Source organism: Streptomyces sp. NPDC038280, assembly GCF_055600045.1.
In genome coordinates, this window is record NZ_JBVJYZ010000023.1 from 1 (window position 1) to 100,635 (window position 100,635).

The 100,635-nt window shown below is 72.7% G+C and carries 90 protein-coding genes and 1 pseudogene; 51 read left to right on the plus strand and 40 right to left on the minus strand.

Features of this window, described 5'->3' with window-relative positions; all coding sequences use genetic code 11:
- Nucleotides 1-170: 170 nt before the first annotated feature.
- Both ACZ7J0_RS30690 and ACZ7J0_RS30695 read right to left on the minus strand, forming a co-directional pair.
- On the minus strand, nucleotides 171-419 hold the full coding sequence (locus ACZ7J0_RS30690) for a hypothetical protein (RefSeq protein WP_470892840.1): 249 nt from the start codon (nucleotides 417-419) through the stop codon (nucleotides 171-173).
- Nucleotides 420-440: 21 nt separating this feature from the next.
- A complete protein-coding gene (locus ACZ7J0_RS30695; protein ID WP_470892842.1) occupies nucleotides 441-722 on the minus strand; it encodes a hypothetical protein in 282 nt (93 codons plus the stop codon).
- A gap of 312 nt (nucleotides 723-1,034) precedes the next feature.
- Here ACZ7J0_RS30695 and ACZ7J0_RS30700 point away from each other — a divergent pair, with 312 nt between their 5' ends.
- Nucleotides 1,035-1,574 (plus strand): DUF6328 family protein, encoded by a 540-nt coding sequence (locus ACZ7J0_RS30700; protein ID WP_468710193.1) that lies wholly within the window; start codon nucleotides 1,035-1,037, stop codon nucleotides 1,572-1,574.
- A 110-nt stretch (nucleotides 1,575-1,684) separates the two neighbouring features.
- Here the strand turns inward: ACZ7J0_RS30700 and ACZ7J0_RS30705 are convergent, their stop codons facing one another.
- On the minus strand, nucleotides 1,685-4,471 hold the full coding sequence (locus tag ACZ7J0_RS30705) for a hypothetical protein (RefSeq protein ID WP_470892844.1): 2,787 nt from the start codon (nucleotides 4,469-4,471) through the stop codon (nucleotides 1,685-1,687).
- Nucleotides 4,472-4,695: 224 nt separating this feature from the next.
- On the opposite strand from ACZ7J0_RS30705, the gene ACZ7J0_RS30710 reads away from it, so the two are divergent.
- Nucleotides 4,696-5,262 (plus strand): class I SAM-dependent methyltransferase, encoded by a 567-nt coding sequence (locus ACZ7J0_RS30710; RefSeq protein ID WP_470892846.1) that lies wholly within the window; start codon nucleotides 4,696-4,698, stop codon nucleotides 5,260-5,262.
- A gap of 135 nt (nucleotides 5,263-5,397) precedes the next feature.
- Here ACZ7J0_RS30710 and ACZ7J0_RS30715 read toward each other — a convergent pair whose 3' ends face one another.
- Complete coding sequence (locus ACZ7J0_RS30715; protein ID WP_470892848.1) at nucleotides 5,398-6,519, minus strand: PP2C family protein-serine/threonine phosphatase; 1,122 nt, start codon at nucleotides 6,517-6,519, stop codon at nucleotides 5,398-5,400.
- Nucleotides 6,520-6,602: 83 nt separating this feature from the next.
- Nucleotides 6,603-7,238 (minus strand): acetoacetate decarboxylase family protein, encoded by a 636-nt coding sequence (locus ACZ7J0_RS30720; RefSeq protein ID WP_470892850.1) that lies wholly within the window; start codon nucleotides 7,236-7,238, stop codon nucleotides 6,603-6,605.
- Between the two features lie 197 nt (nucleotides 7,239-7,435).
- Between ACZ7J0_RS30720 and ACZ7J0_RS30725 the strand changes: the two genes are divergently transcribed.
- Nucleotides 7,436-8,734, plus strand: a complete 1,299-nt coding sequence (locus ACZ7J0_RS30725) for a PP2C family protein-serine/threonine phosphatase (protein ID WP_470892852.1) — start codon at nucleotides 7,436-7,438, stop codon at nucleotides 8,732-8,734.
- A gap of 91 nt (nucleotides 8,735-8,825) precedes the next feature.
- Entirely contained in the window at nucleotides 8,826-9,089 is a 264-nt protein-coding gene (locus tag ACZ7J0_RS30730; RefSeq protein ID WP_470892854.1) for a hypothetical protein, read from the plus strand.
- A gap of 107 nt (nucleotides 9,090-9,196) precedes the next feature.
- Here the strand turns inward: ACZ7J0_RS30730 and ACZ7J0_RS30735 are convergent, their stop codons facing one another.
- Nucleotides 9,197-9,580: a hypothetical protein gene (locus tag ACZ7J0_RS30735; RefSeq protein WP_470892856.1), complete on the minus strand. Its 384-nt coding sequence runs from the start codon at nucleotides 9,578-9,580 to the stop codon at nucleotides 9,197-9,199.
- A 187-nt stretch (nucleotides 9,581-9,767) separates the two neighbouring features.
- On the opposite strand from ACZ7J0_RS30735, the gene lanKC reads away from it, so the two are divergent.
- The 4 genes from lanKC to ACZ7J0_RS30755 all read left to right on the plus strand — a co-directional run bounded on the left by lanKC (nucleotide 9,768) and on the right by ACZ7J0_RS30755 (nucleotide 16,749).
- Nucleotides 9,768-12,491: a class III lanthionine synthetase LanKC gene (lanKC, locus tag ACZ7J0_RS30740; RefSeq protein ID WP_470892858.1), complete on the plus strand. Its 2,724-nt coding sequence runs from the start codon at nucleotides 9,768-9,770 to the stop codon at nucleotides 12,489-12,491.
- A 36-nt stretch (nucleotides 12,492-12,527) separates the two neighbouring features.
- Entirely contained in the window at nucleotides 12,528-12,656 is a 129-nt protein-coding gene (ramS, locus tag ACZ7J0_RS30745; RefSeq protein WP_468709768.1) for a mycelium formation morphogenetic lantipeptide SapB, read from the plus strand.
- A 149-nt stretch (nucleotides 12,657-12,805) separates the two neighbouring features.
- On the plus strand, nucleotides 12,806-14,953 hold the full coding sequence (locus ACZ7J0_RS30750) for an ATP-binding cassette domain-containing protein (protein WP_470892860.1): 2,148 nt from the start codon (nucleotides 12,806-12,808) through the stop codon (nucleotides 14,951-14,953).
- Nucleotides 14,950-16,749, plus strand: a complete 1,800-nt coding sequence (locus ACZ7J0_RS30755) for an ATP-binding cassette domain-containing protein (protein WP_470892862.1) — start codon at nucleotides 14,950-14,952, stop codon at nucleotides 16,747-16,749. The genes ACZ7J0_RS30750 and ACZ7J0_RS30755 overlap by 4 nt, the downstream gene beginning before the upstream one ends.
- Nucleotides 16,750-16,799: 50 nt before the next feature.
- On the opposite strand, the gene ACZ7J0_RS30760 is transcribed toward ACZ7J0_RS30755, so the two are convergent.
- Nucleotides 16,800-17,399 (minus strand): LuxR C-terminal-related transcriptional regulator, encoded by a 600-nt coding sequence (locus ACZ7J0_RS30760; protein ID WP_470892864.1) that lies wholly within the window; start codon nucleotides 17,397-17,399, stop codon nucleotides 16,800-16,802.
- Between the two features lie 290 nt (nucleotides 17,400-17,689).
- The gene (locus ACZ7J0_RS30765) at nucleotides 17,690-18,904 is read right to left on the minus strand and encodes an RNA-guided endonuclease InsQ/TnpB family protein (protein ID WP_470892994.1); all 1,215 of its coding nucleotides are present in this window, start codon (nucleotides 18,902-18,904) and stop codon (nucleotides 17,690-17,692) included.
- A gap of 262 nt (nucleotides 18,905-19,166) precedes the next feature.
- Between ACZ7J0_RS30765 and ACZ7J0_RS30770 the strand changes: the two genes are divergently transcribed.
- From ACZ7J0_RS30770 to ACZ7J0_RS30790, 5 genes are all read left to right on the plus strand, one after another.
- Nucleotides 19,167-19,670, plus strand: a complete 504-nt coding sequence (locus ACZ7J0_RS30770; RefSeq protein ID WP_470892866.1) for a metallophosphoesterase family protein — start codon at nucleotides 19,167-19,169, stop codon at nucleotides 19,668-19,670.
- 214 nt (nucleotides 19,671-19,884) lie between these two features.
- A complete protein-coding gene (locus tag ACZ7J0_RS30775; RefSeq protein ID WP_470892868.1) occupies nucleotides 19,885-21,909 on the plus strand; it encodes a phosphocholine-specific phospholipase C in 2,025 nt (674 codons plus the stop codon).
- A 211-nt stretch (nucleotides 21,910-22,120) separates the two neighbouring features.
- On the plus strand, nucleotides 22,121-22,486 hold the full coding sequence (locus tag ACZ7J0_RS30780; protein ID WP_470892870.1) for a hypothetical protein: 366 nt from the start codon (nucleotides 22,121-22,123) through the stop codon (nucleotides 22,484-22,486).
- 160 nt (nucleotides 22,487-22,646) lie between these two features.
- Nucleotides 22,647-26,528 carry an nSTAND1 domain-containing NTPase gene (locus ACZ7J0_RS30785; RefSeq protein WP_470892872.1) on the plus strand — a complete coding sequence of 1,294 codons (3,882 nt, stop codon included), beginning with the start codon at nucleotides 22,647-22,649 and terminating at the stop codon, nucleotides 26,526-26,528.
- Between the two features lie 139 nt (nucleotides 26,529-26,667).
- Nucleotides 26,668-27,567, plus strand: a complete 900-nt coding sequence (locus ACZ7J0_RS30790) for a C40 family peptidase (protein ID WP_470892873.1) — start codon at nucleotides 26,668-26,670, stop codon at nucleotides 27,565-27,567.
- 9 nt (nucleotides 27,568-27,576) lie between these two features.
- Here the strand turns inward: ACZ7J0_RS30790 and ACZ7J0_RS30795 are convergent, their stop codons facing one another.
- The 3 genes and pseudogenes from ACZ7J0_RS30795 to ACZ7J0_RS30805 form a co-directional block, all read right to left on the minus strand.
- The gene (locus ACZ7J0_RS30795; protein ID WP_470892875.1) at nucleotides 27,577-29,160 is read right to left on the minus strand and encodes a molybdopterin-dependent oxidoreductase; all 1,584 of its coding nucleotides are present in this window, start codon (nucleotides 29,158-29,160) and stop codon (nucleotides 27,577-27,579) included.
- A gap of 79 nt (nucleotides 29,161-29,239) precedes the next feature.
- Nucleotides 29,240-30,612: pseudogene (locus ACZ7J0_RS30800) on the minus strand (cryptochrome/photolyase family protein).
- An 85-nt stretch (nucleotides 30,613-30,697) separates the two neighbouring features.
- Nucleotides 30,698-32,251 (minus strand): SDR family oxidoreductase, encoded by a 1,554-nt coding sequence (locus ACZ7J0_RS30805; RefSeq protein ID WP_470892877.1) that lies wholly within the window; start codon nucleotides 32,249-32,251, stop codon nucleotides 30,698-30,700.
- 230 nt (nucleotides 32,252-32,481) lie between these two features.
- On the opposite strand from ACZ7J0_RS30805, the gene ACZ7J0_RS30810 reads away from it, so the two are divergent.
- Nucleotides 32,482-32,709: a DUF5133 domain-containing protein gene (locus ACZ7J0_RS30810; protein WP_468709783.1), complete on the plus strand. Its 228-nt coding sequence runs from the start codon at nucleotides 32,482-32,484 to the stop codon at nucleotides 32,707-32,709.
- An 84-nt stretch (nucleotides 32,710-32,793) separates the two neighbouring features.
- Here the strand turns inward: ACZ7J0_RS30810 and ACZ7J0_RS30815 are convergent, their stop codons facing one another.
- Entirely contained in the window at nucleotides 32,794-33,432 is a 639-nt protein-coding gene (locus ACZ7J0_RS30815) for a fasciclin domain-containing protein (protein WP_470892879.1), read from the minus strand.
- A gap of 312 nt (nucleotides 33,433-33,744) precedes the next feature.
- On the opposite strand from ACZ7J0_RS30815, the gene ACZ7J0_RS30820 reads away from it, so the two are divergent.
- From ACZ7J0_RS30820 to ACZ7J0_RS30850, 7 genes are all read left to right on the plus strand, one after another.
- Complete coding sequence (locus ACZ7J0_RS30820; protein WP_470892881.1) at nucleotides 33,745-34,329, plus strand: sigma-70 family RNA polymerase sigma factor; 585 nt, start codon at nucleotides 33,745-33,747, stop codon at nucleotides 34,327-34,329.
- Nucleotides 34,326-35,081: an anti-sigma factor gene (locus tag ACZ7J0_RS30825; RefSeq protein WP_470892883.1), complete on the plus strand. Its 756-nt coding sequence runs from the start codon at nucleotides 34,326-34,328 to the stop codon at nucleotides 35,079-35,081. Before ACZ7J0_RS30820 ends, ACZ7J0_RS30825 begins: the two co-directional genes overlap by 4 nt.
- Nucleotides 35,082-35,255: 174 nt before the next feature.
- Nucleotides 35,256-36,878 carry a serine/threonine-protein kinase gene (locus tag ACZ7J0_RS30830; RefSeq protein ID WP_470892885.1) on the plus strand — a complete coding sequence of 541 codons (1,623 nt, stop codon included), beginning with the start codon at nucleotides 35,256-35,258 and terminating at the stop codon, nucleotides 36,876-36,878.
- Nucleotides 36,875-37,582 (plus strand): hypothetical protein, encoded by a 708-nt coding sequence (locus tag ACZ7J0_RS30835; RefSeq protein ID WP_470892887.1) that lies wholly within the window; start codon nucleotides 36,875-36,877, stop codon nucleotides 37,580-37,582. The genes ACZ7J0_RS30830 and ACZ7J0_RS30835 overlap by 4 nt, the downstream gene beginning before the upstream one ends.
- A 141-nt stretch (nucleotides 37,583-37,723) precedes the next feature.
- The gene (locus ACZ7J0_RS30840; RefSeq protein WP_470892889.1) at nucleotides 37,724-38,170 is read left to right on the plus strand and encodes an SRPBCC family protein; all 447 of its coding nucleotides are present in this window, start codon (nucleotides 37,724-37,726) and stop codon (nucleotides 38,168-38,170) included.
- 488 nt (nucleotides 38,171-38,658) lie between these two features.
- Nucleotides 38,659-39,897 carry a phosphodiester glycosidase family protein gene (locus tag ACZ7J0_RS30845; RefSeq protein WP_470892891.1) on the plus strand — a complete coding sequence of 413 codons (1,239 nt, stop codon included), beginning with the start codon at nucleotides 38,659-38,661 and terminating at the stop codon, nucleotides 39,895-39,897.
- A gap of 121 nt (nucleotides 39,898-40,018) precedes the next feature.
- Nucleotides 40,019-40,810: a VOC family protein gene (locus ACZ7J0_RS30850; RefSeq protein WP_470892893.1), complete on the plus strand. Its 792-nt coding sequence runs from the start codon at nucleotides 40,019-40,021 to the stop codon at nucleotides 40,808-40,810.
- A 67-nt stretch (nucleotides 40,811-40,877) separates the two neighbouring features.
- On the opposite strand, the gene ACZ7J0_RS30855 is transcribed toward ACZ7J0_RS30850, so the two are convergent.
- From ACZ7J0_RS30855 to ACZ7J0_RS30880, 6 genes are all read right to left on the minus strand, one after another.
- Nucleotides 40,878-42,494 (minus strand): hypothetical protein, encoded by a 1,617-nt coding sequence (locus ACZ7J0_RS30855; RefSeq protein ID WP_470892895.1) that lies wholly within the window; start codon nucleotides 42,492-42,494, stop codon nucleotides 40,878-40,880.
- Between the two features lie 147 nt (nucleotides 42,495-42,641).
- A complete protein-coding gene (locus ACZ7J0_RS30860) occupies nucleotides 42,642-42,836 on the minus strand; it encodes a hypothetical protein (RefSeq protein ID WP_468709793.1) in 195 nt (64 codons plus the stop codon).
- Nucleotides 42,837-43,073: 237 nt separating this feature from the next.
- Nucleotides 43,074-44,150, minus strand: coding sequence for an acyl-CoA dehydrogenase family protein (locus ACZ7J0_RS30865; RefSeq protein WP_470892897.1), 1,077 nt, complete (start codon nucleotides 44,148-44,150; stop codon nucleotides 43,074-43,076).
- Nucleotides 44,147-45,328 (minus strand): acyl-CoA dehydrogenase family protein, encoded by a 1,182-nt coding sequence (locus ACZ7J0_RS30870; protein WP_470892899.1) that lies wholly within the window; start codon nucleotides 45,326-45,328, stop codon nucleotides 44,147-44,149. Before ACZ7J0_RS30870 ends, ACZ7J0_RS30865 begins: the two co-directional genes overlap by 4 nt.
- Nucleotides 45,325-46,293 carry an NADPH:quinone oxidoreductase family protein gene (locus ACZ7J0_RS30875; protein WP_470892901.1) on the minus strand — a complete coding sequence of 323 codons (969 nt, stop codon included), beginning with the start codon at nucleotides 46,291-46,293 and terminating at the stop codon, nucleotides 45,325-45,327. The genes ACZ7J0_RS30870 and ACZ7J0_RS30875 overlap by 4 nt, the downstream gene beginning before the upstream one ends.
- Before the next feature lie 94 nt (nucleotides 46,294-46,387).
- Nucleotides 46,388-46,996: a helix-turn-helix domain-containing protein gene (locus ACZ7J0_RS30880; protein WP_470892903.1), complete on the minus strand. Its 609-nt coding sequence runs from the start codon at nucleotides 46,994-46,996 to the stop codon at nucleotides 46,388-46,390.
- Between the two features lie 133 nt (nucleotides 46,997-47,129).
- Between ACZ7J0_RS30880 and ACZ7J0_RS30885 the strand changes: the two genes are divergently transcribed.
- Nucleotides 47,130-48,020 carry an SDR family oxidoreductase gene (locus ACZ7J0_RS30885; protein ID WP_470892905.1) on the plus strand — a complete coding sequence of 297 codons (891 nt, stop codon included), beginning with the start codon at nucleotides 47,130-47,132 and terminating at the stop codon, nucleotides 48,018-48,020.
- A 61-nt stretch (nucleotides 48,021-48,081) separates the two neighbouring features.
- On the opposite strand, the gene ACZ7J0_RS30890 is transcribed toward ACZ7J0_RS30885, so the two are convergent.
- From ACZ7J0_RS30890 to ACZ7J0_RS30905, 4 genes are all read right to left on the minus strand, one after another.
- Complete coding sequence (locus tag ACZ7J0_RS30890) at nucleotides 48,082-48,915, minus strand: enoyl-CoA hydratase/isomerase family protein (protein WP_470892907.1); 834 nt, start codon at nucleotides 48,913-48,915, stop codon at nucleotides 48,082-48,084.
- Between the two features lie 90 nt (nucleotides 48,916-49,005).
- Nucleotides 49,006-49,614, minus strand: coding sequence for a hypothetical protein (locus ACZ7J0_RS30895; protein WP_470892909.1), 609 nt, complete (start codon nucleotides 49,612-49,614; stop codon nucleotides 49,006-49,008).
- Nucleotides 49,615-49,658: 44 nt separating this feature from the next.
- Nucleotides 49,659-50,411, minus strand: coding sequence for a PIG-L deacetylase family protein (locus tag ACZ7J0_RS30900; protein ID WP_470892911.1), 753 nt, complete (start codon nucleotides 50,409-50,411; stop codon nucleotides 49,659-49,661).
- 135 nt (nucleotides 50,412-50,546) lie between these two features.
- Nucleotides 50,547-51,989 carry a cellulase family glycosylhydrolase gene (locus ACZ7J0_RS30905; protein ID WP_470892912.1) on the minus strand — a complete coding sequence of 481 codons (1,443 nt, stop codon included), beginning with the start codon at nucleotides 51,987-51,989 and terminating at the stop codon, nucleotides 50,547-50,549.
- Between the two features lie 178 nt (nucleotides 51,990-52,167).
- On the opposite strand from ACZ7J0_RS30905, the gene ACZ7J0_RS30910 reads away from it, so the two are divergent.
- Together ACZ7J0_RS30910 and ACZ7J0_RS30915 are read left to right on the plus strand one after the other, a co-directional pair.
- Nucleotides 52,168-52,518 (plus strand): PRC-barrel domain containing protein, encoded by a 351-nt coding sequence (locus ACZ7J0_RS30910; RefSeq protein ID WP_470892914.1) that lies wholly within the window; start codon nucleotides 52,168-52,170, stop codon nucleotides 52,516-52,518.
- Nucleotides 52,519-52,560: 42 nt separating this feature from the next.
- Nucleotides 52,561-52,731 (plus strand): hydrophobic protein, encoded by a 171-nt coding sequence (locus tag ACZ7J0_RS30915; protein ID WP_469122086.1) that lies wholly within the window; start codon nucleotides 52,561-52,563, stop codon nucleotides 52,729-52,731.
- 365 nt (nucleotides 52,732-53,096) lie between these two features.
- On the opposite strand, the gene ACZ7J0_RS30920 is transcribed toward ACZ7J0_RS30915, so the two are convergent.
- Nucleotides 53,097-53,594 (minus strand): SRPBCC family protein, encoded by a 498-nt coding sequence (locus ACZ7J0_RS30920; protein ID WP_470892916.1) that lies wholly within the window; start codon nucleotides 53,592-53,594, stop codon nucleotides 53,097-53,099.
- Nucleotides 53,595-53,659: 65 nt separating this feature from the next.
- Between ACZ7J0_RS30920 and ACZ7J0_RS30925 the strand changes: the two genes are divergently transcribed.
- From ACZ7J0_RS30925 to ACZ7J0_RS30935, 3 genes are all read left to right on the plus strand, one after another.
- A complete protein-coding gene (locus ACZ7J0_RS30925) occupies nucleotides 53,660-54,244 on the plus strand; it encodes a TetR/AcrR family transcriptional regulator (RefSeq protein WP_470892918.1) in 585 nt (194 codons plus the stop codon).
- Nucleotides 54,245-54,416: 172 nt separating this feature from the next.
- Nucleotides 54,417-55,163, plus strand: a complete 747-nt coding sequence (locus ACZ7J0_RS30930) for a VOC family protein (RefSeq protein WP_470892920.1) — start codon at nucleotides 54,417-54,419, stop codon at nucleotides 55,161-55,163.
- 165 nt (nucleotides 55,164-55,328) lie between these two features.
- Nucleotides 55,329-55,787, plus strand: coding sequence for an SRPBCC family protein (locus ACZ7J0_RS30935; protein ID WP_470892922.1), 459 nt, complete (start codon nucleotides 55,329-55,331; stop codon nucleotides 55,785-55,787).
- 197 nt (nucleotides 55,788-55,984) lie between these two features.
- Here the strand turns inward: ACZ7J0_RS30935 and ACZ7J0_RS30940 are convergent, their stop codons facing one another.
- The 5 genes from ACZ7J0_RS30940 to ACZ7J0_RS30960 form a co-directional block, all read right to left on the minus strand.
- Entirely contained in the window at nucleotides 55,985-56,131 is a 147-nt protein-coding gene (locus ACZ7J0_RS30940; RefSeq protein ID WP_470892996.1) for a CDGSH iron-sulfur domain-containing protein, read from the minus strand.
- Nucleotides 56,132-56,168: 37 nt separating this feature from the next.
- On the minus strand, nucleotides 56,169-56,822 hold the full coding sequence (locus ACZ7J0_RS30945; RefSeq protein WP_470892924.1) for a HemK2/MTQ2 family protein methyltransferase: 654 nt from the start codon (nucleotides 56,820-56,822) through the stop codon (nucleotides 56,169-56,171).
- A gap of 31 nt (nucleotides 56,823-56,853) precedes the next feature.
- Nucleotides 56,854-57,951 (minus strand): iron-containing redox enzyme family protein, encoded by a 1,098-nt coding sequence (locus ACZ7J0_RS30950; protein ID WP_470892926.1) that lies wholly within the window; start codon nucleotides 57,949-57,951, stop codon nucleotides 56,854-56,856.
- Between the two features lie 37 nt (nucleotides 57,952-57,988).
- Nucleotides 57,989-59,284 carry a preATP grasp domain-containing protein gene (locus ACZ7J0_RS30955; RefSeq protein WP_470892928.1) on the minus strand — a complete coding sequence of 432 codons (1,296 nt, stop codon included), beginning with the start codon at nucleotides 59,282-59,284 and terminating at the stop codon, nucleotides 57,989-57,991.
- Between the two features lie 105 nt (nucleotides 59,285-59,389).
- Nucleotides 59,390-59,995, minus strand: a complete 606-nt coding sequence (locus tag ACZ7J0_RS30960) for a flavodoxin family protein (RefSeq protein ID WP_470892930.1) — start codon at nucleotides 59,993-59,995, stop codon at nucleotides 59,390-59,392.
- Nucleotides 59,996-60,538: 543 nt separating this feature from the next.
- On the opposite strand from ACZ7J0_RS30960, the gene ACZ7J0_RS30965 reads away from it, so the two are divergent.
- The 3 genes from ACZ7J0_RS30965 to ACZ7J0_RS30975 all read left to right on the plus strand — a co-directional run bounded on the left by ACZ7J0_RS30965 (nucleotide 60,539) and on the right by ACZ7J0_RS30975 (nucleotide 61,953).
- Nucleotides 60,539-61,084: a type 1 glutamine amidotransferase domain-containing protein gene (locus tag ACZ7J0_RS30965; RefSeq protein WP_470892931.1), complete on the plus strand. Its 546-nt coding sequence runs from the start codon at nucleotides 60,539-60,541 to the stop codon at nucleotides 61,082-61,084.
- Nucleotides 61,085-61,118: 34 nt separating this feature from the next.
- A complete protein-coding gene (locus ACZ7J0_RS30970) occupies nucleotides 61,119-61,613 on the plus strand; it encodes a flavin reductase family protein (protein WP_470892933.1) in 495 nt (164 codons plus the stop codon).
- Between the two features lie 100 nt (nucleotides 61,614-61,713).
- Nucleotides 61,714-61,953 carry a DUF6296 family protein gene (locus ACZ7J0_RS30975; protein WP_470892998.1) on the plus strand — a complete coding sequence of 80 codons (240 nt, stop codon included), beginning with the start codon at nucleotides 61,714-61,716 and terminating at the stop codon, nucleotides 61,951-61,953.
- Between the two features lie 134 nt (nucleotides 61,954-62,087).
- On the opposite strand, the gene ACZ7J0_RS30980 is transcribed toward ACZ7J0_RS30975, so the two are convergent.
- Entirely contained in the window at nucleotides 62,088-64,892 is a 2,805-nt protein-coding gene (locus ACZ7J0_RS30980) for a SpoIIE family protein phosphatase (RefSeq protein ID WP_470892935.1), read from the minus strand.
- Nucleotides 64,893-65,269: 377 nt separating this feature from the next.
- Between ACZ7J0_RS30980 and ACZ7J0_RS30985 the strand changes: the two genes are divergently transcribed.
- The 3 genes from ACZ7J0_RS30985 to ACZ7J0_RS30995 are packed head-to-tail and all read left to right on the plus strand — an operon-like array spanning nucleotide 65,270 to nucleotide 68,744.
- Nucleotides 65,270-66,586, plus strand: coding sequence for a uracil-xanthine permease family protein (locus ACZ7J0_RS30985; RefSeq protein WP_470893000.1), 1,317 nt, complete (start codon nucleotides 65,270-65,272; stop codon nucleotides 66,584-66,586).
- Nucleotides 66,587-66,615: 29 nt separating this feature from the next.
- Nucleotides 66,616-68,037: an amidohydrolase family protein gene (locus ACZ7J0_RS30990; protein WP_470892937.1), complete on the plus strand. Its 1,422-nt coding sequence runs from the start codon at nucleotides 66,616-66,618 to the stop codon at nucleotides 68,035-68,037.
- 17 nt (nucleotides 68,038-68,054) lie between these two features.
- Nucleotides 68,055-68,744 carry a sulfite exporter TauE/SafE family protein gene (locus ACZ7J0_RS30995; protein WP_470893002.1) on the plus strand — a complete coding sequence of 230 codons (690 nt, stop codon included), beginning with the start codon at nucleotides 68,055-68,057 and terminating at the stop codon, nucleotides 68,742-68,744.
- A gap of 99 nt (nucleotides 68,745-68,843) precedes the next feature.
- Here the strand turns inward: ACZ7J0_RS30995 and ACZ7J0_RS31000 are convergent, their stop codons facing one another.
- From ACZ7J0_RS31000 to ACZ7J0_RS31020, 5 genes are all read right to left on the minus strand, one after another.
- Nucleotides 68,844-69,911, minus strand: coding sequence for a LacI family DNA-binding transcriptional regulator (locus tag ACZ7J0_RS31000; protein WP_470892939.1), 1,068 nt, complete (start codon nucleotides 69,909-69,911; stop codon nucleotides 68,844-68,846).
- A 67-nt stretch (nucleotides 69,912-69,978) separates the two neighbouring features.
- Nucleotides 69,979-70,965, minus strand: coding sequence for a methylmalonyl Co-A mutase-associated GTPase MeaB (gene meaB, locus ACZ7J0_RS31005; RefSeq protein WP_470892941.1), 987 nt, complete (start codon nucleotides 70,963-70,965; stop codon nucleotides 69,979-69,981).
- Between the two features lie 6 nt (nucleotides 70,966-70,971).
- Nucleotides 70,972-73,176 (minus strand): methylmalonyl-CoA mutase, encoded by a 2,205-nt coding sequence (gene scpA, locus ACZ7J0_RS31010; RefSeq protein WP_470892943.1) that lies wholly within the window; start codon nucleotides 73,174-73,176, stop codon nucleotides 70,972-70,974.
- Complete coding sequence (gene mutA / locus ACZ7J0_RS31015; protein WP_470892945.1) at nucleotides 73,176-75,032, minus strand: methylmalonyl-CoA mutase small subunit; 1,857 nt, start codon at nucleotides 75,030-75,032, stop codon at nucleotides 73,176-73,178. The genes scpA and mutA overlap by 1 nt, the downstream gene beginning before the upstream one ends.
- Before the next feature lie 332 nt (nucleotides 75,033-75,364).
- Entirely contained in the window at nucleotides 75,365-76,174 is an 810-nt protein-coding gene (locus tag ACZ7J0_RS31020; RefSeq protein WP_470892947.1) for an SDR family oxidoreductase, read from the minus strand.
- Nucleotides 76,175-76,485: 311 nt separating this feature from the next.
- Between ACZ7J0_RS31020 and ACZ7J0_RS31025 the strand changes: the two genes are divergently transcribed.
- The 10 genes from ACZ7J0_RS31025 (at nucleotide 76,486) to ACZ7J0_RS31070 (ending at nucleotide 87,538) form a co-directional block, all read left to right on the plus strand.
- Nucleotides 76,486-77,448, plus strand: coding sequence for an NAD-dependent epimerase/dehydratase family protein (locus ACZ7J0_RS31025; RefSeq protein WP_470892949.1), 963 nt, complete (start codon nucleotides 76,486-76,488; stop codon nucleotides 77,446-77,448).
- Nucleotides 77,449-77,532: 84 nt separating this feature from the next.
- Nucleotides 77,533-79,197, plus strand: a complete 1,665-nt coding sequence (locus ACZ7J0_RS31030; protein WP_470892951.1) for a carbamoyltransferase family protein — start codon at nucleotides 77,533-77,535, stop codon at nucleotides 79,195-79,197.
- Nucleotides 79,194-80,264: a glycosyltransferase family 2 protein gene (locus ACZ7J0_RS31035; RefSeq protein WP_470892953.1), complete on the plus strand. Its 1,071-nt coding sequence runs from the start codon at nucleotides 79,194-79,196 to the stop codon at nucleotides 80,262-80,264. The genes ACZ7J0_RS31030 and ACZ7J0_RS31035 overlap by 4 nt, the downstream gene beginning before the upstream one ends.
- Nucleotides 80,261-80,899 (plus strand): D-glycero-alpha-D-manno-heptose-1,7-bisphosphate 7-phosphatase, encoded by a 639-nt coding sequence (locus ACZ7J0_RS31040; RefSeq protein ID WP_470892955.1) that lies wholly within the window; start codon nucleotides 80,261-80,263, stop codon nucleotides 80,897-80,899. The genes ACZ7J0_RS31035 and ACZ7J0_RS31040 overlap by 4 nt, the downstream gene beginning before the upstream one ends.
- Nucleotides 80,896-81,975, plus strand: coding sequence for a glycosyltransferase family 9 protein (locus tag ACZ7J0_RS31045; RefSeq protein ID WP_470892957.1), 1,080 nt, complete (start codon nucleotides 80,896-80,898; stop codon nucleotides 81,973-81,975). The genes ACZ7J0_RS31040 and ACZ7J0_RS31045 overlap by 4 nt, the downstream gene beginning before the upstream one ends.
- Nucleotides 81,972-82,937: a glycosyltransferase gene (locus ACZ7J0_RS31050; RefSeq protein WP_470892959.1), complete on the plus strand. Its 966-nt coding sequence runs from the start codon at nucleotides 81,972-81,974 to the stop codon at nucleotides 82,935-82,937. Before ACZ7J0_RS31045 ends, ACZ7J0_RS31050 begins: the two co-directional genes overlap by 4 nt.
- Nucleotides 82,934-84,178, plus strand: a complete 1,245-nt coding sequence (locus ACZ7J0_RS31055; protein WP_470892961.1) for a glycosyltransferase — start codon at nucleotides 82,934-82,936, stop codon at nucleotides 84,176-84,178. The genes ACZ7J0_RS31050 and ACZ7J0_RS31055 overlap by 4 nt, the downstream gene beginning before the upstream one ends.
- A 90-nt stretch (nucleotides 84,179-84,268) precedes the next feature.
- Nucleotides 84,269-84,958: a D-sedoheptulose-7-phosphate isomerase gene (locus tag ACZ7J0_RS31060; protein ID WP_470892963.1), complete on the plus strand. Its 690-nt coding sequence runs from the start codon at nucleotides 84,269-84,271 to the stop codon at nucleotides 84,956-84,958.
- Nucleotides 84,955-86,355, plus strand: a complete 1,401-nt coding sequence (rfaE2, locus tag ACZ7J0_RS31065) for a D-glycero-beta-D-manno-heptose 1-phosphate adenylyltransferase (RefSeq protein WP_470892965.1) — start codon at nucleotides 84,955-84,957, stop codon at nucleotides 86,353-86,355. Before ACZ7J0_RS31060 ends, rfaE2 begins: the two co-directional genes overlap by 4 nt.
- A gap of 172 nt (nucleotides 86,356-86,527) precedes the next feature.
- A complete protein-coding gene (locus ACZ7J0_RS31070) occupies nucleotides 86,528-87,538 on the plus strand; it encodes a glycosyltransferase family 9 protein (RefSeq protein ID WP_470892967.1) in 1,011 nt (336 codons plus the stop codon).
- A gap of 316 nt (nucleotides 87,539-87,854) precedes the next feature.
- Here ACZ7J0_RS31070 and ACZ7J0_RS31075 read toward each other — a convergent pair whose 3' ends face one another.
- On the minus strand, nucleotides 87,855-89,129 hold the full coding sequence (locus ACZ7J0_RS31075) for an MFS transporter (protein WP_470893004.1): 1,275 nt from the start codon (nucleotides 89,127-89,129) through the stop codon (nucleotides 87,855-87,857).
- Nucleotides 89,130-89,642: 513 nt separating this feature from the next.
- Here ACZ7J0_RS31075 and ACZ7J0_RS31080 point away from each other — a divergent pair.
- A complete protein-coding gene (locus ACZ7J0_RS31080) occupies nucleotides 89,643-90,389 on the plus strand; it encodes an SDR family oxidoreductase (RefSeq protein WP_470892969.1) in 747 nt (248 codons plus the stop codon).
- A 39-nt stretch (nucleotides 90,390-90,428) separates the two neighbouring features.
- Here the strand turns inward: ACZ7J0_RS31080 and ACZ7J0_RS31085 are convergent, their stop codons facing one another.
- Both ACZ7J0_RS31085 and ACZ7J0_RS31090 read right to left on the minus strand, forming a co-directional pair.
- Nucleotides 90,429-92,813, minus strand: coding sequence for a phosphoketolase family protein (locus ACZ7J0_RS31085; RefSeq protein WP_470892971.1), 2,385 nt, complete (start codon nucleotides 92,811-92,813; stop codon nucleotides 90,429-90,431).
- A gap of 76 nt (nucleotides 92,814-92,889) precedes the next feature.
- Nucleotides 92,890-93,066: a four-helix bundle copper-binding protein gene (locus tag ACZ7J0_RS31090; RefSeq protein ID WP_470892973.1), complete on the minus strand. Its 177-nt coding sequence runs from the start codon at nucleotides 93,064-93,066 to the stop codon at nucleotides 92,890-92,892.
- A 312-nt stretch (nucleotides 93,067-93,378) separates the two neighbouring features.
- Here ACZ7J0_RS31090 and ACZ7J0_RS31095 point away from each other — a divergent pair, with 312 nt between their 5' ends.
- Together ACZ7J0_RS31095 and ACZ7J0_RS31100 are read left to right on the plus strand one after the other, a co-directional pair.
- The gene (locus tag ACZ7J0_RS31095; protein WP_470892975.1) at nucleotides 93,379-94,077 is read left to right on the plus strand and encodes a response regulator; all 699 of its coding nucleotides are present in this window, start codon (nucleotides 93,379-93,381) and stop codon (nucleotides 94,075-94,077) included.
- Nucleotides 94,078-94,082: 5 nt separating this feature from the next.
- Nucleotides 94,083-95,228 (plus strand): sensor histidine kinase, encoded by a 1,146-nt coding sequence (locus ACZ7J0_RS31100; RefSeq protein WP_470892977.1) that lies wholly within the window; start codon nucleotides 94,083-94,085, stop codon nucleotides 95,226-95,228.
- On the opposite strand, the gene ACZ7J0_RS31105 is transcribed toward ACZ7J0_RS31100, so the two are convergent.
- Nucleotides 95,207-95,488 (minus strand): hypothetical protein, encoded by a 282-nt coding sequence (locus ACZ7J0_RS31105; protein WP_470892979.1) that lies wholly within the window; start codon nucleotides 95,486-95,488, stop codon nucleotides 95,207-95,209. The two genes, ACZ7J0_RS31100 and ACZ7J0_RS31105, sit on opposite strands and share 22 nt — an antisense overlap.
- A 270-nt stretch (nucleotides 95,489-95,758) precedes the next feature.
- Here ACZ7J0_RS31105 and ACZ7J0_RS31110 point away from each other — a divergent pair, with 270 nt between their 5' ends.
- Nucleotides 95,759-96,295 carry a sigma-70 family RNA polymerase sigma factor gene (locus tag ACZ7J0_RS31110; RefSeq protein ID WP_470893006.1) on the plus strand — a complete coding sequence of 179 codons (537 nt, stop codon included), beginning with the start codon at nucleotides 95,759-95,761 and terminating at the stop codon, nucleotides 96,293-96,295.
- A 57-nt stretch (nucleotides 96,296-96,352) separates the two neighbouring features.
- Here ACZ7J0_RS31110 and ACZ7J0_RS31115 read toward each other — a convergent pair whose 3' ends face one another.
- Nucleotides 96,353-96,541, minus strand: coding sequence for a hypothetical protein (locus ACZ7J0_RS31115; protein ID WP_470892981.1), 189 nt, complete (start codon nucleotides 96,539-96,541; stop codon nucleotides 96,353-96,355).
- 265 nt (nucleotides 96,542-96,806) lie between these two features.
- On the opposite strand from ACZ7J0_RS31115, the gene ACZ7J0_RS31120 reads away from it, so the two are divergent.
- From ACZ7J0_RS31120 to ACZ7J0_RS31130, 3 genes are all read left to right on the plus strand, one after another.
- The gene (locus ACZ7J0_RS31120; RefSeq protein ID WP_470892983.1) at nucleotides 96,807-98,150 is read left to right on the plus strand and encodes a UDP-glucose dehydrogenase family protein; all 1,344 of its coding nucleotides are present in this window, start codon (nucleotides 96,807-96,809) and stop codon (nucleotides 98,148-98,150) included.
- A gap of 109 nt (nucleotides 98,151-98,259) precedes the next feature.
- Nucleotides 98,260-98,844 carry a hemerythrin domain-containing protein gene (locus ACZ7J0_RS31125; RefSeq protein ID WP_470892985.1) on the plus strand — a complete coding sequence of 195 codons (585 nt, stop codon included), beginning with the start codon at nucleotides 98,260-98,262 and terminating at the stop codon, nucleotides 98,842-98,844.
- On the plus strand, nucleotides 98,841-99,413 hold the full coding sequence (locus ACZ7J0_RS31130; protein ID WP_470892987.1) for a hypothetical protein: 573 nt from the start codon (nucleotides 98,841-98,843) through the stop codon (nucleotides 99,411-99,413). The genes ACZ7J0_RS31125 and ACZ7J0_RS31130 overlap by 4 nt, the downstream gene beginning before the upstream one ends.
- A gap of 109 nt (nucleotides 99,414-99,522) precedes the next feature.
- Here ACZ7J0_RS31130 and ACZ7J0_RS31135 read toward each other — a convergent pair whose 3' ends face one another.
- The gene (locus ACZ7J0_RS31135) at nucleotides 99,523-99,807 is read right to left on the minus strand and encodes a hypothetical protein (protein WP_470892989.1); all 285 of its coding nucleotides are present in this window, start codon (nucleotides 99,805-99,807) and stop codon (nucleotides 99,523-99,525) included.
- A 131-nt stretch (nucleotides 99,808-99,938) separates the two neighbouring features.
- Between ACZ7J0_RS31135 and ACZ7J0_RS31140 the strand changes: the two genes are divergently transcribed.
- Entirely contained in the window at nucleotides 99,939-100,544 is a 606-nt protein-coding gene (locus ACZ7J0_RS31140) for an ArsR/SmtB family transcription factor (protein WP_470892991.1), read from the plus strand.
- Nucleotides 100,545-100,635: the final 91 nt, after the last annotated feature.

The window sequence follows — 100,635 nt, forward strand, 5'->3', positions numbered from 1 at the left end:
ATCATGCCCGACCTCGTCACCGTCAACCCCTGCATCACCACCATGGCCATCGGCGAAAAATGCGCCGACATCCTCAAGGAAGACACCCGACGGTAAGGGGCGAACGCGCTGTGCGCCGGGCCGGGCCCGGCGCACAGCGCCCTGCCCGCTCCGGGCACGCACTCGCGCCCTCAGCCGCCCATTTCCGCGAGGGCGGAGTCCAGCGTGCCCGCCAGCGCGGTGATGTCCTGCTCGGACGGTGACCCGGAGCCGAACCTCCCGCTGAGATCGCCGGCCGAGACCAGCTCCATGGCGCCGCGATAGCGATCGGTGGCCAATTCCGCCGCCGGGACCACCAGCGCCCGGCCCCGGAGCACGATCAACGTCGGCTCGTCCGCGCGCGGGCGCAGGAGGTCCCGGACGTGGTCCTCAGTGATCATGAGTAGCCCCTTCCGGGAGGGTCACCTGTGGCGCTTGCGAGCGGCCGGTGTGTCCGTGAGGCCGCCCTTGTCGGAGCGCTGTGCGCCACGCTCCTCGCCGGTCGACTCCACACCGGCGAGGCTTTCCCCGTGGGCGGTCCCGCCCTCGGTCCGGTAACCCTCGCGGGCGCTCGCGGTGCCGGGTACGACGCGGTCCTTCGCCTGGCTCTCCGCGCCGGAGTGGGCGCCGGGACCGCGGTCCACCCGCGAACCGGCCTTCCGCTCGGGCTCGCGTTCGGGGTTCTGGGATTTCTTCGCGTTCATGAGGTGCTCCTCGTCCGGGTGACGGCCCCCGTGCGGTCGCCGGCATCCCCAGCGGGCCGGCCAAGGCTCCTCCTGATGGCCGAAGCGCTCAATGAGCCATGCGATCGGCGCGTACCCAGCCGCGCGCCATACATCCATGCGGACGCCATGCGTCCGTGCGGCCGCGTCCGACGTGCCCGGATGTCCGCGCGCTCCTTCACGGGGATGTCCGTGCCCCCATCACCGCGGCAATTCCCTCCATCGGCCTACACCGGCGCATGGCGGAGCGCTGTGCGGGGTACACGCAATCACCCGAAGGAGGACCCCATGGCCATGACGGACAGCCAGTCACACATAGCCGACGTTGCGGAGGAAGCGGCTCCGTGCGACGACGAACCGGGCCACGGCCCGCCGGAGAGCTCGCGGGAGCGTGTGAACCGGCGGTGGCAGGAAGTCCTTCAGGAGACCCGGGTCGCCCAGACGGGCGTACAGATCCTCTTCGGTTTTCTCCTCAGTGTCGCCTTCACCCCGGCCTTCCGGGACCTGGACACCTTCGACCGCGGGCTCTACGTGGTCACCGTCGTGCTGGGTGCCTCCTCCACCGCCGCGCTGATCGCCCCCGTGTCGATCCACCGCTGCCTTTCGGGCCTGCGGATGAAGCGCGAGGTCGTGGAGAGCGCCGGCCGTCTCATGGTCTGCGGGATGGTGCTGCTCGCCCTGACCATCGCCTGCACCCTGCTCCTCATCCTCGACGTCGTACTCCCCGGCCCCCTCGCCCAGGTGATCGTCGGCACGGTCATGCTGTGGTTCACGCTGTGCTGGTACGTCGTGCCCTTCCGGCTCCGCCGCAAAGCCACCCGGCGGGCGTCGTGACCCCCTGACCGAGCACGCGGACACGGCCTGGCGCGGGCGTGGCACCGGCCCCCCGCAGGGGCCGGTGCCACGCTCCTATCGAGAGGGTCCGGGCGGTCCGCCCGTCCGCGTCACGGCACGTCCCGCACCGTGCCGGTGATCACCGGACCGGGCACCGGCTCCCAGTCGGCGTCGTAGACCGTCAGCCGCGCTCGCAGCGACTCCTTCGGCTCGCTCGCGCGGTCCGTGACGGTGGGGACGCTCACCTCGGAGCTCAGCTCGCCCGGGGGAACGGAGACCGACAGTGTCGCGCCGTTCAGCGCCTCGGACAGCGGCCGGTCCGGGTTCGGCGACCGGCCGAAGTTCTCGTCGAGCCAGCGCGGGTCGACGTCCTTGGTGGACAGTTCCCCGCCGCCCTGGACCGGCAGGAACGCGAGCTCGCCCGTGATCTCGGCGTCGGCGACCTCGGACAGCGACACCTTCCAGGTCAGCCTCCGGCCTTCGACGACATCCGCGGCGACCGGTGTCACCGTGACCTTGGGCATCGCGTCGTCGTTCCGCGCGGTCACCCCGCCCTGATGGGAGCCGACCACCGCGCCGCGCACCGCCTTGACGAACATGTCGCGGGTGACGTCATAGCCGTAGCGGGTGTTGCCGCGCACCTTCACCGGCACGTCGATGTCATGGCTTCCGTGGCCCACCGTCACGACACGGGAGGTCACGGTGTCCGTGCCCGGCTCGGGAACGAAGACGCGGACCTGGCCGCTTCCCTGGCCGGAGACGCGCACCGGGACGCGGTACGTCCTGACCCCGGAATCCCCCTCCTTGACGGACAGCCGTCCGATGTCGACGCGCGCGAGCGGGGCGGGGCGCGCCGCCGGTGTGCCGGGGCGCCAGCCCCACGCGTCCATCAGCCACGCCTGCCCGGAGCCGGTGCGCGATGTCAGTTCCAGGGCCTTGACGTGCTTGAGGTCCAGCCCGGCCCGAGCGGCGGCGGACAGCGGTACGCGGATCTCGCGACCCCAGTGGGAGGCGGTACGGTCGCTGCCCGGCAGCCCGTCGACGCGTGCCCGGCCAAGGGTCACGCGCCGGCCCGAGGAGTCGGCGAGCGCGACGTCCAGCTGGGTGCCCGTGGTGCCGGGCGGCACGATCACACGTAGCGCCAGGGACTCGGCGCCCGCCAGGGAGACCGGACGTGCCACGCGCACCGCGGTCGGGGAGCCGGCACTCGACCAGCGCATCGCGACCGCGTCACGGCCCGGCTCCGGCGACGTCAGCCAGGAGGCGAAGTGCGGCGACGCCCCACGGGTCTCCGCCGGAAGGCAGGCACGGGCGGGGTCGGGGTCGATCTGCTTGCAGAGCCGGCCGCCGGACACGGTGACCCCGGGGCCGGGCAGGAAGGCGGGAGTCCGGTTCGCTCCGACGGCGTGGGTGAGCACCTGCGCGGGATCCGCCGAGGGCGCGCGCCGCCCGGATCCGTCCAGCAGCGGCCGCACCCGGTCGTCGCCGCCGACGAACAGCCGGGCCGCGGCCGCGATGTACGTGGCGCCCGCGGCCTGTTGCCGCGTGGCGGTCAGACGGGGCTTCTTGCCGGGCGTGCACACGGGGTCGGGCGTGTCACCGGACCAGAAGTCGTCGAAGGCCGGTGCCTGCGCCTGCCCCGGCGTCCACTCGGTGTTGAAGAAGTTGTGGTTGGCGCCGACCATGTACACGGCGCTGTGCAGGGCCGCTCCGCGGCTGACGCCCCGCGTGCCGTCGACGTAGATCTCCCCCTGCAGGTCGGACACGTCGCCGTCGCAGCCCGGCAGGATGGTCAGGGACGGCACGTCCGGGACCGGGTTCTGCCCGAAGACGGTGGGGCCGATCAGGACGTTGCCGCGGATCTTCCAGCGCACCGGGCCCCCGTAGCCGTCCTGGTCGGCGGGCGGCCGGTAGAGGCTGTCGAGCGCGGCGCGGTTGACGCCCTCCCCGCCCCGGGAGTGTCCGACGAGCAGGACGTGGGACAGGTCCGCCGATGAGACGGCGCGTACGGCGGCGGGGGCGGCCGCCCGGTGCGCGGACCATTCCGCCCAGCGGGCGAGGTGGAGCCGTATCAGCGACGAGCGGGCCTGTGCTCCCCCGTCCTCGGCGCTGTCGTCCTGTCCGTTGACGCCGTTGGCGGAGATGGACAGGGTCACATAGCCCTGGGAGGCCAGGAGTTTCTGGGCGCCGAGGTAGCCCTGGTGGCTCGGCACCGGCCGGGTGCCCGGTCGGCAGGGCCACTCGCCGCTCTGCTCGCCTGCCGCGCTGTAGCACGTGGAGTGACGTCCGTGCAGGAAGAGGGCGACCGGTCGGCGTCCCGGAGCCCCGGCCGGTCCCACCACCGTGGCACGCATCTCGACAGGGGCGGGGAAGCCCGGCAACCGTACGGACCGCAGGGCGTATTCGCCGCTGACGGTGCGATAGGGGCCCGGCGCCCCGGGGTCCACGGGGTTCGCCGGGAGCGGGGCTTCCGGCCGGGCTTCCCGCGGCGGCGCGGGGCGGAGCCGGGAACCGGGCGCCGGGGCGGCCGCGTCCAGGCGGCGGCCGGCGGCCATCACCCGCAGGTCCGCCCGGGATCCGAGGGCGGCGCCGTCGAGAGTCAGCCGGAACGTACGCCCGTCCCGCGCCGCCACCGGACGGCCGAGCAGCCGGTCCCCCGCGTAGAACTCGACCCGGGCGTCGCCCATGGGCACCCGCTCGGGCGATGTCCACACCAGCTGCTTCCCGGCGCCCATCCCCGTGACCCGCCAGTTCGCGGGGAGACTTTCGCCGGCCGTGGTCCGCGGCGCGTCCGACGGGGAAGCGGGCGACGGTTGCGCGTGCGCCGGCCCCGGCGACGCCGCTGCCAGGGCGAGTACCGCCGCGGCCGCGGTCACCACACGTGTGACACGTATCAAGGTGGTCATCCTCATCATCGGTGTCGTCGGGGCGCTTCGGACATCCTCAGGACCCCTCGCCCCGGAGGACGACAACCGCCCGGCCCGGGTTGCCTCGTGTGGGGCGCGGGTCGGCAAATGTGCTCCATGCTCCGGGAGTTGACGGCGGCGGTCTGGCAGGGCGGCTGCCCCTGCTGCGAGGGTGGTCCGGACGCACGCCACCGCCGTGAAGGGAAGGGCCGGCCGTGACACCGACCGACACCGAGTACTGGGAACCGCTGTGGGCCTCAGGACGCCGCTACCGTCCGCTCGGCGACGCGGAAAACGCGCTCCTCGCCGAGCACGTGGGCCCCGGCGCCGGCAGACCGGCCCTCGACATCGGCTGCGGTGAGGGAGCCCTGGCCCGTCATCTCCACGAGAGCCTCGGTTTTCGCACGCTCGGCATCGACTGCTCGCCCACCGCGCTGGCCCTTGCCGCCCGCGCCCACGGCGACGTGCGGGGACTCGCCTTCCAGCAGCAGGACTTCGTCGCCGACGACCCCGGCCGCCTCCCGCATCCCGCGTACGCCGTCATCACCTGCCGGCTGGTCTACCGATGGGTCGAGGACAAGTCCGCCTTCCTGAACCGCGTACGCGCGCTGCTCGTGCCCGGCGGGACGTTCTGGCTCGTCGCCGAGTCGGCCGACCGTCTCGAAGGCGATGCGAAGCACCGGGGTCTGACCGCCGCCGCATGTGAAGGCCTCACCGCGGGCTGGTCCACGCGACGCGTTGTCCGCCTCGACAGGTTGCTGTGCTTCGCCCTTCGGCCCTGAGCACGCATCCGCGGGCCCTGCCGTGGTCGGGCTCCCCCGGTCGGGTGCGGCGCGGGCCGTTCCGCAGCCCGAGCCGTTTCTCGACGCGGCCCGTTCGGCGGGGCAGCCGTTCCGCGGCGTCAGTCGTTCCGCGGGTCAGCCGGGCAGGCGCTCGATCGCCACCATGGCGGCGTCGTCGTCCAGCCGGCCTCCCGGGATGTGTGCCAGCAGATCGAGCCGCAGATGCCTCAGCAGGGCCTGCGGCCCCTCGCCCGAGCATTGGGCGAGCCGCTCGGCCAAGGGGTAGAAGGCGCCGGACGCGTCGCGGGCCTCGATCACGCCGTCCGTGTAGAGCAGGACGATGTCGCCCGGTTCGAAGGGGAAGGTGTCGGGGGCGAAGCCCGAGTCCGAGAACTCGGTGAGGCCGAGCGGCGGGGCCGGGTGGCGCACTTCGAGGGGGATGACCCGGCCACCGCGCAGGAGCAGCGGCGGCGGGTGCCCGCAGTTGATCAGGTGCAGGAGGGGCGCGTGGTCGGGCATGTCCAGGACCGCGGCGGTGATGAACGCCTCGCTGGGGCTTCCGGTGTCGGGTTCGTACGCCGCGGGGTCGTCCAGGTCCGAGGAGACGGTTCCCTCCAGATAGGCCATCAGTACGGGCAGCTCGGCCTGCTGGTGGGCGGCCGCGCGGAACGCGCCGAGGAGGAGCGCGGCGTCCCCGATCGCCTCCAGGCCCTTGCCCCGGACGTCACCGACGATGAGCCGCGTGCCCTGCGCCGTACGCGCGGCCGCGAAGAGGTCGCCGCCGATCTGGGCCTCGGCTTCGGCGGCCAGATAGACGGAGGCGACGTGGAGGGTGCCGATGCGGCGCGGCAGGGGCCGCAGGACCACCTGCTGGGAGGCTCGGGCGATGGAGCGGAGCTGCCCGATCTGCTTCTCGTGCCGTTCTCGCAGGTGGGCGAAGAAGGTGACGAACAGCGAGATCAGGACCAGGGCGGTGAGCTGAAGGGTGTGGTTCAGGTCGGTGAGGCTGGTCCGCGACACCGCGACGCCCGCCTGGGCCAGAACGGCGAGCGCGCCGATGGCACCCGTGGTCCTCGGGCCGGCGAACGAGGCGGTGACGGCGGGCGCGGCGGCCAGGAACGGGCCGAGGTGGACGTGGGGCGGAGCCAGGATGTCGACCACCGTGATGACCACGATCAGCCCGAGCGGTACCGCCAGCAGTGCGTGTCCCGGCTCCCATGACCGACGGTGACTCCCGGAGAGTCGTCGAGGCCCCATGGATCCTGCATACACCCACGGACGCCCCCGCACCTCCGGGGCGGCGATCGGCCCACCCGGGGCGGCGGCGGTGTTCCGGGCGGCTAGGAAGGGTGCGAACCGGTCGTCGCCGTGCCGAATTCCAGCTCGAAGTCGGGCAGGACCAGGCTGAGCACCGGTGCGCGAGCCGGCAGGCGCAGCGGCCCGCCGGCGGGGAAGGACCAGCGGGCCCTGGCCAGGGCGACAGAGGTCCGCGTGCGCACGGCGGTGGTCCTGAGGCGCCCCTCGAGTGTCTGTGCGACGCGGTACCTCAGGGGCAGGCGGCCCGGCAAGCGGCGGGCCCGGCCGAACACCGCCGTGGCCACCGTCCCTTCGGTTCCCTCGGCAGCGGCCCGCAGGCCGTCGGTGCGGTCCAGGTCGAAGGTGGCCGGCTGTTTGGGGATGCCCCACAGTTCCCGGCCGCCGGCCATGGAGGGGGCGCTGTCCACCCAGATGGCCGTGATGGTGGCTCTCGAGCGGGCCCCGTCCCGTACGAGGACCGCGCTCAGCAGCTCGTTGTAGCGCAGGACGCTGCCCCGTTCGTAGACGACCCAGGCGGCCGCGACCACGGCCCGCCCGGCGAGGGCCACGGGCCGGATGCCGGGCGGGAAGGCGTCGGGGAGGGTGCGCCGCGGGACGAGCCAGAAGGACACGTACATCTGCCCGGCGAGATGCCAGGGCTCGGGCGGGTAGGGGGTCACAGGGCTCCTTTCGGGCGGGCCGCGGGCCGAGGTGGGCCGGCCACGGGGAACGGCGCCCGTTCGGTGAAGCGGGTCTAGGCTGGTGATGACCAGCCGTTCAGGGCTCCTCGTTTTCGTCTGCCGAGCAGTAGGACCGGCCTCCTCGTGTCGTGCCGACGGGCGGACGCGGGCCGTCCCTCGTCCGATCGGGTCCCGCCATGGTGACGCGTCATGATTCTGCCCATATGGTCCGGGCGCTGTTGCGCGCCAGCCATCTCACCAGCTTCGAGCAGCTCCCGGCGCTGGTGACCCGCCACGCCGCCGAGGTCGGTCTGCGGCACGTGCGCATCTATGTGGCCGACCTGCAGGAAGAGGTACTGCGGGAGGTCACGGGCCAGGGGCCGGACGCCGGGCGGGGAGGGCAGGAGCTTCGCATCGACGCCACGCTGCCGGGCCGGGCCTTCCAGACCATGCGGGTCCAGACGGCGTCGGTCGACGGCTCTCGCGAGTACTGGCTGCCCATCCTGGACGGCACGGAGCGCCTGGGTGTGCTCCGCGTGGACTTCGACGGCGGCCGGGACCTCGACGGCGGCCCGGCCATGGAAGGCGGCCCGGACAGCGGCGGCGGTCTGATCGGCGCGTTCCCGGGCGTCGACCACGCCGGTGCCGAGTTCGAGGAGGCGATGCGGGACCTGGCCTCGCTGATGGGGATGCTGCTCGTCTCCAAGCGCACCAACAGCGACTCCTTCGCCCGCCTCACCCGGGTCAACCCCATGTCGGTCTCCGCCGAGATGCAGTGGACGCTGATGCCCCCGCGGACCTTCGCCAATGACCGGGTGACGATCGCGGCGGCCATGGAGCCCGCCTACGAGACCGCCGGGGACGCGTTCGACTACGCGCTGGCCGGCGACATCGCCCACCTGGCCGTCTTCGACGCCATGGGCCACGACACCGCGGCCGGGCTGACCGCCAATCTCGCCATGGCCACGAGCCGCAACCGGCGGCGCCACGGCGCGGCCATCACCGAGGCCTGCGAAAGCATCGAGAGCATGCTGCTCGAGCAGTTCGCGCACGACCGGTACACCACCGGAATCCTCGCCGACCTCGAACTGCACACCGGGCTGCTGACCTGGGTCAACTGCGGTCATCCGCCGCCGGTTCTGATCCGCGGCGGCCGCTGGAACACCAACCTGAAGTGCCCGCCCACCCACCCCATGGGGACCGACCTCGGGCTCCCCGTCGTCGTGGGCCGGGAACAGCTGGAACCGGGCGACCGGCTGCTCCTCTACACCGACGGCATCACCGAGGCCAGGGACACGGACGGGAACGAGTTCGGACGCGACCGCTTCGTGGACTTCATCATCCGCCACCAGAGCGACGGCCTGCCGGTGCCCGAGACACTGCGCCGGCTCGTCCGCGCCGTACTGGACCATCACGACGGGAAGCTGAACGACGACGCCACGGTCCTGCTCTGCGAATGGCACGGCGGCACCCACCAGGCGGCCGAACTCGAGTAAGCGTCACCTTCCGCCCTCCGCCCTCCTCCCCTGCGGGGAATTCCGGCGTGAGCGGGTACACGGGCATGCAATCGACGCAGGGAGGCGGCAGGTGACCATGTTTCGTCGCAGCGGCACGAGGACGCCGGACGACCGGGCGAGTTCGGCCGGTCTGATCGCGCTGGCGCTGATCTGTCTGGCCGTCTGTCTGCTGCTCCTGGTGGGGCCCGGGGACCGCGGGCCGCGGTCGTACGTACCCGGGGTCGTCATGGGCGCGCTCTTCCTCGTGTGTCTGGTCAACGGGGTGCGCCCCAAGCGGTGGTCGCGTCGGGGGAGTCACCGCAGGCACCGAGGGCCGGGCAGCGCGGAGCACTGAGGCCACGGGCCCCTTTGCGCCCGCGGGCCCCTTACGCAGCACAACTGGCAGCAGCCGCCCCGTGGGGCGGCTGCTGCCAGTTGTGGCGGAGCGGGGAGGAGCGGCGCTCAGAAGCGACCGCCGGTGTAACGGGTGATCGGGCCCTGCCCGGCACGAGCCGTGCGCTGACCGGCGAGGAACGCGCCGCTGGCGAGGGAGGCGATACCCACCCCCGCCCCGGCGGCGATCAGCTTCCGGTTCTTGATCACCGTGTACGCCGTCGATGCCTTGCCGACAGCCGTCTTCCCCAGGGAAACAGCGGCTTCCCGTCCGCGCTCGCCCATCTTCTGGACGCTCGCGGGCAGCGCCGACACGGCCGTGCCCTCGGCGCGCTCGGCCGTCTTCTTGGTGGTGTCGGCAGCACGCGTCGCCGTACGGCGGGCGGTCGAGGTACCACCCCGACCGGTGCGGGCTGCCTTCTTCGCGGTGGTGGATTCACTGTCGTTGGCCATACGACTCGTATAGGCAGAATGCCTCCGGCTAAACAGCCCTCCTCGACTCCCCCTCCCCTTGAGAAGCTCCGTGGGCCGCTCGCCGGTTACTCGTGCGTTTCGCACACGCAGAACGTGACAGCGGTGACTATTGGTGCTCGGCCGCCCCATGACACCGTCGTTCTCGTCATCGACCGAAGGAGTGCGCGTGAACAAGGGGTACGCCGTCTTCTGCGATGCGGACCGGTACTTCTACGACGCGCCGCACCGTCTGGCCTTCGCGGACGACGCGGGCAGCTCCCTCTACGAGGCCGCTCGCCGCCCGGCCCCTTCCGGCTGGCAGCGGAACCAGGCGGGCGACTGGCTCGCCTTCCGCCCGGTCGACGCCGAACTGCCCGCCCAGGGCTGGAAGATCCATGTGTCGGCCACGCTGGACAACGCCGAGACGATCCTCGACCGGGTGTGGGCGTACTGCCTCGCCCACGGCATCGCCTTCAAGTTCGTGCCGAGCCGCTACCTCCTTCACCAACGCAACGCCAAGTACGCGGACCGTGCGGGCAGCGGCAAGTTCATCACGGTGTATCCGGCCGGCGAGGAACAGACCGAACGGGTCGCCGGGGAGCTCGCCGAGCTGCTGGCCGGTGAGCCCGGCCCGTACGTTCTCAGCGATCTGCGCTGGGGTGAGGGCCCGGTGCATCTGCGGTACGGGAGCTTCACGCGCCGGCACTGCTACGACGACCAGGGGGATCTGCGTCCGGCCATCGAGAACGCCGCCGGCGAACTCGTACCCGACGTGCGCGAGCCGGTGTTCCGGATACCGCCGTGGGTCACGCCGCCGGAGTTCCTGCGGCCGCACCTCGAGGCCCGGGCGGCGGTGACGGTCGCGGACATGCCCTACACCATCGAGAAGGCACTGCACTTCTCCAACGGCGGTGGCGTCTACGCCGCGCGGGACACCCGCACGGGCGAGAAGGTGGTACTGAAGGAGGCGCGGCCCCACGCGGGGCTGGCCGCCGACGGCGCCGACGCGGTCGCGCGCCTTCATCGTGAACAGGCCGCGCTGGAGCGGCTCTCCGGCCTGCCGTGGACACCCGAGGTCCGTGACGCCTTCGTCGTCGCAGACCACCACTTCCTCGTCCTGGAACACATCGAGGGCAGGCCGCTCAACTCCTTCTTCGCCCTGCGCCATCCGCTCATCGAGGCCGATCCGGACACCCGGCGCCTGACCGAGTACACCGCGTGGGCGCTGCGCGTCCATGAGCTGGTCGAGCGGGCCGTCGAGGCGATCCACGCGCGCGGTGTGGTGTTCAACGACCTCCATCTGTTCAACATCATGGTGTCCGATGACGAATCGTCCGTCGTACTCCTGGACTTCGAGGCCGCCCACCACATCGACGACGGCGGGCGCCAGACCGTGGCCAACCCCGCTTTCGTCGCCCCGGCCGACCGGCGCGGTTTCGCGGTCGACCGCTACGCCCTCGCGTGCCTGCGGCTCGCGCTCTTCATACCGCTCACGAGCCTCTTCGCCGTGGACCGCCGCAAGGCGGAGCACCTGGCCGAGGTGGTGGCGCGTCAGTTCCCGGTACCGCGCGCTTTTCTGGACGAGGCGGTACGGGAAATCCTCGACGGATACCAAGACACCGGACACGAGGACGTGAGGAACGACGACGCCGGAAGCCGAGGAGGCAGGAGGCAGGGAGCCGGGGCGCCGGCCCGGAAACGGGCGCCCGGGGGCTACCTTCCCGTCGAGCCGGGTGACTGGCCGGCGAGCCGTGACTCCCTGGTACGCGCGATCCTCGCCTCCGCGTCGCCGGACCGGGAGGACCGCTGCTTCCCCGGAGACATCGCGCAGTTCGCCACCGCCGGGGGTGGGCAGTCGTTCGGGTACGGAGCCGCCGGGGTGCTGTACGCGCTCGAACAGAGCGGCGCCGAACGCTGTCCCGCCGCAGAAGAATGGTTACTGCAACGCACCAAGGAGCCCGCCTCCGGGACTCCCCTCGGCTTCCACGACGGCCTCGCCGGAATCGCCTGGACCCTGCAGCACCTGGGCCACACCGGGCGAGCCCTCGAACTGGCCGAACTCGCCCTGGCGCAGCCCTGGGAAGACCTCTCGCCCGATCTGCACAGCGGCACCGCCGGGCTCGGCCTCGCCCTCGACGCGCTGGCCGCGACGACCGGGGAGGAGGCCCTGCACACGGCGGCGCTACGCTGCGCGGAGCTGACGGCACGGGCCCTTCCGGGCCTCTCGGCGCACGGCCCGCGACCGGTCGGCGGGGCGGGGCGGGACTCCGTGCGGGACGCGCGGAAACGATCGTCCCGGGCCGGATTGCTCCACGGCGCTTCCGGCGCTGCCCTGCTCTTCCTCCGTCTGTACGAGCGCACCGGCGACACCTCCCTCCTCGACCTGGCGGGCGACGCGCTCCGACAGGACCTGGAGCGGTGCGTACGCAGCGCGAGCGGCACGCTCCAGGTCGACGAGGGCTGGCGCACGATGCCCTACCTCGGCGCGGGCAGCGTGGGGATCGGGATGGTTCTCGACGACTTCCTCGCCCATCGGGCCGACGACGGCTTCGAGAGCGCGCGGAGCGAGATCGTACGAGCCGCCCAGGCGACCTTCTACGCCCAGCCGGGCCTGTACCGGGGCGCCGCCGGCATGGTGCTGTACCTCAGCCGCACCACGGCGGGCGGGCCCGGTACGACCCCGGCGGACGTACGGCGCCAGGTCGACGCCCTCGCCTGGCACGCCATGTCCTACCGCGGAGACCTCTGCTTCCCCGGGGAGCAGATGATGCGGCTCTCCATGGACCTCTCGACCGGCACCGCCGGCTGCCTGCTCGCGCTCGCGGCGGCCCTCGGTGACCGTCCCGCTCGACTTCCCTTCCTGCCGCCTCTCCGGCGGCCCCAGAACCGGCCCCAAAAGGGGTCGCAATGAAGCACCACCGTCCCCATGAAACGAAAGGAAACGATCATGAACCTGCTCGACCTTCAGTCGATGGAGACCCCCAAGGAAGAGGCCATCGGCGACGTCGAGACCGGGAGCCGTGCCAGCCTCCTGCTCTGCGGCGACAGCAGCCTGAGCGTCACCACGTGTAACTGAGGCTCCCCGCTCGGCGTCGGCTGACCACCGTCCGCCGACGCGGAGCACGACGCCCCGGGCGGACGCGCCCGGGGCGTCGCCCTCGCGTGCTGGGTCCCACAGGGCGCCCGGCGCGCGACCGGACAACGCCCGCAGAGGAGGCCGCGCACATGACCGCGAGGCGACGGAACCGCTCCGCCGGTGGACGGGGGCCCCGAGCCGCCCGCGCCGCGGAGCCGTCCCGCCCGGCTCCGGACACCCAGCCCGCACGCCCGATGCCCGCCGGCCCAACGGGCAAGGATGCTGACCCGTCCGCGGACGCCACAACCACGGGCCGGAGCCCCGACGGCCACACCACGGACCCGTCCGCCGACGCCACAACCCAGGGACCGGGACCCGACAGCCACACCACGGACCCGTCGCCTGACGCCACAACCCAGGGCCGGGACCAGGGTGACAAGGTCGCCGGCCCGGCCGCTGACGCCGACGCCCCCGCCCGCGCCCTGCTCGCCACGACCCGGCACTGGGGGGTCCTCTCCCTCGCCGTGCTTCTCTGTTCCCTCGCCGCGGCGGCCGTCGCGCTCGCTCTGCCCGCCGTCCTCGGCCGCACCCTCGACCTGCTGCTGCGCGCGGAGCCCGGCGCGGGCCGCTGGCTCGCGCTGAGCACGGCCCTGCTCGCCGCCGAGGTGCTCCTCGACGCCGGGGTCGCCCTGCTCACCGGCCTCACCAACGCGCGGGCCACCGCCCGGATCCGGGTGCGCGCCCTCGGCGGGCTGTTGTCGACTGCGCCCGACCGGGCAGCTCGCCACTCCCCCGGCGACGTCGCCACCCGTCTCTCCGCCAACGCGACCGACGCCGGAACCGTCCCCGCCGCCGCGGCCTCGCTCGCCGCGTCCCTGCTGATGCCCGCCGGGGCGCTCGTCGCCCTGTTCGTCATCGACGTCTGGGTCGCCCTCGTCTTCGTGGCGGGCCTTCCCGCCCTGGCCCTCGTACTCCGCGCCTTCGCCCGTGACGCCTCGGACAGCGTGGGCAGCTATCAGCGGGTGCAGGCGGACATCGCCTCGCGTCTGCTGGAGGCTCTCGAGGGGGCCCGTACCATCGCCGCCGCCGGAACGGCCCCCCGCGAGCGGGCCCGCGTTCTCGCCCCGCTCGCCGAACTGAGCCGTCAGGGGCGCCGGATGTGGGCGCTCCACGGGCGGGCCGTCGCGAACAGCGGCGCCCTCATGCCCCTCCTGACCGTGGGCGTCCTCGGTGCGGGCGGTGTGCGGCTGGCCTCCGGGGACATCGGGGTCGGCGAGTTGCTCGCGGCTTCGCGGTACGCGGCGCTGGCCGCGGGGGTCGGGGGCGTCGCCACCTCGCTCGGCGCGCTCGTACGCGGGCGCGCCGCGGCCCGCCGTACCGCCGAGCTGGAGGGTCTGCCCGCGCTGCGGCACGGTGGCGCCGGCTTGCCACCGAGCGGGCCCGGCGCCCTCGAATTGCGCGGTGTCCACGTCGTCCGCGACGGCGCCGCGCTCCTGAGCGGCGTCGACCTGTCGCTGCCCGGCGGTGTCACCGCCGCGGTGGTCGGCCGGTCGGGAGCGGGCAAGTCGACGCTGGCCGCTGTCGCGGGCCGCCTCATCGACCCGGACCGCGGCCATGTCCTCCTCGACGGGGTACACCTCGACGAGGTGTCGCACGCCGCGCTCCGCGAGGACGTCACCTACGCCTTCGAACGCCCGGTCTTCGTCGGCGGGACGGTCGCCGAGGCGATCGGGGCCGGTGCGGGGGCCGTGTCGGAGGAGCAGGTGCGGTGGGCGGCGCGGGCCGCGGGCGCCGACGGTTTCGTACGCCGCCTTCCCCAGGGGTACGACACCCCGCTCGCTGCCGCTCCGCTCTCCGGCGGCGAGTACCAACGCCTCGGTCTGGCACGGGCGTTCGCCCATGCCGGGCGGCTCCTGATCCTCGACGACGCGACCTCCAGTCTCGACACCGCGACCGAACGCGAGGTGGACCGCGTGCTGACCCGCGAGGTCCGGCCGGGCACCCGGCTCCTCGTCGCCCACCGGCTCTCGGTGGCCGCCCGGGCGGACCTGGTGGTCTGGCTGGAGGAGGGCCGCCTTCGCGCGGTCGACACCCATCGGCGGCTGTGGCAGGACCCGGCGTACCGGGCCGTCTTCGACGCCACGGAGGCAGCGGTCACGGACGCCGCGACGCTCGCCAAGGCCGCCGCGGTCACCGAGGCAGCGGTCACGGACGCGTCGGTCACCCCCGTGCCGGACACCGCCGCGTCCTCCTGCGACCCGCGCGTCGGCACGGCCTCGGGTGGGGTCGCCCTGTGAAGCCGCCCGCCCCCTCGCACGGTCCCTCCCCCTCGGCCGGTCCCGGCGCGCTGCGTCGCGTCCTGCCTCCCGCGCGTCGCTTCCTCGCCCCGAGGAAAGGCACCCTGCTCAGGCTCGCGGCCCTGTCACTCGCGGAATCCGTCCAGACCTTCCTGGGCGGTTTCTGCGTCGCCCGCTCCATGGACGACGGCTTCCTCTCCGGGGACACGTCGACGGGACTGCTGTGGCTGGCGGCGGCCGCCGTGGCGATCGTCGCCGGGGCGCCCGTCATCCGGGGCGTGTTCGCCCAACTGGCCGATCTGACCGAGCCGTTGAGGGACGGCCTGGTACGCCGCGCGGTCGACCACGCTCTGCACGGGGCCGTCACCGCGCCCGAACGGGCCGATCCCGCAACCGTCTCACGCCTGACGAACCAGACCGAGATCGCCCGGGACAGTTTCGCCGGGCTGGTGCTCACCGCGCGTTCCTTCGTCTTCGTCGCGGCGGGCGCCCTGGTGGGCCTGTTCTCGCTGGCGCCGCAGTTCCTCCTGGTCGTCGTGGGGCCACTGGTTCTGGGCCTGACGCTGTTCGTGGCCACGTTGCGGCCGATGGCAGCCGCGCAGCGGCGGTATCTGGACACCGACGAAGCTCTCGGACACCGCGCCGGTGCCGTCCGGGCCGCCCTGCGGGACATCGTCGCCTGTGGGACCCAGGGGACGGCGGCCGCACAGGCGGGCGAGCTGACCGAGGACACGGCGGCCGCCGCACGCGCCCTGGCGCGCTGGGCCGCCGTGCGCACGCTGGCGCTCGGCGTGGCGGGCCAGCTGCCGGTGGTGCTGCTGCTCGCGACGGTCCCGTGGCTGCTCGGCCAAGGGGTCACCGCGGGCGCACTGTTGGGCGCGCTCACCTACCTCGTACAGTCCCTGCTCCCCGCGCTGCACACGCTCATGACCGCGATCGGTGCCGCGGGGACCCGCCTGCTGATCGTGCTCGACCGCTTCGCCGTGCCTGCGCCGAGTCCGGCGGGTACGGCGGCCCCTTCTCCGCGCGTCCCCTCGCCCGCGCCGGCGCCACTGGCGCCGGTCCGGCGGTCCGGGGCCCCCGCGCTGGACGTCCGCTCCGTCCGCGTGGCCTACGGACCCCGCGCCCGCCCCGTCCTCGACGGGCTGAGCCTGCGGGTCCACGACGGTGAACACATCGCGGTCGTGGGCCCCAGCGGGATCGGCAAGTCGACCCTGACCGCCGTCATCGCCGGCACCCTGGCCCCGGACAAGGGGAGCGTGCGGCTCGCCGGCCACCGCGTCGAGGGCCGCCACGCCTCCCAACTGGCCCCGCTGCGCGCGCTGATCCCCCAGCAGGCCTACGTCTTCACCGGCACGGTCCTCGACAATCTGCGGCATTTCGCCCCCGACGCGGCGACCGGCGCCGTCGAGGCGGCCGTCGACACCCTTGCCCTGGGGCCACTCGTCGACCGTCTCGGCGGCCTGGACGCGGTCGTGGAACCCGCCGTCCTGTCCCAGGGCGAGCGCCAACTGCTCTCCCTCGGCCGGGCCTATCTGTCCCCGGCCCCCCTGCTCCTGCTGGACGAGGCCACCTGCCATCTCGATCCGGCGGCCGAGGCGCACGCCGAACAGGCCCTGGCCGAGCGGCCGGGCACGCTCCTGGTGGTGGCCCACCGGCTCTCGTCGGCTCTGCGCGCGGACCGGATCCTCGTCCTGGACGGGACCGACGCGATGTGTGGGACGCACGCCGAACTCCTCGGCGGGTGCGCTCTCTACCGCGATCTGATGGGGCACTGGAGTGCGGAAGGCCGCTGACCCGCCGACGGCCCGCTGGACGGAGCGGGGCCCGGCGTCCCACGGTCCGCTCAGGTCCAGCCGGCCCCTTGGGCGATGCGGATCGCGTCCACCCGGTTACGGGCGCCGACCTTCCGGATCGCGCTGGCCATGTAGTTGCGTACCGTTCCGGACGACAGATGCAGCGTGCCGGCTATCTCGGCGATCGACGAGCCCTGCGCCGCCAGGGACAGCACGCTCAGCTCACGTTTGGTCAGAGGCATATGCGTCGCCTCGAGAAAGCCGAAAGCGAGCGATTCGTCGATGAATCGCTCGCCCTTGGCCACGGTGTGCACCGCTTCGAGTAATCGGCACGTGGAGCCGTTCTTGTCGACGAACCCCAGCGCGCCGGCGTCGTACGCCTTGCGCAGCCCGCCCGGCTTCTGCGCGGTGGCCAGCACCAGGAGCGCCGCCTCGTCCCGCGTACGGGACTCCACATCGCTGTCCTCCCAGGTCGGCGCCTCCAGACAGTCGGCGTCGGCCACGCACACATCGTGCGGCAGGCTCCCCACGGCCTGCCGGTCCGAGCGAGAGGACGCGGAGGAGACATCGAGTCTGTCGTCCGACCGCAGGAGCTCCACCAGAGCCGACCGCAGCAGCTTTTCGTCATACATGACCAGGACCCGAATCATGCCCACCCCTTCGTGTCTCCGGCAGCCGTCTCTCGGCCTGCCGGACTCTCCGCCGCGCCTTTCCCGCGAGTGCCCAGGAAACACGAGACGGAACACGGCGCTCGGGAGCACAAGGGGGCGCGTTATCGCGTGAGACCCCGGGGGCTGTGCCACCGTTCGGCGCGATCTGCACGGCGGGGGGCGACGTGCGTGTCGGCTTGCGCGTGCAGCCCCGGTGTCCACGCGTCGAGCGTCCTCGACGCGATGATGGAGGTGTGACTCCTCCACCCCGTAAACGGGGTGGCTTCTCGCTATGCCGGTTGGGCTTCGCGACGGACCAGCCCGGCCCGTAGAACGTTCAGGGCGCCCACCGTGTCAGCGTGAGCGTTGTGGCCGCACGCCTGACAGTGGAACTTCTCCTGTGTGGGCCGGTTCTCCTTGGCGGTGTGCCCGCATTCGGGGCACTGCCGTGAGGTGTTGCGGGGGTCCACGGCCATCACTTCCCGCCCGGCGCTCTCAGCCTTTGCGTTCAGGATCGCGAGGAACACCCCCCATCCGGCATCGTTGATCGAGCGGTTGAGGCCGGCCTTGGCGGCGGCCCCGTTGGGCAGGAAGGTGCTCGGCGTGGCGGGGTCCGGCTTCGGCGCGGGGGCCCGGCTCATGTTTCGGATCTTGAGATCTTCGTGCGCGATGAAGTCGTGTTCGCGGACGAGGCCGAGCGCGGTCTTGTGCGCGTGGTCGAGCCGCTGGCGGCGGACCGTGCCGTGCAGCTTCGCGACCTTCTCCACGGCGCGTTGGTGGTTCTTGGTGCGCTCCTTGGCCCCGCGGCGCGGGAACCGGGAAAGCGCCTGCTGTGCGGCTTCGAGCTTTGCGGCGGCCTTGCGGCCGTGGCGCGGGTTGGCGACAAACACGCCGTTGGAGTCTGCGAGGTAGTTCGCTATGCCCAGATCGATGCCGACGACGCTGCCGGTCGCGGGGAGCGGTTCGGGCTGGTCCTGCTCGGCGGTGAGCACGACGAACCACTTGCGTCCCTCGCGCTTGACGGAGACGGTCTTGACCTTGCCGACCGCTGGCCGGTGCTGGTTGACCTTGACGTGCCCGATGCCCTGGAAGCGGACGCGGGTGACTGGGTCGTGCGGGGTGGAGTCCCAGCGGCAGCCGTCCCCGTCCTTGGGGAAGTCAACAGTGTCGAACCAGTTCACCCCGCGAAAACGCGGGTATCCGGGGGTGTCGCCGGACTTGATCCGGCGGAAGAACGCGGCGAGCGCCTTGTCCAGTCGGCGAAGCGTGGCCTGTTGGGAGGAGAACGACCAGCGTCCCTGACGCTCCGGGTCGAAGGCGCGAATGTCCTTGAGCTGCGCGGACTGCTGCCCGTACTTGACGCTCGTCTTGGAGATGTGTCGGTAGGCGTCACGGCGTTCCTGCAATGCCCCGTTGTAGAGCGAGCAGTGATCACGCAGCATCTCGCCGAGCGCGACCTGCTGGCCCATGGTGGGCCGCATGAGGAACTTGTACGCACGGATCACCCGGCCCACCCCCTTCCATCGGTTCGCGGTGATCACACTACGCTTGGTTGCCGCGTCAACCGGGCCACGATGCACGGCCGCTTCTGGTCCGGTTCCTGCGGCGGCGCACCGCTCCAGGTGGTGAAGGACTACATCGAGAACCAGAAGCGTCCTACCTGACCCTCACCCCGGAGGCGCAGCGAACTCCGGCGCTTCGCGCCTCCGGGCTCGGGATCGCATTCCCTCCCGGCCTGAAGCCCGGGATTCCCTGGAAGATTTAGGGATGGAACTGCTGCTCACGTCCGACACCCATCTGCCGACACGGGCCAAGGCGCTCCCTCCCGAGCTGCTGGAACGGATCGAGCGGGCCGACGTCGTGATCCACGCCGGGGACTGGGTGGACCTGGAGACCCTCGAGCTGCTGGAGGCACGGGCCCGGCGGCTCGTGGGCGTCTTCGGCAACAACGACGGTCCCCAGCTGCGTGCGCGCCTTCCGGAGGTCGCCCGGGTGGAGTTGGGCGGGGTCCGCTTCGGGGTGGTTCACGAGACGGGTGGGGCGCGGGGCCGCGAGCGCCGGTGTGCCGAGCGCTTTCCCGATCTGGACGTCCTGGTCTTCGGTCACAGCCACATCCCCTGGGACACCACGGCACCCGGAGGCCTGCGTCTGCTCAACCCCGGTTCGCCCACGGACCGGCGCCGTCAGCCCCACCGCACGTACATGACCGCGGTCGCGGCGGGCGGCCGGCTGCGCGAGGTCACCCTCCACCGCCTCCCGGGCCGGCTCTGATCGATGTGAGGGGCATTGGTTCGGAACATGACCAAACGTCAGGGCCACCCATAGGACGGCATGTTCCCCTGACCGCAGGCAATCAGGATCGACCAGCCCGTCGGCCTCGAAGTTGACCCAAGGCTTACCGCACGGACGTAGACCTTTAAGCTCCGCTCCCTCACTCTGTCTCTCGGTGTGCCGCTGGGGCACGCAGTGACGCGAGAGGCGGGGCATGACTCCCATCAGTCGCAGGGGATTCGTCGGCATCGGGGCGGGGCTCGTCGCGGGGGCGGCGCTGCCGCCGGTGTCCGCGTCGGCCGCCGCCGCGGCCGCCACCGGCACCATCGCCGACGTCAAGCACGTCGTGATCCTCATGCAGGAGAACCGCAGCTTCGACCACTACTTCGGCCGGCTCCGGGGCGTCCGCGGCTTCGGCGACCGGGCCGCGGGCAACCTCCCGGGCGGCTGGGGCACGTTCAACCAGCCCAACTGGGGCGGACGCCAGTATCCGTGGAAGCTGAGCGCCACCCCGCCCGCGGGTGGCGCCGACAGCGAGACCCTCGCGCAGTGCAACGGCGACCTGCCGCACAGCTGGACCTCACAGCACGCCGCCTGGAACAAGGGCCGCATGGACAACTGGGTCCTCGGGGTCGGCAACACCCGCACCCTCGGGTACCTCGACCGCGGCGACATCCCCTTCCACTACGCCCTCGCCGACAACTACACGGTGTGTGACGCGTACTTCTGCTCCACGCTCAGCGCCACCGGCCCCAACCGCACCTTCCTGTGGAGCGGCAAGGTCGACGCCTCCAGCAAGGACGGCGGCGACGAGTCCGGGCTCACCTGGGAGACGTACGCCGAGGCCCTCCAGCGCGCCGGCGTGAGCTGGAAGGTCTACCAGAACGCCCAGGACAACTACGGCGACAACGGCCTGGCCTACTTCAAGAAGTTCACCGACGCGCGCCCCGGCGACCCGCTGTACGACCGGGGCATGGGCTCCGTCCCGAGGGTCACCGGCTCGACCCCCGACGACATCGCGGCCGCGATCCGCGCCGACGTCGTCGCCGGCACCCTCCCCCAGGTCTCCTGGGTCGTGGCCAGCGAGGCCTTCTCCGAGCACCCGTACGCCCCGCCCGGCGACGGCGCGCACTTCGTGGATCTGGTCTACCGCGCTCTGGCCGCCGACCCCGAGGTGTTCGACGCGACCGTCCTCTTCCTCAACTACGACGAGAACGACGGCTTCTTCGACCACGTGCCCCCGCCGGTCGCCCCGCCCGGCACCCCGGGCGAGTACATCGACGGCGTCCCGGTCGGTCTCGGCTTCCGGGTCCCGATGGTCGTCATGTCCCCGTGGACGCGCGGCGGCTGGGTCAGCTCGGAGGTCTTCGACCACACCTCTGTCCTGCGCTTCATGGAGACCTGGACGGCGGCTCTGGGCAAACCCGCCACCTGCCCGAACATCAGCGCCTGGCGCCGCAGGGTCACGGGTGACCTCACCGGCGTCTTCGACTTCGCCCACCCCGTCCACGGCGTTCCGGCGAATCTGCCCTCCACCGCCAAGGTCATAGGCCAGTCCACCTGCGGCCCGCTGCCCAATCCCGTCCCGCAGAACAACGCCCTGCCGGCGCAGGAGCCCGGCACCCGGCCTGCCCGGGCCGTGCCGTACCAGGTCAACGGCAACCTCGACCGGTTCGAGTTCGGCGCGGCCGGCAAGATCCTGGCCTGGTTCTCGATGACGAACCAGGGCGCGCAGGCCAGGAGCGCGGCCCACTTCACGATCCACCCGCACCAGTACCGCGACACCGCCGCCTGGCAGTACACCGTGGACCCGGGCACCACGTCCTCGGACTACTTCAACATCGGGACGGGCTCGGGCTCCGGCAAGTACGACATCTCGATGATGGGCCCCAATCGCTTCCTGCGCCGCTTCCTCGGCGACGCGTCCAAGGCGGGCCGGGCGATCGAGGTGGCGGCCCGCTTCGCGACCGAACCGGGCACCGGGAAGACGGCGATCTACTTCAGGATGACCAACACCTCGGCGTCGCCGGTCACCTTCACCATCCGGTCGAACGCGTACCGTACGGACGGCCCGTGGACGTACACGGTCGCGGCGAACTCCTCGCGCGAGGACTTCTTCAACGCGGTGGCCTACCACAACGGCTGGTACGACTTCACCGTCCTCGCCGACATCGACGGCACCTGGTCCCGCCGCTACACCGGGCACATCGAGACGGGCGGCCCGAGTGTCACCGGCTAGCGCGTGCCTTCCCGGAGGGGGCCTCCCGGGGCTTCGCGGCGGGTCCCCCGAACAGCCCCACGGCGGTTGCCCTCCGCAGCGCGAAATGCCTGGTCCCGGCCTGTTTCCCGGTCGACGGCCGGACGGGCAACAGGAAACCCGTCGACCCCGGTCGGCGCCGGCGGAAGGCTGAGGTCGTCAGCACGAGGCAAGACCCGCAAGGGGGAAAAAAATGCGCAAGGTGTTCCGCGGCTTCGCCGCCCTCGCGACCACGGCCGCGGCCGTGATGGCGTTCCACACCACGGCCGAGGCCAAGCCGGCGGACGTCTGGGCCGGATGCCCGGACGGGGCGGTCTGTATCTACCCGCAGAACCAGAACCCCGCCGTCTCTCCGACCCATGTCTTCTACAGCTACGGACCCCACAACCTGAGCAATCAGTTCGGCAACCACTGGGTGCTCAACAACCAGACCGGCGGCGCGACCGCCAGTCTGTGCACCGGTAACAACGGCGCGGGCTGTGGTTCCCGAATCGCCGCCAAGACGGGCGTCTACGCCAACCTGACGCCGATCAACTCGATCGCCCTCTTCCGGCCGTAACGCCCTCGGTCGCACCGCTTCCGGAGTCGCCCTCGGGCGGCTCCGGAAGCTTTCGTGCTCTCGTCATACCGGCCGGATGATCCCGTCCGCCGTCCCTCCCCCGCTGTAGCCTGACCCTTGCCGTCTCACAGCCTCGGCGCACTTCGCCATGGGGGATGTCTTGGGGGACCCGGACCTCGCAGGAAAGACCGACCACCACCACGAACTGCCCGACGACACCGCGGTGTCCTTCCCCGCCCAGCTCAGACGTCTTCGGGTGCAACGCGGTCTGTCGCTCGCCGACCTCGCGCGTCAGACGCACTACAGCAAGGGCTATCTCAGCAAGATCGAGACCGGCTCCAAACGCGTGACCCCCGACGTCGCCCGCCGCTGCGACGAGGTGCTGCGCGCGGACGGTGAGCTGCTCGCCCTGCTCCGGGAAGCGGCCCCGCCGGGCACTGGGCCGACGAGCTGCCCGTCCGCCTCGGGACCCCGGTCGGACGACGACTGCCCCTACCAGGGCCTGTCCGCCTTCACCACGGGGGACGCCGGGCGGTTCTTCGGTCGGGAGCGCGCCACGGCCGCGCTGGTCGAGCGGGTCTTCGAACGGGTCGGGAGCGGTCCGCTGATGCTGGTCGCCCCGTCCGGCGCCGGCAAGTCGTCCCTGCTCAACGCCGGTCTCGTACCGGCTCTGCGACGGCCGGGCGGCTTCCCGATGCCCGGGGCGGAGTCATGGCCGGTGGTGCCGTTCACACCGACGGCCCGTCCGCTGGCGGAGCTGCTGGAGTGCACGGCGAAGGTCCTGGGAAACGATCTCGGCCTGACGGGCGACGCGTTGCGGGAACAGCCCGAAGCCCTGCTCGAAGCCGTCCGCCGGCTGTCGGACGACGGTCCCGCGGCGCGAGGGGACCGGCAGCCTCCGGCCATGCGTCCGGTGTTCCTGGTCGACCAGTTCGAGGAGCTGTTCACCCTCTGCCCGGACGAGGAGGAGCGGCGGGCGTTCGTCCGTGTGCTCTGCGCCGTCTCCACGTCCCGCGGGCCGGTGGCCGGGCCCGCCCCGGCCGTCGTGGTGGTCGGTGTGCGGGCCGACTTCTCCGGCAACTGTCTGGACTTCCCCGAGCTGGCCACCGTCTTCACCGGCGGCCTGTTCGTGCTGCCCCCGATGTCGGTGGCGGAGCTGCGGGAGTCGATCACGCGCCCGGCGGAGCTCGCCGGCGTCACCCTGGAGCCGGGGCTGCTCTCCCTGCTTCTGCGTGACGCCGGACTGCGTGGTGAACGCGGGGCGCCGGACCGGGAGGGCGCGCCCGACTACACGCCGGCGGGGGTCCTGCCGCTGGTGTCCCACGCGCTGATGGCGACCTGGCGGCAGCACGACGGCGCCGCGCTGACCGTCGCCGGGTACGAACGCACCGGCGGCATCCAGGGCGCGATCGCGCGCACGGCCGAGAACGTGTTCGCACGCCTTTACCCGGACGAGCAGCGGACGATCCGCCGGATCCTGGTACGGCTGGTCCATGTCGCCGAAGGCACCGGGGAGACACGGCGCCGCATGAGCCGCACGGCCCTGATGGAGCAGCTCGCTCACGCGGACGGCGCCGCGGCCGCGCTCGACGCCTTCGTCCGGGCCCGGCTGATCACCATGGACAGTGACACAGTCGAAATCACGCACGAGGCGCTGCTGCACGCCTGGCCGCGGCTGCACGGCTGGATCCACGCCGACCGCGCCGGGCTGCTGATCCATCAGCAACTGGCCCACGCCGCCGCGGAATGGGAGCGCGAGGGACGTGATCCCTCGGCCCTCTACCGGGGGACCCGGCTGGAGACCGTCCGCTCCTGGGCGGAGGACCTCGACGGCAGGAGCCGGCTCAGCCCGCAGGAGGAGGCCTTCCTGCGGGCGAGCCGGGCCGAGGAGGACGGCCGGCAGAAGCAGGCCCGGCGTCAGATCCGGCTGCGGCAGGGGATGCTGGCCACGCTCGTCGTCCTGCTGGCCGTCGCCCTGGCCGCCGGAGGTCTGGCGTACCAGCAGCGCGCGGGCGCGTTGGACCAGGAACGGATCGCCCGTTCGCAGGCCCTGGCCGTGCGGTCCACGTCCCTGGCCGCCGGGCAGCCCGAGGCGTCGATGCTGCTGGCCGAGGAGGCCTACCGCACGGGGGCGACGACCGAGGCGCGCGGGGCCCTGCTCAGTACGCAGTCACAGCCCTTCTCCGCCCGGCTCGGCGTGCACGGCGGGGCGGTCAACGCGGTGGCCTTCGCCCCCGGGGACCGCTCGCTGGCGACCGCCAGTTCCGACGGGACGGTGACGCTCTGGCGCGTTGCGGACCGGCGCCCGACCTCGGCGTTCCGGGTGCCGGGGCGGGTGCGCGCGATCGCCTTCAGCCCCGACGGCCGGACGCTCGCGGCCACGTCGACGGACGGACCCGTACGGCTCTGGGACACCGTCGGCCGCCGCACGACGGCGGTTCTGCCCACCCGCACGGCGGGCGCCCGGGCGGTGGCCTTCGCGCCCGGCGGACGGACGCTCGCCACGGGGTCCGCGGGCGGGACGATCCATCTGTGGGAGACCTCCCCGGGCCACCGGGCCGTGGCCTCCCTCCCCGGCCACGCCGGCCGGGTCAACGCCCTGGCGTACTCCTCCGACGGCCGGACGCTGCTCTCGGCCGGCTCGGACCGGACCGTACGGCTGTGGGACGCGGCGGAGGCCCGGCCGCTCGCCGTACTCGAAGGACACACCGACGAGGTGCTGGGGGCGGCGTTCGCCCCGGACGGGCGGACGTTCGCCACCGGCGGCGTCGACCGGACCGTGCGGCTGTGGGACACGGCCGCGCGCCGGACCACCGCCACGCTGACCGGGCACAGCGACGACATCAACGGCGTGGTCTACACGCCCGACGGCACGACGGTCGTCAGCGCGGGCGGCGACGGTACGACCCGGCTGTGGGACGTGCGCAGCGGTCGGCTGACCTCGACGCTCTCCGGGCACACCGACTATGTGCTCGGAGTGGCCGTGGACTCCGGCGGCACGATGCTGGCCACCGCCGCGTTCGACCAGTCCGTGGTGCTCTGGGACCTGCGGGGCGCGGTTCTGACGTCACGTCCGTTCACGGAGATCTGGAAGGCCGCGTACAGCCCGGACGGAAAGTTGCTGGCCACGGCCAACGCGGATCACACGGTGCGGTTGTGGGGGGTCGCGGCGCGGCGGCTCCTGGCGACGTTCACCGGTCATCTGGAGACCGTGTTCTCGGTCGTCTTCGCACCCGACGGGCGGACGCTCGCGTCGGCGGGCTCCGACGGCACCATCCGCCTGTGGGACGTCGCGCGGCGCACACCGCTCGCGACCCTCACCGGCCGGAGCGGGAACGTCTTCTCGGTGGCCTTCGCCCCGGACGGGAGAACGCTGGCCTCGGCCGGCTCCGACGGGACGATCCGCCTGTGGGACGTGGCGGGGCGCCGGCCTCTCGCCACGCTGACCGGGCACACGGACTTCGCCAACGACGTCGTCTTCAGCCCCGATGGGCGCACGCTGGCGAGCGCGGGTGACGATCTGACCGTGCGTCTGTGGGACGTCGCCGCGCGGCGGCCGCTGGCCACCCTGACGGGTCATACGGGCGCGGTACGGGCCGTGTCCTTCAGCCCGGACGGGCGGATTCTCGCGAGCAGCGGCAACGACGGGGCCGTGCGCCTGTGGGACGCGCGCCGGCGCCGTTTCGTGGGGGCGCTGACCGGCCACACGGGCTCCGCGCGCGGGATCGCCTTCTCCCCCGACGGGCGCACGCTGGCGAGCAGCGGCAACGACCGTACGGTGCGGCTGTGGGACCTGGCCGGGCGCCGGCTGTGGGCCGCGCTGACAGGTCATACGAACGCGGTGTGGGGCGTCGTCTTCTCCCCCGACGGGCGGACCGTGGCCAGCGGCAGCAACGACGGGACCGTACGCCTGTGGGACCTGGACGTCGGGGCGCGGCTGACGGAGATCTGCCGGCTGCGCGACGGCATCGCCCCCGAGGAGCGGGCGACGCTCATGCCGGGCCTTTCCGTCCCCCTCGACCCGGCGTGCGCGCGTCCCTGACGACGCGCCTGATCGGAGCCGGTTTCCCGGGTGTTTCCCGTTGCCCGTCCGGGTGGGGTGACGCGGGGTCCTCGACCTGGGGCGCCGCGGACACAGGCTTCTCCTGCCAGACCACCCCCACGGAAACCGAGGTCCTCGCATGCTTCGCCGCTCCGGTCTCATCGGCTCGCTCGTCGGTCTTCTGGCCCTCCTCCTCTGGACGCCCGCCTCGGCGGCCGCCTCAGCCACCGGCTCACCCGCGGCCGTTCGCGCGGCCGCCGCGGCCGACGGCTCGTGTGCCGTCCTGGCCCCGGGTGCCTCCGCGGCGGCCGAGCGCGCCGTCGCCGCCGCGTGCGCGCAGGTGGCGGCGGGTGTCTGGTACACGTGGGGCGGGGGCCACGGACCCCGGCCCGGCGCCACCTACGGGCAGGTGGATCCCAGCGACCCGGCCAGCGAGCACGACCCCGAGCGCCTGGGCTTCGACTGCTCCGGGCTGGTCCGCCACGCCTACGCCCAGGCCGCCGGTTCGGACGTTCTCAACGGGGTGGCGAGCGCCCAGTACTACACGCACCGCGCCGCCGAGCGCTTCACCGCCGCCCAGGGCCTGAGCCGGCTGCTCCCCGGTGACCTGCTGGCCTGGGGTACCTCCCGGGACCTCCACCACATCGCCCTCTACCTCGGCGCGGGCAGGATGGTGGAGGCCCGGCAGTCCGGTACGAAACTCATGGTCAGCGATGTCCGGCTGAACAGTGACTACTTCGGGGCGGTGCGCGTCAACACCGGACCGGTGACCGGGCACGTCTTCCAGACCTGGGGCACCGGTGTCTGGACGAAGGCGCTGCCGTCCACCAGCGCCGCGCGGGTCTACGCCTTCCCCGGGGCGACGACCATCCGGGTCGAGTGCCAGAAGCACGCGGAGTCGGTCACCGCCGAGGGCTACACCAACGACGCCTGGTCCTATCTGTCCGACTACGGCGCTTGGGTCACCAACATCTACGTCAAGGGGCCCGCGTGGCTGGAGGGAGTACCCACCTGCGGTGCGGACCGCCCCGCCGCCTAGGGGGCGGGCTCATTCGACGGTGACCACGACGGAGTGCCAACCACTCGCCCCGTCCGGCATGGTGGGCGTGCGGCGCTCGGTCTGGACGCCGCCGGCGCCGTCGGTGGCCCGGACGGTGAGGGTGTGGGTTCCCTTGGACGCGGCCCACGGGTAGGACCACAGCCGCCAGGTGTCGCGGGTGTCCTCGGTCGCCAGGGTGGCGTCCTGCCAGGGCCCGTCGTCCACGCGCACCTCGACCCGTTCGATGCCCCGGTGCTGGGCCCAGGCGACGCCGGCGACCATCACGGTCCCCGCCTCGGGCCGGGCGAAGGGTTTGGGCGTGTCGATGCGCGACTGCGTTTTGACCGGCGCTCTGCGGGCCCAGGAGCGCTTGACCCAGTACGCGTCGTAGGCGTCGAACGTGGTGAGTTCGATCTCCTTGATCCACTTGCAGGCGGAGACGTATCCGTAGAGTCCCGGGACGACCATGCGGACGGGGAAGCCATGGGTGAAGGGCAATGGTTCGCCGTTCATGCCGAAGGCGAGCAGGGCGTCGCGGCCGTCCATCACGTCCTCGACGGGGGTGCCGATCGTCATGCCGTCCACCGAGCGCGCGACGAGCTGGTCGGCCGGCCCGCCCGCCGACGGCGGCCGTACCCCCGCCTCCCGCAGCACGTCCGCCAGGCGCACCCCCAGCCAGCGGGCGTTGCCCACATAGGGCCCGCCGACCTCGTTGGAGACGCAGGCGAGGGTGATGTCCCGCTCGATCACCTCGCGTGCGAGCAGGTCCCGGAAGGTCAGCGTGAGGTCCTTGGTCACTCCCCGGCCGCGGATGCGCAGGCGCCAGGTGGTGGCGTCGACCTTGGGGACGACGAGGGCGGTGTCGACCCGGTAGAAGTCCTTGTTCGGGGTGACGAACGGGCTGACGCCCTCGACGCGGACCTGGGCCCCGCGCGGCACGGGCGCGGCCGACGACGCCGGGCGCGGCAGCCGTACGGCGGCGCGGGAGGCGACCGCGTCCTCGTCGCGGGTACCGCCGAGCGCCCGGCCCGCCAGGGCGGCGGCGGTGGAGGCCACGGCCGCCGACGCGGCCACCAGGAGGAAGCTCCGGCGGCCCGCCTGGACGGCCGTGACCGGCGCGAGCGAGGGGCGGGGGGCGAGCAGCCGGCCGATGAGTGCGTACAGCAGGGCCGCGCCGGCCACCGCCCCTGTCAGTGAGGGAAGCGCGTCGGCCACCGAGGTGGAGTCCGGCCGGGTCACCGCCGCGATCGCCCCGATCACGCCGAAGACCAGCACTCCCGCCGCCCCGGACCGGCGGTGACGCAGCGCCAGCAGCCCCACGAGCACGCCCAGGACGGCGAGGACGACGAGGATGCCGGACTGGAGGACGAGCTTGTCGCTCTCGCCGAAGTTGCGGATCGCCCAGTCCTTGACGGCCTCCGGGGTCAGGTCGATGGCCGCGGCCCCGACGGCGGCGACGGGGGCCGCCTCCGGACGGACGGCCGCGGCGACCAGTTCGGCGACGGCGAGGGAGACGTATCCGGCGAGCACTCCGGCGACGGTGGCCAGGAGCCGGTCCGTACGGGTGGGCTCGCGCGCGGGCTGTGGCGTCATGTTCCTTGATTCGGCACGGAAGCGGTCACGGATGGGTGGGTTCGCCCGGTCGGCGGAAGCGTCCCGGGCCCGCTTCGGCTCAGCGCTTGCCCCTGGCCCGCTTGAAGCGGGCGAGGCCGTCGGAGAGGTCGACGAGGGGTTCGGGATAGGCGTACTGGGCGCGCTCGGGGCCCGTGAGCTTCCAGGGTTCGTGGACGGTCGCGCCGGGCAGCTCGGCGATCTCGGGGACCCAGCGCCGTACGTACGCGCCGTGGGGGTCGTACCGCTTGCCCTGGAGCACCGGGTTGAGCACCCGGTTCGGCCGGCTGTCGGTGCCCGTGCCCGCCATCCACTGCCAGTTCAGCTGGTTGTTGGCCAGGTCGCCGTCGACCAGCAGGTCGAGGAAGTGCCGGGCGCCCGCCCGCCAGTCGATGTACAGCGTCTTGGTCAGGAAGCTCGCCGTGATCAGCCGGCCCCGGTTGTGCATCCAGCCCTCGTGGGCGAGCTGGCGCATGGCGGCGTCCACGACGGGGTAGCCGGTGCGGCCCTCCTTCCAGGCCCGCAGGTCTCCTCGGCCTCCTTTCCCCGCCGCCAGCGGTCGTGCTGCGTGCGGTAGTCCTCGACGGCCGTCTCCGGGCGTGCGGCGAGCACCTGGTGGTGGAAGTCCCGCCAGCACAGCTGCCGTACGAACGCCTCGGCTCCCGGGCCGCCCCTGGTCCGCGCGCGGTGGACGGCCTCGGTGGCGGACACCGCCCCGAAGTGGAGATGGGGCGAGAGCCGGGAGGTCACGTCGCCCGCGAGATCGTCGTGGCGGCTCTCGTACTCGTCGCCGTGGCGTGCCAGCCAGTCCGTGAGCCGCCCGCGGCCGACGCTCTCCCCGCCGGGGGCCACGCCCTCGGAGACCGACGGCACGCCGGCGCGGGAGGGGATCTCCTCCGAGGCGACATCGGACGGCACCCGGATCGTGCGGGGCGGGGCGAGCGGATCGCGCAGCCGCTCCAGCGACCAGCGCCGGAAGTACGGGGTGAACACGGCGAAGTGGCCGGAGCCGCCCGGGGCGACGGCGCCCGGCGGCACCGCCGTGATCACGCCGTCGTGGACATGGAGCCGGCGCCCGTCCGCCTCCAGGGCGCGCCGCAGCCGCTCCTCCCGGCTGTGGGCGAAGCCGCTGCACCCGGCCGCCATGTGGACGTCGTCGGCTCCCGCCTCGCGCGCGACGGCACACACCTGCCGGACCGGATCGCCCGAGCGCACGACCAGCCGCCCGCCGCGCTCGCGCAACCCGGCGTCGAGGTCGACGAGGCAGTCGGCGAGGAAGGCGAGCCGGTTGGGCGCGGCGAATCCGGCCCGGTCGACGGCCGGGTCCCGTACGAAGAGGGGGACCACCTCGGCGCCCGGGGCGAGCGCGGCGCGCAGGGGCGGGTGGTCGTGGATCCGCAGATCCGAGGTGAACAGGACGACCGAGACGTTCATGGCGCCACTCCTGGCGTTCGTACCGGGTGGCGGCGCGCCGCCCGGTGGTGTGCGGTGCCGTCGAAGCGGCCGGGCCCGCGGGGGGTCAACGCGCCGGGCCCGCGCCGGCGTCGGGGCCGTCGGCGACGTCGGCGGCCGCGGCGGTCTCCGCGATCTTCCTGGCCATGCCGCCGAAGACGACGGCGTGGAACGGCGAGACGCCCCACCAGTACAGCTGTCCGAGCAGTCCGCGCGGGTGGAACAGCGCCCGCTGCCGAAACCGCGTACGCCCGCTCTCGTCCCGTTCGGCGTACATCTCGAGCCAGGCGAGGCCCGGAAGCCGCATCTCGGCGCGCAGCCGCAGCAGATGGCCGCGTTCGATCTCCTCGACCCGCCAGAAGTCCAGGGAGTCGCCGACGCGCAGACGGGCGGCGTCGCGACGGCCCCGGCGCAGTCCCACGCCGCCGATGAGCCGGTCGAACCAGCCGCGGACGGCCCAGGCGAGCGGGAAGGAGTACCAGCCGTTCTCCCCTCCGATGCCCTCGATCACCCGCCACAGCGCCTCGGGCGTGGCGTCCACGGTGCGCTCGCGCAGGTCGGTGTAGAGACTGCCGCCCGCCCAGTCGGGGTCGGTGGGGAGCGGGTCGCTCGGCGCGCCGGGCACGGAGGCGGAGGACCAGCGGGTGGTGACCTGCGCGTCCCGGACGCGTTGGAGGGCGAGCGTCAGCGCCGTGTCGAAGGGGATGGGGGTCCCGGGTGGGTCGGGTACATGAGTGGCGATGTCGTGCTCGTCGCAGACGACCTCGTGCCGCAGCGACTCGGCGAGCGGCCTGGCGATGGCCGGGGGCACGGGGGTGACCAGCCCGATCCACTGGCTGGAGAGCCCGGGGGTCAGGATGGGTACGGGCACGATCAGGCGCCGCGGAAGTCCGGCGACGGCCGCGTACCTGCGCATCATGTCGCGGTAGGTGAGTACGTCGGGGCCGCCGATGTCGAACGCGCGGCTGACGTCGTCCGGCATCCGGGCGCTGCCGACGAGATAGCGCAGTACGTCCCGTACGGCGATGGGCTGGATACGGGTGCGCACCCAGCTGGGGGTCACCATGACCGGCAGGCGTTCGGTGAGATAGCGGAGCATCTCGAAGGAGGCCGAGCCGGAGCCGACGATGACGGCGGCGCGCAGCACGGTGGTGGGGACGCCCGACTCCATCAGGATCCGGCCGACCTCGGCGCGCGAGCGCAGGTGCGGGGAGAGCTTCTGCGCGGGCACGTGGCGCGGGGTGAGGCCGCCGAGGTAGACGATGCGGCGCACCCCGGCCGCCCGGGCCCGGTCGGCGAAGGTGTGGGCGGCCTCCCGGTCGGTGCGCTCGAAGTCGCGTCCGGTGCCGAGCGCGTGCACGAGGTAGTAGGCGACGTCGATGTCCCGCAGGGCCTCGGCGAGCGAGGAGGCGTCGGTGACGTCGCCCCGGACCACCTCGGCCCGGCCGGCCCAGGGGTGGTCGCGCAGTTTGCCGGGTGACCGCGCCAGGCATCGGACCTGGTGGCCGGCGTCCAGCAGTTCGGGGACGAGACGCCCGCCGATGTAGCCGGTGGCCCCGGTGACCAGGCAGCGCGGCGCGGGGGTGTCGTGCGGTGTGTCCGTGGTCCGTGCGTCGGTCATGCGGGTGCTCCGTTCCGGCTGGGTGCTCCGCCGGTTCTCTTCCCCGGTCCACGCGGGAAAGGCGCGGCGACCGGTTCGGCTGGGCCGATCGTGTGGCGTTCGCCGGCAGGGATGGGGCCGGCCGTGTCCCGCGCGTGCCGGCGATCACCTGGCATGGGTGACGGGACCCGGGGTAGTGGGGCACCACTCCGGGCGACCCGCGCCTGTCGTGTGAAGGGAGAGCAGCTGCCGTGCTGATGGCCCATCCTGTGGTGCTGAGCAATCTGGTCGAGCAGTACGAGACGCTGAGGATCCTGCACGCGGAGGACGGTTCGGCGGAGGTGCGGCGTCGCATGGACGACGTGGCCTACACGCTGTGCATCGCCACCGGCACCCGTGACGTGGACGCCGCCCTCGTCGCCGCCCGCCACCGGCTCCCTGGTGCGCGCCCCGAGGACGACTCGCTGCTCACCGTCTGAGACCTTCCCCTCCCCCCACGGCCACGGGCCGCCGCGGACAGGTCCGCGGCGGTCCGTGCGCGTCGACCGCGAGGAGCGCGTGGGTCAGTTCGGCATCAGCACGGTGTCGACGATGTACACCGTCGCGTTGGCGGTCGGGACATTGCCGCAGACGACCTTCGAAACGTCGTTGACCTGGTAGTCCTCACCGGAGCCGGACGTGGTCAGCATGCCTTTCTGGAGTGTCTCGTACGATCCCTTCCCGAGCTGAGCGGGCGTCAGCTTCTGACCCACCACGTGGTACGTGAGGATCTTGGTCAGCGTCTCCTTGTCCGCGAGGACCTTGTCCAGATCGGCCTTCGGGATCTTCGCGAAGGCGTCGTTGGTCGGTGCGAACACGGTGATGTCCTGGGCGTTGTTGAGGGTGTCGACCAGTCCGGCCTGCTTGACGGCGGAGACCAGCGTGGACAGCGCGGGGTTGTTGGACGCGGCCGTCGCGACGGGGTCCTTCGCCATTCCGTCGAAGCTGCCCGCACCTTCCTTGGGCACCGACGCACACGCGGGGCCGAAGGGTCCGCCCGTGTCGCCCGCGCCGTCGGCCGACCGCGGCACGGACGCGGGCGGCGCGGCGGCCGTCGTATCCCCGCCCTCCGTGCCGCCGTCCGAGCAGGCGGTCAGGGCGAGCGGCAGCACCACGGCCGCGGTCAGGGCGGCGGCACCACGGCGGAAGGTCTTGCTCTTCATGGTCACTCCTTGGTTGACGCGGGTCCGGGCGATGTCGGCCGACCCGTGTGAGGAGCCGGGCGGCGCACGGGACGCGGCACCCGCTGTCGCGAAGGTGCCGGCGGTGGCGCTGTGCGTCGGATCGCTCTCACGGTGGCTATTCGGCGCGGACCCGTTCCCGGATGGGTCCCTCATCCGAAAGAGTGATGACGGGCGCGCTCGGCCGCTGCGCCCAGGAGGGTCCGTACGATCCGGTCCGCCCCCCGACCAATCCGGCGTGGGATCGGCTCCGAATCATCCAGGCACCCGAGTACTTCCTGGAGGATCGCCCCGGTGAGAGAGAACGTGTACATCGGCAGGGCCTCTGCCCCGGTCCCGGATCTCCCGGAGCTAATGGGGCGGGTCGCCCGCGGTGACCAGCAGGCCTTCACCGCCGTCTTCGAAGCCGTGTCCGGTCCGGTGCTCGGGCTCGTACGCGCGGTGCTGCGCGACCCCGCGCAGTCGGAGGAGGTGGCCCAGGAGGTGCTGGTCGAGGTCTGGCGGTCGGCGGCGCGGTACCAGCCCGCGCGCGGCTCCGTCCTGAACTGGGTGCTGACCCTCGCGCACCGGCGGGCCGTCGACCGCGTACGGTCCGAGCAGGCGGCCTCCGACCGCGAGCGGCGGATGGCCCTGCTGGACCACACCCCCGAGTTCGACGAGGTGGTGGAGCAGGTGGAGACCCGGCTGGAACGTGAACAGGTACGGCGCTGTCTGCGCGGGCTCACCGAGCTGCAGCGCCAGTCGGTGAACCTGGCGTACTACCGGGGGCTGACCTACCGGGAGGTCGCCGAGCTTCTCGCACTGCCCCTGGGGACCGTCAAGACCCGGCTGCGCGACGGCCTGATCCGACTCCGTGACTGCCTGGGGGTGAGCGCGTGAACACCGTTGATCCGCACACGCTGACCGGCGCGTACGCGCTCGACGCCCTGGACGACGACGAGCGCCGCGCGGTCGAGCGCCACATGGAGGACTGCGCGTCCTGCGCTCAGGAGGTCCGCGAACTGTCCGAGACCGCCGCCCGGTTGGGGCTCGCCATGTCGGTGCCCGCGAGCACCGGACTGCGCGAGGAGGTGATGCGGCGCATCACGACCGTGCGGCAGGAGGCGCCCCTGACCGTCCGGGGCACGCGCGCGGCCGCCAAGACCGGCCGGCTGCGGCGGCTGTCGCACTGGGCCCTCGCCGCGTGTCTCGCGGGTGTCGTCGGGCTGGGCGGTGTGTCGGTGTGGCAGTACCAGCGGGCGGAGGACGCCCAGCGGCGGGCCCAGCAGGAGCGGAGCGCGAACGACGCCGTCGCGGGCGTGCTGGCGGCGCCGGACGCACGCGTGTCGACGGCCCGGCTGGGCGACGGGGCGGTGGGCACGGTGGTCGTGTCCGCGTCCCGTAACCAGGCGGTTTTCGCGGTCTCCGGGATGCCGGCGCCACCCCCGGGCAAGGTGTACCAGCTCTGGTACAACGACGACGGCACCATGCGGTCCGCCGGACTGATGGGCCCGGATAGGGCGGCGGAGACCACCCTGCTCGACGGGCCCGTGAACCGCGCGTCCGGCATCGGCATCACCGTCGAACCGCGCGGCGGCTCCCCGGCACCCACCTCTGCGCCGCTGGCTCTGCTCGACTTTCCGCGGGCATGACGGGGGCCTGGGGCGCTCCCCCGGAAGTCTCCGGCCCGCACCGCCTTCCACCTGCCGGCACTCGCCGGCCTCTGGCTGGAACCGGATGTGCCGGAACTGTGTCCCCCTTGAGGAAGGTGGGTGAGCTTCCGAGCGGCGGTCGCACACATGCCACCGCGTCGCCGAGGGGGCGCAATGAGCACGTGGTCGGTGCCCGGGTACACGGAGACCCGGGAGCTCGGGTCCGGCGGCAGCGGGCGTGTCGTCCTCGCCGTCCATGACGCCACCGGGGTACCGGTGGCCGTGAAGTATTTGAGCGAGCGCCTGCGGGCGGACACCGCCTTCGTCCAGGCGTTCCGGGCCGAGGCGCGGCTCCTGGGCGGTCTGGAGACGCCGTACGTCGTGGGGCTCTACGAGTACGTCGAGGCACCGTCGGGCGCCGCGATCGTCATGGAACTGGTCGACGGCATCGCCCTGCGCGCCCTGCTGTCGCGGGAGGGCTCCACCGGCCCCGAGGCGGCTCTGGTCGTGCTCAAGGGGTCGCTCCTCGGCCTGGCCGCGGCCCACCGGGCCGGGGTCGTCCACCGCGACTACAAGCCCGAGAACGTCCTGGTTTCGCCCGACGGCTCGTCCAAGCTGGTCGACTTCGGGATCGCCGCGGGCCGTGGCAGCACCCCGGGCGTCGCCGGCACCCCGGCCTACATGGCTCCGGAGCAGTGGACCGGAGAGCCCGCGTCGCCGGCGGCCGACGTGTACGCGGCGACCGCGACGTTCTACGAGTGCCTGACGGGCCGCAAGCCGTACTCGGGCGAGAGCTTCGCCGAGCTCGCGTTGCAGCACATCGGCGCGCCGGTTCCCGACGGGGACGCGCCCGAACCCGTACGCCCCCTGATCCGGCGGGGACTGTCCAAGCAGCCGCAGGAACGGCCCGAGAACGCCGCCGCGTTCGTCACGGAGCTGGAGAGCATCGCCACCGCCGCCTACGGGCCCGACTGGGAGGAGCGGGGCCGGCGCGCGCTCGCCGCGCTCGTCGCGCTGCTGCCTCTGCTGCTTCCCTCGGCCGGTGGTACGCCCGCCGGGACCACCGAGCTCGCCACGACGACCCTGCCCGAACGGCCTGTTCCTGGCGTGAGGCCGGGTCTGAAGGGGGTGCTGACGGGGGTGGCCGCGCTGGTGGTCGCCGTTCTGGTCGCCGTCGCCGCTCGCGCTGGTGACGAGGGGCCGGGTCGGACGACGACCCAGGCCGTCGCCACCACCAGCGCGCTGCCCACCGCGACCGGGGACCCGTCGCCCTCGGACGAGCCGGCCCCGTCGGACTCCGCCTCCGCGTCGCCGACGCCCTCGGTGACGGACAGTCCGGACGCGTCCGCCTCCGGCGCCACGAGTACCGAGCCCGCGCCGCCCACGCCGTCGTACGAGCCGACCTCCGCGCCCCCGCCCCCGACGTCCCCTCCCCCGACGGAACCCACCTCCACCCCTCCCCGTACTCCCCCGGTGAGCGTCACATCGGTCTCGGTCACCGGGCTGCGGCAGACGAGCGTCGACGGGGCCACCGCCACGTTCGACGTCTCGACCGACGGCACCGGACCGGTGACCCTCGACATCGCCTGGTTCACCGGGGACGCCAAGGGCGAGCTGGGCGCGCAGGACGGCGTGGAGAGCGTTCAGCGCAGTGGAGCGACGCAGTACACGGTGACACTCACCCACACCTTCCAGGGGCAGGGCTGCTACTGGGGTGTGCGCGCGACGACGAACCCGGCTGCCGGAAACGGCAGTTCCTCGCAGCAGATCTTCATTCGGCGGTGCACGATCTCATGAACGATCCACGGGACTCCTACAACCGCCGGCCGGACGAGGCCGGGAGCGACGACTACAGCGCCACCGTCCTGGGCAGCCACTGGTTCGAACCGGGGGCCGCGCCGATCGAACCCGGAAGCCCCACGCCCGTCCTGGACGCGCCGACTCTCGCGGTCACGCCCGACCGCGTGGACGGCGAGGTCCTGCGCTTCGGCCCGGGCGTGACGGCCGCCGCCGCGCGGCGTCACGGGTACGGCGACGCCACGACGCCGCAGATCTGGCACGGCACCCTGCCCGGGCAGCGCCCCGGCCAGGGCCCCCCGCCCGAACGCCGCCGCAGGGGAGCGCGCCGGTACGCGCTCGCCGGCGTGGTGCTCCTCGCCGTGCTGGCGTTCCTCGCCTGGCAACGGTACGGACCGGGGCCGGCCGTGAAGGAGGTCGCCGTCACGACCACGGAAACGCTCGGCTGCGACAGCACCGCGGACATCGTGGGAATGGTGACGACCGACGGACGGCCCGGCACGCTGACCTACCGGTGGGAACGCAGTGACGGCACCACTTCGGCGCCGCTGACGGAGACCCTGACGAGCGGTCAGAAGCAAGCGCGGCTGCATCTGCTGTGGACGTTCCACGGCCGGGGCGAGTACCGGGCGTCGGCCACCCTGGTCATCACCTCCCCCTCCCGGCACACGGCCATCGGGCGGTTCGCCTACGCGTGCGCCTGAGCGCCCCGACGGGGGCGGCCCGGTTGACCTGCGGCAGAGGGGTGAGGGCGCTCGCGTCCGGCGTGCTTTCCGGTCCCGCGCGCCCGCGTCTGCGACGATGCGCGGGCCACGGCTCCGGCGCCAGAGACGAGGATCAGGCACATGGCAGGACAGTTCGAAGCGACGGTGGAGATCGACCGGCCCGTCCAAGAGGTCTTCGACTTCCTCGCCGACGGTCGCAACGACCCCGCGTTCAGTCCCCGGGTCCTGCGGATCGAGAGGGTCACCGAGGGCCCCACGGCGGCGGGCACGGTCTTCCGGAGCACGGTGAAGGACGCCGGGATGACGACGTCGCGCGCGTTCCGCGTCAGCGCTTTCGAGCCACCCCGCATGATGCGGTGGACCGAGATCTCCAAGAACCTGGTGACGGCGAGCGAGGGTGGGTACGACCTGGAGCCCCTCCCCGGTGACCGGACCCGGGTGCGGATCTTCAACGTCCTCGAGGGCCATGGCCTCGGCAAGCTCCTGGTGGGCTTGGCGCTGAGCGCCGCGCGGAAGGACGCCGACGCGTTCGGCCGCCGCATCAAGGCGGCGGTGGAGGCGTCCTGACCGCGTTCCTTCCCGGTTCTCTCGGCTGACCTGCTTCTTTCGGCTGTCCCGGTTCTTTCGAACGCGGCGACCAACATGTCCAGCATCTCCTGGCGCGGCGGCTGGGACCGAGCGGCCGACGCCATCGACGCCCTCCTGGAGCGACGGCTGCACCGCAAGGCGGTCCTGGACGTCTCCTGAGAGGGAGCAGCCCCTCGCGGAGTTCGCCCCGCGGCCGTCGTCCTTCCGCGGCGACAACCGGCGCTACCAAGCCTCCTGACGTGCCATCAGCCGGGTGGGTGAGGGAACGGCAGCGCGCTCGTGTGGTGTTCCGACGGCGGGCTGCGAACCGGCGCGTCGGTCGTGCCCTCCGCCTCCCTGGTGGTGGAAGGTGTGCGGGAGCCGGTCGCCCTCTGGATATGGGCCGTTCCCGGCTGGTCGGATCCTGGATCCCCAGGGCGAGCGTCTCCCCGGGATCAGGGTGAGTTGCCCGTACCCCTGGGGGGACTGTGCCACGTCGTCGTACTCCGTTCCGCGTCGTTCTCGTTCTTCTGACGGTCTGTCTGGGCTGGTGCGGGTTCCTCGGTACCGGTCCCGCCGGCGCCGCGCCCGTGGCCGCCGCCGTCGTCTGGACCGATGTCGCTCCGGGGGTCCGCTACCGGCAGGTCGATGTGGACGCGGACGGAGGACCGGTCAGGGCGCATCTGCTCGAGGTCGATCTGCGTGAACCCGGCGTGTCGGTGGCCCTCCTCTACCCGGGAGTGGTCGGCGCCCGCGCGAAGTTGTCGGCTCTCGCCGATGGGTCGGGTGCGGTGGCCGGCATCAACGGTGACTTCTTCCACATCTCCGAGACCCAGCACGCGGACGTGGAGGCGACCGGCGCGCCGGTCGGCCCCGCGGTCGCGAACGGGCAGGCCATCAAGGCCGCGGTGCCGAAGGGGCAGCGCTTCGGCCCCGCTCTTCCGCCCGGCACCTCGACGCGTGACGTCCTGGGTGTGGGGACGGACGGCGTGGCACGGCTCGACCGTCTGACGCTGGACGGAGCGGCGCGTCTGCCCGGTGGGGAGCTGCCACTGGGCGGGCTCAACCAGTACGCGCTGCCCGTCGGATCGGTCGGGGCGTTCACCTCGGACTGGGGCGCGTCGTCCCGGCTGCGGGCGACCTGTGGCACGGACACGAACCGGGCCGCGCCGTGCAGCGCGGAGACCCGCGAGGTGACCGTGCGCTCGGGGCGCGTCGTCGCGGTCTCCACGGCCCCCGGCCGGGGCTGGATCCCCAAGGGCACCGAGGTGCTGGTCGGCCGCGAGGCCGGAGCGCGGGCCCTGCGCGCGTTGAAGGTCGGTGACCCGGTGACCGTACGGCACAGCCTGGTGGCCACCGCGTCCGGGGTGCCGTTCCAATTCGCGATCGGCGGCTATCCGGTGCTGCGCGACGGGCAACCGCTGGCCGGTCTGAACACGGTCACCGCGGCGGTCCGCACCGCGGCGGGCATCTCGGACGGTGGCCACGGCCTGCTGCTGCTCGCCCTGGACGGCTCGAAGAAGTTCCGCAGCGGGCTGACGGTCGCGGAGGCGGCCGGGCTGATGGCCGACCTCGGGGCGGTGGACGCGTTCAGTCTGGACGGAGGGGGCTCGTCGACGCTGGTCAGCCGGTCGGCCGGGGCGACGGCCGTGACCGTACGCAACCATCCGAGTGGTGGCGTGGAGCGTGCGGTGGCGAACGGTATCGGTGTCTACACCAGCTCCTGACACGCTCCGTGATCACGAGCCCGTCCCCGGGCCGGTCCTCCGTCACCGCGCGGGAAGCCGGGCGCCTGGCTAGCGTGGCTGGGAGAACAGTCAACCGATCGGACAGAAGAGAGTCACAGTCATGGCCGCACAACCTGAGGGCCTGCCGTGCTGGGCCGACGCGATGTTCTCCGACGTGGAAGGCGCGAAGAGCTTCTACGGTGACGTGCTGGGCTGGACCTTCGGCGAGGCGTCGTCGGAGTTCGGCAATTACACCCAGGCCTACAGTGGCGGCAAGGCGGTCGCCGCCGTCGTCCCGCCGATGCAGGGCCAGGAAGGCCAGTCGGCGTGGTGTCTCTATCTCGCGTCGCCGGACGTCCACGCGACCGCGGCGAAGATCCGTGACAACGGCGGCACCCTGCTGATGGAGCCGATGCGGGTCGGCGACTTCGGCTCGATGTGTCTGGCACAGGATCCGAGCGGGGTCACGTTCGGTGTGTGGCAGCCGGGCGCCCACGAGGGGTTCGAGAAGAAGGGCGAGACGGGTTCGTTCGTCTGGGCCGAGGTCTTCACCCGGACGCCGGAGAAGTCGGACGGCTTCTTCCCCGCGGTCTTCGGCTACCAGGTGCAGAAGATGGCGGACGAGCACATGGACTACAAGATCTTCTCGCTGGGCGAGGGCCCGTTGCTCGGGCGGATGAAAATGACTCCGGAGGACTTCCCGGCGGAGATCCCGTCCTACATCCAGCTGTACTTCGGCGTCGATGACTGCGACGCGACGGTGGCGAAGGCTCAGAAGCACGGCGGGCAACTGGTGTTCGGGCCGATGGGCAGTCCGTTCGGTCGGTTCGCGGCGATCGTCGACCCTCAGGGCGCGGCCTTCGCCGTGATCGACATGAGCACCACCGAGGGTGAGATGCCCGAGATGGTGTGACGGATGGTGTGGTGAAGGTGGGTGGCTGCCCGGGGCCTTTCCGCCCCGGGCAGCCGCGTGCGCGCGCTCAGTCCTGGTCGCGGACGGCCACGATGCCGTTGAAGACGCCCGCGTAGGCGGTGCCGTCGGGGCCGATGGTGATCGGCGCCCAGTTGTTGTCGTAGAGCGGGCCGGTGCCGGTGAGCCGCTGCCAGCGGCGTTCGCCGGTGCGGAAGTCGACGGCCGTGAGGTACCAGGCGTCGATGCCGAAGGCGTTGGGCTCCTTCTCGTAGAAGTACAGGAGCCCGTTGGCGGTCGAGAGCTTGGGGACGGTCGAGGGCGAGCGGACGGCGCTCTGCCAGACCGTGTCGCAGCCGCTGCCGTCCTCGCGCACGTCGATCCGGGTGACTCCGCCGACCACGCTGCGGCCGAAGGTGAGGGACGTCGGGTTCTCGTAACCGTAGTTGTTCTCGACGACGAGGCTGTTTCCCCAGCTGATGAGCGAGTTGTCGGTGTTGGAGGCGCCGGAGGCGAAGACCGGGACGCTGCAGACCAGACGCCGGTCGGCCGGGACGTCCGTGCCGCGGCGGTAGACGAGGACGTTCATCCGGTCGTCGGCGTTGTCGGTGATCGCGACATAGCGCTCGCCCTTGCCGAACAGGTCCGGCGTGGTGCCCGAACCCTGGTTGACGGAACCGGGCTTGGTACCGCTGCCCCGGTCGTACGTCTGGCGCCACTGGATCACGGGTGTGCCGTCGGCGGCGGCCCGGAAGCTGTAGAGGGCGTGGTCGGAGACGACGGATACGCCGTCCTCGGCGACGGAGAACGAGTTCTGGATCTCCTCGCCGGACAGGCGGACGGACCGGATGGCCGCGGTCGCCGGGTCGACGGTGCCGACGCGGCCGAGCCGGGTCACCCACCAGACGCGGCCCTGCCAGTCGGGCATCACGGACGTGACGGGATCGCAGACACCGCTGGGGTGAAGGTTCGTCCAGCTGACGCAGTCGTGCGGGACGTGCGCGGTGAGGTCCCAGTCGTCGTCGACGGCGAACCGCCAACCGCCGTCCGGGGCTTGGCGGTGGGCGATCCGAAGGACGTGCTGGCGGGAGTCGGCGAGGACGACGCGGTCCTGGTCGTCGAGGTAGAAGTAGGCGCCGCCGGAGGTGTCCTTGAAGATCTTCGAAAAGTCGAGCCGGGTGACGGCCTCGACGGTCGAGGAGCGCTGGGGGAGCTTGTACTCGGCGAGGGTGTCCAGGGTGCGGGGATCGAGCAGTTTGAGCAGGAAGCCGGAGAAGGTGCCGCAGACGGTGACGAGCCGGCCCGCCGAGTCGAACGTGGCGGTGGCGCATTCGCCGCCGAGCGGCGCGATCTGCGCGCTGGTCACCGTGGGGTTGCGGCCGAGGGGCCCCGCGTAGGGATGGGTGCCGCTGCCGGCGGCGTCGGCGTGCATGCCGCTGCGGCCGTTCGGCGCGAGATGCGGGTGCTGGGGCGGCGCGTCGCCCGGTACGGGGTGCGAGGCGGCGGGCGCGCCACGGTAGGAGTCGACGAGGCGGTGTCCCGGCGCCTTGGGTATCTCCTCGGCGACGGCGGTCGGGGCGCCGGCGGTGAACGCCGTCGTCGTGACGATCAGCAGCAGCGCGAGGGAGCGGGCGCGTTCCCTCAGAACCGCTCGGCGGGGGGCGGGGGCGGGTCTCTGGGGTGACATGCGGCTCCTCGAGTGGTGCGTACGGGGTCGCGCCGCCGCCCGACGTTAGGGCCGAGTCACCGAGATGTACATGCAAGTGCCCCGCGTTTCATGGGCACTTCATGATCGTGCAATGTGCGGTAGTACGTGCACCGTGTGGTTGTACGGTCACGGCTTGAGGCTGCTCACGACGTTCGCGGTCGCGGCGACGCCGTTGGCGATGGTGGGGGCCATGCTGGAACCGGCGAGGAAGAAGCCGAGCAGTGCGCAGACCAGTGCGTGGGAGACCTTGAGCCCGCCGTTGCGGAGAAAGATCACTGCCAGGATCAGCAGAAGCAGTACGACCGAGATGGAAACAGCCATCGTGTCCCTCACCCTCCTTGTGCCGCACGGTGAATGCGGCGTTCGGCGGCCAGTGTGGCGGAACGGGACCGTCATCCGGCCGTACGGCGTGTCCGCCGAACGGGTGCTGATGTGTGGCGACTTCGTCCGTGGGTCGTTTACGTGGGCCCGGTGGGCGGCTCACTGAGGGAGGGGAGCGGGACCGGAACGGGCCCCCTCCGGCGCGTAGGAGCCGGAGAGGACCACGTCCGGCGGCCGTCAGCCGGGGGCGGGGAGGTCGGCCAGGACGGCCAGCGCCTCGCGGTGCCGGCCCGCCGAACCCAGAGCGATCTGGTCCGACTTGGCCCGCTTGAGGGCCACGTGGGCCGGGTGCTCCCAGGTCATGCCGATGCCGCCGTGCAGTTGCACACACTCCTCGGCGGCGTGCACCGCCACCCGGGAGCAGTAGGCCTGTGCCACGGCCACGGCGAGCGGGGCATCGGGGCTGCCGGTGGCCAGCGCGTCCGCCGCGTTGCGCGCGGCGGCGCGGGCGGAGACGACCTCGAGCCACAGCTGCGCCATCCGGTGCTTCAGCGCCTGGAAGGAGCCCACCGGCCGGTTGAACTGGTGGCGTTCGCGGGTGTGCCGGACGGTCTCCTCCAGACACCACTCGGCGAGACCGAGTTGCTCGGAGGCGAGCAGTCCCGCGCCGGCCAGCAGTCCGCGCCGTACGGCCGCGCGGGCGGTCCCCGCGTCCGAGAGGCGGGTGCCGCTCGCGCCGCCGGTGGTGACGGTGGCGAGCGGCCGGGTCAGGTCGAGCGGGATCTGCGGGGTGAGGGTGGCCTCCGCCGCCGGCACGGCGTACAGGCCGTCCGACCGCAGGACCAGCAGGATGTCGGCGGCAACGGCGTCCGCGACGGCGCTGACCGTGTCGCCGGCTGGCGGCTCGCCCTCCGGTGCGGTGGCCAGCGGTACGGCGAGCACGCCGACGTGGCGCCCGGATGCCAGGGCGCCGAGCACCTCGGCCACGTCGGGCCTGTCGGTGTCGAGCGCGAGCAGCGTCTCGGTGGCGACGACGGAGCTGGTGAGGTACGGCGCCGGTGTCACGGCGCGGCCCAGCTCCTCCAGGACGACGGCCGCCTCCCGGTGGGTGCCCCCCTGTCCGCCGAGCTTCTCGGGAACGAGCAGTCCGGCCGCGCCGATGTCCTGGGCGAGGGCCTTCCAGAGCCCGGGGACGTACGGGCTGTCGGTCTCGAGCCGGCCGAGGAGCACGTTCGCGTCGGCGCGGTCGGTGAGCAGGGCGCGGACAGCGGCCCGCAGGTCGCTCTCGGCCTCGGAGTAGAGCAGGTCCGTCATCGCGCGAGGTCCTTCCAGGCGACGTCCTTGTCGTTGCGCGGCTCGGCGGGCAGCCCGAGGACCCGCTCGGCGACGATGTTGAGCAGCACCTCGCTGGTGCCGCCCTCGATGCTGTTGCCCTTGGAGCGCAGATAGCGGTAGCCGGCGTCCCGGCCGGTGAAGTCGACCAGGTCGGGGCGGCGCATCGTCCAGTCGTCGTACAGGAGGCCCTCGTCGCCGAGGAGTTCCACCTCCAGGCCGCTGATCTCCTGGTTGAGGCGGGCGAAGGCGAGCTTCATCCCGCTGCCCTCGGGTCCGGGCTGGCCCGCGACGAGCTGCTGGCGCAGCCGTTCGCCGGTGAGCCGGGCCACCTCGGCCTCGACCCAGAGGGTGAGCAGACGCTGGTGGAGGTCGTGGGTGCGCAGGTCGGGCCGCTCGCGCCAGGTCGTGGAGACGGGCCCGATCATGCCGCCCTCGCGCGGGATGCGGGCACCGCCGATCGAGACCCGTTCGTTCATCAGCGTGGTCTGGGCGACCCGCCAGCCGTCGCCGATGTCTCCGAGGCGGTGGGCGTCGGGGATGCGTACGCCGGTCAGGAAGACCTCGTTGAACTCGGCCTCGCCGGTGATCTGCCGAAGCGGCCGGACCTCCACGCCGGGGTCCGACATGTCACAGATGAAGTACGTGATGCCACGGTGCTTCGGGAGGTCCGGGTCGGTGCGGGCGATGAGGATCGCCCAGCGCGCCACATGGGCGCTGGACGTCCAGACCTTCTGCCCGTCGACGACCCACTCGTCTCCGTCGCGGAGGGCGCGGGTGGAGAGCGCGGCGAGGTCGGAGCCGGCACCGGGTTCGCTGAAGAGCTGGCACCACACCTCCTCGCCGACCCACAGGGGCCGCAGGAAGCGCTCCTTCACCTCCTCGGAGCCGTACTCGAGGATCGTCGGCGCGGCCATGCCCAGGCCGATGCCGATGCGGCGCGGATCGTTGTCGGGTGCGCCCGCGGCCTGCAGCTCGGCGTCGACGACGGCCTGCAGGGAGCGCGGCGCGCCGAGGCCGCCGAGGCCCTCGGGATAGTGCACCCAGGCGAGACCGGCGTCGAACCGGGCCTTGAGGAAGTCGGTGCGGTCGGTGCTCGCGGGCGGGTGGGCCGTGAGCAGCTTCCTTGTACGGGTGCGCAGTTCGTCGGCGTCGGTCATGCGGCGGCTCCTTCCGGGAGGACGACCAGGCGGCCGGTGCTGGTGCCGTCGGCGACGCGCTGGACGGCGGCCGCCGCGTCCTTGAAGGCCACCCGGTCGCCGATGAGCGGCTTGATGAGCCCCTTGGCCGCGTACTCGGTCAGGGTCTCGTGGCAGCGCAGGATGGACGCCGGGTCCTTCTGCGCGTAGAGGCCCCAGTGCAGGCCCACGATCGAGTAGTTCTTGACCAGGGCGTGGTTGAGGGCGGGCGCGGGGATGGTGCCGCTCGCGAAGCCGACGACCACGATCCGGCCCTCGAAGGCCACGCACTTGGCGGACTGCTGGTAGGCGTCGCCGCCGACGGGGTCGTAGATGACGTCGGCGCCCCGGCCGCCGGTGGCCTCCTTCACGGCGGCGATGACGTCCTCGGAGCGCCGGTCGATGACGACGTCGCAGCCGAGCGCGCGGGCGACGGCCGCCTTCTCGGGTCCGCCGACGACGCCGATGACGGTGGCGCCGGTGGCCTTGCCGATCTGCACGGCGGCGCTGCCGACACCGCCTGCGGCAGCGTGAACGAGCAGGGTCTCGCCCTCCTTGAGGGCGGCGCGGCGGTGCAGGCCGAAGACCCCGGTCTGGTAGCCGATGTGCAGTGCGGCCGCTTCGGCGTCGTCGAGGGTGTCGGGCGCGGGCAGGACGGCGGCCCGGTCGGCGACGACGTACTCGGCGAGTCCGCCGTGGGGCAGGGCGGGCGTGGCGATCACGCGCCGGCCGTCCTCGGTCTCCCCGCAGATCTCGACGCCCGGGGTGAAGGGGAGCGGCGGACGGATCTGGTACTGGCCGCGGCAGAGCAGCGCGTCCGGGAAGTTGATGTTCGCCGCGCGGACCCTCAGGAGCAGCTGTCCGTCGCCCGGCGCGGGCCGGTCCACTTCTTCGACCCGCATCACCTCGCTCGGCTCGCCGTTCCGGTGCACTCGCCATGCCTGCATTGAGGGCCTCCACAAAGACTCGGGCAGTACCACGCTCGTCGCATACTAAGCGGTCGCTTGCCCCGACGGAACAGCCCACCGCCAGTTCTTGGGCTCAGGATGTTCCGGACCCGGACTTCTTCGGCCTCGCCCGGACGTGCATCCGCTCCCCCTGCGGCCCGAACAGGCTCAGGAACTCCACCGGCCCGCCCGCCGGCCCGAACCAGTGCGGCACCCGGGTGTCGAATTCGGCCGCCTCCCCAGAGGTGAGCACTACATCGTGCTCCCCGAGCACCAGCCGCAGCCGCCCGGAGAGGACATAGAGCCACTCGTACCCTTCGTGGGTGCGCGGGTCGGGCTCGTCGGAGGCGGCCTCCTGGACGACCTTGTACGCCTGGAGTCCGCCGGGCTGGCGGGTGAGCGGCAGCATGGTCCGGCCGTGCCGCACGATCGGCTCGGACCGGACGCGGGGGTCGCCGACGGGCGGCGCGCCGACCAGTTCGTCGAGCTGGACCTGGTGGGCGCGGGCGATGGGCAGCAGCAGTTCCAGGCTCGGCCTGCGTCGGCCCGACTCCAGCCGGGAGAGGGTACTGACCGAGATTCCGGTGGCCTCGGAGAGGGCGCCCAGGGTGGCGCCGCGCTCCCGCCTGATGGCGCGCAGCCTCGGGCCGACCTCCGCCAGTACCGCGTCGATCCGGGCGTCGTCGCCGTTGTTGTTCTCCATGCGTCCATTGCAGAAACGGCAACTCTTTTTGTCAAGGGCGGCACAGCCCCCAAGGCACGGCAGCGACGTTCCCGCCTCGATTGCGGCGGCACGGCCATGGTGGTCTGCGCCCCGAGCCGGTATCGATGCGGTCATGACGGACGAGACACTGCCCGGGCTGCCCTCCCCTCCCCCGCTCGGCGCGAGCGCGCTGCCACCCGGGACGTACGACGGCAGCGTCGTGCTGGTGACCGGTGGCGGGTCGGGGCTCGGCAAGGCGATCGCCGCCGAGTTCGCGCGGCTGGGGGCGGACCTGGTCGTCGTGGGGCGTACAGCGGGGCGTCTGGAGGCGGCACGGAAGGAGCTGGCGGCGCTCGGCGGCCGGGTGGTCACGGCCGTCTGCGACATCCGGGACCCGGAGCGGATCACCGAGGCCTTCGACGCGGCCGGGGCGGCACTCGGTATTCCGGACGTCCTGGTGAACAACGCGGCCGCCAACTTCCCCGTGCCGGCGGAGGACATGTCCCCGAACGCCTGGCGGGCGGTCGTCGACATCACGCTGACCGGGACGTGGTTCATGACGCGCGAGTTCGCGCGCCGCCATCTGGCGGCCGGCGCACCGGGGGCGGTCATCAACGTGGGGGCGTCGTACGCGTGGACGGGCGGGCCCGGTTTCGCGCACTCCGCGGCGGCCAAGGCCGGGGTGAAGAACCTGGTCGAGACGCTCGCCGTGGAGTGGGCGCCGTACGGGATCAGAGTGAACGGCCTGGTCCCGGGGCTGGTACCGCACGAGGACATGACGGCCGACATCCGCGAGGGCCTCGACCGGGCGCGCGACAAGGACGCCCGCCAACCGGCACTCAGGGTGGGGCGGCCGCGCGAACTGGGGTGGGCGGCGACCTTCCTCGCGTCTCCGTACGCACGGTTCATCACCGGACACACGCTGGTCGTGGACGGAGCCAACTGGCAGCGGCGGGCGCTGGTCAACGAGCCGGTGGTCACCGTACGGAACCAGCTGGGCCGGGGCCCGTACCGCCAGGACTGAAGGCGGTGGCGGGGCGGGCGCACGTGGGGGTCCTGGCGCCGGCTCGCCCCACCCCGGTGTTCTACCCCCCGTGGAACCGCGGCGGCCGGCGGGCCGCCTTCGCCGCGTAGCCCTCGGCCGCGTCCTGCGAGGTCAGGGTGAGCGCGGCGCTCAGTGCCGTGCGGTCCAGGGCGGCGGCCATTCCGGTGTCGGCGTAGGCGTCGATGTCCCGCTTGATCGAGCGGACGGCCAACGGCGCGTTGGCGGCGATCTCGGCGGCCGTCTCCCGCGCGGTCGCCGCCAGCTCGCCGGGCGCGGTGACCAGCTGGACGAGGCCCAGCCGTTCGGCGGTGGCCGCGTCGATGCGGCGGCCGGTGAGGGCGAGGTACTTGGCCCAGCCCGCGCCCGCGTCCCGGGCGATGCGCAGATCCCCGCCGGCGTCGACGGCCACCCCGATGTGAGCCTCGGGGAGGGCGAACACGGCGTTGTCGGCGGCGATCCGGATGTCGGCCATCAGCGCCAGTTCGAAGCCGAAGCCGAGGCAGTAGCCATGGACGGCGGCGACGACGGGCTGGGGCAGCCGGGCGAAGGCGGCGAAGCGCTCGTGCGCCCAGCGGATGCCTTCGTCATAGCGGTGGGTCCGCTCGGCGGGGGTGCGCCCGGTGATCCCGCCGCCGGGGGCGGTGACGTCGATTCCCGCGCAGAAGGCCCGGCCCTCCGCGCGCAGCAGCACGGCCCGGATGGTGTCGTCGAAGCGGATCCGGTCCGCCATCAGGCCGAGTTGCCTGCTGGATTCCCAGCTCCAGCCGTTCAGCGTGTCGGGGCGGCAGAGGGTGAGGACGCCGATGCCGTCGTGGACGGTGAGGGTGATGCGTTCCTCCCCGTCCGCGATCTCCCTGCTCAGCGTGTCGATCACCGCGCCTCCTACCAGATTCTGACGGAGCGTCAGACTAGGGCTGGACAGCGCAGGTTGCCAGAGGGACGACGGCCGTGCGTCGGCCGGCGGTCACCGCTGCCACAGGAAGGCGGCCTCGCGACACGGCAGGCAGCTGAACACGTACCCGAGCCCCCCTCCGCCGAAGTTGGCCGCCGTCCGGTGCTCGTATCCCTCTTCGAACAGCGCCTCGAAGCGCATGTGCGAGGCGCAGCTGGGGCATTGGGGTGTCTCGTCGTTCTGCAGCCAGGCGGGCTCGCCGCCGAGCTGGCCGAGGACGGACGCGGCGCGGTTCTTGTCGCCGTCCGCCCACACGGTGAACGCCTCGCCGTAATCCTCCCCTTCGGCCTCGTCGGTGTTCAGCGCGGATATCGCCCCGAGCAGGGTCTCGCCCTGCTCGGGGACGGTGGCCGGGGCGAGACCCTCGGCGGGGAACAACAGGGCCCGGTTGCCGCCGGCGAAGGGGTCCCACTCGTCGCAGAGACCGGGGTCGTTCTGGCACATGAACACCGACACCGCAGCGTCGTCGTCGAGCGGCAGGTGCAGGAGGAACTGCATCGCTCCGTCACAGCTGCGGCAGAGCGGCCAGGCGAAGCCGTCCGGAACGAGCGGCAGCCCGCCGGTGCGGAGGCCGGGCGCGGTCGCGTCGGTCTCACCGCCGTAGATCATCAGGGTCGTCACGTCCGAGAGCGTAGATCACGGATCCGGCCTTCCCTGATGACGTCTCAGCGGCTGAACAGCTGGAACGCCACGGCCGGACGACCACCGAAGCGCGCCGACGCGGCCTGCGCGTTGCCGGTCAGAAACGTCCGGCAGTACTGCTCGGGGTCCTCGTCGGTCAGCGCCTCGATGTAGGCGCGGTGCGCGAGGAGGGACTGGACGGAACGCTCGAGTCCGGCTGTCGCGTCGACGGCGTGGGTGGGGGTGGAGGAGCCCGCCACGGCCACCCAGCGGACGCCGTTCCAGGGTTCCAGTCCCTGCTCGACGAGTTCGGGGAAGATCCAGCGGTTGCCGGCGTCGCCCGCGGCGTCGAGGGTCGCCCTGCCGACCGCGAGATGGTCCGGGGTGTTCCAGACGCCGCCGACGGCCGGGCCCCAGGTGTCCTGGTGGTTGAGGGTGATGACCAGTTCCGGCCGGTGGCGGCGGATCGCCGCGGCGATGTCCCTGCGCAGCGCCGTCCCGTACTCGATGACACCGTCCTTGTGGTCGAGGAACTCGACGGTGGAGACACCGACGACGGCGGCGCCGGCCCTCTGTTCAGCCTCGCGCAGTGGGCCGCACTCGGCCGGGGGAAGGGCGTCGATGCCCGCCTCGCCACGGGTGGCGAGGAGATAGGCGACCTCCCGGCCGCCGTCGGTCCAGCCGGCGATGGCGGCGGCGCAGCCGTATTCGAGGTCGTCGGGGTGGGCGACGACGGCGAGGGCACGCTGCCAGTCCTCGGGCATCGGATGAAGCTGTTCGATCTTGTGCTCGTTCATGCGCGCAGGATACGGAAGAGGTTTCCGGCGGATCACGGGCCCTCGGTGTTCCGGCCTTCACGCTCGCCGAAGACCGTGCGTCCCCGCCCGCTCAGCGCGTCAGTTGGGCGGACGGGGGCGTGGAGGGAGGAGCGGTCAGCCCGTGGGGAAGTCGTCCGGGGTGCGGATCCGGTCACGCACCCAGACACCGGCGGGCTTGAGCGAGGTGGCGCCGGCCCAGGGGCCGTTGCTGTCGCAGGTGCCGGTCTTGAAGACGGCCCCGGTGCGGTTGTCGTCGGAGTAGTTCCAGTTGACCCAGCTGATCTTCTTCGCCGCCATCAGGTCGAGGTAGCGCTGCGACATCGTGAAGTCGTTGCCGCCTTCCCCGGCGTAGTTCTGGGTGCCGAACTCCGTGACGAAGACAGGCAGCTTGTCGGCAGCCCGGGAGAGCGTGTTCAGGTACTCGTCCCGGTGCGAGTACGCGTAGAAGTGGAAGGTGTACATGATGTTGGAGGCCCTGACGGGGTCGGAGACGACCTCGGACTCGTCCGCGCCTTCGGAGACGCCGAACGAGGACCAGGCGCGGGTGCCCACGAGGACGGGGGTCTCGGCGTCCTTGGCGCGGATCACCGGGATGAGCTGCTCGGCGTAGCTCTTGACGCGCGCCCAGTCGACGCCGCTGGGCTCGTTGGCGATCTCGTAGAGAAGGTTGGTCTTGCTGCCGTGGCGCTGGGCGATCTCGGTGAAGAAGGTCTTGGCGCGGCTGAGGTTGGCGTGCGGGTCGCCGGGGTCGAGCATGTGCCAGTCGACGATGACGTACATGCCGCGCGCGGTGGCCTGCTCGATCAGCGAGTGGGCGAGGTCGGTGTATGTGCGGGGGTCGGTCTCGTAGCCGCCCTCCTGGACGTAGGTGGAGACGCGCAGGACATCGGCGTTCCAGTCCTTGGCGAGGGCGTCGAGGGAGCCGCCGGTGAGGCACTGGCTGTACCACTGGGTGCCGTGGCTGCTCATGCCGCGCAGCTGGATGGGTTTGCCGTACTGGTTGCACAGGTGGGTGCCGCAGACCTTGAGCTGTCCGTTGATCGCGGCCGGGGTCGAGCCGCCGGGCGCGCTCGCGGTGTCGACGGTGAGGTGGTCGACGTTGGGACCGCCGCTCGCGGTGGTGGCGGTGGCCCGGATGGTGTTGGTCCCGGCCTTGAGGGCCGCGCTGAGGCCGGCCGTGGTCCAGGAGGTCCAGGCGCCGGTGCCGGGAAACGCCTTGCCGGCCGCGGCGACGGCGCCGTTGACGGTGATGTCCATGGGGCGGTCGGTGGTGGTGCCGTTGGCGTAGCGCAGGGTGAGGGTCGCGGTGCCCGCCCGGGAGGCGTTGACCGTCCACTCGGTGTAACTGCCGCTGACGTTGTCGTAGTTGACGAATCCGGCGCCGGTGAACCCGGCATGGTTGGACTCGACGGTGCCCCGCGCGACGGTGGCGGTCTCGGCTTCGTGGGTGACGGGAGCGGCGGGCGCGGGCGGCGCGGTGGTGAGGCCGATGAGCAGTGCGGTGACGAGGGTGCCGGCGCCTGCGAGGAGGCGTGGGCGGAGTCGTGCCGTTCTCATGGGGTCTCCCGTCGGCGAGGCGCTTCAATTGGAAGGAAACTTTCCTAACCAGAGGGAATAGCAGCCGACGACCCGCTTTCGCAAGGTCCATGACAATCTGCGTGCGCTCGGGCCGATGTTTGCGCCCCTGTGACGGGGTAACCGCAGAAACGAGCGTGAGGTACGAAAGGTGGACATCATGCAGGCCGATATCTGGGGCTTCTCACCGAACACCGGCCACGCGCCGGGGGAGGCACTCGTCGGCTACGCGGTCGAGGCGACCGACGGGTCCATCGGAAAGATCGACAAGCACTCCGAAGACGTGGGCAGGTCGTACCTCGTCGTCGACACGGGGCCGTGGATCTTCGGAAGGAAGGTACTGATTCCGGCGGGCCTGGTCTCCCGTGTCGACCCGGAGAGCGAGACCGTGCATGTGGCCTGCACCAGGGACGAGGTCAAGGACTCGCCCGACTTCGAGAGCGGTCGCCACGAGAGCGACGTCGCTTTCATCCAGCTCATCGAGCAGTACTACGCGAACCGTCATATGTGATCGCACAGACCGTATGACGCGGGAAGGTGAGGAGAAACAGCCATGGTTCCACTTCTGTTGGTGCTCCTGCTGATCCTGATCCTCTTCGGGGCCGGCTTCGCAGTGAAGGTTCTCTGGTGGATCGCGCTCGCGGTGCTCGTCCTGTGGCTGCTGGGGTTCCTCTTCCGCGGCGCGAGCGCCGGCGGTGGCCGGGGCCGCTGGTACCGCTGGTAGGCGGACCTCTCATCCCAGCAGTTACCGGGATTCGGACAGCCCGGTAGCGGTTGACCACGGCGCGATGGAGTCCGCGTTCCGCAGACGCCTGTCGTCGGCGAGGAGGATCCGTCCGCGTCGTCGAGTGTCGCGTCCGTGGTCTCGTCGGCACCATCTGGGCCCGGCCGGTCTGAACGGCCTGCTTGGCCCGGGTGGTGCTGACGCCTTTCCGGCGCCTCCCGTGGCGTCGACGCCGTACGCCTTCCGCGCGTCGCGGTGGACCGTACGGGGAAGCGGGCCGTGGCCCAAGCGGGTGCCCCGCTCGGGCCGCGGCCGGAGCGGGTGCCCCGCCGCAGGACTGGCGCGTTGGGGCTTCCTGCGGATCGTCACGGCCGCTCGAGACGCGCGGCCAGGCCGCGGAGCAGCTCCACGTACGGGCTGCGGCGGGCGGGGCGCGCCACCCGGCCGGAGCAGACACGTTCGGCGCGGTCCAGACTGTCCTCCAGGCACGCGTCGTGCAGCGGCCGCCAGACGAGGGGCCAGGTCAGACGAGCCGGTCCGGCGACGTTCATGGCGAGCGTGTGGCGCAGCAGCGTGTGCCGGTCGTCGACGGGCAGGACCGCGTACTCGTGGAATCCGTGGAAGCCTCGCGGCCCGCTGAAGGCGAAGCGCACCCAGGTGGAGGGCACGTAGGCGGCGACGGTGTAGCGCACCGGGCCGTGGCCGCCGGCCGCGCCCACGGCCAGCGGCCCGTCGAACCTGATCGGCGGCCAGCTGCCGTGCGCCCAGAGGCGGTCCGCTTCGCCGGACAGCGAGTCGACCAGCGCCCCCACCTCCTTCGGTGACGCCGCCAGCAGACGCTCGTGCACGTTGTGGACACCCATACCGTCCTCCTCGATCCCCAATTAGAGAGGCATCTCTATTAGAAAGAGAGAGTACTCTCTGATTCGTGGCCAGACCATCCCGCTTCGCCATGGACCAGCTGCTGGACGCCGCCGTGCGCCTGGCCGCCGCCTCGGGCCCGCCGGGAGTGACCATGTCCGCGGTCGCCCAGGAGGTCGGGGCCCCGAGCGGTTCGATGTACCACCGCTTCACCGGCCGGCCCACGCTGCTGGCCGAGGTGTGGCTGCGCACGGTCGAGCGCTTCCAGGGCGGCTACCTCGCGGCCCTCGACTCGGAGACCGACCCGCTCAGGGCCGCGCGCGCCGCCACCCGCCATGTCATCGCCTGGAGCCGAGCGCACCCCGAGGAGGCCGCGCTCCTTCTGTACGGCCCCGAGGACTTCGGACGCGCCGACTGGTCCGAGGAGCACCTGCGCCGGGCCGACCAGGGCAACCGGCGCGTTCTCGCCGCCGTCGCGTCCCTCGCCGCGGCTCTGGACGCCGAGGACCCCCTGGGCGCGGAACGCGTCGCCCTGGCCCTGATCGACCTCCCCCTCTCCCTGGTCCGCCGCCACCTGCGCGCCGGCAGCCCGCTCCCCGCCCACGCGGAGGACCTCGCCGAGGAGTGCACGGCCGCGCTGCTGGGCCCCTGATTCGAGGGCCGGAATACGGTTGCCGGGCCTCGCGCGGAATGGCGCGCGCGCCGTGACGTGCCGAAAGGGTTAGCGTGAAACGGTTCCAGTCACGCGTGAACGGTAGATGGGGTTGACGGCAGTGTCGACGTCAAGTCACGAAGCGTTTGGTGCACCGTGCTGGGTCAGCCTCATGGCCCGCGCCCTGGAACCGGCGCAGCGGTTCTACAGCGAGGTTCTCGGATGGGAATTCCATCGCTCCCGGCTGGGTGACGAATTCTCCGTGGCCTTTCAGCAGGGCGTCCCGGTCGCCGGAATCGGAGCTCTGGACAGGGGCATGTCCGTGCCCGTCGCGTGGACGCCCTATTTCGCCGTCGACGACGCGGACGCGACCGCCGCCCGGATCCGCGAGCGCACCGGGACGGTGGCGGTCGGCCCCCTCTCCTTCGGGACCGGGCGGGCGGCCATCGCCGCGGACCCCGACGGCGCGGTCTTCGGGATCTGGGAGGGGAGGGCCATCCCGAACTGGGCCGAGGGGCCCGACATGGCTCCCCCGTGGATCGAGCTGCGCACCCGTGACGCCTTCGCCGCGGCGATCTTCTACGGAGGGGTCCTGGACTGGGCCTGCGACCGCCCGGACTGCTGCAGCGTCTCCTACGAGGACGACCACGTCGTGCTGCGCCACGGCGGCGAGCCGATCGCACGCCTGGGAGGCGGCGCCGTCGACGCGGCGCCCGACCCCCAGGTACGCCCCCGCTGGCATGTGCACTTCCGCGTGCCGGACCCCGCGGCCGCGGCCGAGGCCGCCACCAAGCTGGGTGGCGCCGTCGTCTCCTCTCCCCCGACCCGCACCTCCGGCCGGGCGGTCACGCTGCGCGACCCGGACGGAGCACTCTTCACGATCGACGCGGTCGAGGCGCCGATGCCTCCGGCCCAATAGCGCCGACGACGCGGGCGGCGCCGAAATCGCCGGACGACCGGCCTCATTCGAATAAGGCAATTCGGCTGTCATAGGTGCCGGGTGATCGGGTACCCGCAGCTACGTGCCGAGATCCGCGCGGCAGATCCACTGCTCTGCGGACGTCACCCGGAAGGAGGCTCGGTAATGAGCACGGTGAAGGAGTCGGTAGAGGTCGAGGTCCCCGTCCGTACCGCCTACAACCAGTGGACACAGTTCGAGGAATTCCCGAACTTCATGGAAGGCGTCGAAGAGGTGACCCAGGTCGACGACCGCCACAACCACTGGACCACGAAGATCGCGGGCGTACGACGTGAGTTCGACACCGAGATCGTCGACCAGCTCCCCGACGAGCGGATCACCTGGCGTACGACCAGCGGCGACACCAAGCAGAAGGGCATGGTCAGCTTCCATCCCATGGACGCCACCCACACCCGGGTGGAGCTCGTGATGGACGTCGAGTCCGGCGGAGCCGCGGAGAAGGCCGCCGACATGACCGGCATGATCGACAGGCGCGTCAAGGGCGACATGCGGCGCTTCAAGGAGTACATCGAGCACCGCGGCGGCGAGTCCGGGTCCTGGCGCGGTCGTATCACCCCCGGGTGACCGCGCCCCTCGCGATCGCTGGACACCGCTGAGCACGCTTGGCAGCGGGTAGGGCAACGGCGGTCGGACGGCTGAGGAGATCTCCTCGCCGTCCGACCGCCGTTTCGCGTTGCGCGGCCACCGCTCCCCATGCCGCCGCTCCCCAGGGGAAGGGCCCCCACCCGCGACCTGAGCGGGTGGGGGCCCTGACCGTGACCTCAGTCGCGGGTGCGGCGCCGGTGGCTGGTGTCGCACCAGGGGTAGGCGCGGCTGCGGCGGCATGTGCACACCGCCACGCAGAAACGGTCCGACGTGACGGTGGTGCCGTCCGGCAGCACGATTTCGACGGGGCCCGCGACCAGCATCGGGCCCTCGTCCTGGACGCGGATGCGCCTCGGAGTGTCAGCGCCGGCGTCGGGCACGGATGACCACCAGCTCTTCCTTCTCGTCGCCCTCCCCCAGCAGGCCGCGGCTGCGCAGCCAGCCCTGCCGGGACCGCAGGACCGGCCCCAGCGGCACATGACGCCGCTCGGTGACCTCCGCGTCCAGTCCCGCCGCGCGCAACGCCTCCAGGGTGGCCTCCTCGCCGCTCAGCGCCGAGTGGACCAGGAGCAGGGTCCCGCCGGGCCGGAGCAGGGGCGGCGCCTCCTCGCAGATGCGGTCGAGGATCAGACGGCCGTCGTGCCCGGCATCCCACGCGAGGGCCGGGCCCCGGGTGGGCGGGCCGTCGGTGGGGCTCGGGACGTAGGGCGGATTGCTCAGGATCAGATCGAAGGTGCGTCCGGCCACCGGACGGGTGAGATTGCCGCGCAGCACATGGACCGACATCCGCGCGAGCAGGGCGTTGCATCTGGCCGTCCAGACGGCGCGGCGGGAGATGTCCACCGCCGTGACCTGCGCTCCTCGTCGGGCGGCGGCGATGGCCAGCGCTCCGGTGCCGGTGCCCAGATCGAGGACCTGGGCACCGGGTGGCAGTGTCTCGCCGCTCAGCGCATCGGTCAGGAGGGCCGTGTCGTCTTGAGGGGCGTAGACGCCCGGGGGAGATATGAGAGTCACGTGTCCCGTGTACCCGGATACATCGAAAGAATCATGATGTTTCGGTACGAAGGGGTTGAAAAACCTCGGCGTCTCCACGCAGGGCCGATGTGTCCTGGCGCCAGTGGCGGAGGAGGTGCTCACCGAACAGGTCCTCGACATGACCGGTGGCGTCAATGCCGAAGGCGATGTCGGCCTCCAGGTGGGGCTCGGTCTCCAGCAGGCCGCCGATGACCTCGCGCCGCACGATCTGCTCGTGCACGGCGTCCGCCTCGACGTGCTCGCTGTAGAAGAACTCCGCCGCCGGTCCCGCTCCGGTCCGTGCCATGGCCTTGGCCAGCCGCCGGGAACCAGGTGAGGAGGTCACCTCGACAGCGGCGAAATGACCGACGAGCGCCCCGCGCAGAGAGCGGTGCAGCCCGAACAGCGACATGAGGTTCACCGTGGCCAGCATCTGCGCGGACGCCGCGTCCAGATAGCGGCCGTACGTGGTGTCGAGGCTCAGATCGGTCATGAGGTCGGCGAAGAGCCGGGCGTGGACCCGCTCCGCCCGTCCCCCGCCGTACTCGTCGAACTCCACGGCGGCCATGCCGGCCTTGGCGCGCCCCCAGAGCCTCGGCAGCACCCAGGCGTGGGGATCCGCCTCCTTCAGGTGGTAGAGCGAGCGCTGTGCCGCGTACTCGCGCAGCTGCCACAGCCGTCCCTCGTCCTGGAGGAAGTGCGACACGCCCGTCCCGTGCACGGGCTCCACGAGCAGTTCCGCCAGCGCTTCCTCGACGGTCCGGTGGCGGGTGGCGTCGGCGCGCAGGGCGGTGAGGTACCGGTCCTCCAGGATGGAGCGCACCCACAGCAATTCGGGGTCCCATTCCAGGGCGTCGTCCACGCCGGCGAAGCCCCGGTAGTGCAGCTCGTAGCAGGTGTAGAGCGCGAGCTGCAGGTCCTCGCCGTAGGGGTCGGCCGTGCGGACGGCACGCTCCTGCGGGGTCGCCGTACCGCCGCGGAGACGGCTGATGACGGCGGAGGAGAGCTCCCCGCGCTCCTGGGGCAGCTCGGGGCCGTGCCCGGCGGGCGCGTCCGGCACCGGGCCGTCCTGTCCGGATCCGGCCGGGCCCGGGCCCTGTCGCAGGAGTGCTCGCTGTTCGCCCGTCATGTCCTACCTCGCCAGATCAAGGGTGGGGGTGCGCCGGTCAGGTACCCGCTGGGCGGAAATCCATGGCTGTGGCGAGCCCCGTCTCGATCTCCGACGCCCTCGCCGCGTCGTCGGCGATCACCGCGTAGCGCCAGGCCGTCCCGTCCTCCGAGGCGTCCGCGTACAGCACGACGCCTTCCCGGCGGGCCGGATCCCAGCCGAGGCCTGCCTTCCGGGTCCGCTCCAGCGCGTCGGCGAACTCGAGCGGAAGGGGTCCGACGCCCTTGCCGAGGAGCCAGGCGGGGTCTTCGAGCCCGGCGGCGCCGGCGAGCCGGCGGACCATCGACTGCGGCGTCGTGGTGGCGGTCCGGCGCACATTGGCCTCCGTGGCGTACAGGCGGCCCCGCGGGGTGACGACGGCGTCGAGCCCGTACGGCCCGGCGTAGCCGTGGCGTGCCAGGTGGCGGCCGAGCGCGGTCCCCCACTCCTCCAGCTCGCGTGCGGCGTCCTGCGGCAGGCCGGTGAGGGGCGACGCGTAGCCGGTGAAGGAGCCGCCCCGCGTGCGCATCTCACCGGTGAACCTCACCACCGGGCTCTCGGGCCGCGCCTCCATCTGGATGCTCACCGAACGGGCCACGTCGAGGCATCTCTCCACGACCCACTCGCCGTCCCCGCACCCGTCCACCTGCCGGTCCCCGGTCATCTCCACGTCCGGGATCCCCTCGGAGCGGGAGAGGAAGCGCAGCCCGTGGCCACCGGCGGACCGGTCGGGCTTCAGCACCACACGGTCGTAGCGGCCGAGCAGGCCGGCGACGGTCTCGGGCAGCCGGCTCCGGCGACAGGACCGCCCTGGGGGCAACCGCATACCGAGGCCTTCGGCCACGGCTCGGAAACCCGTCTTCGTGTTGAGCCGGGACGCCACGTCGAGCGCGGCAGCGCTCGGCCCGTCGGGGCCGTACGGGTCCACCCGCACCCCGAGCGCCGCCGCGAGGTCGGCCGTGGAGCGGTCCAGCGCGGTGGGCACCAGACGGGCGCCCACCCGCTCTTCTGCAAGCGTCCGCAGTTGCTCGAACAACCCGGCGCGGCGCAGCGCCTCCGCCATCGGGACCCCCTCCGTCCAGGGCACGGTGAGCACCGTGACGGAGGCGGCGGGGACGTCCAGGAGCTCGGCCGCGTACTGCCGGAACGCGGGGCTGAGCGGGACGGGAGTGACCAGCACATCGCCAGGACGGGTCAGCCAGAGCTTCCGCGGGGCCTGGGCCGACCACTGCCGCAGCACCTCGTGCGCGCGCAGGTCGACTGCCAGGTCCGACATGAAGTTGGCGTAGACGATCGAAGGGACGCCGTGTTCCACGGGAGCCTCCCTTCGCCGGGCCATGTGCTTCGCCGGGTTACTGGTTCCTTCATACGCCCGGCGCGGCCGTCGCGCCCGGTCCCGCACGCCGCGTGCGCGCACCCGCTACGCAGGAGGCGCGCCGAGCGGCTTGGCCGCGAGCGCCTGCGCCGTGCCGTGGAGATTCGCCGCCATGGCGCGCCCGGTCTTGTGGGCCCAGTCGTGGCCGCGTTCGTCGTCGAGGTAGTCCGGTCCCGCCCCGGGCCCGAGGTGCCAGTACGTCCACGCCTGCCCGGGGACGGTGTAGCCGATGTCGCCGAGGGCGCCGTTGATCTCGCTGATCACATGATGGGCGCCGTCCTCGTTGCCGGTCACCACGACACCGGCGACGCGGTTGTAGGCGACGGGGCGGCCCTCGTCGTCGGTCTCCGAGATCATGGCGTCCATCCGCTCCAGTACGCGCTGGGCGACGGAGGAGGGACGGCCGAGCCAGGTGGGTGAGGCGATGATCAGGATCTCGGACTCCAGCAGCTTGCGGCGCACGCCCGGCCACTGGTCGCCCGCCCCCGCGTCACTGGTCACTCCCGGCTTGATGTCCAGGTCCACCGCTCGTACGAAACCGACATCCACGCCGTAGGAGGTGAGCTGGTCGGCCACGACCTCGGCCAGTGCGTGGGTGTTGGAGGGCTCCGGGGACGTCTTCAGCGTGCAGTTGATCACCAGTGCTTTCATGACGACACCGCTACCCGCTCGCCTCGGCGGCACGCCCCCGCTCCTGGCCGCCCACCTGGCTGGAGGAGGCGCGGGCCGGTGGGAGCCGATGCGGAAAGGGGCAGCCCGCCGGCGCCTCGCCCTCCGTGTGCCCGGGGGCCGACCCTCGTGGGAACGGCTGCCGGGGGCTTGCGAGCCGCCGCCGTCCACGGGGAGGAAAGGGCGCGTCTCGGTGCCTTCGGAAGGTCTGCCGGCGAGCTGCCATGGATCCTGATGGGTGGCCGGACGCGGTTCGGGGGGAGAGAACCCGCGTCCGGCCACTCAACCCGGGGGCTGCAGGACCGCTCAAAGCCGCATCCACCCGGCACCGAGCGCCTAACCGCGGATCGGCGCGTCAAACCCGGTCCGGCGGAAATCGCATGGCGCCCGCGGCCAAGTGCGGTGGCCATGCGTAAGTCCCCGCCGCCCGGGAACCCGCAGACGCGGGCGCCCGTCCGGCCGGGATCTTCACCGGACGCGGCGGACACGGTCGCGGAAGTGGCAAGGCGAGAGGACGTGAGTTGCATGCGAGTGGCGTTCCTGATGGCCCCCGAAGGGGTCGAGCAGGTCGAGCTGACCACCCCCTGGCAGGCCGTCATCGATGCCGGCGGTGAACCGAAACTGCTCTCCACCGACCCCGGTCACGTCCAGGCCTTCCACCACTTGGACAAGGCGGACACCTTCCCGGTGGACGGAACGGTGGAGACCACCGCGGCGGACGACTTCGACGCGCTGGTGCTGCCCGGCGGCGTCGCCAATCCGGACGCCCTGCGCACCAATGAACTCGCCCTCGCGTTCGTACGGCAGTTCTTCGAGACCTCCAAGCCCGTGGCGGCCATCTGCCACGCGCCGTGGACCCTGGTGGAGGCCGACGTGGTGCGCGGGCGGACCGTCACCTCCTGGCCCAGCCTGCGGACCGACCTGCGGAACGCGGGCGCGACGTGGGTCGACGAGGAGGTCGTCGTCTGCCACGCGCAGCCGAGCACGCTGATCACGAGCCGCAAGCCCGACGACCTGCAGGCGTTCTGCTCGGCCTTCGTGAAGGAGTTCTCCAAGGTCGGGGCGGGCTGAGGGCCGAGGCGGCGGGGAACCGGGAGGACCAGGCATGGAGGAGGAACTGGGCGGGTTCACCGATCTGCTCGACTACCCGCTGTACGTCGTCACCGCGTCGGCGGACGGCGAGCAGTCGGGCTGCCTGGTCGGGTTCGCCTCGCAGTGCTCGCTCGATCCGCCGCGGTTCATGGTGTGGCTGTCGACGGCGAACCACACGTACAAGGTGGCCTGTCGCGCCTCGTTCCTCGGCGTCCATGTGCTGCGGCGCGAGCACCGGGAGCTGGCCGAGCTGTTCGGCGGCCGGACCGGCGACCGGATCGACAAGTTCGCCCAGGTCCGGTGGCACGCCGGGCACGGGGGCGCCCCGGTCCTTCCGGAGTCACCCGGTTGGTTCATCGGCCGTGTGGAGAGCCGTACGCCCGGTGGGGACCATGTCGGCTTCCTGCTGGTACCCGTCGAGGAGGGCGGTACGGCCAGGGGCGGGGGCCGTGTGCCCCTGCTGCGCCTGAGCGACGTCGAGGGTCTGACGGCGGGCCATCCGGCGTAGGGGCGCTATGTCGCACGACTCCCCATTTCGGCCGTCCGCATCCGATAATGGTGGTTCGGCGCCGCAGGCGCTGGTGGGCGTCATGGAAGAGGAGGGCGTCATGGGCCGGGACACCGCATACGAACTGGTCTTCGCCGGCCCCGCGGATGCGGCGCCGGGCAGCGAGGACGCCGTCCTCGTCCATCGCACCGACCGCACGGGCCCGGGCGGGCATCCGATCTACGCCGATGACACGGGCATCGTGCAGGCCGAGATCAGCGATCGGGGCGAGGTTCGGATGATCGCCAGCGGGGGCCACCAGCAGCCCGCCTCCCGGGTGGAGGCGCGTGTACCCCATTAGGCGGCCGGGCGACGCGGCGTCCGCCCGATGAGGGGGCGACGGCATCCGCCCTTCACCGGGCCTGTCCGCACCGGCTCCGCCGGTCGACGGGCCCGTTGGGCGTCGACGGGCCCCTTTGGCGGGGGCCACCGTCGTCACCAGGCCATTTCCCCGTCGAGGTCGTCGAGACCGTCGAGGGCGTCGAACATCATCATCGGCGAGTCGGGCATCTCCGCGCTCAGGGACAGCTCCGCCCAGATGATCTTTCCCTGGGCGACGTACCGCGTGCCCCAGCGCTGGGAGAACTGCGAGACGAGGAAGATGCCCCGGCCGCCCTCGTCGGTCGTGGCCGCGCGGCGCATGTGCGGTGAGGTGTTGCTTCCGTCCGAGACCTCGCAGACCAGGCTGCGCCCGCGCAGCAGGCGTACCTGTACCGGCGCGGACCCGTAGCGGATGGCGTTGGTGAGCAGCTCACTGAGGATGAGCTCCGCCGCGAAGGCCAGGTCTTCCAGGCCCCAGGCGGCGAGCTTCTCCCGGGCCTCCGCGCGCACCCGGGAGACCGCCGACACGTCGAACGGCACGTCCCAGACGGCGACGTTCTCCGGTTCGATCAGCCGGGTGCGGGCGACGAGGAGCGCGATGTCGTCACTCGGCTGCCGGGTCAGCATCGCGTCGGTCACCGCCCGGCAGGTCTCCTCGGGGGTCAGGTCGCGCGGGGCGATGGCGGCGCGCAGCGCTTCGAGGCCTTCGTCGATGTCCCGGTGGCGCTCCTCGACGAGTCCGTCGGTGAACAGCACGAGCCGGCTCCCCTCCGGCAGCTCCAGTTCGGTCTCCTCGAACGGGGGCGCGCCGATCCCCAGCGGCGGGGAGACCGGCAGCTCCACATAGGTCACGTCCCGGCCGGGAGCGACCAGCGCCGGAGCGGGATGGCCGGCGTGGGCCACCGTGCAGCGCCCGCTGACCAGGTCGTAGATGGCGTAGAGGCAGGTGGCGCCGCTGACCGGTACCCGGTCGCCCTCGGCGGTCTGCTCGGCGTCGATGCGGGACACCAGGTCGTCCAGATGGGCCAGGAGATCGGCGGGCGGCAGGTCGAGCGAGGAGAAGTTCAGCACCGCCGTCCGCAGCCGGCCCATGGTGGCCGCGGCGTGCATGCCGTGGCCCACGACGTCGCCGACGACGAGGGCGACGCGGAAGCCCGGCAGGGGGATCACGTCGAACCAGTCGCCCCCCACGCCCGCCTGCGCGGGCAGATAGCGCCAGGCGACCTCGAGCGCGTCCTGCTCCGGCAGGTCGCGCGGGAGCAGGCTGCGCTGAAGGGTCACCGCCATGGCGTGCTCGCGGGTGAAGCGCCGGGCGTTGTCGATGGCCACGCCCGCTCTGGTCGCCAGCTCCTCGGCGAAGGAGGCGTCGTCCTCGTCGAAGCGCGGAGCGTCCACGGACCTCCAGTAATTCACCATGCCGAGGACCACGCCCCGCGCCTGCAGGGGCACGCTGATCAGCGACCGGACCCCGTACTCGAGCGCCTCGCGCGCGCCGGCCGGGTCCTGGGCCTCCCAGCCGTGCGCGGAGGCGAGGTCCGCTTCGAGCACGGCGTGGCCGCGTTCCAGGGCCCTGGCCATCGGGGTGGTGGGGATGACGAAACGGATCACGTCCCCGACCGGCTGGAGCGGATGGTCGTCACGGATCCCGCTGAGCGCGGTGCGCCGCATCTCCCCGAGCGCCCCCGTGGGCTCGTCACCGCGCAGGACGGGATCGAGCAGCTCCACCGTGACGAAGTCGGCGAACCGGGGCACGGCCACGGCGGCCAGTTCCCTCGCCGTCTGCCGGACGTCCAGGGTGGTGCCGATGCGCACGCCCGCCTCGTAGAGCAGCGTCAGCCGCTCCCGTGCCACCTCCGCCCGCCCCGACAGCGCACGCAGCTCGGTGGTGTCCCGGAGGCTCGCGACCATGCCGCGGAATCCGCCGTGGGGGGCCGTGGGACGGGTGTTGACGGCGAGCAGCCGGTCCCCGGAGAGGAAGACCTTGTCGGAGACGGTCTCGCCCGAGTCGAGGAGGTGTGCGATGCCGGGGCTCAGATTCAGGTCGGGCACCGGTCTGCCGTCCGCGTCCGGAGGGAGGTCGAGCAGCCTGCGCGCCTCGTCGTTGGCGAGCACCAGCCGCCCGTCGCCGACGATGACCACACCCTCGCGCACGGCGTGGAGCACGGAGTCGTGGTGCTCGTACATCCGGGTCATCTCGGCCGGGCCGAGGCCGTGGGTCTGGCGCTGGAGCCGCCGGCTGACCAGGGCCACTCCGCCGGTGGCCAGGACGAGCGCGCCGGCGGCGGATCCGAGGACGACGGGCAGCTGACGGTTCAGCAGGTCCCCGACGTTGGCGATCTGAATGCCGGCGCTGACCAGGCCGACCACCTTGCCGTCGGCGTCCGTGACGGGGACGAGGGCGCGCACCGCGTCGTGCGGTTCGCCCGTGAAGGTCTCGGTGAACGACTCGCCGGCGGCCGCGCGGGTGATGTCGCCCTCGACGCGACGGCCGATGAGGGCCCGTTCGGGGTCCGTGTAGCGAATCCCTTCCGTGCTCAGGACGGAGATGAAGTCGACGCCCGCGCCCTTCTGCGCCCTGTCGGCGGCGGACTGCAGTGCGGCGCCGGGGTCGGGCGAGCGCAGGGCGAGGGCCGTCCCGGGCGCGTGGGCGAAGCCCTCCGCGGCCGCCAGTGAGCGGTGCGCGGCGTCCTTGCTGCTGTCGTACCGTCCCTGCAGGACGAGGGCGGCCGTGGCGCCGATCAGGAGCAGGAGCACGACGACGACCTGCAGCAGGAAGACCTGCGCCGCGAGGCTCTTCAGGCTCAGCGGAGACCGCGGCCACCCTGTGTGCGCGGGCCCGCGGCGCTCGCCCTGCTCACGTGTCCGGGCGCTGGTGTGCGACACGACCCCCGGCCGGCGCCATCGGGGGCGTCCAGTCATGTCCCAGTTCTAACACTGCGCCGCTCTCGTGGCGACCTGTCGTCGCCCGCTCTCTTGACGACTTCCCCCTGGGTCTCAATACTGGCGGCCAAATCGATTTGGCCGACACCTCCGGACACGCACACCCCCGCGCATCCGACGTCGGTGCACCTCCGCTCAGCAGCACCTTCCCCATCCGTCACCGGCCGCCGTCCCGATGCCGGAGCGAGCGAACGGAGCTCGATGTGTCCACTCCCCGTACCACGCCTCAACCCGAACCCGCCGACGCCCGGACCGAAACCGATACCGAGACCGAAGCCGGGGCCGGGTCGCTGTCACCCGCCGACCGGCCCCGTCCCGAGACGCACCCGGTGGACGAGCACCGGCCCCTCGGCCGCATGCTGCTCTTCGGCGTCCAGCACGTGCTGGTCATGGCCGCGACGCCCATCTCGGCCATCTTCCTCATGAGCGCCACGCTGGATCTCGGTCCCGCGCTCACCGTCAATCTGCTCTCCGCGGCCTTCCTGCTCTCCGGCGTCGGCTCGCTGATCCAGTCGCTGGGACCCTGGAAGTTCGGGCCGAGGCTGCCCTTCGTCATGCTCCCCGGCGGCGCCCCGCTGATCCTCTTCATGGCGATCGCCGAGCAGCACGGCCTACGGACGGCGAGCGGCGCGGTCATCCTCACCGCCGCCTTCTACTTCGTGGTGCTCCCGGTGTTCTCGCGGCTGCTGAGGTTCTTCCCGGCCCTGGTCATCGGCACCATGATCGTCATCGTTGGGGTCAACCTGGTGAAGGTCGGCGCCGTCCTCGTCGCGGGCCGGCCGGGCACCCCCGGATTCGGCGACCCGACGAATCTGTTCCTGGGACTGGCCACCATCGGCTTCACCGTCGCCTTCTTCTGGCTCTTCAGCGGACTGCTGCGGCAGCTGGCCGTCATGCTGGGTCTGATCGCCGGCACGATCCTCGCGGCCACCCTCGGCCGGACGGACTTCGGCGGCGCCTCGGAGGGTGGTCTGCTGACCGTCCCGGAACTGCTGCCGTTCGGATCGCCACAGTTCAATCTGTTGGCCGCGCTGCCGCTGATGCTCTACAGCCTCGCCTCGATGGCGGAGGCCACCGGCCAGACCGTCATCAACGCCGAGGCCGTGGGCAAGGAGATCGACACCCGTCGGGACGTCTCCAAGACGATCCGGGGCGACGCGCTCACCTCCTTCTTCGGCGGCTTCCTCGGCCTGCCGCTGATGGTCACCAGCGGCGAGAACATCGGGATCGTCCGGGTGACCGGGGTGCGCAGCCGGTACGTCACCGCGGCCGCCGGCGTCGTATTGATCCTCATGGGCTTCCTGGCGCCCGTCACCCGGCTGATCAGCGTCGTCCCGGCCGCGGTGGTCGGCGGCACGGCGATGCTGGTCTTCGCGGTCATCACCGTCCTCGGCGTGCAGATGCTCGGCCGCGCCGACCTCCAGAACCACGCCAACACCTTCGTGTGCGCCACGGCCCTGTCCCTCGGTCTGCTTCCGATCCTCGTCCCCGGCGTCTACGCGGCCTTCTCGCCCAACCTCCGCATCCTCCTGGAGAGCGGTGTGGCGGTGGGAGCCGTCACCGCGGCCGTCCTGCACGCCCTGTTCCACCACGTACGTCCCCGGCTGCGACGAGACCCCCTCCGCGCGGCCGCGCCGAGCGGCGACGCGGTGCGCCCGGCGCCCGTGCGATGACCCGCCCGTACCCTCACGAGAGAAGTTCCATGAACAGCCTCACCGCCGACATCCTCGGCGACGACACTCTTCTGCTCGTCCCGGACGTCGTCCTGACGCCGGACGGCCCGGTGCGCGACCACGCGGTGGTGGTCGCCGGCGGAGCCTTCGTCGCCGTCGGCCCCGCCGAGCCGCTGACCCGGCAGTACCCGCACCTCACACCGGTACGCGCCACCGGGCATGTGCTGATGCCGGGTTTCGTCGACGCCCATCACCACCTCACGCAGAGCTTCGGCTCCAGCCTGGCCTTCGGTGAGCCCTCGGAGATCTTCCGCCGGGTCTGGCTCCCGCTCGAGGGCGCGCTGGACGAGGAAACCGCCTACGTCTCGGCGAAGTTGGCGGTCCTGGAGTCGCTGCGGGGCGGGTTCACCACGGTCACCGACGCGGGCACCCGCGCCCCCGTCGACGTGGAGGCCGTGGCGGCCGCCGCGCGGGACGCCGGCATCCGCTGCGTCCTCGGCCTCGTCTGCAACGACGCCGCGGAGGGCACGCCGGCCGGTACCGACGAGACCCTGGCGGCCGCCGAGAAGCACCTCTCGCGCTACGCCGGTGACCCGCTCATCCACCCCTCGCTGGCCGTCTCCCTCCCCGAGGCCGCCACCGAGCGGACTCTGCGCGACACCGCGCGGCTGGCCTCCGAGGCGGGGGCGGTGGTGCAGATCCATGTCAACGAGCACCTCGCCTCGGTCGAGAGGTCCCTGCTGCGCCACGGAATGCGGCCACTGGAACATCTGCACCGCCTCGGCGCGCTGGGCCCCCAGCTCCTCGCCGCGCACGCCACCTTGCTCACCCCTTCCGAGCTGACGCTGCTCGCGGACACGGGTACGGCGATCAGCTACAACCCGGTCGCCAGTGCCTGGAAGGGCAACGCCGTCGCCCCCGCGACCACTCTGGCCGAACGCGGCATCCGCTTCGGCCTCGGCACCGACGGCACCCGCGGCGACGGGTTCCGGCTGGTGGAGGCGGCGGAGTTCGCCCAGCGGATCGCCTACGGTCTGGCCGTCGGTGACTCGTCCTGCGGCGCGGGCCGGACCTGGCTGCAGCACGCGACCTCGGGCGGCGCCGATGCCGTCGGCCTGGGCGGGCTCACCGGCCGGATCGTCGAGGGGGCCGCCGCGGACTTCCTCCTCGTCGACCTGACGGGACCGGAGATGGCCCCGTCCTGGGACCTGCCCTGGGAGCTCGTCCGCCTCGGCAACCGCGACCAGATCAGCGCCGTGTTCGTCGCCGGACATCTGCGCATGTGGCAGGGCCGGCCCGTCGGCTGGGACGGACCGGCCCTGGTCGCGCGGGCCGCGGAGGTGGGCCGGCAGGTGGTGGCCCGCTCCCCCATCACCCGCGTCCACCCCACGTCCGTGGAGCACTGGTCGGCCGGCCGGAGCGGGTCCTGTACGGCGGACGGCGCGCTGTGAGTGTCACCGTCGTCGCCATGCTGTCCCTCGTCGTCGTCGCCGCCGCGTTCGTCCAGGGCGCGAGCGGCCTCGGCTTCGCCCTGATCGTCGCGCCCGTGGCGGGTCTGCTCGCGCCGGCCCTGCTTCCGGTCTTCCTGCTCGCCGTCATGATTCCGCTCAACCTCCACGTCGCCTGGCGGGAGAGGGGCTCCCTGGATCTGCGCGGAGCGGGCTGGATCACGGTGGCCCGCCTGGCGGCGACGCCGGGCGGGCTGGCCCTGCTCTGGTTGATCCCCGAGAGCAGTCTGGGCCTGTACGTGGGTCTGGCCACGCTCCTGGCGGCCCTGGTGAGCTTGGCCGCCCCGGCCTTCACCCCCGGCCGGGGCGCCTATCTCGCGGCGGGCGTCGTCACCGGTCTCTCCGAGACGGCGACCGGCGTCGGCGGGCCGCCCCTGGCCCTGGTCTACCAGCACCGCCCGGCGGCCGAGATGCGCTCGACCATCGCCCTGTGCTTCCTCGTCGGCGAAGTCGCCTCGCTCGGCCTCCTCTTCGCGGCGGGCAGGGCGGAGATGACGCAACTGGGCTGGGCGGCCTTGATGGTCCCGGCCCTGGCGGTGGGCGGCTGGCTCAGCCGACACGTCCACGACCGGATCGACGGCCGCCGGATGCGCGTGTTCGTCCTGTCGTTCGCGATCGTGTCGGGGGTGGTGCTCATCGCGGGCGCGTGAGGCGTACGCGGGGTACGGCCCGGGAGGATCACCGGGCCGTCCGTCGTGCCGTAGGTCGTCCGGGGCGCCTCCCCGTCACCGCCACCCACCGCCCCGCCGTCACAGCCGGCGCAGCGACGAGGCCCTCGGTACCACGCGTGGTTCCGGGGCCACCACCATGTCGGCGGACTCGGCACCCGTGAGGCGGGCCAGGAGGAGTTCCACCGCGTCGGCGGCCGCGCGGTCCAGGCCCAGGTCGACCGCGGTCAGGGGCGGCCGGCAGGTCTTGGCGCGCAGGCCGTCGTAGCGGGTGGCCACCATGACGTCGTCGGGGATCGTACGGCCGCTGTCGGTGATCGCCCGGACGGCTCCCACCGCGAAGGCGTCCACCAGCGCGCACACGGCGTCGGTGTCCGGGTGCTGGGCGAGCAGTTCGGCGCAGACCTCGTACCCGGCCTGCTCGCCGCCCTCCTCGGGCGCCGTCCTGGCCCGTACGTCCCAGCCGTGGCGCGCGGCGAGGTCCTCGTACGCCGCCAGGGCGTCGACGGCGGAGTGCCGGCTGCCCCTGCCGACGATCAGGGCGGGACGGCGGGCCCCCTGCTCGCGCAGGTGCTCGAGCAGCAGCTCGGCGACCAGGCCGCTGCGCAGATCGACGTAGGGGGCGCCGGCGTCCGGCCGCACCTGCCTGCCGAGGGTGACGAACGGCAGTCCGCGCTCGCGGAGTTGGGCCACCGCCGCGTCGTCCGCGTCCGGTTCGACGACGATCGCGCCGTCGATGTCGACCGAGTACAGATCGGTGCCGGACCTCACCGGCGGGACCAGTACGAGAGCGAACTCGTGGACGAGGGCACGCTCGGCGGCCGCCGCGGCCACCTCCATGTAGAAGCCGAGACGGGACGGGCCGCCGGCCACCGCGAAGGGCATCGAGGAGGCCAGGGCGATCGCCTTGGCCTGCCCTCGGCGCAGCCGCTGCGCCCGGAGGTTGGGCCGGTAGCCCATGTCGGCCGCGATCTTCTTGACGCGTTCGCGGGTGCGCGGATCGACCTTGCCCAAGCCGTTCAGGGCGTGCGAGACGGTCGTCCGCGACACGGACGCGGCCTTGGCCACGTCGGCAATGGTCGGCGGCCGGGAGATGCCGGAACTCTTCGCGGGCACGGGGCCGGCGGGCACGGGGTCGGTGGCGGTCACGCGAACAGTTTCCTCCATTGGCCGCCGGGCCGACAGCGGTTCCCGGGCGGGCCCGGGCCGCCGCCGGTCAGTCCCGCGGGTCGCCGAAGGCCTCCAGGAGGGACTCGGCGGCGAGTGTGGCGGTGAGCTCCCCGTCGCGGACCCGCTGTTCCAGCTCGGGGGCGAGGGTACGGACCGACGGATGGGAGCGCAGACGCCGCAGGAGCTCGTCGTGGACCATGGCCCAGGCCCAGTCGACCTGCTGGTCGCGGCGCTTCGCGGCGAGCCGGCCGCCCGAGTCCAGGACGGTACGGTGCGCCTCCAGCCGCTCCCACACGGTGTCGAGACCGAGGGACTCCCGGGCGCTGCAGCTCAGCACCGGCGGGGTCCAGGCCGCGTCGACAGGGTGCATGAGGCGCAGCGCGCCCGCGAGTTCGCGGGCGGCGGCGCGGGCGTCCCGCTCGTGCGGACCGTCGGCCTTGTTGACGGCGATGACGTCGGCCAGTTCCAGGACGCCCTTCTTGATGCCCTGGAGCTGGTCGCCGGTGCGGGCGAGGGTGAGCAGCAGGAAGGAGTCGACCATGCCCGCGACGGTGGTCTCGGACTGGCCGACGCCGACGGTCTCCACCAGGACGACGTCGTAGCCCGCCGCCTCCATGACGACCATCGACTCGCGAGTCGCCTTGGCGACCCCGCCCAGCGTTCCCGCACTGGGCGAGGGCCGGACGAAGGCCGCCGGGTCGACGGCGAGGCGCTCCATCCGGGTCTTGTCGCCCAGGATGGAGCCGCCGGTGCGGGTCGAGGAAGGGTCGACGGCCAGCACCGCCACCCGATGGCCGAGGCCGGTCAGCATGGTGCCGAAGGCGTCGATGAAGGTCGACTTGCCGACGCCCGGCACCCCGCTGATGCCGATCCGTCGCGCGTTGCCCGTGTGCGGCAGCAGCTCGGTGAGCAGCCGCTGCGCCAGCGCGCGGTGGTCGGGGCGGGTGGACTCGACGAGGGTGATGGCCCGGGCGACGTACGCCCGCTTCCCGTCGAGCACCCCCTTCACATATGTGTCGAGGTCGATGGCCATGCGCCGCTACAGCTCGTCGTGGCCCAGCGTCGCGGCGAGCCGCGTCACCAGGTCGTGGGCCGCGTCGGGGATGACGGTGCCGGGCGGGAACACGGCCGCCGCGCCCATCTCCAGCAGGGTCGGCACGTCCTGCGGGGGGATCACCCCGCCGACGACGATCATGATGTCGTCGCGGCCCTCCTCCGCGAGCTGCTCGCGCAGCGCGGGGACGAGGGTCAGGTGGCCTGCCGCCAGGGAGGAGACACCCACGATGTGGACGTCCGCCTCGACGGCCTGCCGGGCCACCTCGGCCGGGGTCTGGAACAGCGGGCCGACGTCCACGTCGAAGCCGAGGTCGGCGAAGGCGGTGGCGATCACCTTCTGGCCGCGGTCGTGGCCGTCCTGGCCCATCTTGGCGACGAGGATGCGCGGTCGGCGGCCTTCCGCCTCCTCGAACCGTTCGACCAGCGACCGGGTGCGTTCCACGGACGGTGACTCCCCTGCCTCGGTGCGGTAGACGCCGGAGATCGTGCGGATCTGGCCGGCGTGCCGTCCGTACACCTTCTCCAGGGCGTCGGAGATCTCGCCGACGGTGGCCTTCGCGCGGGCGGCGTTCACCGCGAGCGCCAGCAGGTTGCCCTCCATACCGGTCCCCGAGCCGCGCTCGGCGGCGTGGGTCAGCGCCCGCAGCGCGTCCTGGCAGGCCGCCTCGTCGCGCTCCTCGCGCAGCCGCCGCAGCTTGGCGATCTGCTGGGCGCGTACGGAGGAGTTGTCGACCTTGAGGACGTCGATGCTCTCGTCGTTCTCGACGCGGTACTTGTTGACGCCGATCACCGGCTGGCGGCCGGAGTCGATGCGGGCCTGGGTGCGGGCGGCCGCTTCCTCGACGCGCAGCTTCGGGATGCCCGCGTCGATGGCCTTCGCCATGCCTCCCGCCGCCTCGACCTCCTGGATGTGCTGCCAGGCGCGCCGGGCCAGGTCGTACGTCAGCTTCTCCACATAGGCGCTGCCGCCCCAGGGGTCGATGACCCGGCAGGTGCCGGACTCCTGCTGGAGCAGGAGCTGGGTGTTGCGGGCGATACGCGCCGAGAAGTCGGTGGGCAGCGCGAGCGCCTCGTCGAGGGCGTTGGTGTGCAGCGACTGGGTGTGGCCCTGGGTCGCGGCCATGGCCTCGACACAGGTGCGGGTGACGTTGTTGAAGACGTCCTGTGCGGTGAGGGACCAGCCGGAGGTCTGCGAATGGGTGCGCAGGGAAAGGGACTTGGCGTTCTTCGGGTCGAACTGCTTGACCAGCCTGGCCCACAGCAGCCGGGCCGCGCGCAGCTTGGCGATCTCCATGAAGAAGTTCATGCCGATCGCCCAGAAGAAGGAGAGCCGGGGCGCGAACGCGTCCACGTCCAGGCCCGCTTCCTGTCCGGCGCGCAGATATTCCACGCCGTCGGCAAGGGTGTACGCCAGTTCCAGGTCGGCCGTCGCACCGGCCTCCTGGATGTGGTAGCCGGAGATGGAGATGGAGTTGTAGCGCGGCATCTTCTGCGAGGTGTAGGCGAAGATGTCGGAGATGATCCGCATGGAGGGCGTCGGCGGATAGATGTAGGTGTTACGGACCATGAACTCTTTGAGAATGTCGTTCTGGATGGTCCCGGCGAGCTTCTCGGGCGGCACGCCCTGCTCCTCGGCCGCCACGATGTAGAGGGCGAGGACGGGCAGCACCGCGCCGTTCATCGTCATCGACACGGTCATCCGGTCCAGCGGGATGCCGTCGAAGAGCTGACGCATGTCGTAGATGGAGTCGATGGCGACGCCCGCCATGCCGACGTCACCCGTGACGCGCGGGTGGTCGCTGTCGTAGCCGCGGTGGGTGGGCAGGTCGAAGGCGACCGACAGGCCCTTCTGCCCGGCGGCGAGGTTGCGCCGGTAGAAGGCGTTGGACTCCTCGGCGGTCGAGAAGCCGGCGTACTGGCGGATCGTCCACGGCTGGTTGACGTACATCGTCGGGTAGGGCCCGCGCAGGTACGGGGCGACGCCCGGGTACGTGGCGAGGAAGTCCAGGCCCTCCACATCACGCCCGGTGTACAGCGGCTTGACGGCGATGCCCTCGGGCGTCTCCCACAGGAGGTCGTCGGCGCTGCTGCCGGTCGACTCCTTGACGGCCGCGCGCCACTGCTCCTCGGTGGCCTCGGAGGGCGCGCCGGAGTCCAGGGGGACTTCCGAGAAATCAGGAATCTGCATCACGCCGCCACTCCCATGCGGTCCAGGACGGTGGACAGGACGCTCACGGCGTCGCAGCCCGCGAAGATGTACTCGTCGACTCCGGCGTACTCGCCCGGCCTGCCCGCCAGGAACACCCGTCGGGCGCCCGCCGACAGGAGGGCCTTGGCCACCTCTTCGGCCTGCTCCTCGTAGAGCGGGTCGCTGGAGCAGAGGCAGGCGACGCTCGCCCCGCTGCGGGCGAACGCCTCGGCGGCGGTGGCGGCGTCCACGGTGACGGGATCGTGGACCGCTTCCACGCCGCCGGCCTGGAAGAGGTTCGAGGCGAAGGAGACGCGCGCGGTGTGCGCGGAAGCGGGGCCGAGCGCGGCGAGGAAGACGCGGGGCCGGTCGCCGGTGGTGGCGAGGTGGGCGTCGGAGCGGGCGCGCAGCGCTTCGTAGTCCTCGTCGCGCCGGACCTGGGGAAGGCCGCCGCCCTTCCGCGCGGCGGCGGGGGCGGGCTCCCGGACGACGGGCTTCTCGGTGAGGTTCGGGAACTCGCTGACGCCGGTGACGGGTTCGCGGCGGCGCGCCAGTTTCCGCTTGCGCTCCTGCCAGGTGGCGGCGAGGCGGTCGCCGATCAGGCCCGAGGCCAGAGCCGCTCCCTGGCCGCCCGCGCGCTCCAGCTCCTGGAAGAACTCCCAGGCCGCGTGGGCCAGTTCGTCGGTGAGCCGCTCGACGTACCAGGACCCTCCGGCGGGGTCGGTGACCCGGCCCAGGTGCGACTCCTCCAGCAGGATCGAGGAGGTGTTGCGGGCGATCCTGAGGGCGAAGGCGTCCGGCAGGCCGAGCTCGTGGTCGAACGGGAGGACGGTCACCGCGTCGGCGCCGCCGACGCCCGCGCCCAGGCAGGCGATGGTGGTGCGGAGCATGTTCACGTAGGGGTCGCGACGGGTCATCATCACCGCCGAGGTCACCGCGTGCTGGCGCTGTGCGCCCGCGTTCCCCGCGCCGGCCCCGCATGCTTCCGCGACCCTGGCCCACAGCCGGCGCGCGGCGCGCAGCTTGGCGACGGTCAGGAACTGGTCGGCGGTCGCGGCGTAGCGGAACTCCAGCTGTCGGCAGGCGGCTTCGACCGGCAGGCCCGCCTGCGTCATCGCGCGCAGATACGCCACACCGGTCGCCAGCGAGGCGCCCAGCTCCTGCGCGGCGGAGGCGCCCGCCTCGTGGTACGGCAGCGCGTCCACGGTCAGGGCGCGCAGCCCTGGGTAGTCGTCGTGGCAGCGGCGTGCCAGCAGCACCGCGCCGGCGAGATCCCAGGCCTCGCCACCATGGCGGGCGGCGGTTCCCAGCGGGTCGGCGCCCAGGTTGCCGCGCACCGCGTCGGGGGCGATGCCGCGCTCCTCGTAGAGGCGCATCAACTCCCGTGCCGCCGCGGCGGTTTCGAATCCCGCGTCGAGGACCACGGGCGCCAGGTCCAGATACACCCCGTCGAGCGCCTTGGCCAGCCCGGACACGGGCACCCCGGCCTCGCCCACGGTCAGCCACAGCGAGGTGACACCGTTCTCGAGGTCGGCGAGCACGGCCTCGTTGGCACGTGCGGGCTCGGGGCGTCCGTGCTTCTGCCGGACGTCCCAGCCGCCCACCGGCCTGCCGCCGCGGGTGTACGGGGCGAAGCCCGGATATCCCGGGTCCGCCGCGGTGTCGCTCGCGGTGTAGAGGGGGTGGGCGACGAGCCCGTCGTCGAGCGCCGTCGCGAGCGCGTCCTCGGCAGCCTTCCCCGACACGTCTTTGCCCGATTTGCGCAGCACGCCCTCAACGAGGCGCTGCCACTGCTCATGGGTGGCATCGGGGAATTCGGCAGCGAGGGAAAGCCCGTCATCAGGCAGAACCGTCATGCTCGGATGCTAGGCCAGAGGTACGGATGAGCTGCAGTGGCTACGGCTGTGACCTTGCACTCGCCAACAGGCACCCCACATACCCCCCTTCCCGCGCCGACCGGACGACATCGCCGGGTTGGGCAGGGATGGGACGTATATGGGCCGCCCGGGCGGCCCGAGGGCGCCGGACGCGGCCGGTGGCGGGTGCGGGTGCGGGGTGGCGCTCGGGGGTCGCGCCGCGGGTCACGCTCGGGGGCGCCGCGCGGGTCAGGTTCGGCTCCGCCCCGCGGGTCGGGCTCACGGCCCGGTCGCGCTCGGGGCCCGACTCGCCCCAGGAACACGCCTCGGGGTCACGGCCGCCGCCAGCGGTCGTGGTCCATGTGGGAGCCCGCCATGGGACCCATCCGCAGCATGCCGCCGTCGACGACCCACGACGCTCCGGTGACGTACGAGGACTCCGGCCCCGCGAGGAAGCCGATCACCGCGGCGACCTCCCGCGCGTCGCCCGGCCTGCCCAGCGGCACGCCGGGGCGGGACGCGGTACGCACGTCCTCGTCCTCCTGACCGGTCATCGGGGTGGCGATCTCGCCCGGCGCGACCGCGTTGACGGTGATGCCGTACTCCGCGAGCTCCAGGGCCATCACCTGCGTCAGCTGTCCGAGTCCCCCCTTGGCGGCGCAGTACGGCGCGGCGCCGACTCGCGGTTCGTGCTCGTGGACGGAGGTGACGTTGACGATCCGCCCGCCGCCGCCCTGGGCGATCATGCGGCGCGCGGCCCGGCGGCCGCACAGCAGCGGCCCGACGAGGTCCACCTCCAGGACGTGGCGCACGGTGTCGGCGTCGAGTTCGAGGAAGGGGGTGGAGGTGCCCGTACCGGCGTTGTTGACCAGGACGTCGATGCGGCCGAGGTCGTCGGCGAGGCGGTCGACCACCTCGCCGGGGTCGCCGCCCGCGTCCAGGTCGAGCCTGGCGACCACGGCGCGCTGCCCCTGCGCGCGGACCTCCTCGGCGGTCGCCTCGGCTCCCTGCTCGTCGTGGTGCCAGGTGATGCCGACGTCCATGCCGGCGGAGGCCAGGCGGACGGCGACCGCCCGTCCGATGCCGGAGTCCGACCCGGTCACGACGGCGGCCTTCGGGCGGAAGTCGAGGGGGCTTTTCATGAACGCACCTCATGCTCGGATCGATCCTTCGTCCCCTCCCGTATGCCCGGGTCGCCCCGGCTCATGAGCATCTCCCCAGCGGCCGGCCCAGCGCGCGGAACCGGCCCACGGGCAGCCCCGTCGACGCAGGTCACGACGGTGGAAGGGCCGATCGGGACGGCGCCCGGACCCCGCTCCTCACGCTCGGTGGTTCACCGCAATGCAGTAGTTCCCGGTGCCCCGCGGCAGCGCCCGAAGGACGCTGAACGGGTCTCACCGACGCATTGCGGGGGACTTCGACACCCGCCCTGTCAGAGGTCAGAGGAGATGCAATGGACACCGCTACCCCACGTCGCTGGGAGCACGCCGTCGTGACCGGCGGTGCGGGTTTCGTCGGCTCGCACCTGTGCGCGGCGCTGCTCGACGCAGGTACGGCGGTCACCTGTGTGGACGACTTCAGCACCGGTCGGCCGGAGAACATAGCCGAGCTGATGGACCGCCCGGGGTTCATGTTCAAACGGGCCAACGTGTCCCGGCCCTTCAGCGTCGACGGTACGCCCGACCTCGTCCTGCACTTCGCCTCTCCCGCCTCCCCCGCCGACTATCTGCGGCTGCCCCTGCACACGATGGAGGCCGGAAGCCTCGGTACGAGGAACGCCCTGGAACTCGCCCACCGGACCGGTGCCCGCTTCATGCTCGCCTCCACCTCGGAGGTGTACGGAGACCCGCAGGAGCACCCGCAGAACGAGCGGTACTGGGGCAACGTGAACCCGGTGGGACCCCGCAGCGTCTACGACGAGGCCAAGCGATTCGGCGAGGCACTGACCACCGCGGAGTCCGGCTCCCACGGCACCGACACCGGCATCGTGCGGCTCTTCAACACCTACGGCCCGCGGATGCGCGGGTACGACGGCCGGGCCGTGCCCACCTTCGTCCGGCAGGCGCTGGCGAACGAGCCCCTCACCGTCACCGGCGACGGGCTGCAGACCCGGTCGCTCTGTTACGTCGACGACACCGTGCGGGGGATCCTCGCGGCCGCGGCGCACGGGATGCGGGGCCCGGTCAACATCGGCAACCCGACCGAGATCACGATGCTGGCCCTGGCCGGGTACATCATCGAACTCGCCGGCTCCGCCTCGGAGATCCGCTTCATCGAACGGCCCACGGACGACCCGGCCGTGCGCTGCCCGGACATCACCCTGGCCCGCGACAAGCTCCAGTGGGAGCCGGTCGTGACCGCCGAAGAGGGCCTGCGGCGCACCATCGCCTGGTTCCGCGCCCAGCAGGACAGCTGACCACCTCAGCCGACTCGGCCGAGCCCCCGCCGGCGCCCTGTCCGGCCGGGCCCAGTCTCCGACCGCCGAAAGGCCTGGCACAGCATGCGCATTCTCGGAATCAACGCCCTGTTCCACGACCCCGCCGCCGCTCTGGTGATCGACGGCCGGACGGTCGCCGCCGCCGAGGAGGAGCGGTTCTCCCGGCGCAAGCACGGCAAGCGTCCGCTTCCGTTCTCCGCGTGGGAACTGCCCGAACAGGCAGCCGCCTGGTGCCTCAAGCGCGCGGGCCTGTGCCCTCAGGACCTCGACGCCGTCGCCTATTCCTTCGACCCGTCCCTGGCCCGCCCCGCCGACGCCATGGGCATGGACGACCCGTGGGACCACCTCAGGCTGGCCTACGCGCGGGAGGCCCCGGGGTTCATCGCGACCGCCCTGCCGGGTCTGGACGCGGACCGCGTCCGGTTCGTACCGCACCACATGGCACACGCCGCGTCGAGCGCCTTCGCCGCCGACCGCGCCGAGAACTCCTCCGTACTGGTCATGGACGGCCGCGGCGAACGGGCCTCGCATCTCGCCGCACGGCGCATCGGCAACCGCCTGGAGCCCCTGCACGCGCAGGAGCTGCCCCACTCCCTCGGGCTGGTCTACGAGGAGCTCACCGAACATCTCGGATTCCTGCGCTCCTCCGACGAGTTCAAGGTGATGGCCCTCGCGTCGCACGGCACACCCCGGATGCTGCGGGAGCTGCGCCACCATGTGCACCCCACCGGCGACGGCGGGTTCCACGCCACCGCCGTGCCCTGGCACGAGCTGTGTCCGCCCCGCGCGCCGGACGAGCCGTGGACGCAGGACCACGCGGACGTGGCGGCGAGCGCCCAGGCCGTACTGGAGGAGACCCTGCTCGACCTGGCGCGCTGGCTGCACGGACGGACCCACGACAGCGTGCTCACCCTCGCCGGCGGCGTCGCGCTCAACTGCGTCGCCAACTCGCGGATCGCCCGCGAGGGCCCGTTCTCCCGGGTATGGGTGCAGCCCGCGGCCGGTGACGCGGGCACGGCTCTCGGTGGCGCGCTGCTGCTCGCCGCGGGCGCCGGGGAGGCGCCGGAGCCGATGGCGGGCGCCGACCTGGGCCGCGACTGGTCCGACGCGGAGCTCGGCGCCTGGCTCAAGACGGCGGGCGTCCCGTTCGAACGCCCCCCGGACATCGCCGCGACCGTGGCCCGCGCGCTGGCGGACAACGCCGTCGTGGCCTGGTTCCAGGGGCGTTCGGAGTACGGGCCCCGGGCGCTTGGGCACCGCTCGCTGCTGGCGCACCCCGGGCACGCCGGGAATCTGGAGCGGCTCAACGACGTCAAGGGGCGCGAGCAGTTCCGGCCGGTGGCGCCGATGGTGCTGGCCGACCGCGCGCCCGAGATCTTCGACGGGCCGATGCCCAGCCCGTACATGCTCTTCGTGCACGAGGTGGCGCCGGCCTGGCGGGAGCGGATCCCGGCCGTCGTGCATGTCGACGGCACCGCCCGCATTCAGACCGTGGACCCGTCGTACGAGCCGCTGGTCGCCCGGATGCTCGGTGAGTTCGAGCGGCTCACCGGTCTGCCGGTGGTCGTCAACACCAGCCTGAACACCGCCGGCCGGCCGATGGTCGACGATCCGCGCGACGCGCTCGAATGCTTCGGCTCCTCCCCCGTCGATCTGCTCGCCATCGGGCCGTTCGCCGTCCGGCGCGGCGGCGTCTTCCGCTCCGTCGAGGACGGGTGGTCACGATGAGCGGGCGCCGCTCGCAGGATCCGCCCGAGTACGCCGTGGTGATACCGACGCTCGGCAGGCCGAGTCTGAGCGCCTGCCTCGGTGCGCTGTCAGCCGCCACCGGGCCGAAGCCCGTCCGGGTGGTGCTGGTCGACGACCGGCCCGCGAGCGACGGCTCTCCGCTGCGGGTGGAGATACCGGAGTTCCTGCGACCCGTCACCACGGTGGTGCCGGGTGGCGCGCGAGGTCCCGCGGCGGCGCGCAACACGGGCCGCCGGGCGGCCGGTTCCGCTCCGTGGATCGTCTTCCTCGACGACGACGTGGTGCCCGGGCCGGCCTGGGGCGAGGAGCTGGCCCGGGACCTCGTGACCGCGTCGCACCGGACGGCCGGCGTCACCGCGCGGATCGCGGTGCCCCTTCCCGCGGACCGCCGGCCCACGGACTGGGAGCGCAACACGGCGGGGCTGGCCACCGCGCGGTGGATCACGGCCGACATGGCCTACCGGCGCGAGGCGCTGGAAGAGGTCGCCGGTTTTGACGAGCGGTTCCGGCGGGCCTTCCGGGAGGACGCCGATCTGGCCCTGCGGGTGCTGTCCTGCGGCTGGACGCTCGCGGCGGGCAGCCGCCGGACCACGCACCCGGTGCGGCCCGCCGACCGCTGGACATCCGTACGGCAGCAGGTGGGCAACGCCGACGACGTGCTGATGAACCGCCTGCACGGCCACGACTGGTGGCACCGGGCGGACGCGCCACGGGGGCGCCTGCCCGGTCACCTGCTGGTCGGCGCGGCGGGCGCGGCGGGCCTCGTCTGCGCTCTGCTCGGCAGGCGCCGCGCGGCGGGCGTGTGCGCGGCCGCGTGGCTGGCGGGCACCACGGAGTTCGCGGGCGCCCGGATCGCGCCGGGGCCCCGGACCCGGGACGAGGTCGTGACGATGGCCGTGACCAGTGTGCTCATCCCCCCGGTGGCCGTCTGGCACTGGCTGCGCGGGATGGTCGTCCACCGCCGTGCGGAACCCTGGAACCCGCCGGTGGAGCCCGCGTCACCCCGCGCGGCACGGGAGCCGGTCAGGGAGCAGGTGCCGTCATGAGGCCCCCTTCCCCGCCGGTGGACGCCGCGCCGGCCGGCGGCCCCTGGCTGTTCGACGGACCGCGGGACATCCGCCCGCGCGGGACGTCGGCCCACGGGCTCCCGGAGGCGGTTCTCTTCGACCGCGACGGCACTCTCGTCGTGGACGTTCCATACAACGGCGATCCCGGCAGGGTCGTCCCCATGCCGTCGGCGCGGGAGGCCGTCGCCGCCGTGCGGGCACGGGGGATCCCGGTGGCCGTGGTGAGCAATCAGTCGGGCGTGGCGCGCGGACTGCTGACGCGCCGCCAGGTCGATGCCGTGCGGGAGCGGGTGGACGCCCTTCTCGGACCGTTCGCGCTCTGGGCGGTGTGCCCGCACGGGCCCGACGACGGCTGCGCGTGCCGCAAGCCCGCCCCCGGGCTGGTGCTCGCCGCCTGCTCACGTCTCGGCGTGCGGCCGGACCGTACGGTCCTCGTCGGCGACATCGGCGCCGACATGGCCGCCGCCCGGGCCGCCGGGGCGCGGGGCGTGCTCGTGCCGACCCCGGTCACCCGGCCCGAGGAGATCGACGCGGCCGACGAGGTGGCCGCCGACCTGCTGGAGGCCGTCCGGCTGGTGCTGGGCGCCGGATGTCCCGCGGAGGGTGTGCGATGACCGCGCCGCGGACCCTCGTCGTGCGCCTGGACAGCGCGGGCGACGTCCTGCTGGCCGGGCCCGCCGTACGGGCCGTGGCCGCCGGCTCGTCGCACACCGCCCTGCTGTGCGGGCCGCTGGGCGCCCCGGCGGCGGAGCTCCTGCCCGGCGTGGACGAGGTGCTGGTGTACGACGCCCCGTGGGTGGGACTCGATCCCGCCCCGGTGTCGCGCCCGGAGTGCCGCACGTTCTTGGAGGCGGTGGCGCGGGGACGTTTCGACCGGGCGCTGATTCTCGTCTCGTACCACCAGAGCCCGCTCCCGGCCGCGCTGTTGGTGAAGCTCGCCGGGGTCGGCTGGACGGCGGCGGACAGTGAGGACTATCCCGGTTCGCTGCTCGATCTGCGCCACCAGCGGCTGCCCCACCGCCATGAGGTACGGGCGGCCCTGGACCTGGCGGACGCGGCCGGTTTCGCGCTGCCGCTCGGCGACAACGGTGAGCTGCGGATCCGCGAGACGCCCGACACGGCCCATCTGACCGGTCCCGAGCCGTATGTCGTCCTGCATCCGGGCGCCGCGGTGCCCGCCCGTGCCTGGAGCCCCGAGCGGGCCGCGCGGGCCGCCGCCGCCCTCAGCGCGGCCGGGTACCGGGTCGTGGTCACCGGCAGCCGCGCCGAGAAGGACCTCACGGCGGAGGTGGCCGGCCGGCACGCGCTCGACCTCGGCGGGGTGACGGGCGATCTGCGCGAGCTGGCCGGGGTGCTGTCGGCGGCGAGCGTCGCGGTCGTCGGCAACACGGGCCCCGCGCACCTGGCCGCCGCGGTGGGCACACCGGTCGTCTGCCCGTTCGCCCCGGTGGTGCCGGCCGAGCGCTGGCACCCGTACGGCGTTCCGCATGTCCTGCTCGGCGACCAGGAGGCGCTCTGCGCGGGGAGCCGTGCGCGGCGCTGTCCCGTGCGGGGCCATCCCTGTCTCGACGGGGTCGGCGACGCCGAGGTGCTGGCGGCGGTGGCCGCGCTCGGCGAACGGCCGGCGCTCGGCGCGTCTCCGGCCGGGCCCGACGCCGCAACCGCGACGGACCAAGGAGCGACCGTATGAACATCCTGCTGTGGCATGTGCACGGATCCTGGACAACGGCCTTCGTCCAGGGCCCCCACACCTATCTCGTGCCCGTGACGCCCGGCCGGGATCCGGACGGCCTGGGCCGGGCGCGTACCTTCTCCTGGCCCGAGTCCGTACGCGAGCTGACGCCCGAGGAACTCCGCGACGCGCCGGTCGACATGGTCGTCCTCCAGCGGCCCCACGAAGGGGAACTCGCCGAGCGCTGGCTCGGCGGGCGCCGCCCCGGCCGGGACGTGCCCGCCGTCTATCTGGAGCACAACGCCCCGGACGGCAACGTGCCCGACACCCGGCACCCCTTCGCCGACCGTGACGACCTGACGCTCGTGCACGTGACCCACTTCAACCGCCTGTTCTGGGACAGCGGCTCCACCCGGACCGAGGTGATCGAGCACGGCATCGTCGATCCCGGGCACCAGTACACGGGACATCTGGCCCGCGCGGCGGTGGTCGTCAACGAGCCCGCCCGGCGCGGCCGTTACACCGGCACCGACCTGCTGCCGGCGTTGTGCGAGGCAGCACCGCTGGATGTCTTCGGGATGCGCACCGAGGGCTTGGCCGAACATCTCGGGGTGCCCGCGGACCGGTGCCGTACCGCCGACCTGCCCCAGCGGGAGCTGCACGCGGCCATGGCCCAGCGCCGGCTCTATCTGCACCCGGTGCGCTGGACGTCGCTCGGCCTCTCCCTGCTGGAGGCCATGCATCTGGGCATGCCGGTCGTGGCGCTCGCCACCACCGAGGCGGTGGAGGCGGTTCCGGCCGGCACCGGAGTGCTGTCCACCCGCCCCGAGGTCCTGGCCCGCGCCGCCCGGCGCTATCTGGAAGACCCGCAGGCCGCGGCCGAGGACGGCGCGCGTGCCCGGCAGGCGGCCCTCGAACGGTACGGCCTCAAACGCTTCCTGGGCGACTGGGAGCGCGTGATGACGGAGGTGCGCTCATGACATCCCTCAGCCCACTCGACATCAGGTCCCTGTCGATCGCCCTCGTGTCGGAGCACGCGAGCCCCCTCGCCACGCTCGGCGGTGTCGACGCCGGCGGACAGAACGTCCATGTCGCCTGCCTCGCGGCCGCCCTGGCCGACCGCGGCCACCGGGTCGTCGTCTACACCCGGCGGGACGAACGGGAACTGCCGGAGCGGCGACGGCTGCGCCCGGGCGTGGAGGTCCGCCATGTGCCCGCCGGCCCTCCCGAACGCATCCCGAAGGACGATCTGCTGCCCCACATGCTCGCGTTCGGCCGCTATCTGACCCGCGACTGGCAGGCGCGGGCCCCCGATGTCGTGCACTCCCACTTCTGGATGTCCGGACTCGCGGCGCTCCAGGCCGCACGCGAGCTGCGGCTGCCGCTGCTGCACACCTACCACGCGCTCGGCACGGTCAAGCGGCGCCATCAGAAGCACGCCGACACCAGCCCGGCGGCGAGAGTGGGCTGCGAGCGTGAAGTGGGTCTCGGTTGCGACCGCGTCGTCGCCACCTGCCGTGACGAGGTCGCCGAACTCGTCCGCATGGGCATCCCGGCCGACAAGGTCGACGTCGTGCCCTGCGGGGTGGACCCCGACCAGTTCGCCCCGCACGGACCGGTCGCCGCCCGCGGTGCCCATCCGTACCGGCTGATCCATCTGGGCCGACTGGTCCGCCGCAAGGGCGCCGCCGTCTCCATAGCCGCCCTGACCCGGCTGCCGGGGGCGGAACTCGTGGTGGTCGGCGGGCCGACGGCGGACCGGATCGACCGGGACCCGGAGGTGCGCAGGCTGCGCGAGACCGCCCGGGTGGCGGGTGTCGCCGACCGTGTCCTCTTCACGGGCGGAGTGCCCAGTGCCGCCGTGCCGCCACTGCTGCGGAGCGCCGACGTGGTGCTGTGCCCCGCGGACTACGAACCGTTCGGGATCGTGCCGCTGGAGGCGATGGCCTGCGGCAAACCCGTCGTCGCCAGTGCGGTCGGCGGGCAGCTGGACACCGTCGCGGATCCCGGCACCGGACGGCTGGTGCCGCCCGGCGACCCCGAAGCCCTGGCCGCGGCCGTCGCCTCGCTGCTGGCCGACCCCGTGCTGCGGGAGACATGCGGGGAGGCGGGCCGCCGCCGCGTCCTCGCCCGCTACAGCTGGGCGAGTGTCGCGGCGGCCACCGAGGCGGTGTACCGCTCGGTGCTCAGCGACCGATACGCGGTGACAGGAGCGATCTGACCCCGGCCCCGACCCCACCTCGCGCAGTACCGATGTCCGAAGGAGGCACGGGCGACGCCGCTCCCCCGGGACGCGGCCCGCCCCACCGCCATGAGCGATTCCCACGCACTCGAAAGCGCCCACCAGCACTGTCAGTTCCTGCAGGACGCGCTGGAACAGTTCCGCCGGCACGGCCTCGGACGGGTCACGCACTGGGGCGGACGGCTCGCCGCCGTCCTGCCCGCCGGCGGACGGCTGCTGGCGGCGGGCAACGGCGGCAGCGCCGCGCAGGCCCAGCATCTGACGGCGGAACTGGTCGGCCGGTACCAGCGGGAGCGTCCCGCCTATTCGGCCATCTCCCTGCACGCGGAGACCTCCAGCGTGACCGCCATCGGCAACGACTACGGATTCGAGCACGTCTACGCCCGGCAGGTGTCCGCCCACGGGCGGCCGGGAGACGTCCTCGTGCTCCTTTCCACCTCCGGCCGCAGCGCCAACCTGATCTCGGCGGCCGTCACCGCGCGCACCGCCGGGATGGAGGTGTGGGCGATGACCGGCCCCGGGCCCAATCCGCTGGCCGAGGCCGCCGATGAGGCCCTGTGCGTCGACGCGCCCTGCGCGGCGACGGTCCAGGAGACCCATCTGGTCGCCGTCCACCTGCTCTGTGAGTCCTTCGACAGGGCGGCCGCCGGGGCGGCGGCGGGGATCACCCCCGTCGCGGGGGGCCGCGCCTCGGCTCCCGCGCCGTCGATCCAGGTCGACGGCGCACCCGCCGTCGCCGCCGTCCGGGGCATCCGGTGACCGCGTCCGAGCCGCTCGTCGTGGTGGGGGACGTCCTCCTCGACGAGGACATCGAGGGCGTGTCCACACGGCTCTCCCCCGACGCCCCGGCCCCGGTCGTGGATGTCACCGGTGAGCGGTCCCGCCCCGGCGGGGCGGGCCTGGCGGCGGCCCTCGCGACCGGTGGCGGACGGGAGGTCGTCCTCGTCACCGCGCTGGGCGAGGACCCGGCCAGCGACGCCGTACGCCAGGCCCTGCGCGGACGGGTCCGCCTCGTGGAGATCCCGCTGGACGGGGCGCTGCCGGTGAAGACACGGGTGCTGGCGAGCGGACGCTCGCTGGTACGGATCGACCGCGGCGGCGGAAGCCCCGGCGAGCCGGACGACGACGTCCGCGAGGCGCTGGCCTCGGCGCGGACGGTCCTCGTGGCCGACTACGGCCGGCACACCGCGCGCGCCACCCGCGACCTGCTCGCGGCGGTCGCCTCCCGGGTGCCGCTGGTGTGGGACCCCCATCCCAAGGGCGACCCGCCGGTTCCGGGGGCGCGGCTGGTGACTCCCAACGCGGCCGAGGCGTGCGCGCTGAGCGCCGAGGAGGGCGTGTCGCTGCGTGCCTACGCCCGGCGGGGCTCGGAGCTCGCGGAGCGCTGGAAGGCCGCATCGGTCGCCGTGACGCTCGGCGAGCGCGGTGTGCTGCTGACGCGGCCCGGCGCGGGTACCCCCATGCTCGTCCCCGCTCCCTACCGGGCCGACGGCGACCCGTGCGGGGCGGGCGACTGTTTCGCCGCCGCGGTGGCCGCCGCGCTGGCGGACGGAGCGCTGCCGGAGGAAGCCGTGGAACGGGGCGTCGCGGAAGCCGCCGCGTTCGTGACGGCCGGCGGGGTGGCGAACCCGGCGCTCTGGGGCGACGACATGCCCGTCCCGGGCAGCCGCCGGGGCCTCGGGTCCGACGCCTTCGCCCTCGCCCGGAGCGTCCAGGCACGCGGCGGCACGGTCGTCGCGACCGGCGGCTGCTTCGATCTGCTCCACGCGGGTCACGTCGGCCTCCTGGAGAGCGCCCGGCGCATCGGCGACTGCCTGATCGTCTGCGTCAACTCCGACGAGTCCCTCTCCCGCCGCAAGGGCCCCGGCCGCCCGCTCAACCCTCTGGCGGACCGGATCCGGGTGCTCGACGCCCTGGGCAGCGTCGACGCGGTGATCGCCTTCGAGGAGGACACCCCGACGGCGCTGCTGAGCAGACTGCGGCCGGACGTCTGGGTGAAGGGCGGCGACTACTCGACCGAGGACCTTCCGGAGGCGGAGGCCCTGCGCGAATGGGGTGGCCAGGCCGTGGTCCTCCCCTACCTCGACGGCCGCTCGACCACCTCCCTGACGCACCGAGCGGCCCTGGCGGCGGCGCTGCCGCCGACGGGGCCGTGAGGGGGCGGAAGCGCCGTGCGGCGCGACGTCCGTGACGGGGCGCGCCCCGCCTCTCGTGTCGCCCCCTGTGCCGAGTCGGCCGCCCGGAAAGGAACAGCCGCCCATGAGGGCCCACACCCTTCTCCACCGTCCGCCCGGTAGAGGTTCGGGCGCCGTCCGGCCCGTCGCGTTGGTGCTGCGAGCCCTTGGGCTGGGGGATCTGCTCACCGTGGTGCCGTGCCTTCGGGCGCTGCGCAGGGATCTGCCGGAGTACGAGATCGTGCTCGCCGCGCCCGAGCGGCTGAGGCCTGTGGCGGTCGGGGCCGGGCTGGTGGACCGGGTGCTGCCCGCGGAGGCGGCCGGACGGGCCGTGCCCGGGGAGCTGGAATGGGACGGGCCGGCGCCCGACCTCGCGGTTGATCTGCACGGCAACGGTCCGCCGAGTCATCAGCTGCTTCAGCGCCTGCGGCCTCGGGTGCTCATGGCGTACCGGCACCCCGGGACGCCGGACATCCCCGGCCCCGTATGGCGTCCGGACGAGCACGAGAGGGCCCGCTGGTGCCGGCTGCTGCGCTGGCACGGGATCGCGGCGGATCCGGACGACCTGCGGATCGCCCCTCCGGTGGAGCCCTCACCGGCTCCCGGGGCGGTCGTGGTCCATCCCGGCGCGGACGCCGGGGCCCGCCGCTGGCCCGCCGGGCGCTTCGCCGCGGTGGCGCGGGCGTTGAGCCGCTCGGGCCACCGGGTGGTGGTGACGGCGGGCGCCGGCGAGGGGCCGCTGGCCCGGGCCGTGGCGCACGAGGCCGGGTTGCCGCCGGAAGCGGTGGTGGGCGGAACGGCCGATGTGCCCTTCGGCCGGCTCTCCGCGCTGGTCGCGCACGCGCGCTGCGTGGTCGTCGGCGACACGGGCCTCGCGCATCTGGCGTCCGCGCTGGCGACCCCATCGGTCGTCCTGTTCGGCCCGGTCGCCCCGCTTCTCTGGGGCCCGCCGCTCGGCCCCCTGCACCGGGTGCTCTGGCATCCGGCCCCCGACGACGACCCACTGCGCCCGGGAAACGCCCACGGGGACACGCCCGACCCCCGGCTGCTGCGGATCACCGTCGACGAAGTGATCGAGGCGGTCCACGGCCTGCCGGAGGGCCACCGGGCCGCCGCCCGCCAACGGCCCCGGGCGTACTGGCCCGCCACGCACGGCAGCACCTAGCAACCGGGGCAGCCGGACCTGCCACGGCGGCTGGCCTCCGGCGTGCCGGAAGGGTCCGGACTGACGCCGACAGCCGGCCGACGCCGCACCGGACCCACCGGCGTGCGGACGGGTTCGGAGTGGGCGACGGCCACGGGCCCCGGACGTACGGGACCCGCCCCCACGGCCGTACATGACAGCCGGGCCCCAGCCACGCCCCCCGCCGCCGAGGCGGCGCCTCGCGTCGGGCCTCCTGCTGCCCCGCCCCCTGGGCGTAAGCCCCTGGCCGCGTCACGCCGCCGTCCTCAGCCCGACCGCGCGGCCCCGCCATCCCGCGTCACGCCGCCGTACCCAGCCCCGGCCGTGGCGCCGTGAGGCTCTTCTCCGAGAGCAGGACCACCTTCGTGGCGGCGCGGCGGCCGCGGAGGAGGAAGCCCGCTCCGATCGCGCCGGCGACGATCAGGCCGCCGCCCACCAGCGCGCCGCGCACGCCGGCCAGTTCCATGAAGAGGCCGAGCGCCGGCGGGGCCGCGAGGCCCCAGAGGGTGCGGACGCTGCCCCAGACGCCCAGGACGCGGCCGCGCATACGGGGCGGCGGGTCGGTCTGCAGGACCGTCGTTCCGGCGGTCTCGGAGACCGACTCGGCCACGGCCATGGGCAGGACGAGGACCAGGAGGACGGCGAGCGAGGGGGACAGCCCGGCCAGTACCTGCAGCAGGGCGCCCGCGGCGGCGAGGATGCCGACCGCGCGCACGGTGGGCTTGCGCAGCCGGGCCCCCAGGACCGCGCCGACGATGCCCCCGGCGGCCAGGACGGTGGAGACCGTGCCGAAGGCCGCGGCGTCGCCGGCGAGCGGGCCGGTGACCAGGACCACGAGGGTCAGCCCGTAGTTCCGGCCGAAGAGGGCACTGATCGCGCTGATGCCCGCGAGGGCGACGAGCCGGGGCCGGCGCATGAAGAACAGCAGGCCCTGACGCATGCTCAGGTCGTCGGTCTCCGCGTCGGGGACGGTGTCGGCCTCGGCGTCGCCCTTCCGGGGCGCGGGGATCGCGACGGGCTCGGTCGGCCGGACCGCCTTCAGGAACGGGATGACGGCGGCGACGAAGAGGAAGGACAGCCCATTGGCCGCGTACGCGGCCGCCGTGCCGAGGAAGGCGACGGTCACACCGGCGAGGCCGGCGCCGGCGAGCCGACCGGCGTTGTGCACCAGCGACCCCACGCCGATGGCGGACGGGACGTCCTCCTTGCGGACGAGATCGTTGCCCAGCAGCGAACAGGCGGGCCCGTCGACGGTGGCGATGAGTCCGGTGACGGCCGCCAGCCCCATCAGGACTCCGAGGTTCAGCTGGCCGAGCGCCACGAGGACCGCGGTGAGGAAGGCGACGGCACCCAGGAGCGCCTGGCTGACCGCGGCGGTCAGCTTGCGGGGCCAGCGGTCGACCGCGGCGCCGCCCGCGAGGCCCATCAGCAGTCCGGGCGCCGCCTGGACGGACATGGACAGTCCGGTCGCCGCGGCGGATCCGGTGATCTGGAGCACCAGCAGGTTCTGGACCGTGAGCTGCATCCATGTACCGGCGTTGGAGACGAAGTTGGCGACGGACCACCAGCGCATGCTGCGGTAGCGCAGGGAGCGCCACGGCGAGCGGTCGACAGCGGCGGGAGCAGGACGGAAGGAAGTGGAAGACACAGTGAGGTACCCGAATGAGCGCGGAGCTCGGCTGGTTGAGGCGGTGTGGTGGGGACCACAGTCGCTCTGCGCGGCCAATGCACCGGCTTTCACGGGTGCTCTGGAGCGGGTGGGACGGTCCCGGCGGTCCATCGTGGCAGAAGAAGGGCCGGTGGAACGGGGAAGCGCTTCTCCGCGGCGGCGCGGGCGGCGGGTTTCCCTTGCGCCGTTTGGGCCGGTTCTCTTCTGGTGGGCTTCCTCACAGGACGTGCGGGGCGGGGAGAGCGGGCCTTCCGGCGCCCCCTCGGCGTGACCGCGGCCACACGCGCGGGACGGGCCCGGCGGCGTAACCCGGCGTGCCGTACCGACTCCCACTGGTCACAGTGAGAGAGGAAGGGGTCACTCGGCGCCCGGCGCGCCGGGCGCCGGGACGCACGCACCAGCGGAAGGCAGCGCAGCATGGGCAGCGGAGTGCAGGTCGACCTACACGGCAGGCGGGCTCTGGTCACCGGCGGGGCCCGGGGACTGGGGGCCGCGATCTCCCGGCGGCTGGCCGGCGCGGGGGCGTCCGTCCTGGTGGCGGACGTACGCAAGGAAGTGGCGCAGGAGCTGTGCGCGGATCTGGTGGTGGCGGGCGGGGAAGCGCGCTTCGTGGAGCTCGACGTGCGCGACTCGGGAGCGGTGGCGGCCGTCTTCCAGGAGCTGGAGCAGGACGGCCAGGCCGTGGACATCCTGGTGAACAACGCCGCCGTGGACGTGTCCAAGGCGGTCGAGCAACTGTCGGCCGACGAAGTGACGCGGGTGGTCACGACCAACCTGCTGGGGCCGATGTACCTGTGTCTGGAGACGTACCGGCGCATGGTCGCCCGGGGCGGCGGCCACATCGTCAACATCCTCTCCACAGCGGCCAACCGCACCTGGACGGAGGCCGGCCCCTACTCGGCGAGCAAGTCGGGTCTTCGGGCGTTCACGCACACCTTGTTCAAGGAGGCGCAGCGGGACTGCCCGGGCATCGGCGTCACCGGCATCATCGCCGGTGGCATGGAGACCCCGTTCATCATGGAGCGGTTCCCGGACGCCGACGTGTCGATGCTGCAGAGCCCGGACATCGTGGCGGACAGCGTGCTGTACGCGTTGTCGGTCCCGGCGGGCAGCGCGGTCTCCGAGCTGGTCGTCGTGCCCCGCAAGGAGCCTTCCTGGCCGTGACCTCCCCGCCGGTCCGGCCGGGCCGTGACTCCCGCTGCCTCAGCCGGTCCAGGTCCAGTCGGCGACTTCGGGCAGGTCGGTGCCGTGGGCGCGGATCCAGGCGTGGTGGCGGGTCCGGACGTCCTCCATGGCCTGCCGTACGCCGACGGCGCGCACCGCGAGGCCGGGGACGCGGTCGATCACGTCCATCACGAGCCGGTAGCGGTCGAGGTCGTTGTTCACCACCATGTCGAAGGGTGTCGTGGTGGTCCCCCTCTCCTTGTAGCCGCGCACATGGAGGTGGGCGTGGCCCGTGCGGCGGTAGGCGAGGCGGTGCACCAGCCAGGGGTAGCCGTGGTACGCGAAGATCACCGGCTTGTCGGAGGTGAAAAGGGCGTCGTACTCCGGGTCGGTCATGCCGTGCGGGTGTTCGCCCTGCGGCATGAGCCGGGTCATGTCGACGACGTTGACGACGCGCACGGCGAGCTCGGGGAGGTGGCGGCGCAGCAGTGAGGCGGCGGCCAGGGTCTCCTGGGTGGGTACGTCTCCGGCGCAGGCGAGCACCACGTCCGGCTCGCGGGTCCCGTCCTCGGTGCCCGCCCAGTCCCACACACCGGCGCCCCTGGCGCAGTGGGCCCTGGCCTCGTCGAGGGAGAGCCAGTCGAAACAGGGCTGTTTGCCCGCGACGATGACATTGACGTAGTCGCGGCTGCGCAGCACATGGTCGGCCACGGACAGCAGGGTGTTGGCGTCCGGCGGCAGATAGACGCGGACGGCCTCCGGGCTCTTGTTGAGGACGTGGTCGACGAAGCCGGGGTCCTGGTGGGAGAAGCCGTTGTGGTCCTGGCGCCAGACGTGCGAGGTCAGCAGGTAGTTGAGGGAGGCGATGGGGGCGCGCCAGGACAGGGCGCGGGACGTCCGCAGCCACTTGATGTGCTGGTTGACCATCGAGTCGACGATGTGGACGAAGGCTTCGTAGCAGGAGAAGAGTCCGTGGCGGCCGGTGAGCAGATAGCCCTCCAGCCAGCCCTGGCAGGTGTGCTCGGAGAGGATCTCCATCACCCGGCCGTGCCGGTCGAGGTACTCGTCGGTGCCGAGGGTCCGCTCCTGCCAGGCCTTGCCGGTGGCCTCGTACACCGCCTGGAGGCGGTTCGAGGCTGTCTCGTCGGGTCCGACGAGACGGAAGTCGCGGCGCTCGGCGGTGGCCTCCATGACGCTCTCCACGAGTGCGCCGAGGACGGCTGTGGGTTCGTGGCGGCTCGCGCCGGGCTTGTCCACGGGGACGGCGAAGCGTTCGAGGGGCGCGGGGGGAAGGTCCCTCAGCAGCAGGCCGCCGTTGGCGTGCGGGGTCGCTCCGAGCCTGCGGGGGCCTTCCGGTACGCAGGCGAGGACCTGCGGCCGTGGGCAGCCGCCCTCGTCGAAGAGCTCTTCGGGCCGGTACGAGCGCAGCCACGTCTCCAGCTGGGCGAGGTGCGCCGGGTTGTCGCGCACTCCCGGGAGGGGGACCTGGTGGGAGCGCCACGTGCCCTCGACGGGGAGGCCGTCGACCTCGGAGGGACCGGTCCACCCCTTCGGGGTCCGCAGCACGATCAGGGGCCAGCGCGGCCGCTCGGCGGAGCCGCCGCCGCGGGCCGTCCGCTGGACGTCCCGGATCCGGTCGAGGGCCGTGTCGAACGCCTCCGCCATGAGGCGGTGCACCTCGCGCGGCTCGTCGCCGGTGACGTACAGAGGATCGTGCCCGTAGCCGCGCAGCAGCTCGTCGAGCTCCGCCTGGGGCAGCCGCGCGAGCACGGTCGGATTGGCGATCTTGTAGCCGTTGAGGTGGAGGACGGGCAGGACCGCTCCGTCGTGGACCGGGTCGAGGAACTTGTTGGAGTGCCAGGAGGTGGCGAGCGGCCCGGTCTCCGCCTCGCCGTCGCCGATGACGCAGGCGACGAGCAGCTCCGGGTTGTCGAAGGCGGCTCCGTACGCGTGCGACAGGGCGTAGCCGAGTTCGCCGCCCTCGTGGATGGAGCCGGGCGTCTCCGGAGCCACATGGCTCGGTACGCCGCCGGGGAAGGAGAACTGGCGGAAGAGCCGCCGCATGCCGTCCTCGTCGCGGCTCACGTCCGGGTAGATCTCGCTGTAGCTGCCCTCGAGCCAGGAGTTGGCGAGCACGGCGGGGCCGCCGTGGCCGGGTCCCCAGACGCACAGGGCGTCGATGCCGCGCCGCTTGACGACCCGGTTCAGGTGGGTGTGCACGAGGTTGAGGCCGGGGGACGTGCCCCAGTGCCCCAGCAGCCTCGGTTTGATGTGCGCCGGTTCCAGCGGCGTCCTCAGCAGCGGATTGTCCATCAGGTAGATCTGACCGACGGACAGGTAGTTGGCGGCCCGCCAGTGGGCGTGCAGCGCGTCGATCTCGTCGGCGGTCGGTGACGCGTCGACCGGGCGGTTGGCCTTGCGCATGTGTCCTCCGTCGTACGGCCCCGGGGGTCGACCGGGGCCGCTGCTTCTCGGGGCAGGTCGGCGTGGACCGGGCGGGTCAGCCGGGGGAGGCGAGCAGCTCGTCGCACGCCCGCTCGCAGCGCCGGCGGGCTTCCGCGCAGATCCGGCAGTGTTCCATGTCGGTGTGGCCCGCGCACTCGGCCGCGCAGGCGGCGCGGGCGACGGCACACGCAAGAAGGACCGCGCGGGTGATGTCCTTGGCCGCTGCCTTCATGGTGATCGCCTCCGTGTGCGTGCGGGGCCGTGCGGCGCCCTGTCCCGCTCGAACCGTCGTGCGGGGCTGTGTCCGGCCTCGACCGGTCGTGCGGGGCCGGTGCCTTGCCGGGCGAGGGCGGCGGGGCGGTGGCCACGCCCCGGCGGCCGCTCGCACGGCACTCCTGGGCAGCTACCCCGCCCGGGCCAGGGGCACGCGCGGCGCGGGTCCGGGCCGGCACACGCGGGCCGGGATCCTTACGAAACGCGGACATCGCCCGCTTGGGCCCCCCTGGGGCGCGTCGTCTCCCCCGCCCGGTGCGACGCTGGCCTCATGGAGAAAGCGCAGCACATCCTCGTCGTGGACGACGACCCGACCGTCTCCGAGGTGGTCGCGGGTTACCTGGAGCGGGCGGGGTTCAGCGTGGACCGGGCGGCCGACGGGCCCGCCGCGCTCGCGGCGGCCGAGGCGCGGTGGCCCGGGCTGGTCGTCCTCGATCTGATGCTTCCCGGCGTGGACGGCTTCGAGGTGTGCCGCAGCCTGCGCGAACAGGGCCCAGTGCCGGTGATCATGCTGACCGCGCGCAGCGACGAGGAGGACCGCATCCTCGGGCTCGAGATCGGCGCGGACGACTATGTCACCAAGCCGTTCAGCCCACGTGAGCTGGTGCTGCGGGTCGAGTCCGTGCTGCGCCGCAGTACGCTCCCGGCGCCGCCGGGGCCCGTGCTGAGAGCGGCCGGTCTGGAGCTGGACGCGGCGGCCCGCCAGGCATCCAAGGACGGCCGGCCGCTGGCGCTGACGCTGCGGGAGTTCGACCTGCTCGCCTATCTGCTGCGCCACCCGGGCCAGGTCTGCGAGCGCGAGCGGTTGATGCGGGACGTGTGGGGGTGGGATTTCGGCGACCTGTCGACCGTCACGGTCCATGTGCGGCGGCTGCGCGGGAAGATCGAGGACGACCCGGCCAAGCCGCGGCTGATCCAGACGGTCTGGGGCGCGGGCTATCGCTTCGATCCGGACCCGAAGGAGATGTGACCGCCGTGCGCGACATTCTGCTGATCGCCCTCTACGCCTTCCTCGGCGCGGCCGCGGCGGGGGTCTTGGGCGCCGTCGTCCTGCGGCTGCTGCGACGTCGTTCGGTCGCCGTGTCCCTGGCGATCGTCGCGGGCGTCGCCGTCTCGGCGATGCTCGCCGGGACCCTGGCGGTCGCCTGGGCGATGTTCCTGTCCTCGCACGACCTCACCGTGGTCACCACGGTCGTCGCCATGGCGGCGGTGGTGTCCCTGGTCACGGCCCTGCTGCTGGGCCGCCGCGTCGTCGTCAACTGCCGGGAACTCGCCGTCGCGGCCCGGCATTTCGGCGACGGCGGGTCCTTCACCGCCCCCTCCACCCCGGCGCCCGCCGAACTCGAGGCGCTCAGCGGGGAGTTGACGGCCACGAGTCTGCGCCTGGCCGAGGCGCGCGAGCGGGAACGCGCGCTGGAGTCGTCCCGCCGTGAGCTCGTCGCCTGGATCTCCCACGATCTGCGGACGCCGCTGGCCGGTCTCCGCGCCATGTCCGAGGCGCTGGAGGACGGGGTCGCCGACGACCCCGCCCGCTACCACCGCCAGATCCGCACGGAGGTCGACCGGCTCAACGGCATGGTCGGCGACCTCTTCGAGCTGTCCCGCATCCATGCCGGGGCGCTCGCCCTGACACCGGCCCGGATCTCCGTCTACGACCTCGTCGGCGACGCCCTCGCGGGCGCGGGGCCCCTCGCCCGCGAGCACGGCGTACGTCTGGTCGGCGGTCGGCTGGACCGCGTCCCCGTCGAGGTGGACAGCAAGGAGATGACGCGGGTCCTCGCCAACCTGCTGGTCAACGCGATCCGCCACACGCCCGCGGACGGCACGGTCGCGGTCGCCGCGGAGCGCCGCGCGGACACGGTCCTGCTGTCCGTCACCGACGGGTGCGGGGGCATCCCCGAAGGGGATCTGCCGCGCGTGTTCGACACGGGCTGGCGGGGCACCGTGGCCCGGACACCCCCGGCGGGGGCCGGGCTCGGCCTCGCGATCGTCCGGGGCATCGTCGAGGCGCACGCCGGCCACGCCGGTGTGCGCAACGTCGACGGCGGTTGCCGCTTCGAGGTCACCCTGCCCGCCGCCCGTTCCCAGCGGGACGCGCCCTACGCTCCCGACACGAAGTGATTGTGCACGGGCAGGACCTTCGGCATGACGCCCTCCGGGAACCCCTCTTCGAGCGCCACCGGCATCATGGCGTCGCCGAACCTGCGCATGGCCTCCTCGGATTCCCACAGGTCGAAGATCTTCAGGCCCGAATCGGTCGGTACGGCGACATGCGACAGACACCCCTCGAAGATTCCGGGCATCGCCTGAAGCTTGGCGTTCAGCGCGTCGTACTGGTCGAGGGTCACGCCCTCCAGCTCGGCCTGGATGAAAACGGCCATGGATTCTCCTCCGTGTGACAGGTGTGGTGCCTCCCCGCCGTCGGGCCGACGGCCTCTCACCCTCGCCAGCACACCATGCCCGCCCGCCCCCGGCATTCCGTCCGTGCCGTACGAGGCAATGGCTCCTTCCCCCGGCCCGGTCGACCGCTCACCGCACCACTCGGCGCGCCAGGCGACCGCTCGCCGAGGGGCGCGGCCCGCCCGCTTTCGTCCCGTCCGCGGATACGTTCGGATACGCCAGGTGACCAGCCACCGAGCCGGGAAAGGGTGCTGACGATGGCGACGACCGACGAGCGGTCCCTGGCGGAGCTCCAGCTCGCACACGGATCCGCGCTGATGACGTATCTGCTGGGCCTGACGTACGGCGACCGGCAGAGCGCCGAGGACCTCCTCCAGGAGACGCTCCTGCGGGCATGGCAGCACCCAGAGGCCTTCGACTCGCCGTACGAGTCGATGCGGCCCTGGCTCTTCACCGTCGCCCGCCGGCTCGCCATTGACGCGTACCGCTCCCGCAAGGCCCGGCCGGCCGAGGTCGACGACGCCGTTCTGGCCGTCATCCCGCAACCGGGCGACGACACGGAACGGGCGATCGCCGCGCTCGATGTCCGGGCCGCCGTACGGTCGTTGACGCCCGAGCACCGTGACGTCCTGACCAGGATCCACTTCGGGGGGCAGAGCGTGAACGAGACCGCCCGCGCCCTCGGCATTCCGCCGGGCACGGTCAAGTCCCGTTCCCATTACGCGTTGCGCACGCTGGCCCGGTCCCTGCCCGGGTACGCGCGCACGGCCACCTCCGGCGTCGGCTGAGCGTCACCGCGAAGGGGCGCGTCGAAGGGCAGGGCGCCCGTGGGTCGGATCGTGCTCTCAGGTGGCCGCGGGGGGTACTTCCTCGCCTCCGTGCTCGCCCTTGCCCTTGCCGCGCCGCTCGCTGCCGCGCTCGCCCTCCGCCTGGGACGGGGTCGTCCGGGGCGGTGTGGGCTTCGCGCCGCGGCTCCGTTGCTGCTTCCTGTCGTCCCGTTCGCCCTCGGCCTGGGACGGTGTCTGCTCGCTCATGGCGCTCCTTGGGGACGGGAGGGGCGGGGCCGGCTCTCCCGGTCGGCTTCCCTGGCCCCCTCGCACCGCTTCCGGCGGTGCCTGTGGGCGCGAGTGCCCACGTGTCCGGCGATGTATGCGGTCCCGAGGGGACCGCCGGGGTGAAGATTCCTCGCCGGGTGTCAGGCGGCACCCACCTTCGGGAAGTCTCCCCGAGCACCCGTGGCTCTCTGGCCCGTGGAGTCGTCGGCGGCTCCGTGGTGCGTTCGGATCACCTGGAGAGCGCATGCGTATCGCCATCGTCGGGCAGGGCTACGTCGGGCTGACAGGCGCGGTCGCGCTGGTGCAGCAGGGGCATCACGTCACCGGTTTCGAGCGGGATTCGCGACGGCTCGGAATGCTCCAGGCCGGACAGGCGCCGGTCTTCGAACCGGGCCTTCCGCACGAGCTCGCCGGTGCGATGGCCACCGGGCGACTGCGCTTCGCGGCCGATCTGCCGACGCGGCACCACGAGGCGCCGTTCGACGTCGTCCTGGTCACGGTCGGCACCCCGCCGGCCGCCGACGGGACGGCCGATCTCTCCCAGGTGGAGACCGCCCTGGAGATGGTGGCGCGGCTGGAGCCGCTGCCCTGGACGATCCTGAAGTCGACGGTCCCGCCGGGCAGCAGCGAGGCGATCCTCTCCCGCTTCCCCGCGCTGCGGCCCGGCTTCGTCTACAACCCGGAGTTCCTCAATCAGGGCAGCGCGCTCCAGGACTGGCAGGCGCCGGCCCGGGTCGTGGCCGGGGTCCTGTCGCACTCCTGTCTGCCGGTGCTGCGCGAGCTGTACGCGGGGACGGCGTGCCAGTGGACGGTCACCACCCCGACGAGCGCCGAGATGATCAAGTACGCGAGCAACGCCTTCATCGCCACCAAGATCAGCTTCGCCAATGAGCTGGCCAGGCTCTGCGTGCTGCCCGATCTCGACGTCGACCAGGTGATCCAGGGGGTCGGCCTCGACCCGCGCATCGGTCACGCTTTCCTGCAGCCGGGGCTCGGCTTCGGTGATTCGTGTCTGCCCAAGGACACGGCCGCCCTGTCCCACTGGGCCCGGAGCCACGGAGTCGCCACCCCCCTCCTCGACGCGACGATCCGGGTCAATCTGGAGCAGCCTCCCCGCGTCGTCGAGCTGCTGCGCCAGGCCATGGGACGCGATCTCCGGGGCTGCGAGATCGCCGTTCTCGGTGTCCGCTACGAGCCGTGGAGCGACGATCTGCGGGCCGCGCCGAGCCGCGCGATCGTTCCCGCGCTTCTGGCCGGCGGGGCGAGCGTGCGGGTCTGGGACCCGGGTCTCACGCCGGCCGCGAAGACGGCGCTCTTCCCCGGCGCCGTGCCGGTCGAGGACCTCGGCGCCGCCGTCGACGGCGCCCACGCCGCGGTGGTGCTCACCGAGTGGCCGCATGTCACGGAAGCGGACTGGGCGCTCCTGGCCGACCGCATGCTGCCGCCGAGGGTGATCGTCGACGGCAAGAACTGCCTGCTCCCGAGACGGATGAGCGGTCTTCCCGTGGTGTATCGGAGCGTCGGCAACCGCATGGCCTCCGCCGTCCCGGCGGCCGGCGCCAACCCGAGCACGATGCCCCTCAACTGACCTGCCGGGCAACCGGAGCACCACGATCCGTCGCCCGGGCGGAGTTTCGCCCCGCCGAGGTCGGTAACCCGCCCATAAAGAGATCCCAGGATCGAGGACGGAGATCGTTGTGAGCACCGCGAAGACGGAACGGGACCAAGCGGCCCGGCTGCCCACCGGTGATGTGGTGGGGATCCTTCTGCAGCAGCACGCCCGCATCCGAGACCTGTTCGGCGAGGTCAAGGAGGCGACAGGCAGCCGCAAGGAGGAGAAGTTCCACGAACTGCGCGCCGTGCTGGCGGTGCACGAGACCGCTGAGGAGATGGTCGTGCGGCCCGCGGCCAGGAAGACGGCCGGAAAGGCGGAGGCCGAGGCCCGCAACGACGAGGAGGAGGAAGCCAACAAGGTCCTCGCCGAGCTGGAGCGGATGGACGTCGGCAGCCCCGAGTTCGACCGGCTGCTCGCGCGGTTCGAGAAGTCCGTGATCGACCACGCGGAACACGAGGAACACGAGGAGTTCCCGGCCCTGCGCTCGGGCTGCGACCAGGAGCAGCTCAACCGGATGGGCAAGCGTCTGGTGGCGGCCGAGAAGCTGGCCCCGACACGCCCGCACCCCACGGCGGCCGGCTCCCCCGCGGCCCAGTGGGCGACCGGTCCGTTCGTCTCGCTGCTGGACCGGGCGCGGGACGCGTTCAAGGGGGTCTCGTCACCATGAACGACACGCCTGTGAACGACACGCAGTCGCCCCCGGAAGACCGCTGGGAACTGCTGGGGGTCTACCTCAACGACCATCTGACGGGCGCCACGGCCGGTACGGAACTGGCGCGCCGGATGGCCGGGGCGGAGAACGCCCTCGGCCATGACTTCGGTCCCCTCGCGGCGGACATCGAGCACGACCGGGACGCGCTGCTGGACATCATGCGCGCGCTCGACGTACCCGTCCGCCGGCACCGCATCGTGCTGGGCCTGCTCGGCGAGAGGGTGGCCCGGCTGAAGCCGAACCGGCGCGTGGTGCGGCGTTCGCCGCTGAGCGCGCTGGTGGAGATGGAGACGCTGCGGCTGGGCGTCGAGGGCAAGGCCGCGCTGTGGCGTGCTCTGCGTGCGCTGGCCGACCGCGACGACCGACTTGAGGCGAGCCGCCTCGACGGTCTGCTGAAGCGGGCCGTCGAGCAGTCCAAGGCGCTCGAGAAGCTCCGCATGGCACAGGCCGAACGCACCTTCCCTCTCGGCCCGGCGTCCCAGGACGCGAAGGGCGGAGCGGCGGGGAGTCGGTCGGCCGCATAGGGGATGGCGGTCGGCCCGCAGGCCGGCCGCGGACCCGACGACCGAAGAGGTGGCCACGGCGCGCGGGGCGCACGGCCACCTCTTCTCCCGCTCTGCCACCCAAAGTGCCCTACGGACGGCGCGGGTTCAGCAACCACGCCAGGTCGACCGCCGCGATGGCCCCCCAGATCCAGCCGACCCCGGCCACGCCACCCGGCGCCAGCGCCGTGGCCAGCGCGCCGAGCGCCACCGTGCCCAGGACGAGAGCGGCGCCGCGCCGCCGGGCGAGAGCGGACCGCAGGGGCCCCGGCTCCTCCAGCCGGTCGGCGAGGTAGGCGTCGAACGCCTCCGCCACCTGGTCGTCGATCTCGTCCCGTGTCCGGGCGTCCAGGTGTCCAGCCGCTTGCGTCCCCATCTCGAACCCCCGTCTGTCGCACCTTCGGCCGCTCTCCCGGCCGCCGTCTCCACCACCGTAGCTATTGCAGAGATATTCTGCAAACAATCTCTGCAATGACTGCAGAGAGTCTCTGCAGTAGGCTGGCCCGCATGGTCGAGCGCCCCGAGAAGAGAGTTCTCACCGGTCCGGACCTCAAGGTCTTCTACAAGGCGCTGTCCAACCCGGTGCGCCGCGACATCCTGAGCTACCTCGGAGAGCACGGCGAGGCGAACTCCACCAGCGTCGCCAGGGCGCTCGGCGAGAGCACCGGCACCACCAGCTACCACCTGCGCAAGCTCGCCTCCCTCAACCTGATCGCCGAGATCGAGGAACGGTCCACCGGTCGGGAACGCTGGTGGAAGTCGCTGATGACGGACATCTTCACGCCGCCCGGGCTGCCGATGGCGGACGACGAACGCGAGGCGGCGATGAAGATCGGCGCACTCAAGATGTCCCACGACCTCAACCTGGTCGTCAGCGCGTACGCCGGGTACGACAGAGCGGCCGGCTGGAACCAGATCTACCGCGCGGGCACCTGGATGACGAAGGAACAGGTGGCCGCGTTCACCGAGGAATACCAGGCCCTGCTGAACAAGTACGTGTCCGCGCCCGGCGAACGCCCGCCCGGCGCACGCCACATGGCCCTGCGCCTGGTGGTCGTACCGGACGAGGGGCCGGGGCCGGCCCTGCCGTTCGAGGAGTCGGACGGCGACTAGGACTTGTCCGGTCGATCACGTTCGGAGCCAGATGGTGAGGGCTGCGGCAGTTGCGGTGCCGAGGTAGACGTAACGGCGCTTGTCGTAGCGA

Excerpts from the sequence above, each read along its gene's own strand:
- ACZ7J0_RS30970 (WP_470892933.1), top strand. The coding sequence starts at position 61,119 with ATGGAGGAGGAACTGGGCGGGTTCACCGATCTGCTCGACTACCCGCTG.
- ACZ7J0_RS31130 (WP_470892987.1), top strand. The coding sequence starts at position 98,841 with ATGAACGACACGCCTGTGAACGACACGCAGTCGCCCCCGGAAGACCGC.
- ACZ7J0_RS30815 (WP_470892879.1), bottom strand. The coding sequence starts at position 33,432 with ATGAAGAGCAAGACCTTCCGCCGTGGTGCCGCCGCCCTGACCGCGGCC.
- ACZ7J0_RS30790 (WP_470892873.1), top strand. The coding sequence starts at position 26,668 with ATGCTTCGCCGCTCCGGTCTCATCGGCTCGCTCGTCGGTCTTCTGGCC.
- ACZ7J0_RS30995 (WP_470893002.1), top strand. The coding sequence starts at position 68,055 with ATGCTGTCCCTCGTCGTCGTCGCCGCCGCGTTCGTCCAGGGCGCGAGC.
- ACZ7J0_RS30990 (WP_470892937.1), top strand. The coding sequence starts at position 66,616 with ATGAACAGCCTCACCGCCGACATCCTCGGCGACGACACTCTTCTGCTC.
- ACZ7J0_RS30715 (WP_470892848.1), bottom strand. The coding sequence starts at position 6,519 with ATGGGGCCTCGACGACTCTCCGGGAGTCACCGTCGGTCATGGGAGCCG.
- ACZ7J0_RS30750 (WP_470892860.1), top strand. The coding sequence starts at position 12,806 with ATGACCGCGAGGCGACGGAACCGCTCCGCCGGTGGACGGGGGCCCCGA.
- ACZ7J0_RS30875 (WP_470892901.1), bottom strand. The coding sequence starts at position 46,293 with ATGCAGGCATGGCGAGTGCACCGGAACGGCGAGCCGAGCGAGGTGATG.
- ACZ7J0_RS31120 (WP_470892983.1), top strand. The coding sequence starts at position 96,807 with ATGCGTATCGCCATCGTCGGGCAGGGCTACGTCGGGCTGACAGGCGCG.
- ACZ7J0_RS30840 (WP_470892889.1), top strand. The coding sequence starts at position 37,724 with ATGGCAGGACAGTTCGAAGCGACGGTGGAGATCGACCGGCCCGTCCAA.
- ACZ7J0_RS31075 (WP_470893004.1), bottom strand. The coding sequence starts at position 89,129 with ATGCGCTGGTGGTCCGTCGCCAACTTCGTCTCCAACGCCGGTACATGG.
- ACZ7J0_RS31140 (WP_470892991.1), top strand. The coding sequence starts at position 99,939 with ATGGTCGAGCGCCCCGAGAAGAGAGTTCTCACCGGTCCGGACCTCAAG.
- ACZ7J0_RS30980 (WP_470892935.1), bottom strand. The coding sequence starts at position 64,892 with ATGACTGGACGCCCCCGATGGCGCCGGCCGGGGGTCGTGTCGCACACC.
- ACZ7J0_RS31055 (WP_470892961.1), top strand. The coding sequence starts at position 82,934 with ATGACATCCCTCAGCCCACTCGACATCAGGTCCCTGTCGATCGCCCTC.
- mutA (WP_470892945.1), bottom strand. The coding sequence starts at position 75,032 with ATGACGGTTCTGCCTGATGACGGGCTTTCCCTCGCTGCCGAATTCCCC.
- ACZ7J0_RS30770 (WP_470892866.1), top strand. The coding sequence starts at position 19,167 with ATGGAACTGCTGCTCACGTCCGACACCCATCTGCCGACACGGGCCAAG.
- ACZ7J0_RS30950 (WP_470892926.1), bottom strand. The coding sequence starts at position 57,951 with ATGACGGGCGAACAGCGAGCACTCCTGCGACAGGGCCCGGGCCCGGCC.
- ACZ7J0_RS30900 (WP_470892911.1), bottom strand. The coding sequence starts at position 50,411 with ATGAACGAGCACAAGATCGAACAGCTTCATCCGATGCCCGAGGACTGG.
- ACZ7J0_RS30880 (WP_470892903.1), bottom strand. The coding sequence starts at position 46,996 with ATGGAGAACAACAACGGCGACGACGCCCGGATCGACGCGGTACTGGCG.
- ACZ7J0_RS31095 (WP_470892975.1), top strand. The coding sequence starts at position 93,379 with ATGGAGAAAGCGCAGCACATCCTCGTCGTGGACGACGACCCGACCGTC.
- ACZ7J0_RS30920 (WP_470892916.1), bottom strand. The coding sequence starts at position 53,594 with ATGGGTGTCCACAACGTGCACGAGCGTCTGCTGGCGGCGTCACCGAAG.
- ACZ7J0_RS30795 (WP_470892875.1), bottom strand. The coding sequence starts at position 29,160 with ATGACGCCACAGCCCGCGCGCGAGCCCACCCGTACGGACCGGCTCCTG.
- ACZ7J0_RS31035 (WP_470892953.1), top strand. The coding sequence starts at position 79,194 with ATGAGCGGGCGCCGCTCGCAGGATCCGCCCGAGTACGCCGTGGTGATA.
- ACZ7J0_RS30835 (WP_470892887.1), top strand. The coding sequence starts at position 36,875 with ATGAACGATCCACGGGACTCCTACAACCGCCGGCCGGACGAGGCCGGG.
- ACZ7J0_RS30830 (WP_470892885.1), top strand. The coding sequence starts at position 35,256 with ATGAGCACGTGGTCGGTGCCCGGGTACACGGAGACCCGGGAGCTCGGG.
- ACZ7J0_RS31085 (WP_470892971.1), bottom strand. The coding sequence starts at position 92,813 with ATGCGCAAGGCCAACCGCCCGGTCGACGCGTCACCGACCGCCGACGAG.
- ACZ7J0_RS31045 (WP_470892957.1), top strand. The coding sequence starts at position 80,896 with ATGACCGCGCCGCGGACCCTCGTCGTGCGCCTGGACAGCGCGGGCGAC.
- ACZ7J0_RS30860 (WP_468709793.1), bottom strand. The coding sequence starts at position 42,836 with ATGGCTGTTTCCATCTCGGTCGTACTGCTTCTGCTGATCCTGGCAGTG.
- ACZ7J0_RS31050 (WP_470892959.1), top strand. The coding sequence starts at position 81,972 with ATGAACATCCTGCTGTGGCATGTGCACGGATCCTGGACAACGGCCTTC.
- ACZ7J0_RS31080 (WP_470892969.1), top strand. The coding sequence starts at position 89,643 with ATGGGCAGCGGAGTGCAGGTCGACCTACACGGCAGGCGGGCTCTGGTC.
- ACZ7J0_RS30805 (WP_470892877.1), bottom strand. The coding sequence starts at position 32,251 with ATGACCGACGCACGGACCACGGACACACCGCACGACACCCCCGCGCCG.
- meaB (WP_470892941.1), bottom strand. The coding sequence starts at position 70,965 with ATGGCCATCGACCTCGACACATATGTGAAGGGGGTGCTCGACGGGAAG.
- ACZ7J0_RS30885 (WP_470892905.1), top strand. The coding sequence starts at position 47,130 with ATGACGGACGAGACACTGCCCGGGCTGCCCTCCCCTCCCCCGCTCGGC.
- ACZ7J0_RS31115 (WP_470892981.1), bottom strand. The coding sequence starts at position 96,541 with ATGAGCGAGCAGACACCGTCCCAGGCCGAGGGCGAACGGGACGACAGG.
- ACZ7J0_RS31090 (WP_470892973.1), bottom strand. The coding sequence starts at position 93,066 with ATGAAGGCAGCGGCCAAGGACATCACCCGCGCGGTCCTTCTTGCGTGT.
- ACZ7J0_RS30940 (WP_470892996.1), bottom strand. The coding sequence starts at position 56,131 with ATGCTGGTCGCGGGCCCCGTCGAAATCGTGCTGCCGGACGGCACCACC.
- ACZ7J0_RS31030 (WP_470892951.1), top strand. The coding sequence starts at position 77,533 with ATGCGCATTCTCGGAATCAACGCCCTGTTCCACGACCCCGCCGCCGCT.
- ACZ7J0_RS30695 (WP_470892842.1), bottom strand. The coding sequence starts at position 722 with ATGAACGCGAAGAAATCCCAGAACCCCGAACGCGAGCCCGAGCGGAAG.
- ACZ7J0_RS30865 (WP_470892897.1), bottom strand. The coding sequence starts at position 44,150 with ATGACGGACCTGCTCTACTCCGAGGCCGAGAGCGACCTGCGGGCCGCT.
- ACZ7J0_RS31060 (WP_470892963.1), top strand. The coding sequence starts at position 84,269 with ATGAGCGATTCCCACGCACTCGAAAGCGCCCACCAGCACTGTCAGTTC.
- ACZ7J0_RS30915 (WP_469122086.1), top strand. The coding sequence starts at position 52,561 with ATGGTTCCACTTCTGTTGGTGCTCCTGCTGATCCTGATCCTCTTCGGG.
- ACZ7J0_RS30855 (WP_470892895.1), bottom strand. The coding sequence starts at position 42,494 with ATGTCACCCCAGAGACCCGCCCCCGCCCCCCGCCGAGCGGTTCTGAGG.
- ACZ7J0_RS30735 (WP_470892856.1), bottom strand. The coding sequence starts at position 9,580 with ATGGCCAACGACAGTGAATCCACCACCGCGAAGAAGGCAGCCCGCACC.
- ACZ7J0_RS31105 (WP_470892979.1), bottom strand. The coding sequence starts at position 95,488 with ATGGCCGTTTTCATCCAGGCCGAGCTGGAGGGCGTGACCCTCGACCAG.
- ACZ7J0_RS30850 (WP_470892893.1), top strand. The coding sequence starts at position 40,019 with ATGGCCGCACAACCTGAGGGCCTGCCGTGCTGGGCCGACGCGATGTTC.
- ACZ7J0_RS30780 (WP_470892870.1), top strand. The coding sequence starts at position 22,121 with ATGCGCAAGGTGTTCCGCGGCTTCGCCGCCCTCGCGACCACGGCCGCG.
- ACZ7J0_RS30700 (WP_468710193.1), top strand. The coding sequence starts at position 1,035 with ATGACGGACAGCCAGTCACACATAGCCGACGTTGCGGAGGAAGCGGCT.
- ACZ7J0_RS30910 (WP_470892914.1), top strand. The coding sequence starts at position 52,168 with ATGCAGGCCGATATCTGGGGCTTCTCACCGAACACCGGCCACGCGCCG.
- ACZ7J0_RS30905 (WP_470892912.1), bottom strand. The coding sequence starts at position 51,989 with ATGAGAACGGCACGACTCCGCCCACGCCTCCTCGCAGGCGCCGGCACC.
- ACZ7J0_RS30725 (WP_470892852.1), top strand. The coding sequence starts at position 7,436 with ATGGTGACGCGTCATGATTCTGCCCATATGGTCCGGGCGCTGTTGCGC.
- ACZ7J0_RS30960 (WP_470892930.1), bottom strand. The coding sequence starts at position 59,995 with ATGAAAGCACTGGTGATCAACTGCACGCTGAAGACGTCCCCGGAGCCC.
- ramS (WP_468709768.1), top strand. The coding sequence starts at position 12,528 with ATGAACCTGCTCGACCTTCAGTCGATGGAGACCCCCAAGGAAGAGGCC.
- ACZ7J0_RS30985 (WP_470893000.1), top strand. The coding sequence starts at position 65,270 with ATGCTGCTCTTCGGCGTCCAGCACGTGCTGGTCATGGCCGCGACGCCC.
- ACZ7J0_RS30975 (WP_470892998.1), top strand. The coding sequence starts at position 61,714 with ATGGGCCGGGACACCGCATACGAACTGGTCTTCGCCGGCCCCGCGGAT.
- ACZ7J0_RS30775 (WP_470892868.1), top strand. The coding sequence starts at position 19,885 with ATGACTCCCATCAGTCGCAGGGGATTCGTCGGCATCGGGGCGGGGCTC.
- ACZ7J0_RS31025 (WP_470892949.1), top strand. The coding sequence starts at position 76,486 with ATGGACACCGCTACCCCACGTCGCTGGGAGCACGCCGTCGTGACCGGC.
- ACZ7J0_RS31135 (WP_470892989.1), bottom strand. The coding sequence starts at position 99,807 with ATGGGGACGCAAGCGGCTGGACACCTGGACGCCCGGACACGGGACGAG.
- ACZ7J0_RS30930 (WP_470892920.1), top strand. The coding sequence starts at position 54,417 with ATGGCCCGCGCCCTGGAACCGGCGCAGCGGTTCTACAGCGAGGTTCTC.
- ACZ7J0_RS30935 (WP_470892922.1), top strand. The coding sequence starts at position 55,329 with ATGAGCACGGTGAAGGAGTCGGTAGAGGTCGAGGTCCCCGTCCGTACC.
- ACZ7J0_RS30760 (WP_470892864.1), bottom strand. The coding sequence starts at position 17,399 with ATGATTCGGGTCCTGGTCATGTATGACGAAAAGCTGCTGCGGTCGGCT.
- scpA (WP_470892943.1), bottom strand. The coding sequence starts at position 73,176 with ATGCAGATTCCTGATTTCTCGGAAGTCCCCCTGGACTCCGGCGCGCCC.
- ACZ7J0_RS30965 (WP_470892931.1), top strand. The coding sequence starts at position 60,539 with ATGCGAGTGGCGTTCCTGATGGCCCCCGAAGGGGTCGAGCAGGTCGAG.
- ACZ7J0_RS31040 (WP_470892955.1), top strand. The coding sequence starts at position 80,261 with ATGAGGCCCCCTTCCCCGCCGGTGGACGCCGCGCCGGCCGGCGGCCCC.
- ACZ7J0_RS30870 (WP_470892899.1), bottom strand. The coding sequence starts at position 45,328 with ATGACCGACGCCGACGAACTGCGCACCCGTACAAGGAAGCTGCTCACG.
- ACZ7J0_RS31020 (WP_470892947.1), bottom strand. The coding sequence starts at position 76,174 with ATGAAAAGCCCCCTCGACTTCCGCCCGAAGGCCGCCGTCGTGACCGGG.
- ACZ7J0_RS30690 (WP_470892840.1), bottom strand. The coding sequence starts at position 419 with ATGATCACTGAGGACCACGTCCGGGACCTCCTGCGCCCGCGCGCGGAC.